We start from the raw sequence: 111,425 nt of genomic DNA on the forward strand, positions 1-111,425 counted from the left end.
CGGGTGCTGGAGTTCAAGCATCTGCACCCGGAGCGCAAGCACACCCCGGGCAAGACGATCGTGGTGCACGAGTACAGCCGCTTCGCCGAGGAGGGCGACGAGCCGTACTACCCGATCAACACCGCCGAGGACCGCGCCAAGCTGCTGAAGTACCGCGAGCTGGCCGAGAAGGAGCCCACCGTGCTCTTCGGGGGCCGGCTGGGCACCTACAAGTACCTCGACATGCACATGGCCATCGGGTCAGCGCTTTCCATGTACGACAACAAACTCCGCCCGCACTTCGCCGACGGCGAAGCGCTGAAGAGTGGAGGAGTGGACGAATGAGCAAGCACAGCGGCACGCCCGCGACCGTCACCCGAGTGCTCCAGCGCCAGATCCTGCCGACGCAGAGCGACTCCGACGTCTTCCGCCTGTACGTCGACCCCGAGGCCGTCGTCCTGGACGCCGACAAGTACGAGGTCGGCTCCAACCGCGCCGCCCAGCAGATCAACGCGGCCTCGATGCGTCAGTCGATCTCGACCGGCGCCTCGATCCACCCCGACCAGATCGAGAGCCGCACCGCGATGCGGGTGCTCGCCGGGGACAAACTGTCGTTCGGCACGTACTTCAACGCCTTCCCCGCCTCCTACTGGCGTCGCTGGACCGTCGTCACCGACGTCACCCTCACGGTCCACCTGAGCGGTGCGGGCGCCTCTCTGACCGTCTACAAGTCGATGGCCAACGGCCGTTCGCAGCGGGTCGAGACGGTCACGACGGGCACCGAGACCGAGGGTGTCTTCACCTTCGACCTCCCGCTCAAGCCCTTCGTCGACGGTGGCTGGTACTGGTACGACGTCGTCGCCGGTGAGGAGGACGTCGTCGTCACCTCCGCCGAGTGGGCCGCTGAGGTCCCCGCCGATCGCGCCGAGCACGGCACCGTCGACATCGGCATCACCACGATGAACCGTCCCGACTTCTGTGCCGACCTGATCGTGCAGATCGGCGAGGACGAGGCCCTGCGGCCCTACCTGGACGAGGTCCTGGTGATGGAGCAGGGCACCCAGTTGGTCACGGAGGCGGAGAACTTCGGCGTCGCCGAGGCAGCGCTGGGTGAGCAGTTACGGGTGATCGAGCAGGGCAACCTGGGTGGATCGGGCGGCTACGCACGCGGCCAGTTGGAGTCGGTCCGCAAGGGCACCGCGACGTACTTCATGTGCCTCGACGACGACGTCATCTGTGAGCCCGAGGGCATCATCCGTGCCATCACCTTCGGTGACCTGGCTCGCCGCCCCACGATCGTGGGCGGCCACATGTTCAGCATCTACTCGCGGGCCCGCCTGCACTCCTTCGGCGAGATCGTCCAGCAGTGGCGCTTCTGGTGGGAGTCGGCCCCGGGTGTCTTCGGCGACTGGGACTTCGGCGCCCGCAACCTGCGCTCGACCCGGTGGCTCCACAAGCGGGTCGACGTGGACTTCAACGGTTGGTTCATGTGCCTCATCCCGCGTCAGATCCTTGAGGAGATCGGCCTCTCGCTGCCGGTCTTCATCAAGTGGGACGACTCCGAGTACGGGCTGCGAGCGAAGAAGGCGGGCTATCCGACCGTCACCTTCCCCGGTGCCGCCGTCTGGCACGTGCCCTGGACCGACAAGAACGACGGCCTGGACTGGCAGTCGTACTTCCACCAGCGCAACCGCTTCATCGCGGCCCTGCTGCACTCGGCCTACCCCAAGGGTGGCCGGATGGTGACCGAGAGCTTCAGCCACCAGGTCAAGCACCTGGTCTCCATGCAGTACTCGACCGTTGAGCTGCGACACAAGGCGCTCGAGGACGTGCTGGCCGGCCCGTACGAGCTGCACGGTTCGCTGGAGAGCAAGCTCAAGGAGGTGCGCGCCTTCGCCAGTGAGTTCACCGACGCCCAGCTGCAGCCTGACCCGGACGCCTTCCCGAGCGTGCGCCGGACCAAGCCGCCGCGCAAGGGACGCGACGACACCGGTGTCCCGAACGGCAGCGCGGTGAAGTTGGCCGCCCTGAAGTCTCCGTTCCGTCAGCTCCTTCCGGTCCGCCCCTTGGCCAAGGAGCACCCGGAGGTCGAGATCCCGGCGATGGACTCGCAGTGGTACAGGCTCACGAAGTACGACTCGGCCATCGTGTCGATGCCGGACGGCCAGTCCGCAGCGCTCTACCAGCGTGACCCGGAGAAGTTCCAGGACCTCCTCAAGCGCACGGTGGACATCCACCTCCGTCTGCGCAAGGAGTGGCCGCGTCTTGCCAAGGAGTACCGCGACGCGTTGCCGGACATCACCTCGCCCCACGAGTGGGAGAAGACCTTCCGCCCGTGGACCGAGGACACGGAAGTGACGACGGAGAGTTGATGAGCACGATCGGTCATGACCGGGCTGCCGAGATGCCCTTGGCGTCCCCCAGTCCCGGCGGCACCCTGGCGGAGGTGTTCCGCCAGCGGTACCTGCTCTCGATGTTGGTGCGCAACACCATCAAGTCGAGCTACCAGGGCACGGTCCTGGGGTGGCTGTGGAGCTACGTGCAGCCAGGGATCCGCTTTGCGATCTACTACTTCATCTTCCAGGTGATGATCAACCGCGGTGGTGACGAGGTGCCCAACTTCGCCATCCACCTGGTCTCAGGGCTCGTGGTGGTGCACTTCTTCACCGAGACGTTCAACGGTGGGACGGCCTCGCTCCTGCGCAACCGCAGGTTGCTGAACAAGCTGCCGATGCCCAAGGCGCTCTTCCCGGTCTCCAAGACCGTGGTGGCGCTGTGGCACACGGTGCCGATGCTGGTGATCCTGCTGGTGGTCTGCCTGGTCGTGGGCTGGGATCCGGACATGCTCGGGGTGGCTGCAGGTCTCCTGGCCTTCGCCATCCTGATCCCCCTGGCGTTGGCGCTCGCCCTGTTCTTCAGCATCCTCAACGTCTTCTGGCGGGACTTCGGAAAGCTGATCGGTACCCTGACGCAACTGATCACCTTCAGCGTCCCGATGATCTACCCGTACACGTTCGTGCACGAGCGTTTCGGCGAGCTCGGTTCGAAGATCTACCTGCTCAACCCGGTGGCAGAGTCGGTGCTGCTGCTGCAGCGCTGCTTCTGGGTGGGCACCGGCGACGATCCCGCCTACCTGACCTCACGCCACATGCCTGACGACCTGTGGGCCCGCGGCGGTGTGATGCTCGTGGTCAGTCTGGTGCTGCTCTTCCTGGCGCAGGCATGGTTCAAGAAGTACGAGGGCCGAGTGGTGGAGAGACTCTGATGACCAACTTCATCGAGGTGCACAACGCCACCAAGACGTTCCGGATGCAGTACCACCGCTCGCTCAAGATGATGGCGATCGCGAAGCTGAAGGGCAACCGCACCCACGACGTCTTCAACGCCGTCGAGGACGTGAGCTTCACGGTCGAGCAGGGTGAGTCGATCGGGCTCATGGGGTTGAACGGCTCCGGCAAGTCCACGCTGCTCAAGATGGTCAGCGGAGTGATGCGGCCCGACTCGGGCACCGTGCTCACCCGAGGCCGGATTGCGGGTCTGATCGCCACCGGCGCCGGTTTCGACCCTCAGTTGAGTGGTTGGGACAACCTCTGGCTCCAGGCCGCCATCCTGGGGATGAGCGAGGCGGAGACGCGGCGCAAGCTGGACGCGATCGTCGACTTCGCCGACCTCGGCACCTTCCTCGACACACCGGTGACGTACTACTCCTCGGGCATGAAGGCGCGGTTGGGATTCGCAGTGGCGATCCACGTCGACTCCGACATCTTCATCGCTGACGAGGCGTTGGCTGTGGGCGACCGACCGTTCAAGCGCAAGTGCAAGCGGAAGATGGACGAGATCAAGAACTCGGGCACCACCATCTTCTACGTCTCGCACGCTCCCGGCGCGGTGCGCAGTCTCTGCACCCGGGTCCTGGTGCTGGACAAGGGCCGGCTCGCCTTCGACGGGGGAGTCGACGAGGGAATTCACTTCCTGAAGTACGACGACACCGAGGACAACGTGGTCGGTGACAAGGAGGACGACGGCCTGGGAGCCGACGTCTGAGAGTCAGGCACAGCCTGCGACGCAGGGTCCGAGGCGCCGTCCCGGTCGAGCGCTGGTCTGGACCACCTCACACCCTGTCGTGACATCGAAGGGCCACTCCCCTGGGGAGTGGCCCTTCAGTGCATTTCTGCTCAGATATGCCCTCGTGAGGGTCAGAAGTGGGCCATCCTTGCAGCGGAAAGTTGACAAAACTCAATTTTGTCGGCGTGGCGAGTGGAAATTACACCGTTGTAGTTACTCAGTTTTGCTGTCGTGACTCGTGTGACTGATGTGAAACTTGCTACCCGTGTGACTCTTCCCCCGCACTGGAGTGGCCCAAATGCGTACGAACCAGATCCGTTTCATCACCGCCTGCCAGCAGCTGCTGGCGCTCGGTGTCGTCCTTGCCGTGCTCGCACCGGCGACCAACATCATCTCGCTCGATGTGGTCTCCCGTGCTCCGGTGACCGGGCTGGCTGCCGAGCCCGCCCCGGCTCTCGCCCAGGTGCCCACGGCGCCGGTGGAGCCCGAGGTCGAGGAGTACGCCATCGTGGAGGACGACTCCGCCGAGGCAGGTGTGCAGCGCGAGGACGAGGCGCCCGCCCACGAGGACGAGGGTCACGCCCATGAGGACGAGGCTGGCGCGCACGAGGGACACGAGCACGGGCTCGCGGCCGACGTCGCGCCCGAGGACGTCGTCGAGGCGACGGTCTCCGCACCGATCGAGGGCTTCGGTGCCGTCGGCGTCACCTGGGACACCGAGTCCCGGGTCGCGGCCGGCGAGCTCGCCCTGCAGGTGCGCACCCGCGAAGGTGCGGAGTGGGGCGACTGGACCGAGATGGTCTTCGACGACGCCCACGCTCCGGACCCGGACAGCCCTGACGCCAGGACCGCACGCAACGGCACCGACGCTCTGATCGTGGGAGAGGTCGACGAGGTCGAGGTGCGTGCCGACGGCGCCGGCGAGCTGCCCCAGGGTCTCTCGCTGGCCGTGATCGACCCCGGTGCAGCCGAGGAGACGCGCGAGGAGGGCCCGGCCATCGAGACCGCCCCCGCCGCCCCCGCTGACTCGACCGACTCCGGAGATGACGACAAGATCGCCCTCCAGTCGGGCCGGACCGCCGCCAAGCCGACGATCTACTCGCGTGCCCAGTGGGGTGCCGACGAGAAGATCCGGCACAAGAGCTCACTGAGCTACGGCTCCATCGAGGCCGGTTTCGTCCACCACACGGTGAACGCGAACAACTACACCGCCGAACAGGTGCCCGGGATCATCCGCAGCATCTACACGTACCACGTGAAGTCCCGCGGCTGGAGCGACGTTGGCTACAACTTCCTCGTCGACCGTTTCGGACGGGTCTGGGAGGGTCGCTACGGCGGCGTCGACAAGGCGGTCATCGGCGCCCACACCTCTGGCTACAACCACCTGGCCTTCGCGATGTCGGCGATCGGCAACTTCGAGACGACCGGTGCTCCCGCCGCCATGGTCAACGCATACGGGGCGCTCTTCGCCTGGAAGCTCGGTCTGCACGGCATCGACCCGCGTTCCATGAAGGAGCGCGTGGGCTCCCGCACGATGCCCGCGGTCAACGGACACCGTGACGCGGGCTCGACCGCCTGCCCGGGCAAGTACCTCTACGCCCAGCTCGGTGCGATCCGGGCGAAGGCCGCAGCAGCCCAGACCGGTGTCGCTGCCCCCACGCCGACCGCTCCCACTCCGACGAAGCCCACGCCGGCCCCGGCTCCCACCCCGGCCCCCCCGACCTTGTCGGCGCCGAACCTGTCGACCAACCTCGCGGGCACGCCCCACCCCGACCTGGTTGCTCGTCGTAGCAGCGACTCCCAGCTCGTCATCCTGCCGACCGGCGGCATGTCAGCCCTGGCCGCGCCCAAGAAGATCTCCACCGGGTGGAAGTACAAGACCCGGATGGTTTCCTCTGCCGACCTCACCGGCGACGGAATGGCCGACCTGGTCTCCGTGAGCGGCGACGGCACCGCGAGGGTGCACCGCGGACTCAACAACGGCAAGTTCAAGAAGAAGGCCACCACCGTGATCACCCTGACGCGCGGGCATGACCTGCTCACCGCGGTCGGGGACATCAACGGTGACAAGCGCGCCGACCTGGTGGCGCGGCACACCCGGACCGGCAAGGCCTACGGATTCCTCCAGACTGCCTCCGGCAAGTTCACGAAGGTCAGGGTCAACCGCAACCTGCGTACGTACACCGAGTTGGTGGCGGTCGGTGACATCACCGGTGACGGTCGCCCCGACCTCATGGCTCGCCACAAGAAGGGGGCCGTCCACACCATCAGCGGTCTGGGCTCCTCCAAGTTCGCCAAGCCGAAGGCGACCCCCGGCAACTGGTCTCCCTACAAGACGATTGCCGGTGGCGGCGACTTCGACGGCGACGGCAGGACCGACCTGCTCGTACGTCGCGGCACGGGCACCCTGTACGTGCTTCCCGGCACCGGTCGCGGCTCCTTCGGCGCCCGACGTGGCCCGCTGGCCACGGAGAAGAGCCTCGACCACCTCTCGGTCAACGTCGTCACCTCCAGCGGTTCGCCGGACCTGATGGCGCGCCGCGGCAGGGAGTTGGTGCACCTGGCCAACCCGGGCACCTACGAGCTGCGGGCGCCCATCGAGACCGGCATCGACGCCTCGTCGGCGATCCACCTGATGAACGCGGGTGACTGGAACGGTGACGGCAAGGGTGACGTCATCACCGTGGGTGTCACCGGTGCGCTCCAGCTCCGTCTCGGGGACGGCACGGGCAAGCTCTCCAGCCCGCGCATCCTGATCGGGACCGGTTTCCACGGCGTGCAGGCCCTCGAGGCCGTGGGCGACGTCAACGGTGACGGCAAGCCCGACCTGATCGGCACCGTCAACGGCGTGACCCGGTTCTTCGCCGGCAATGGCAAGAAGCGGGTCAAGGGAGGCGTGGCCGTCCCCGGCTACAAGGGCCGCCTGGCCCGGGTCCCCGGCGGCGCCTCGCTCGACCCGAACGTCTACGACGTGCGACTCCCGGTCAGTCAGGTCAAGCTGCAGGCCGGCACCACCGACGTCGTCGCTCGTGGCAAGAAGAGCGGGCGCCTCTTCCTCTTCACCGCCACCACCAAGGGGCTGACCCAGCGCCGCTACCTCGCCGGCGGGATGAGGCAGTACAACATGTTCAGCTGAGACCCTGATCGGACGCGGTGACCTGCTCCTGCTGTGCAGTGAGGACGAGCCGCTCCGGGTCTGCCTGAGCCACCAGAACCATCGAACCGCCTCTCGCGAGAGGTTCGATGAAGGTGGCGACACCTGATGGGGAAGTCGGGTTCGCCACCGTCAACAGACGGCCGCCGTCGGTGAGGAGACTCCCGGCGGCGGCTGTCTGCCACATCTCCCCCTGGGTGGCCCGACGCTCACCGTCGACCCAGGCCAGGTCGCTGGCGGTGGGCGGGTCCCACGCGATGAACGCGTCGGGCTGGCTCCAGATCTCCACGCCCACGTCGTGCACACCGTCCGGCAGGGGCTCGCGGAAACGTACGCCCATCGGCAGAAGGCTGCAGGCCAGCACGGGGAGTTCCTCGGCCCGCGTGGCCCAGGCCTCCACCGACTCCGGCCCGCAGACGACGACGTCGAACTCGTCGTCCCAGACGACCGCCAGACCCACGCTCCAGGCGGCACCGAGGAAGACCGTGGCAAGCCAGTGCGGGGGCAGATCGATCCGGATCCGCATTCCGCGTTCCAGGTCGTACTCCTCCACCAACAGGCTCGAGGCCTTGGCCACCCAGTTGGCGTAGGTGACGACCGAGAGCTCGACGCGCTCCGAGGTCGAGTGATCGTAGAAGGTGACCAGGGGGTCACCGGGGGAGCGGCGCATCAGGGCGCCGAGGACGTCGTCGAAGGTGGTCACGCCCACCAGCCTAGGCACTGGTCACATGAGCGAACGCCGGTGAGGGAGTCGGGCCGTGCCCGGGTGCTCTACTCTCACAGCCATGTCTGCTGCGCCGTCTCTCGACCATTTCTGGGCCGTCATCCCCGCCGGTGGTGCCGGCACCCGCCTCTGGCCGCTGTCGCGGTCCCGGGCTCCGAAGTTCCTGCTGGACCTGACCGGGTCGGGTCGGACACTCCTCCAGGCCACCGTCGACCGGTTGGCCCCGCTCGCCCTCGACCGGTGCCTGGTGGTCACCGGCGCGGCGCACCGTGAGGCCGTGGTGGCCCAGGTGCCCGAGCTGCAACCCGATCGGGTGGTGGCCGAGCCGTCCCCACGCGACTCGATGGCCGCCATCGGTCTCGCCGCGGCGATGCTCGAGCTGCTGGACCCCGACGCGGTGATGGGTTCGTTCGCCGCCGACCACGTGATCGCCGACCAGGCGGCCTTCTCCGCCGCCGTCTCGGGAGCCGTGGAGGCAGCCCGGGAGGACTGGCTGGTGACGATCGGCATCGAACCGACCGGCCCAGCCACCGGCTTCGGCTACATCCGGACGGGGCCACCGCTGCGGGGCCTGGACGCGCTCACCGTGGAGGAGTTCGTGGAGAAGCCCTCCCGGGAAGTGGCCGAGGGCTACCTGGCCACGGGCGCCTACCGCTGGAACGCAGGCATGTTCGTCGTACGTCCGACGGTGCTGCTCGACCTGCTGGCCGAGGGCGACCCGGAGTTCGCCGCAGCCCTACGAGCCCTCGCTGCCGCCCCCGAGACACTCGAGGAGGTCTGGGGGACGTTGCCGAAGATCGCGATCGACCATGCGGTGGCCGAGCCGGCCGCAGCGGCCGGGCGCGTCGCGTGCATCCCGGGCACCTTCACTTGGGACGACGTCGGTGACTTCGCCTCGCTGGACGCCTTGCTCACCGCCGACCTCTCGGCGCGGGGCGTCGACGCCGAGGTGCGCGTGCTCGGGGACGAGGGCCTGGTGCGGATGGTCGACTCCACGGGTCTGATCGTGCCCGGGAGTGGCCGCACGGTGGCGGTGATCGGGCTCGACGACATCGTCGTGGTGGACACCCCGGATGCTCTTCTGGTGACCACGCGGGCGCGCGCCCAGGAGGTGAAATCGATCGTGGCCGCCCTCAAGGAGGACGGCCACGACGAGTTGGTGTGAGGGACCAGCTGGTGTGAGGTCAGTGACCGATCAGCCAGCGCCCGGCTCGGGGGAGTCCATGTAGGGGTAGTCCTTCATGAACGTCTCGAGCGCTGCGCCGCTCGGCTCGGAGCAGTACTGCCACACGCCGACCTGCTTGGCAGGGTCGTCCTCGCCAGCCCCGCCGACCGACCAGTGGGTCATCGCGACGTGCTGTCCCTCGGGGAATTCGGCGCCGTCCTCGGAGGTCCACGGCGCGATCTTGAACTTGTTGCGGAAGTTGTCGGAGTCGAACTTGCCGGCCAAGCCCTTCAGTGTCGTGATCTGCTCTTCGTCGTCGGCGATCGTCTCGTCGTACCAGAGGATCGTGTAGCCGTGCTCGAGGTTGTGCACCAGGTAGCCCAGGTCGGGGCGGTCGGAGCTGTAGAACTTCCGCTCGATCGGCTCCCACGAGTCGTAGTGCGGTCCGAAGGCCGGCGGGGCCTCCTCGTACTCCAGTGGGCTGCCCTGGGGGACGTGGTTCTGCATGCCGTTGGCGGGGGCCGTGGTGACCTCCTGGCAGGAGTCAGCACTGGCACCGATCGCGGCGAGCTCCTTGCTGTCGAACTCGCGCATGTCCCACCAGTCCGTGACCGGCTTCCAGGCAGCCGCGAAGATGATCAGCAGTCCCAGAGCCACGGCGACGCCGATGATCATGCCGCCGCGGCGCCGGTCGGCTGTCTTCGAGCTGTTGCGGATCTCGTCGATCTTCGCCTGACGGCTCGTCTTGTCCTGCTTGGCCACGGTGGGTCGTCCTCGGGTCTCGGGTGGAGTCGGTGAAACGTGGGTGAGTCTACGGATGAGTCGGTGAGAGGTGGGCGAGGTGCACACTCTGGTCCAGTTCGTCCTCGCCGACGGTCTCCAGGACCCAGCCGTGGGAGGCGCACAGCGCGCGGAGGACTGCCGCGCAGGGCTCCGACGACTCCGCGGGCAGCTCCAGGGTCAGCCTCGTGCTGTTCGGGCTCTCGCGTGGGCGGGGGTGGGCTCGTGGCAGGACGCGACCGAGGGCCTCGAGGAGTTCGCTCTCGCTGGCCGGGGCGCCGAAGACGCTGAGCAGCGCGGTCTCCTGGGCGAGCGCGACGACGACTGCCTCCCGGGCCCCGAAGCCGAAGAGGTCAGTCCCCTCCGGGCGCTGCAACCGGACGGCTCCCGGACCGTCCTGACCCGGAGGGAGGACCAGGTCGCTGCGACCGCGGAGCCGGGCCACCGGGCGGCCACCCAACTTCGACTGTGCCAGCTCGGCGGCCCCGGCGATCTCGTCGGCGACGGCGGGAAGCGTCACGGCCAATGGGTTTCCGTACGCGTCCTCGCGACCCTCGTAGGACTCGTACGGGAGCAGCCCGGCGACGCCGATGGCGATGTCGGTCTGCCCCTCGCGCCAGGCGCGACCAGCGGTGTCGGTGACCACGACGCCCACGTTGTGCCCGGTGAGCTCGTGAAGGCGCTTGCGCAGGGCACGCGCCGAGGCGTCCGGGTCGTGGGGCAGCAGCACGATGGCGCCGAGGGTCACGTTCGAACGGTCGATGCCGGCCGCTGCCATGACGAGCCCGAGACGGTTGCGGACGATCCGGGTCAGCCCGCGCCGGGCCACCACGCGGACAGTTTCGGCGGCGAACGCGGCTTCGTACGCCTCGTCGTCGGCGACCACCACGCGGCCCTCGGCCTTGCTGACGACCTTGCTGGTGACCACGACCACGTCACCGTCGAGGAGCGCCAGGGCGCCGCTGATCTCGGCGGCCAGGTCGGTCCCTGCGGTGATCTCGCCGATCCCGTCGGGTGCCACCACCGAGATCTCTGCCATCAGGAGACCATGTCGATGGCGGCGGCGGCCATCGCGGCAGTCGCGTCGTCGTCGGTCATCAGCAACGGCACCGCTCGGGCAGGGAGGCCGGCAGCCTCCAGGGCGCCCACCTGATCGGCGTCGACGGTGTCGACCAGCCAGCCGTCGAGCACACCCCCGGCGCTCCGGGCGCCGTGGTGCAGACCGACACCAGAAGCACTCACCTCCACGCCCACCGCTGTCAGGAGCTGGTTGGCCATGCCGTGCACGTGCGACCCTCCGATGATGGGTGAGAGACCGACCACCTTGGCCGTGGTGGCGCGCAGCGCGCTCCGCAGGCCGGGGACGCCGAGGACCGTGCCGATCGAGACGACCGGGTTCGAGGGCGGCACAATGACCAGGTCGGCCTCCGTGATCGCCTCCAGCACACCGGGAGCGGGGGAGCTGTTCTCCAGCCCCACGAAGACGACCGCTTCGGCCGGGACCGCGGCGCGCAGCCGCACCCAGTACTCCTGGAAGTGCATCACCCGACGTCCGCTGGGGCTCTCGGGGTCGGCGATCGCCACGTGCGTCTCCACCCGGTCGTCGGTCATCGGCAGCAGGCGGACGCCGGGTTGCCAGCGCTTGCAGAGCGCTTCGGTGACTGCCGAGAGGGGGTAACCGGCCTCCAGCATCTGGGTGCGCACCAGATGCGTGGCGACGTCGCGGTCACCCAGACCGAACCAGGTCGGCTCGACGCCGTAGGCCTCCAGCTCCTCCTTGACGCTCCAGGTCTCGTCGCGACGGCCCCAGCCGCGAGCGGAATCGATGCCGTCGCCGAGGGTGTACATCACGGTGTCGAGGTCAGGACAGACCTTCAGGCCGTGGAGCCAGAGGTCGTCCGCGGTGTTCGCCACCACCGTGACCCGGGCGTCGGGGGAGACCCCCGGGAGCAGGCCGTGGGTGATTCCGTGCAGCAGGCCACGGATGAACTTCGCTCCGCCCATACCACCTGAGATGACTGTGATGTTGCGCATGGGCATATCTTTGCCCGAAGGTCCAGAAGGCGCGCCACGCGGTCCCGAATTCGCCAAACTCCGCTTGACGAATTGGTACCCACAAGCGTGTAATTCCGTTAGTGTTCTTCCAGGCGCCCCACAACGGGGAGAGGTGCCGACACGGGTCGAAAGGGCAAGGTCGATGCGAGAACTGTTTCTCATGGACGCCGAGACCGAGAGCATGGGCTGGCAGGACCGAGCCTTGTGCGCGCAGACCGACCCGGAGGCCTTCTTCCCCGAAAAGGGTGGCTCGACGAGGGAGGCCAAGAAGGTCTGCCTGACCTGTGACGTACGCACCGACTGCCTGGAGTCCGCCCTCATGAACGACGAGCGGTTCGGCATCTGGGGCGGCCTCTCCGAGCGTGAGCGTCGCAAGCTCAAGAAGAGCGCGATCGAAGTCGGCTGACCCGATCGACCCAGCGGCACCGCGGTCCTGACGCGCCTCGCGCCAGGTCGTCCCGGACGATTCGCCCTCGTCCCGACCGAGTCCCTACGCTGTCCCGGTGATCGTCTCCGTCGTACTCGTCAGCCATGACGGGGCGAGATGGCTGCCCCAGGTCCTGGGCGGGCTCAGCGGCCAGCAGCGCCCCGCTGACCGCGGGATCGCCGTGGACACCGGCAGCCGAGACGACTGCATCGACCTGTTGGTCCCGGTCTTCGGTGCAGACGCAGTCCTCTCCGCGCCCGTCAAGACCTCCTATCCCGAAGCCGTCCAACGGGCCCTGGAGTCTCTCCCGCCTGCGGAGGACGAGTGGATCTGGCTGCTGCACGACGACTCGAACCCCGCGCCGGACGCCCTCGCCGCTCTGGTTGCGGCGGTCGCCGAGCACCCGGAGGTCGACGTCTTCGGCCCCAAGCTGCGCGAGTGGCCCTCCCTGCGTCGCCTGCTCGAGCTCGGGGTCACCATCTCGGGCACGGGTCGGCGAGAGACCGGCCTCGAGCGAGGCGAGTACGACCAGGGCCAGCACGACCGGTCACGCCGGGTGCTGGCGGTCAACACCGCCGGCATGCTCGTACGGCGTGAGGTGCTGGAGTCTCTCGGTGGTTTCGACGAGGCCCTGCCGCTCTTCGGCAACGACATCGACTTCGGCTGGCGGGCCGCTCGCGCCGGGCACCAGACGTACGTCGTCCCCGAGGCCGTCGTCTTTCATGCCGAGGCGGCCACGCGCGGTGCCCGCACCACTGAGCTCACGGGCCGCCACCCGCACTACTCGATGCGGCGGGCTGCCCTCTTCACCCTGCTGGCCAACGTCGAACGACCGCAGTTGTTGTGGCAGACGATCCGACTCCTCTTCGGCAGCCTGGTCAGAGTCCTCGGCCTGCTCGCGGTCCGCGCGGTCGGCGAGGCGGCCGACGAGTTCGCGGCCCTGCTCCACGTCTACACCCGACCCGGACAGGTCCGCGCCGCGCGGCTGGAACGCAAGGGCCTGTGGGAGCAGCAGGCCCACGACGTACGCCCCCTGATGCCACCTTGGTGGCTGCCCTACCGCCACGGTCTGGATGCGGTCAGTGACCTGTTCCAGGCGCTGGCGAGCAGCGTCCAGGACGTCGCCGAGAGACGGCGTGCCGCCAAGGAGGCAACGCTGGCCGCCGAGCGTGCGGCCGCTCCCGGTCTGGCGCCCTTGCAAGCGGCCACTCCTGAGCGCCCCCGGCGCGGCTCCGACGGTGAGGACGAGGACGACGAGCTGTACGCCGACTCCGGGTGGGTGGTGCGGTTCTTCACCAGCCCGGTGGCGATCGTCCTGAGCGTCGTCGTCCTGGCGTCGCTCTTCGCGGCGCGTGAGGCCTTCTGGTCCATCCAGGGCGGGGCGCTCTCCCCGGTCCCGGACCGGGCCGCTGACTGGTGGCGCCTGCACCTGGAGTCGCGGCACGCGCTCGGCACCGGCTCCGACGTGCCCGCCCCTGCCTACATCGCGCTCTTCGCGGTCGCCGGGTTCGTCCTCTTCGGAGGAAGCTCCGGGGTCGTGATGAGTGCCTTGATGCTTCTCGCCGTCCCCCTGGCGCTGTGGGGCGCGTGGCGTTTTCTGCGGGTGGTCGGCCGGCTGGTCGATCCCCGCGGTCTCTCCACCTGGGTGCTGGTGTGGGGGTCGGTGACCTATGCCCTGCTCCCGGCCACCTCGGGCGCGTGGGGCGAAGGTCGCTTCGGCACGGTCGCGATGGCCGCCCTGCTGCCCTGGCTCGCCCACGCTGCCCTGGGTTTCGTCGACCCCGAACCAGACCGCCGTTGGCGTGCCGGGTGGCGTACGGGCATGCTGCTCGCCCTGTGCGCCGCCTTCGTGCCGGGGATCTGGCTCTTCGGCCTGGTGGTGGCGGCGATCGTGGTCGCGGCCGCCATCGCGATCAGCCCCCGACTGCTCAACGACCGCGCGGTGTGGGGCCCGCCGGCCCTGGCCCTGGTGCTGGTGCCGGTCCTGTTGCTGCCGTGGTTCCTGCCGTTGATCGGCACCGGCTCGGCCGCCGGTCTGTTGCTGGAGGCCGGTCGGCTGCCGGTGGCCTCGGTCGACGCCGCCGGCCTGCTGACCGGCCGACTGTCCCAGATGGGTGCGCCCTGGTGGCTCGGTGTTCCGGTGGGCCTCCTGGCAGTGCTGGCCATCGCCCCCCACTCGACCCGGGTGCCGGTGATGATCGGGTGGGTCGTCGCCCTGCCGGCGGCCTGCGTGGTCGCGGTCCTGGGTCTCGTCCAGCTCGACCTGCCGGGCAGTTCGACTCCGCCGAGCATGGGCTTCTTCGTCGTGGTGCTCCAGGGCATCGCGGTGGTGGTGGCCTCGCTCGGGACGGGGGCGCTGGTGCGTCGACTCGCCGGGGACGACCATCCGTGGTGGCAGCGGGCCGTCGCGTTGGCAGTGGCCGGCGTGGCCGTCGTGGTGCCGTTGGGTGGCCTCGTGTGGTGGGTGGGTGCAGACAACCAGTTCGGCGAGGACCCCCTCGAGGTGGTCCCGGCCTACATGGCCCAGAGCGCGTTGACGGACGACGCCCGTGGGGTCCTGGTGCTGAGGGGTTCGGTCGACGAAGGCGTGACCTACCGGATCCGTCGTGGCGACGGCGTCACCGTGGGTGAGGACGAGATCCTGGGGTTGACCCCTGAGGACCGGGAGATGTCAGCTCTGGTCACCCGTCTGGTCTCGGCGCCGACGCCGCGCGTCGTCGAGGCCCTGGCCGACCAGGGCGTCGAGTACGTCGTCGTGCCGTCGCCGGTCGACGGACGCATCGCGGCCGGTATGGACGCGGTGGACGGCTTCGTCCAGGCGAGCGCCGAGGACCGCTCGACCCGGGCCTGGAGGGTCGAGCACGAGACGTCGGCGCGTGGCGTCGCGAGCGAGGTGGGCACCGGTCGCATGGTGCTGGTGGTGACCCAGGGGATCGCGTGGATCCTGGCCCTCGTGGCGGCGGGCCCCACGATCACCTCGAGGAGGGTACGCCGATGACGGACAGGTCGAGACCTGGCTCACGCCGCAGGGTGGCACTGCAGCGGGACCGACGGATCAACCCGATGGTGATGCTGTCCATCGGCGTGCCACTGCTCACGGTCGCTGCGCTGGCGAGCGTCAGCCCCTCACCCACCGAGGACCCGGGTCGCGCGCCGGGGACCGCCCCCCTGAGCAGCTCGGTGGTCGTCTGCCCCCCGGCCCGGGGCGACGTCGACGACGTTCGCGTGGCTCTCGCCAACACTTCCCAGTCCGGCACGATCCGGGTCGCCGGCGCCCCTGACGTGACGATCAGCGGTGGTGCTCTCAGCACCGTCGGCCGGTCGTCGTACGTCGTCCTGCGAGCCGAGGGTGACCTGGCGTCCGGCCTCGTCGCCTCGCGCACCGGTGAGACCGCAGCGGTGGCTTGCACACCCCCCGACAGCGACGTCTGGTTCACCGGCGTCGGTGCGGGACCCGAACACTCCTCCGTGCTGCACCTGGTCAACCCCGACGCCGGTCCCGCGCTCGCCGACGTGACCGTGCACGGCCCGGGCGGCGTACGGGAGGTGGCTGGCCTCCGGGGCCTGGCCGTGCCCGCCCGGGGAGAGATCGAGCTGGACCTCTCCCGGGTCGCTCCGGCTCGCAACGACCTCACGATCAGGATCCAGGTCAGTCGCGGGAGGTTGGCCTCGTCGGTGATGGATCGCATCGACGAGCTGGGCAGTGCCAGCCGAGCGGTCTCCTGGCTGCCGGCCAACGATGCGCCGAGCCGCGATCCCCTGCTCCTCGGTGTCGCCCGAGGTGGCGGGGACCGCACGCTGGTCGTGACCAATGACGGCTCCGACGAGACCCGGGTGAACGTGCTGGCGGTGACCGCCGAGAGCGAGTTCGCCCCCGCCGGCGTCGAGCCCGTGAACGTGCCACCGGGAGCCACGGTGACGGTCTCGTTGTCGGACCTGCTGCGTTCCGACGTCGTCGACGGACTGGTGGGGCTGCGGTTGGAGTCGCGTGAGCCGGTCAGTGCCCAGTTGCGCACCCGCACGGGGAGCGACCTCACCCACGCCGTCGCGGCGCCCCTGCTTTCGGCCACGGCCGCCGGCGTCGTCGCAGCCGGCCCCAAGCGCCTCGTCCTCGCCGGCGCCGACGCGGTCACCGAGGTCACCGTCGTCCAGCGTGACGCCGGGGGTCGCGAGCTCGAGCCGGTCCGGGTCACCATGCGTCCCGGTCGAGGCCGCCGACTCGGTCTCGACCCCAGGGCCCGCTGGGTCGAGGTGCAGATGGACGGCGGACGGGTGGCCGCCGCCCTCGAGGCCGGTGCCGGCGGGGTCCGGCCCCTGTTCGAGCTGGTCACCGAGAGTCTCGTACCGGACGTCCGACCCGCCCTGTACTGATCTCGTGGGGCGAGGCTCAGTCGTCCTCGCGCGGGTCGACGTCCTCGGGGTCCATGTCGAGGAGGATCGCGATCTGCTCCACCAGCACGGTGAAGACCATGGCGCGCAGCTCCTCCCGGTTGTCGCAGCGGTGCTCGATCGGTCGACGGAAGAGGACCAGTCGGCTCGGGGTCGCGCCCTGGCCGCGGACCAGGGAGGCCAACGGCACACCCTCGTCGTCCCAGTCGTCGGGGACCAGGGGAGTGTCCTCGACGGCGTACTCCACGAGGCCGAGGTGGTCGTGCCAGCGGGCGTCCAGGACCCGTACGACATCGAGCACGACCGAGTCGAACCGCATCCGCTGGGTGCGGGTCGCGGGGGTGCCCAGGGTGCGGGGGAGGACTGCAGGCCCGCGCATCCCCCGGTCGCGACGGTCCCGGGTGCGACGACGAGGGGCCTGATCCATGCCGCGAGCCTAGACGGCGACGAGGGTGGCGCGGGGTAACGTCACCCGTGTGAATCCTGCACGCCGTTGTTCGCGTACCGCTTGTGGCCGTGCTGCGGTCGCGACGTTGACCTACGTGTACTCCGACCAGACGGCGGTGCTGGGCCCGCTCTCGTTGCACGCCGAGCCGCACGCGTACGACCTGTGTGGGCAGCACAGCGAACGTCTCTCCGCCCCGCGCGGCTGGGAGGTCCTGCGCCTCGCGCTGGACCTCACCGACAAGGGTCCCTCCAACGACGACCTCCTTGCTCTGGCCGACGCCGTACGTGAGGCTGCGCGCCCGCCCGAGCCGGCCCCACCGATCCACTCGGCCGACGATCCGACACGCGGCACGCGCCGCGGTCACCTGCGGGTCCTGACCACGGACTGATCACGGCTCGGGGTGCCATATAGGCTCACGTGCCATGACTTCCGGTACCCCTGACGCCGCCGCGTCGCCGACCTTGGATCCCGCCAACCTCGGGGCCATCTTCAAGGCCTACGACGTCCGTGGCACCGTCCCCGACCAGATGGACGAGGCGCTGGCCCGCGCGACGGGCAACGCCTTCGTCCAGGTGCTGGGCGCCGAGACCGTGGTGATCGGCTACGACATGCGTCCCAGCTCACCGGGGATGGCGAGGGCCTTCGCCGAGGGCGCCTCCCTGGCCGGAGCAGCAGTGGTCAACGTCGGGCTGGCCTCCACCGACCAGCTCTACTTCGCGTCCGGCCACCTCGGGCACGCGGGCGTGATGTTCACCGCCAGCCACAACCCGGCGCAGTACAACGGCATGAAGATGTGCCGCGCGGGTGCGCAGCCGGTCGGTGTGGACACCGGCCTGGCCGAGATCCGTGACGTCGTGGGCTCCGGCCGGATCGTCACGGCTGAGGTCCCCGGTGAGATCACCGAGACCGACGTCCTGGCTGCGTACGCCGACCACCTGCTCACCCTGGCGCCGGTCGTCGGGCGTCGCCTGAAGGTGGTCGTCGACGCGGGCAACGGCATGGCCGGTCTGACCGCACCGATGGTCTTCGACAAGATCGGAACCGAGGCCGTGGAGATGGTGCCGCTCTTCTTCGAGCTGGACGGCACCTTCCCCAACCACGAGGCCAACCCGATCGAGCCGGCCAACCTGGTCGACCTGCAGCAGGCGGTCCTCGCCGAGAAGGCCGACATCGGTCTCGCCTTCGACGGCGACGCTGACCGTTGCTTCATCGTTGACGAGCACGGCCGCGGTGTCTCGCCCTCCACCCTGACCGCCCTGATCGCGGCTCGTGAGTTGCTCAAGGAGCCGGGGGCCGTGGTCATCCACAACCTCATCACCTCGCGCTCGGTGCCCGAGATCGTCACCGAGCTCGGTGGTCGGCCGGTGCGTACGCGGGTGGGACACTCCTACATCAAGGCCGAGATGGCCGCTACCGACGCGATCTTCGGCGGCGAGCACAGCGGTCACTTCTACTTCCGCGACTTCTGGCGCGCTGACTCCGGCATGCTGGCGGCCCTGCACGCGATGGCGGCCCTGGCGGAGACCGACCGGTCACTCTCCGACCTGCTCGCCGAGTACGAGCGCTACCCGGCCAGTGGTGAGATCAACTCCACGGTCGCTGACCAGGCTGCTGTGCTCGCCGATCTTCGCAGTCACTGGAGCGACGTCGAGGGCGCCGAGGTGGACGAGCTCGACGGCCTGACGGTGACGCACGCCGACTGGTGGTTCAATGTCAGGGCCTCGAACACCGAGCCGCTGCTGCGGCTCAACTGCGAGGGCAAGGACGAGGCCACCATGGTCGAGGTCCGCGACGCCGTCCTCACCACGATCAGGAGCAACTGATGCAACTCGACCCCAAGCTGCTCGACATCATCGTCTGCCCGGCCTGCCACGCCTCCCTGTTCGCGCAGGGCGAGGAGCTCGTGTGCTCGGGATGCGGGTACGCGTACCCGGTGCGTGACGACATCCCGGTGCTGCTCGTCGACGAGGCCCGTAAGCCGGCCTGACGCATGGGCACCTGGTTCGACGAAGGTCGCCTCGACGACGAGCGGGCGCTGGGGTCCTTCGACCCGGTGCTACGAGGGCTGGCCGAGGCGGGATCGCGCGTACGCCGGGACCTGGCCACCGCCAGCGACGCCCTGGCCGGGGCCGTGGCGCGCGCGCAGGCTTCGGACCGTCCTCGCGCGGTGGTCGCGGCGGGGCCCGACTCCCGGCTGCTGCGCGCAGTGCTCGAGCCCTGGTGCCCGGTGCCCTTCGTGGCGTGGCCGGCGCCCAGCCTCCCGGGATGGGTGGGGAGCCTGGACCTCGTCCTGGTGCTGGCCCCCGACGGGTCGGACGAGACGACCGCGGGCGCCGTCGCCGAGGCCCTGCGACGAGGCGCCCAGGTCGTGGTGGCCGCACCCGAGAACTCCCTGGTGGCCCGGCACGCCGTCGGACGCTGGAGCACGTTGTTGCCGGTCGTCACGCGCGACCAGTCCGCTGCCGCCGTCGTGATGTTGGAGTACCTGGACAAGGTCGACCTCGGCCCCAGGAGTGACGTCGAGGACGTGGCCGGTGCGCTCGACCACGTCGCGACCGCCTGCTCACCCTTCCGGGACCTCTCGGTCAACCCGGCCAAGACCTTGGCCATCTCGCTCTCCGACCACAGCCCCGTGCTGTGGGGCGGCAGCGTCCTGGCTGCGCGGGCGGCGCGTCGGGTGGCGGAGTCGATCCGACGCGCCTCGGGCTCGTCCGCGATCGCGGGCGATGCCGAGCACCTGCTCCCGGTCCTGGAGTCGACACCGGTGCGCGACCTCTTCGACGACCCCCTGGACGAGGAGGGAAGCGCGCTGCCCCCGGTCCTGGTGGTGCTCGACGACGGCACGAACGAGTCGCTGGTCGCCGAGCAGCGTGATCTCCTCGTCGGCACGGCCGAAGCGCGCCGCATCCGGGTCGAGACCCTGACCTGTGAACCCGGCGTCACCACCGAGGTGGGGCGCTATGCGTCACTGCTGCTGCAGGGTCGCTACGCTGCCGCCTACCTGCAGGTCGGACTGGATCAGGAGTGAAACGATGAGTGCCGGACTGTTCGCCCTGCTCGATGACGTGGCGACCCTCGTGAAGGTGGCCGCGGCCTCCGTCGACGACGTCGGCGCAGCCGCCGGACGGGCGAGCGCGAAGGCCGCCGGCGTGGTCATCGACGACACGGCCGTCACCCCGCAGTACGTCCAGGGGCTGGCCGCCGAGCGTGAACTCCCGATCGTCAAGAAGATCGCCAAGGGTTCGCTGGTCAACAAGCTGGTCTTCATCCTCCCCGCGGCGCTGCTGCTCAGCCAGTTCCTGCCCTGGCTGCTCACCCCGATCCTGATGCTGGGTGGCACCTACCTCGCCTTCGAGGGCGCCGAGAAGATCTGGGAGAAGGTCAGCGGCCACACCGAGCCGGAGGTGCTCGCCACCGAGCTCGGTCCCGAGCAGGAGAAGAAGATGATCTCCGGTGCAATCCGCACCGACCTGATCCTCTCGGCCGAGATCATGGTGATCGCCCTCAACGAGGTGGCCGACGAGCCCTTCGTCACCCGCGCGATCATCATGGTGACCGTCGCCATCGGCATCACGATCATGGTCTACGGGATCGTCGGGTTGATCGTGAAGGCTGACGACTTCGGCCTGATGCTCGCGATGCGGGCCCGCACCCAGTTCGCGAAGAACTTCGGTCGTCGCCTCGTGAAGGCGATGCCCGGCGTCCTGGCGGCCATCGGTGCCATCGGCACGGTCGCGATGCTCTGGGTCGGTGGCCACATCCTGCTGGTCGGCCTGGGTGACCTGGGCCTGCACGGGCCCTACGACTTCGTGCACCACGTCGAGGTGGCGGTCCACGACGCCGTGGGCGTCGCAGGCGGAGTGCTCGGCTGGCTGACCAACACCGCCTTCTCGGCCGTCTTCGGGCTCGTGGTCGGGGCCGTGGTGGTGACCCTGCTCCACCTGCTGCCGATCGGTCGCCACCCGAAGGGCGACCCAGCGGCGCACTGAGGGCGCACTGAGGGCCCACTGACGGCGCACTGACGGGGCACGCGTCGGGGATTGCGTGATTGGGCGGGGCCGGTTCTAGTCTCGTGGGCGGAGGGGACGCTGGCGCTGGGTCATTGCGCCAGGTCAAGAACAGCCACTGACTAGGGGTAGTGATGGACTACAAGGTCGCAGATCTGAGCCTGGCCGACTACGGCCGCACAGAGATCCTGCTTGCCGAGCACGAGATGCCCGGCCTGATGGCGATGCGCGAGCGCTACGGCGACTCGAAGCCGCTGGCCGGTGCCAAGATCGCCGGTTCACTGCACATGACGATCCAGACCGCGGTCCTCATCGAGACCTTGGTCGCGCTGGGTGCCGAGGTGCGTTGGGCGTCCTGCAACATCTTCTCGACCCAGGACCACGCCGCTGCCGCGATCGTGGTGGGTCCGGAGGGCACGCCGGAGAACCCGTCCGGAGTCCCAGTCTTCGCCTGGAAGGGCGAGACGCTCGAGGAGTACTGGGAGTGCACCCAGCAGATCCTCATGTGGCCGAACGGCGAGTTCGCCAACATGATCCTCGACGACGGCGGCGACGCCACGATGTTGGTCCACCTCGGTGTCGAGGCGGAGAAGACCGGCGTTGCTCCCGACCCGGCCACCGGTGGTTCGGTCGAGGAGAAGATCGTCTTCCAGGTCGTGACCGACTCACTCGCTGAGTCCTCTGACCGTTGGACCAAGATCGCCAACGAGCTGATGGGTGTCACCGAGGAGACCACGACCGGTGTCCTGCGTCTGTACGACATGATGAAGGCCGGGCAGCTGCTCTTCCCCGCCATCAACGTCAACGACTCGGTCACCAAGTCGAAGTTCGACAACAAGTACGGCTGCCGTCACAGCCTCATCGACGGCATCAACCGCGCCACCGACGTCCTCATCGGCGGCAAGGTGGCCGTGGTCTGTGGCTACGGAGACGTGGGCAAGGGTTGCGCGGAGTCGCTGCGCGGCCAGGGTGCTCGGGTGATCATCACCGAGATCGACCCGATCTGTGCCCTGCAGGCAGCCATGGACGGCTACCAGGTCGACACCCTCGAGAACGCCCTGCCCGTCGCCGACATCATCATCACGGCGACCGGCAACAAGGACGTCGTGATGGCTGAGCAGATGAGCCGGATGAAGCACAATGCCATCGTCGGCAACATCGGTCACTTCGACAACGAGATCGACATGGCTGGCCTCGAAGGCTGGGACGGCATCGTCCGCAAGAACGTGAAGCCGCAGGTCGACCTGTTCACGTTCCCCGCCGGCAACGCCGTCATCATCCTGTCCGAGGGTCGCCTGATGAACCTGGGCAACGCCACCGGTCACCCGTCGTTCGTGATGTCGAACTCCTTCACCAACCAGGTCCTCGCCCAGATCGAGCTCTTCACCAAGCCCGAGGAGTACCCGGTCGGCGTCTACGTGCTCCCCAAGCACCTCGACGAGGAGGTCGCCCGGCTCCACCTCGGCAGCCTGGGTGTCAACCTCACCGAGCTGACCGACAGCCAGGCCTCCTACCTGGGCATCGACGTGGCCGGCCCCTACAAGTCCGACCAGTACCGATACTGAGTCACTGACACACGCCCGCGAGGCCGTGTGGCTGGCACAATGCCGAACATGAACACGACAGCACCCGACGCGAACGCTCGCGCTCGGGTGCTTGTCGTTGACGACGACGCATCCCTCTCCGAGATGCTCAGCCTCGTGCTTCGTCAGGAGGGCTTCGACAGCCGCATGGTCTCGCGGGGAGACCTGGCCATGGCCGCGTTCCGGGAGTACCGCCCGGACGTGGTCCTGCTCGACCTGATGCTGCCCGGTCTGGACGGCCTCGACGTGTGCACCGCGATCCGCGCGGAGTCGGGTGTGCCGATCGTGATGCTCACCGCGAGGAGCGACACCGGCGACGTGGTGCTGGGCCTGGAGTCGGGCGCGGACGACTACGTGGTGAAGCCGTTCAAGCCCAAGGAGCTCGTGGCCAGGATCCGGGCCCGGGTCCGGCGGCTCGACGTGCCGGAGACCGAGAACATCACGGTCGGCGACCTTGTCATCGACGTCGCGGGGCACCAGGTCAGCCGCGGCGAAAGGACGATCAACCTGACGCCGCTCGAGTTCGACCTGCTGGTGTGCCTGGCCCGCAAGCCGTGGCAGGTCTTCACCCGCGAGATCCTGCTCGAGCAGGTCTGGGGCTACCGGCACGCGGCCGACACCCGCCTGGTCAACGTCCACGTGCAGCGACTGCGTTCGAAGGTCGAGCACGATCCGGAGAACCCCGAGATCGTCCTGACAGTGCGGGGCGTGGGGTACAGGGCCGGCAAGTCGTAGGAAGCCAGATGGCCCTGACCTCGGCCCCTGCCCGTCGCGCGGGAGGAGTGCGCCGTTTCCTGACTGCGTGGCGCCGGTCGATCCAGGCCCGGGTGGTGGCCAGCACCGTCCTGATGTCCCTGGTCGTGGGTAGCGCCGTGGGCTGGTGGGTGCTGCGCTCCACCCGCGACGGACTGCTGGAGCAGCGGGCCGAGCGCGTCGTCGCCGAGGCGGTCACCGAGACCAGCGAGGCCCAGGGACGCCTGTCCTTCGCCACCGGCACCGACGTCGACGCGGCGAGTCAACGGGAGGACCTGGTCCAACCCATCATCGCGCGTGGGGCAGTGCGGGGCTACGGGGTCGTGCTCTCGGGTCCGTTGACGTCCGGGGCTTCGTTGAGCGACGGGGGAGTGAAGTTCACCGAGAACCTCGACCCACGCAGCGTCCCGACCACGATGCAGCAGCACTTCGCCGACCCCCGCGACCCTTCCTGGAGCTACACCGAACTCCTGACCACCGGTCCGGTCTCCGGGGTCGAGCCGGGCCCGGGTGTCGTCGTCGGCTCCCAGGTGGTGCTGCCTGCCGACGGCCAGACGTACACCGTCTACTTCCTCTTCCCGCTCGCGGAGCAGGAGGCCACCCTGGCCCTGGTCACGCGGGCCCTGCTCGGAGCAGCGGTCTTCCTGGTCCTGCTCGTGGGCGGGGTCACCTGGCTGGTGACCCGGCAGGTGGTGACCCCGATCCGACTGGCCCGCAAGGTGGCCGAACGCCTCGCAGCGGGGCAGCTGCAGGAGCGACTGCGCGTCACCGGCGAGGACGACCTGGCGCGCCTGGCCATCTCCTTCAACCAGATGGCCTCCAACCTGCAGCGTCAGATCCGCCAGCTCGAAGAGTTGAGCCGGCTCCAGCGGCGCTTCGTCAGTGACGTCTCGCACGAGCTGCGGACCCCGCTCACGACCGTACGGATGGCCGGCGACGTGCTGCACGACGCCCGGACGGAGTTCGACCCGGTCACGGCGCGGGCCGCGGAGCTGCTCCAGACCGAGCTCGACCGCTTCGAGGTGCTGCTCTCCGACCTCCTGGAGATCAGCCGGTTCGACGCCGGGGCGGCGGTCCTCGACGCCGACGACGTCAACCTCGTCGACGTGGTGCACCGGGTCGTGGACGCCACGCGCGCGCTGGCCGCCCAGCGGCAGACGCGCGTACTCGTACGTGAGCCCTCGACGCCGTGCCTCGCAGAGGCCGACGTGCGCCGGGTGGAGCGCATCGTGCGCAACCTGGTGACCAACGCCATCGACCACGCGGAGACCCGCGAGATCGTGGTCACCGTCGGAGCTGACGAGGGCACCGCGGCGCTCACGGTCCGCGACTACGGCATCGGCCTCGCACCGGGGGAGTCAGCCATGGTCTTCAACCGGTTCTGGCGCGCCGACCCGGCCCGGGCGCGTACGAGCGGAGGCACGGGCCTCGGCCTCTCGATCGCGCTCGAGGACACCCATCTGCACGGTGGGTGGCTCCAGGCCTGGGGGCGGCGCGGCGCGGGAGCCCAGTTCCGGCTGACCCTGCCCCGACACCTGGGCCAGTCGCTGCGCAGCAGCCCGTTGCCGCTGGTGCCCGACGACGCGGAGGTGGCCGTATGACTGCGCACCGGACGCGCGCCCGCGCCGGGCTCCTGGTGGGTCTGCTGGCCACCCTGCTGCTCTCGGCCTGCGTCCAGATGCCGACCTCCGGTCCGGTCGTCAGCGCTGGGCAGGGCGACGGCGACGAGACCGAGGTGGGAGCGTTCTACGAGCCGCGTGGCCCCGTGCCCGGCGCCACCGGGGTCGAGGTCGTGGCCGGTTTCCTCGAGGCCATGAAGGCCGCGCCGGTGAAGACCAGCGTCGCGGCGGAGTTCCTCACCGAGAGCGCTCAGCGCCGTTGGCGACCGGAGCGGGGCTCGGTGACCTACACCGACCTCGACTACCCCGAGGGCCAGAGCCGGGTGCGGGCCGTCATCTCAGGCGCCCAGGCCTACGACGAGCGGGGGACCTGGAGCCACGTGCTCGACGAGTCCGAGTCGGAGATCGTCTTCCCGATGGTGATGGAGGGCGACGAGTGGCGCATCGACGACGCGCCGGACGCCCTGATCGTGCCGGAGTCATGGTTCAACTCCTGGTTCGAGAGTGCTTCCCTGCACTTCCTGGACCCCAGCGGATCGGTCCTGGTGCCGGAGCCCGTCTTCGTCCCCACCGGCGACCAGTTCGCGACCTCTCTGGTCCGGGGGCTGCTCAGCGGTCCGCCCGACGAGCGGATCTCGCGCAGCGCTTTCCCGGAGGGACTGCGCGTGGCCCTGAACTCGGTCCCGATCGACGGTCGCGGAATGGCCGAGGTCGCGCTCGAGGGTGCCCCCACCGACCGCACCGACGACATCGTCAGTGAGGAGATGGTGGCCCAACTGACGTGGACCCTGCGCCAGGAACCACGGATCCGTTCGCTCCGAGTGACCATCGACGGACGCTCAGTGACCCTCCCGGGAGGCGGCCTGGAGATCCCCGTCGACGCCGGACGCACGCTCAGCCCCACCGGGTCGCGTGCCTCCGACGCGCTCTTCGCGTTCGACGAGGGACGTTTGGTGCGCGGTGGTCCTGGTGAGCTCGAGGCCACCCGTGGCCCGTTGGGGGCGCCCGGCGGCGAGGGTGGCGTGGGTGCTGACGCTGACGTGAGCCGCGCAGCGGTGAGCGTGGACGGATCTCGGGTGGCCGTGGTCAGCCCCGACGGGAGCACGTTGTCGACCGCTCCGGTCGACGACGCCGACGCCGACGTCGTCCCCGTGGTCAGCGGAGCCACTGACCTGCTGACCCCGGTCTTCGACGCCGAGGAACGGCTCTGGATGCTGGACCGCACCGCCGGGGGCGCCCGCGTCAGCATGCTCTCCGACGGGGCCCCGACCGCGGTGCGGGTGCCGGGGGTGAGCGGCGAGAACGTGCGCGCGATGCTGGTCTCGCGTGACGCCTCCCGCCTGGTTGCCGTGATCTCCGGGCCGACCGGGGACCGCCTGGTCTTCAGTCGGCTGATCCACGACGGTGAATCGGGAGGTGCTCGCGGCACCCGTGCTCGTGATATCGACCTCGACCTCGACCGGGGCCGACGCCTCACCGATCTGGGCTGGGTCTCCCCGGTGGAGCTGGCGGTGCTGACCGACATCACCGAAGACCTGGCCCAGGTGCTGACGGTGCCGGTCTCAGCACGTCGCACCAGCATGCGTGAGCGCTCGGTCACCCGGGTCCGGGACGGCGCCACCGACCTTGCATCCTCGCCCCTGGTCGGGACGCCGCTCCTGGTGGTCACTGACGGCGCGGTGAGGGATCTGACCGACCCTGCCCGGGTGTTGACGCTGGGCAGCCGGATCACCTGGTTCGGGTTCCCAAGCTGAGCGCGGGGGACCGGCGTCGAGCCGGCTGGCGTCCACAGGCACGCCGCGGCCCCCAGGGACGCGGGGTTCTCCCCAGGGCCGCGGCCGCTTGCCGCCGTCGCGGCACGACCACGACTTGACTGTTCTCATGTTGATCGACGCGCTGGTGGACCTCGCGCTGGGCAGCCACTGCGTCGAGTGTGGCCAGCCGGGCCGTCTCGCCTGTCCGGCCTGCACGGCGGGCCTGTCGACGGCGGGGATCTCCGTACGACCCGACCCGCCACCGCCGGGGCTGGTCGAGTGCTGGGCCTCGGGCACGTACGACGGCCTCCTGCGTCGGGCCGTGATCGGGCACAAGGAGGACGGACTCCTGGGGTTGTCCCGGCTGCTGGGGGAGCGGTTGGCCCTGGCTGTGCGCGACGGGTTGCACCGAACACCCGGGGTTGCGAGTTCGACCGGAGTGGTGCTGGTGCCGGTGCCGTCCCGTCCGGGGGCCGACCGTGCCCGCGGGGACGATCCGTTGGGGCGCCTGGTCCGCATCGCTGCCCGGCAGTTGCGCGCCGAGGGGGTGGACGTACGGGCGATGGCGTTGCTCCGGTCCCGCGGCGGGGTCCGTGACCAAGCAGGGTTGGACGCACGGGCGCGGACAGACAACCTGGCGGGGTCGATGCGCACGCACCGTCGGACGGTGGAGCGTCTGGCGGTTGTCTCACCGCGACCCCGGGTGGTGCTCTGCGACGACGTCCTGACCACGGGGGCGACGGCGCGCGAAGGGCAGCGAGCTCTGACCGCGTCGGGAGTCCCGGTCTCGTTCGTGGCCGTCGTCGCGGCGGTCGAGAGGCAACTTCGGCCTTCCCGTCCTGTGGTCGGGGACCCCAAAGCAGGGGGGTTCCTTACATCCTGACCAGTTGCGGGATAGCGTCTGTGCATGGAGTTCATTCGGGTCCGTGGTTGCGCCGTCCGGAGTGGAGCTCCGGGTGCTGTGTTGTGGCCAGCCGCCGGTCCGACGTCCTCCGGACACCATCCTCTGCGCGCCTCCCCACCCATCGGTGACCGAGTGCGCGCAGGGATCAATGCACGGTGATTTCCAACGCTGAATCGGAGGTTCAACCATGGACGTAGTGGTCACAGGCCGGCAGATCGAGATTGCCGAGCGGTACCGGGAGCACGCTGAGGAGAAGCTCTCCAAGCTCGAGAAGCTCGACCACCGCATCATTCGGGTGGCGGTCGAGGTCTCCCACGAGAAGAACCCCCGTCAGGTCGAGCGAGCGGTCAAGGTCGAACTGACCGCCTTCACCAAGGGCCCCGTCATTCGCGCAGAGGCGGCCGCAGACGACAAGATGGCCGCCCTCGACCTGGCTCTCGACAAGATGGCTTCGCAGATGCGCAAGGCGGCGGACCGCCGGCGAGTGCACCGGGGACGGCACACCCCGCCGTCGGTGGGCGAGGTCCTTGCTGCCACGCCGATGATCGAGGACGAGGTCACCGAGGACGAGGTCACCGAGCGCCAGGTCGGGCCGATCACGGTGACCGGTGACGGGCCGCTGGTGGTGCGGGAGAAGTCCCACGACGCCACCCCCATGACCCTGGACCAGGCTCTGTACGAGATGGAACTGGTCGGCCACGACTTCTACCTGTTCGTCGACAAGGAGTCGGAGAAGCCGTCGGTGGTCTACCGCCGCCGGGGCTACGACTACGGCGTGATCGCCCTCAACCTCGGCGAGTGAGTTCCATCCCTCAGCAGTGAGGAGTTCAGGCTCCCCCGGTGCGTTGCGAGTCGCAACGCACCGGGGGAGCCTTCTCGTCTGACATGATGCCGGGGTGACTGAAGAATCTGCTGGGACTGGTCCCGTTCGGGTCGTCATCGCCGACGACCAAGAGCTGTTCCGCCGGGGACTCACGATGTTGCTGAGCCAGGAGGGCGACATCGAGGTCGTCGGTGAGGCGGGCGACGGTGTCGCAGCGACCGACATGGTGATCGCCCTGGTGCCCGACGTGGTGCTGCTGGACGTCAGGATGCCGCGTCGCACCGGGATCGAGGCCTGCAAGGCGATCAAGGAAGCGACACCCTCGGCCAAGATCATCATGCTCACCGTCTCCGACGAGGAGAGCGATCTGTACGAGGCGGTCAAGGGTGGTGCCGCCGGCTACCTGCTGAAGGACTCCTCGATCGAGGAGGTTGCCCAGGGGGTCCGAGTGGTCGCCGAAGGGCAGTCATTGATCTCGCCGTCGATGGCGGTCAAGCTGATCGACGAGTTCAAGCAGATGTCGAAGCCTGACCGGCACCAGACCACCAAGTTGCGACTCACCGACCGTGAGCTCGAGGTGCTCCGGCTGGTGGCCAAGGGCATGAACAACCGAGAGATCGCCAAGGCGCTCTTCATCTCGGAGAACACCGTGAAGAACCACGTACGCAACATGTTGGAGAAGCTGCAACTGCACTCGCGCATGGAGGCCGTCATGTACGCGGTCAAGGAGAAGATCCTGGAACTGCCCTGAGCCCAGGCCGCTGCCGTCGAGGCAGCGGACGTCGGTGTGGCAGAAGGGTGGAGTGCGCCCACGTTCTTCACCACGGGTGGGTACGATGGCCGACGGTCGTCCGACCGTGTTAGACACCCCATTCTTCGTACCCTCTGGGAGTCCTGCCCCGTGCCTGCCATCATCGACAAACTCCTCCGTATCGGCGAGGGCAAGGTCCTGCGCCAGCTCGAGACGGTCGTCAAGGCCGTCAACGCGATCGAGGACGACTTCGTCGCCATGACCGACGCCGAGCTGCGTGGCATGACCGATGAGTTCAAGAGTCGGCTGGCGGCGGGCGAGACGCTCGACGACATCATGCCGGAGGCCTTCGCCACCGTGCGCGAGGCGTCGAAGCGCGTGATCGGGCAACGCCACTACGACGTCCAGATCATGGGCGGGGCCGCGCTGCACCGAGGCAACATCGCCGAGATGCGCACCGGTGAGGGCAAGACCCTGGTCGCGACCCTCCCGTGTTACTTGAACGCGCTGTCCGGCAAGGGCGTGCACGTGGTCACGGTCAACGACTACCTCGCCAAGTACCACGCCGAGTGGATGGGCCGGATCCACCAGTTCCTCGGACTCACCACCGGCGTGATCCTGCCGTCGATGCGCCCCGCCGAGCGCCGTGAGGCCTACAACTGCGACGTCACGTACGCGACGAACAACGAGCTCGGCTTCGACTACCTGCGCGACAACATGGCCGACGCCATCGAGGACTGCGTCCAGCGCGAGCACAACTTCGCCGTGGTCGACGAGGTCGACTCGATCCTCATCGACGAGGCCCGTACGCCGCTGATCATCTCCGGACCCACCCAGGACGAGGTGAAGTGGTACGGCGAATTCGCGCGGATCGCCGCCACCATGGTCAAGGACGTCGACTACGAGGTCGACGAGAAGAAGCGCACCATCTCGGTCCTCGAGCCCGGCATCACCAAGGTCGAGGACAACCTGGGCATCGACAACCTCTACGACTCCGTCAACACTCCGTTGATCTCGTTCATGAACAACTCCATCAAGGCGAAGGAGTTGTTCCGCAACGACAAGGAGTACGTCGTGATGAACAACGAGGTGCTCATCGTCGACGAGCACACCGGGCGCATGCTCTCGGGTCGTCGGTACAACGACGGTCTCCACCAGGCGATCGAGGCCAAGGAGGGGGTGACGGTCCGCGAGGAGTACCAGACGCTGGCCACGATCACCCTGCAGAACTACTTCCGCCAGTACAAGACGCTCTCCGGCATGACCGGTACGGCCATGACGGAGGCGAGCGAGTTCGACAAGATCTACGGCCTCGGTGTGGTCCCGATCCCGCCCAACAAGCCGCCGGCCCGCACCGACCAGCCCGACCTCGTGTACCGCACCGAGGAGGCCAAGTACGAGGCCGTGGTCAAGGACATCGCCGAGCGCAACGCGAAGGGTCAGCCGGTCCTGGTCGGCACGGTCTCGGTCGAGAAGTCCGAGCTGCTGGGCGGTCTGCTGAAGCGTGCGGGCATCCCGCACACGGTCCTCAACGCCAAGGTGCACGCCGACGAGGCCAAGATCGTCGCGATGGCGGGCCACAAGGGCGCAGTCACCGTGGCCACCAACATGGCCGGTCGAGGCACCGACATCATGCTGGGTGGTTCGGTCGAGTTCCTGGCGGACCTCGAGCTCCGCAACGCCGGTCTGGAGCCTCTCGGTGAGACCTCCGAGGAGTACGAGGCCAAGTGGGACGAGACCCTGGCCCGGATCAAGCAGCAGGTCGCAGCTGAGCACGACGAGGTGGTCGCCCTCGGCGGTCTCTACGTGATCGGCACCGAGCGCCACGAGTCCCGCCGGATCGACAACCAGCTGCGTGGCCGTTCCGGTCGTCAGGGTGACCCCGGCGAGAGCCGCTTCTACCTCTCCCTCCAGGACGAGATGATGCGTCTCTTCAAGGGCGAGATGGTGGACCGGATCCTGACGGCGATGAAGGTCCCCGACGACGTGCCGATCGACTCCAAGCGAGTGAGCAACTCGATCGCCGGAGCCCAGGCCAACCTGGAGTCCCAGAACTTCGAGTCCCGCAAGAACGTCCTCAAGTACGACGACGTGATGAGTCGTCAGCGTGAGGTCATCTACGCCGAGCGTCGCCGCGTCCTCGAGGGTGAGGACCTGGAGGAGCAGATCCGTACGTTCATCGACGACGTGATCCGTGGCTACGTCAACGGCGCGACGGCCGATCAGGCCGAGGCCTGGGACTTCGATGCCCTGGGCACCGCCCTGCGCCAGCTCTACCCCATGGGCGTGACGCTCGAGGAGTTGGAGGCCGAGGCCGGCGGCCGCGCCCAGATGACGCGCGAGGGTCTCGCCGAGCGGCTGCGCAAGGACGCCCAGACGGCGTACGACCGCCGTGAGGACGAGGTCGGGGCAGAGGTCATGCGCGAGCTCGAGCGCAAGGTGGTCCTCTCGGTGCTCGACCGCAAGTGGCGCGAGCACCTGTACGAGATGGACTACCTGCGTGAGGGCATCTACCTGCGGGCCTACTCGCAGCGCGACCCGCTGGTGGAGTACCAGCGCGAGGGCTTCGACATGTTCGCGGTCATGATGGACGCGATCAAGGAGGAGTCGGTCGGATTCCTCTTCAACGTCGAGGTCGAGGTCACCGAGGAGCACGACCACGACCACGATCACGATCACGATCACGAGGATGATGGTCCGGCGCTGATCGACATGGAGAAGGCTGCGGCGCACGCTCCCCACGTGACTGCCAAGGGGCTCGACATGCCCAAGAAGCCGCAGAACCTGACCTACACGGCTCCGGCCGAGGACGGTGACGCAGAGGTGGTGGCGGCTCCTGCCGCTGCTGAGGCGGATCCGTTCGCCGGTGTCGGACGCAACGTGGACTGCCCGTGTGGCTCAGGGAAGAAGTTCAAGAAGTGTCACGGTGCTCCCGGTGGCGCCACGGGCCAGACAGCCCGGATCGGCTGAGGAGACCTCCGCCCGACCGCCAGAGGCCGGGTCACCCCACCAGGGGTGGCCCGGCCTCGGTGCGTCTCGCCGTTGTGAGGGGGCCCGCGTGGATGCCAGCGCTCAGCAGAAGTCGAGCGCGGTGGCCACCCAACGTCCGCGCACCAGCTCGAACCGGGCCGCCACGGCACGCGAGCGATCGCCGTGTCGCAGGTGCACGGCCGCCTCGACGGTGGTCTCCTCGAGGAAGCTGAGGCGTACTCCGCTGACCCGCGGGCGGGTGACGCCGGGCGGTCGTCCGCGACCGGGTTCGTGGCGCCCTGCCCTGGCGACGAGAGCGGCACGACGCACGAGGTCCTGGTGCACCGACGGCAGGGTCCAGCGCACCAGCTGCGCGGCTGGACGATCGCCGGCCACGATCTCGATGGCCGCCTGGACGTACCGCTCGACCCATTTCTCGAGCTCGCCCCTCAGCGCGTCAGGGACTGCGACGACGTCGCATCCGGGACGTCCCGGTCGGCAGTTGGGCAGAGGGGGGTCGAGGACCGGGGTGAGGTCGAGGGCCAGAGTGCCCTGGACCGCCTCCACGGTGGCAACGCCGTGGGCGGGACGGATTCTGGTGACGCGGGCCAGGCTGCTCATCGCGGCTCGTCTCCTTCACTGTGCAGGTCGAGGATCTGTCCGGGACGGATCAGGTCGGGGTCGTTGCCGATCACTCGGCGATTGAGTCGGTGGAGTTCCGTGACGGCGCTGGGGATGTCGTTGCCTGCCGTGGTGGCCTCGGCGATGGCCCACAGGGTGTCGCCGGCCCGGACCCGGTGCGTGCCCGGCGGCGTACGGGCTGGGGTGCTGCCGGTGATGGCCGTGCCGGCGGTGGTGCCGGTGGTGGCGGCCGTGCCGGTGGTTGCGGTGGCACGAGGGCGCTCCACGGGCTCGGCGGAGGGCGGTGTCGAGGCCTGGACGGGTGGGGGAGCAGGCTTCCCATCCACGCCGTGCTGCTTGCCGCCGCTCGCGCGGTCCGGATAGGGCAGCCCGCTGAGGGAGGTCCTTTCCGTGCTGTCCCCGGGCTCCTGGTGCCCGAGGGCCGCATGGGAGGGGGAGGCGACCACGCTCGTGGTGACGGCCACGCCGCAGGCCAGCAGCGTGAGACGGCGGGTCCACCCCGCTCGGCTGGAGACTCGACCTCGAAGCGCGTCGAACACCGCCAGGGTGGCGATGAGCCACAACCACGGGCAGAGCACCGCGGCGCCGATGCCGGACCCGGTCACTAGTGCCTGGTCGATCGAGGTGGGCTCGAGGAACGGCCCGTCGAGCACGGCGGTCACGCCCAGCGCGGCGCCTGCGGCGGCGACCACGGTGACTCCCGCCCAGACCGCCACACACCGGAGGGCAGAGACGGCCGCGGTGCCCTGGGTCGTTGACGCGACCCCGACCCCGTGAAAAGTGCCGCTTTGATGCCGATTCATCGCTAACCCTTCGTTTGCGTGTGTTTGCATCATTTAAGTCTGTTTGCCTTCATTGGTCCATCCCGAAATTGGGGCAGCAGCTCTGAACGGCACTGACTGCGCGCGATCACCAGAAAGGGGGAAACGCCAAACAGGGGCGCGTGTGACGGATGTGGTTGCCCGGCGCAGGAGCAACCGGTTGGCTGGGTCAGGTGAGCGACGACGCCGACCTGTTCGAGTTCTTCGACGACCTGGAGGCCGAGGCGGAGGCTCTGGCGCACCGCGAACGGGTGGGCGACCTGGCCGACCGGGGGCACAGCGAGTACCACGAAGTGCCGTTGGCCGCCAGGCTGATGGCCTCGACGGGTCAGGAACTCGCGATCGAGGTGCTCGGGATCGGACCCGTGCAGGGCGAGCTGGTACGCGTCGGCCCGGACTGGTGCGCGGTGCAACGAGGTGCGGTTCGTTGGATCATCGCGCTCGACGCGGTCACAGTGGTCCGAGGAGCCTCGGCCAGAGCGGTACCGCAGGTCGCCTGGGGTCCGGTGGACCGGCTGGGCCTGCGCTCAGCGCTGCGGCGCCTGGCCGACTCGGGTCAGGCCTGCACGATCCACCTGCGCGACGGCGCCCGGATCGAGGCCGGGGTGCGCAGGGTTGGCGCCGACTTCGTGGAGGTGGCTACCCCCAGCGGGGAGCCGATGCTCCTGGCCTCACGTCACCTGGCGGCGCTGCGCCACGACTCCTGAGACTGACACCCGCGGCTGACACCCGCGGCCGCCAGCCCGTTCTGACACCTGAGTTCGACGCCCCAGAGTGCCCCCGTGACGGTCCGGGCGGGACCGACCGATCAGGTGGACTCGGGGTCGAACGGAGGGACGTGTCCGTCGGGAAGCCGCTCAGCCCCGGCGGGTGCTGTGCGCTTCTCCTCCTCGTCGGCGGCCATCGCCTCAGCGATCTGCTTGCGCACGAAGGTCTTGGGGTTCAGGTCGCGCAGGTTGAGGTCCGCGTACTCCGGGCCCAGCTCCTCGCGCAGCTCGTCACGGGCCGCGTTGGCCATCGTGCGGCCCTTCTTGACCATCTGGCCGGCCTGTTTGGCCAACTCCGGGATGCGGTCGGGCCCGAACACGAGCACGGCGACCAGCGCGATCACGGCCAACTCCGTGAGTCCCATCCCAAACATGGTCAGAACTTACTGGATGGAGTGAGTCCCAGTTGCATACCGGCCAGTCCTCGGCCACGTCCGCTCAACTTTCGAGCGATGTCGTGCAGCACCGAGGCCGACGGAGCGCCGGGGTCGGAGGTCACGATCGGGTGACCGGAGTCCCCTCCCTGACGCAGTTCGACGTCCAACGGCAAGGAGCCGAGCATCGGAACGTCGTAGCCGAAGCGCTCCGAGAGCGTGCTGGCGACTCGCTCGCCGCCGCCCGACCCGAAGATCTCCAGACGGTGGTCCTTGCCCTCGCTCGCGCAGTGGGGGCAGGGGAAGTACGACATGTTCTCGATGACGCCGATGACGCGCTGGTGCATCATCGAGGCCATGGTGCCCGCTCGCTCGGCCACCTCGGCCGCTGCCTCCTGCGGAGTGGTCACGACGATCACCTCGGCGCTCGGCAGGTGCTGGCCCAGGGAGATGGCCACGTCGCCGGTGCCCGGGGGCAGGTCGAGGAGGAGCGCGTCGAGGTCACCCCAGAAGACGTCGGCCAGCATCTGGAGCAGCGCCCGGTCGAGCATCGGACCGCGCCACGCGACCACCTGGTCACGACGCGGCTTGAGCATCCCGATCGAGATCACCGAGACACCCGACGGGGTGGGGACCGGCATGATCAGGTCGTCGACCTGGGTCGGACGGGAGTCGGCGATGCCGAGCATCGCGGGAACGGAGTGGCCGTAGATGTCGGCGTCCACGATGCCGACCTTGAGGCCCTGTGCGGCCAGCGCGAGCGCCAGGTTGACGGTGACCGACGACTTGCCGACACCGCCCTTGCCGCTGGCGATCGCGTAGACCTTCGTGAGGTTCCCCGGCTGGGCGAAGGGCACCTCGCGCTGGGCAGCACCGCCGCGCAGGGTCTCGCCGAGCGCGGAGCGCTGCTCCTGGGTCATCACACCGAGCTCGAGGTCGACCGAGGTCACGCCGGCGACCGCGGAGACCGCGGTGGTGACGTCGTTGGTGATCGTGTCCTTCAACGGACACCCGGCCACCGTCAACAACACCGTGACCTGGACGGCACCGGTCTCGCTGATGTCGACACTGTCAACCATGCCGAGCTCGGTGATGGGACGCTTGATCTCGGGGTCGTTCACCGTGGCCAACGCGGCCTGGACCAACTCGAGGGTGGGGACACTCATGGGTCCAGCCTAGGTGCTGACCCTGAGTGTCGCCCAAGCGCCGTCGCAGGTGGCTCAGTCCCGAGGGGACCCGAGGTCGTCCTGTCTGTTCTCGCCTGCCGTCTCCGGGCGGGCACTCGTGCGTGAGCGTTCGAGTTCCTCGACCACCCGCTCCTCGAGGTCGCTCACCAGGGACTTCAGCTCGGAGCGGATGAAGTCACGGGTGGCGACCTCGCCCACCGACATCCGCAGCCAGGCGATCTCGCGGGAGAGGAACTCCATGTCGGCCTGCGACTGGGCGTTGACCCGGCGGTCATTGTCGGCCAGCACCTTGTCGCGGTTCTCCTGGCGGTTCTGGGCCAGGATGATGAGCGGCGCGGCGTACGAGGCCTGCAGGCTCAGGATCAGGGTGAGGAAGATGAACGGGTAGTCGTCCCAGCGCCACTGGGCCGGAGCCAGGACGTTCCACGTGATCCAGGTGGTCACGAGGACCGTCATCCAGAACAGGAAGCGCGCCGTGCCCATGTAGCGGGCGAAGTTCTCGGCGAAGACCCCGAAGGTGTCGGAGTCGCGGTGTCGCCGCGGGCGCAGGCTGCGACGGCGCGAGTCGCGCGGGGTGTCCAGACGCGGGGTGCGGTTCTCGCTCATCGGCGCACCGCCCTGTCCCGCCAGTTGTCGGGAAGCATGTGGTCCAGGAGGTCGTCCACCGTGACGGCACCCAGCAAGCGGTTCTCGTCGTCGACGATGGCCGCGGCGACCAGGTTGTAGGTCGCCATGTGGGCCGCCACCTGCTCGAGCGTGGTCTCGGCGGGCAAGGGGGAGAGGGACTCGTCCAGGACCGCCGCCAGCAGGGTGGAGGGTGGCTCGCGGAGCAGACGCTGGATGTGGGCGGCCCCGATGAGGCGCCCAGTCGGGGTCTCCAGCGGCGGGCGGCAGACGTACACGAGGGCGGCCAAGGAGGGCGTGAGCTCCGGGTTCCGGACGTGCGCCAGCGCGTCGGCGACGGTGGCGCTGGGTCCGAGGATGACCGGTTCGGGGGTCATCATGGCGCCGGCGGTCTGCTCGGGGTAGGAGAGCATGCGGCGCACGTCGGCGGCCTCCTCGGGCTCCATGAGGTTGAGCAGCGTGGCGGCGGTCTCGGGGGAGAGGTCGGAGATGATGTCGGCCGCGTCGTCGGCGGACATCTCCTCGAGGACGTCGGCGGCCCGCTCGGAGTCGAGCCGCTCGAGGATCTCGATCCTGTCCTCCTCGGGGAGCTCCTCCAGGACGTCGGCCAGGCTCTCGTCGTCCAGGGCGGCCACGACCGCACGACGTCGCTCGAGCGGCAGGTCATGGATCAGGTGGGCAGCGTCGGCCGGCCGCATCTCGCCGATCGCGGCGACCAACTGCGCGGCTCCCTGGGTCAGGTCGGGCTGCAGGTGGCCCTCGGTGTCACGCCACTCGAGGACGTGGGTCTGGCCGCGACGTCGGAACCCCTTGGAGGGTTCGCGGACGGCGACCCGGCTGAGCACCCAGTCACGGTTGCGGGCCTGCTCCATGGCGACGTCGTACACGACACCGCTGACGCCGGTGGACCTGATGGTGACCGTGCGGTCCAGCATCTGCGCGATCACCAGGGTCTCGCTGGTGCGTTGCACGAAGCGACGCGTGTTGATCAGCCCGGTGGTGTAGACGTGGCCCGAGGCGATGCTGGTCACGCGCGTCATCGGCACGAAGATGCGACGACGTCCGAAGACCTCCACCACCAGCCCGAGCACCCGCGGTGGACTGGTCTCCGAGCGGATGGCAACCACGACGTCGCGCACCTTGCCGACCTGGTCCCCCTGGGGGTCGAAGACCGGGAGGCCGACGAGGCGGGCGATGAAGACCCGACTGGGGGCACTGCTCATGCCAGGCCTCCTTCGTCGTACGCCGCTGGTCGTCCACCCTTGATCCGCTGCTGAGGGTACCCGCCCGAGATTCCGTCGACGTGCGTTGCCGCCGCGTTCGGCGAGATCTTGGTCGCAGCGTCGCGGTGCGGCATCGTGCTAGTTTCGCGCAGTTCTCAGGTGCCGGTCCTCTGCCCGTTGGTCGCGGACCGCGCAGCACGACCAGAAGGGACCAGACGTGTCGGCCGACCGTGTGGGGAAGCCGGGAGCCTCGCTCGGGTTCCGGGCGGACATCCAGGGGATCCGGGCGCTGGCCGTCCTCGTCGTCCTGGTGCACCACCTGTGGCCGGAGTGGCTGCCGGGCGGCTACATCGGCGTCGACGTCTTCTTCGTGGTCTCCGGCTTTCTCATCACCGCGCTGATGCTGCGCGAGGCCGACAGTGAGGGACGGATCTCGCTGCGGCAGTTCTACGCCCGCCGAGCGCGACGGATCCTGCCCGCCGCCAGCCTGGTGCTGCTCGTCACGGTGCTGGCCTCCCTGCTGACCCTGGCCTTGCTGCGCACCCGTACGGTCCTCGAGGACGCGATCTGGACCACCTTCTTCCTCGGCAACGTGCGGATGGCCTCGGTGGGCTCCGACTACTTCGCCTCCGATGCGCCCGTCTCACCGCTGCGCCACTACTGGTCGTTGGCGGTGGAGGAGCAGTTCTACCTCGCCTGGCCCCTCGTGCTGACCCTGGTGGTGGCCGGTGCGATGCGTCGGCACGGCGGACGCCCCGAGTTGGTGCGCCGATGGGCGGCACTGCTGCTCGGCCTGGTCGTCGTCGCGTCCCTGCTCTGGTCGTTGTACGCCACCACCACGTCACCGAGCACCGCCTACTACTCGACCTTCACTCGCGCCCACGAGCTGGCCATCGGTGCGATGCTGGCGCTGGCTCCTCGGGTGTTGCCCCTCTCGAGGGTGGCCCGTGAGGGCTTGGTCTGGGGCGGCCTCGTGGCGATCATCTGGGCTGCCTTCACGTTCTCGGACGAGACAGCCTTTCCGGGGTTCGCTGCCCTGGTGCCGGTGCTCGGCGCTGCTGCCCTTCTGGCGGGAGGCGGCGGGCCGCAGGAGGGGTACGGGTCCCGCATGCTCGGCGTACGGCCCGCGGTCAGGGTCGGTGACTGGTCGTACTCGCTGTACCTCTGGCACTGGCCCCTGATCGTCATCGCGGAGGCCAACCTCGATCCGGGCGCCTACACGTGGGGCCCGAAGCTGCTCACTGCTGCGGTGGCGCTGCTCCTGAGCTGGGCCACCTTCCGATGGGTGGAGAACCCGTTCCGCCGCGGCCGGCGTTGGCGCACCGTGCGAGGCGGGCTCTCGATCTATCCGGCCAGTGTGGCGGCGGCCCTCGGTCTCGTGCTCGTCGCACACGTCGTGCTCGTCGACCAACTCGCCGAGGACAACGGGGTGAAGGCCGTGACGGTCGCCGAGCACCCCGAGGTCATCGGCGAGGGGGACACGCTCCAGGACCTGGTCGAGGCCTCGGTGCTGGCGGCGGAGGAGGGGCACCGGATCCCGGGTCGCCTGACGCCCGCGTTGGTCGACATCGGTGACTCCACGGCCGACCTCGGTGACTGCGACTACGCGAACGGGACGCGCGAGCTCTGCCCGCTGGGCGACCCGGACGCAGAGCGCGTCCTGGTGGTGATCGGCGACTCGTTGTCACGGGCGATGTCACCCGCAGCGGTCGAGCTCGGTCGGGAGAACGGGTACCGCGTGTACGTCCTGGGCCTGCCCGGCTGTCCCGCGACCGCCCTGGTCCAGGCTGCCCAGGGGTCGAGCAGACCGGACAAGTTCTGCGAGGACTTCAAGCGATGGCGCACCTCGGTCGTCGCCGACCTCAGACCGGATCTGGTGATGCTCGCGTCCTCGGCCCAGCGAGTGATCGACCCGAAGACAGGTCGCGTGGTGGGGGAGAGCGACTCCGCCTACCTGCCCCTCGCCGGGCAGGGGTGGAGGAAGCACGTCGCCGACCTGAAGCGTCACGCCGAGCGGGTCGTGGTCTTCGGCAACACCCCCAGGCTCCCGGTCACGCCCGGGGAGTGCCTGACCGACGGCCAGCCGGACCTGGGTGACTGCACCTTCCCCAACGCCCCCAAGGCCAGGGACCAGGCACGCGTGCTGCTGGACTCGGCGCGTCTGGCCGGGGCCGAGGTCGTGGACGCGGAGGAGTGGTTCTGCAGTGACGGTCGCTGCCCGATGGTGGTGGGCAAGTACGTCACCCTGCGCGACACCCACCACGTGACCCGGGAGTACGCCGAGGCGCTCGCGGGCCCGCTGGCCGAACGCCTCGGACTGCGGAGGCCGGGACGTGGCTGAGGCCAGCCCCCATGCCCTGGGGCGGCGAGCGGACGTACAGGGACTGCGTGCCCTGGCGGTGATGGTGGTGGTCGTCAACCACCTCTCCCCGGACAGCCTCGTCGGTGGCTGGCTGGGGGTCGACGTCTTCTTCGTCCTCTCTGGCTACCTGATCACCGCACTGCTGGTGCGGGAGGCGCTGGAGACCGGACGGGTCTCGTTGACGGGCTTCTACGCCCGTCGGGCCCGTCGGATCCTTCCTGCGGCCACCCTGGTGACGGTGCTGACGATCGTTGCGTCAGTCTTCGTGCTGTCGTTGTCGCGGACGCTGAGCGTGGTCACCGACGCCGTCTGGACCTCCCTCTTCGCGATGAACGTGCGGATGGCCGAGCAGGATTCCGACTACTTCTCCCGCGGGGGTCCCGTCTCCCCGTTGCGGCACTACTGGTCGCTGGCGGTGGAGGAGCAGTTCTACCTGGTCTGGCCGCTGCTCTTCGTGCTCTGCGTGTGGCTGGCGCTGCGCACGACCCGCCGTGGTGACGGGGACGGGGGCAGGGTGGAGGCCCGACGACTGCGTCTGGTCGCGGGGTTGCTCCTGCTCGTGGTCGTCGTGGCCTCGCTCGCCTGGTCCGTGTACGCCACCGCGGCCTCCCCCGAGACCGCCTACTACTCGACCTTCACCCGGGCCCACGAGCTGGCCATCGGGGCGGCCTGCGGACTGGTGCCTCGTGCACTCGACCTGCCGCGTTGGCTGCGGGAGGCGGCGGCCGCCGGCGGGCTGGTCGTGATCGTCTGGGCCTGCTTCGGCTTCGTGGAGGGCACGGCCTTCCCGGCGGCGAACGCCCTGGTCCCCAGCCTCGCCACCGCGGCCGTGCTGCTCGCCGGAGAGTCGGGCCAACCGGCCCTGGCCTCCCGGCTGCTCGGGCTGCGCCCCGCGACGGTCCTGGGGGACTGGTCCTTCTCCATCTACCTGTGGCACTGGCCAGTGATCGTGCTGGCCGCGGCCTGGTGGGGCGAGGCGCTCACGGCCGCGGCCAAGCTCGCTCTCCTGGCGCTGACGCTGCTCCTCTCCTGGGCCTCCTACCGCTGGGTCGAGAACCCGTTCCGCACCAAAGCGGTGTGGCGCCGCCGTCCTTCCCGAACCCTGTGGATCTACCCGGTCAGCGTCGCCACGGTGGTCGCCATCGGTCTCGCGGCCTCGGCCGTCGTCGAGACCCGCATGGGCGGGGTCGAGCCGATCGATGCGTCCAAGTACGTCGGTCTGGACGAGGACCCCGACGTCGCCCTGGTCGAGGCAGCCGTCAGGGCTGCCGAGGACGGGCACGGGATCCCGAGGAAGCTGACGCCGGAGCCGCTGCAGGTGCTGCGTTCGGTGACCGAGTTGGGGAAGTGCGAGTACCACGAGAACGAGAGCACCGAGCTGTGTCCCATGGGGGACCCTGACGCCGACAGCCTGGTGATGGTGGTCGGCGACTCGTACGCCCGCGTGCTGCTCAGCGGGGTCGACGAGATCGGTCGCCGTCACGGCCACCGAGTCATCGGCCTGGTCCACGCCGGCTGCGGCCCGGGTGCGTGGGTGCACCGTGCGGGCTCCGAGGACGGCCGCAAGTGCGAGCGGTTCAAGGCATGGATGCGCAGCAAGGTCGCCGAGATGAAACCTGACGTGGTGGTCGTCGCCACGCGGGAGTACCCGCTGGAGGACCCGCGTACGGGAGAACGGATCGGTCGCACCGTGGGCGAGGACCGTTACCTCGCAGCCCTGGAGGAGTCCTGGACCGAGGCCTTCCGGGACTTCGACCGGGATGCCGGTCGGGTCGTGGTGTACGGCAACACACCCCAGCTCTCGCAACTGCCCCAGGAGTGCCTCACCACGCCGGGCAATGACCTGGGCTCCTGCACGGGCCCCGGTCTGGAGCAGGAGCGACGCGTGGCCGGAGCCCTGCAGCGCGCGGCCGAGCGGGCGGACGCCACGTGGGTCGACGCGGAGCGCTGGTTCTGCGCCGACGGCCTGTGTCCGCCGGTGATCGGGAACTTCATCGCCATGCGCGACCTGCGCCACCCCACCGTCGAGTACACGCGCCACCTGGCGGGTCCGTTGGCCGAACAGTTCGGTCTGGCGCGCGCCGGGACCTGAGACGCATCAGGGTGGGGATACTCACACGGCTGGTTACAAGCGAGTAACTGGTGGTTAGGATTCCGAGAGCGTCGACCTCCGTCCGCGCCTCACACCGGGAAAGGACCAACATGCCCCGCCTCTGCCAGACCGAGGGACTCTCGGAGGACCAGCAGGAAATCCTCAAGGCCGTTCGTCAGTTCGTCGACGAGAAGATCATCCCGGTGGCCCAGGAGCTCGAGCACAAGGACGAGTACCCCACCGAGATCGTCGAAGGTCTCAAGGAGCTCGGCATCTTCGGCCTGATGATCCCCGAGGAGTACGACGGCCTCGGCGAGTCGCTGCTGACCTACGCCCTGTGCGTGGAAGAGATCGCACGTGGATGGATGAGTGTCTCCGGCGTCATCAACACCCACTTCATCGTGGCCTACATGCTGATGAAGCACGGCACGGAGGAGCAGAAGAAGAAGTACCTGCCCCGGATGGCGACCGGCGAGGTGCGCGGCGCCTTCTCGATGTCCGAGCCCGGCCTCGGCTCCGACGTCTCTGCGGTGGCGACCAAGGCGACCAAGACCGACGACGGTGGCTACTCCATCACCGGTCAGAAGATGTGGCTGACCAACGGTGGCTCCTCCACCCTGGTGGCCGTGCTGGTCAAGACCGACGAGGGTGCGGACTCGGTCTACAAGAACATGACCACCTTCCTGGTCGAGAAGGAAGCCGGCTTCGGCGAGACCGCCCAGGGCGTCACCGTGCCCGGCAAGATCGACAAGATGGGCTACAAGGGCATCGACACCACGGAGATGATCTTCGAGGGCCACGTCATCGGCGCCGACCAGATCCTGGGTGGCGAGCCGGGCAAGGGCTTCTTCCAGATGATGGACGGCGTCGAGGTCGGTCGCGTCAACGTCGCGGCTCGTGCCTGCGGTCTGGCCTGGCGCGGCTTCGAGCTGGGCATCGACTACGCCCAGCAGCGCGAGACCTTCGGCAAGCCGATCGCCCAGCACCAGGCCGTCCTCTTCCGCCTCGCCGAGATGGCGACCAAGGTCGAGACCGCCCACACGATGATGGTGCGCGCGGCCCGGCTCAAGGACACCGGCCAGCGGATGGACGTGGAGGCCGGCATGGCCAAGATGGTCGCCAGCGAGTACGCCAACGAGGTCGTCGAGGACTCCTTCCGGATCCACGGCGGCTACGGCTACTCCAAGGAGTACGAGATCGAGCGGATCATGCGTGAGGTCAAGTTCATGCTGATCGGCGAGGGCACCTCTGACATCCAGAAGATGATCATCGGCAAGAGCATGCTCAAGGACTACAAGCTCAAGGCCTGATCACAAGAGCTTCACGTACGACGTCAACGCGGGCGGTGCCGAGAAAGGCACCGCCCGCGTTTGCGTGGTGTCCAGCGAGGAGTCAGGCGTCGCGCCGCAGGGCGCGGAGCCGGTGCTTGGCCGAACGTACTGCGTGTTCACGCAGAGTTCCCTGGTCAGCAGCCTTGACGCTCTGACGCAGCCGGGAGTTCTCCTCTTGGAGGGCACGTATCGAGTCGCGGTTCTCCGCCGCGTGCATCAGCAGACGACCCATGAGGGCGGTCGTCACCTCCCTGACCTCGTCGTCGCTCACCTCCTCGGGAAGTCGGCCGCCCGTGGGGGGTGTGGGATCAACGAGGAGGTCGTCGAGGTCCCCGACGACCTCCAGGTCCAGCTCGAGGTCCCGCAACTCGGCGACCATGGCCCTGGAGCGCTCGGTCGCCCAGGCGTGCGCCTCCGGAGTGATCCGAGGGCGATGCATCGTCCGGCCGAGGTCACGCGCCTGGGCAGTCAGGAACTTGCTCGTGAGCGTGTTGGTACCGACGCGATTGCGCTTCTTGGGCAGGCCCTCGTTCACCCGTCGCAACGCCTCGATCTCCGCGACCCCCAGGGACTCGTTGAGGATGTTCGCCTCGGTGAGCACGCTCGGATCCGTGCCGGTGACCTCGCACAACTGGTGCCACAGTCGGTCATGGGCCGTGCCCCGGGGGCCGTGGACGACCAGGTGGACGTGGCCGGGAGGCAACGTCGCTCCCCACCGTCTGATGAGACGCGGCAGGTCCTGGCCGCGCCAGAAAGCGGTGGGGTTCTCTGGGTCGACCTCGGCCCGCTCGGTCCAGAACGTGTCGAAGGTCTTGCTGGATCCGGTCTTCACCGCCTGCTGCCAGGACGCCAGGACCTGTCGGGCGAGGTCACGGGCAGTGATGACCACGTGCACCTCGTCGGAGACCTCGCTGAGGCGAGCGAGGACAGGCTCCACCGATTCGGCACGGACCCGGGAGAAGTGCTCGCTGCTGATGACGGCGTCACCGGACCAGGTCTCGACCTCTCGGATGAAACGGTCCCACGTGCCACGGGCACGCTCGTCCTGACGGGGATAGTAGAGCGAGTTCTTCGTGGCCGAGACGAAGGCGCGGAAGTGCTCGCTGCCCCGGGTGCCGGGATACAGCAGTCCCTGGGTCGCCAGCTCCTCCTTGTGGTCACGCCAGATGGCCTGGAGGTAGCTGCTTCCGGTCTTCGGGGGGCCGATGTGCAGGAACGTACGCTGAGCCATGATCACCCTTTCGATCGTCCCCCAACCTACCGGTTGGTTGCGCAGTTCAATCAATCCCCCCGGTGGCTGGACGTCGCAAATGGCTGGCCACCGGTGGCGGCGCGTGACAGGCTGGTGAGTCCCTCGACGATTGGAGTGGTCCATGACCAACGAAGACCTGAAGGCCAAGATGCGCGAGGCCCTGGAGCGCAAGAACGGCGTCGAGAAGGGCGTTCACGAGGACGCCCCGGTCAAGGAGAAGGCACACGGCTCCGAGATCGCCGACAAGAACGTCGCACCTCCGATGCACCGCCGCAAGGCCGGAGGTGGCGGGTCCTGATCGACGGGGGACTACCCTGACCCCGTGCGGATCGACCTCCACAGCCACACCCACCTGAGTGACGGGACCCAGAGCCCGACCGAGTTGGTGCACGCCGCTCGGGAGGCGGGGCTCGACGTCCTGGCGCTGACCGACCACGACACGTTCGTGGGATGGGACGAAGCAGCCCGGGCGGCCACTCAGGTCGGGTTGACGCTGGTGCGTGGCGTGGAGATCAGCACGATCCTCGACGGCCACGGCGTGCATCTCCTCGCCTACCTGCCGGATCCCGGTCATGAAGGGATCCGGACAGGTCTGGAGGCCGTGCTGCGAGCCCGCAACGACCGGTTGCCGACGATCCTCGAGCGACTGGCCGCGGTCGACGTGCTGATCACCCCCGAGGACGTTGCCGAGGTCGCCGGGGACACGGTGGCCGTGGGCCGCCCGCACGTCGCGGACGCCTTGGTGGCTGCCGGGGTCGTGGCCCACCGCGGCGAGGCCTTCAGGCGCTACCTGGGACCGGGAGGCAAGGCCTTCGTCCCGCGGACGGCCGCGGACCTGTGGGAGATGGTGGCCCAGGTCGAGGAGGCCGGGGGCGTGAGCGTCCTGGCCCACCCGTGGGGCCGGGGCGCCGAGCAGGTGCTCGACGCCGCCGCCTTCCGGCGGTTGAAGGAGCACGGACTGACCGGGATCGAGGTCGACCACGAGGACCACGGGGCTCGCGAACGCGCCGAGTTGCGCGCCATCGCGGCCGACCTGGACCTGGTGGTCACCGGATCCAGCGACCACCACGGCGAGGGAAAGATCGGTCACGCCCTGGGCTGCAACACCACCGACCCGGAGCAGTACGCCCGGCTCATCGCAGCCGCCGAGAGCGCGGCCCTGCGTGCTGGGCGAACCACGCCGGCAGTCATCGGCTGATCCCGCATCGGCTGATCCCTGCGCGGCGCCCGATCAGCGCCGGCCCAGGGACTGGAAGCGCAGCAACACCCGCGGGGGGACGAGGTGCGCGACCCCCACGATCGCCTTGTACGGGACGCCCGGCACCGAGAGCGGTCTGCCCCGGTCGTGGTCGCGCAAGGTCTGGCGGACGAGGTCGCAGGCATCGAGCCACATGAACCCGGGGGCGGAGTCGGCCGCGACGTCCATCCGGGCGTGGAACTCTGTCCGGGTGAAGCCGGGACACACGGTGGTGACGGTGACGCCCCGGGGTCGATACTCTGCCGCAGCCCACTCGCCGAAGGAGACGACCCACGCCTTCGCGGCTCCGTAGGTGCCCCGCGGCAGGAATGCCGCGACGCTGGCGACGTTGATCACTCCGCCGTGGCCGCGCCCGGCCATCGAGGAGAGGGCGGCGTGGCTCAATCGCATGACGGCGACGACCAGGACGTCCAGCATGGCCTGCTCGTCCTCGACGGAGTGGTCAAGGAAGCGATCCTTCAGTCCGAAGCCGGCGTTGTTGACCAGCAGGTCGATCGGGTGCTCGTCGTCGCTGAGGCGGGCCTCGACCGTCGCGAGCTGCTCGCGGTCGGTCAGGTCCGCCACGATCACCTCGACCACACACCCGTGACGGGAGGTCAACAGTTCGGCCTCGTGCTGCAGTCTGGGTGCGTCGCGGGCCACGAGGACGAGGTCGTGACCGCGAGCGGCGAGCTGGTGGGCGAAGGAGCGACCGATGCCGACAGTGGCTCCGGTGACGAGTGCGGTGCGCGAACCCATGAATCACCTTTCAGATGGGGCTACGGATGATGCCCGGTCTCCGGCATGATGTGACTGCCATGACGACACTTGCGCTAGCAAACCAGAAAGGCGGCGTGGCCAAGACCACGTCCGTCGTCTCACTCGGGGCGGCCCTGTCGGAGCTGGGCCACTCCGTCCTGCTGGTCGACCTCGATCCACAGGGGTCCCTGACCTTCTCGCTCGGGGTCGACCCCGAGGACCTCGACGTCACGGTCCACGACGTGATCGTCGGCAACGCGAGCGCTGCCCAGGCCCTGGTCGGCACCGAGGACGGCCCTGACCTGCTGCCTGCCGGGATCGAGTTGGCCCGAGTGGAGACCGAGTTCGCCGGTGTCGTGGGCCGCGAGAAGTTGGTCCGCACCATCCTCGAGACGTTGGCGGCCCAACAGATCACCTACGACTGGGTGATCCTCGACTGCCCACCCACGCTGGGTGTGCTGACGGTGGCCGCGTTGACCGCGGCGGACGCCGTGATCATCCCCCTGCAGTGCGAGACCCTGGCTCACCGCGGCGTCGGTCAACTCCTCGACACCCTGCACGACGTACGTCAGCACACCAATGCCGACCTGCAGAACTGGGGCGTGCTCCCGACCATGTACGACGGTCGCACGACACATGCGCGTGCCGTCCTGGAGAACATCGCGGAGACGTACGACCTCGAGGTGATCACTCCGTCGATCCCCAAGACGATCAAGTTCGCCGAGGCGCCGGCGGCAGGGCGGTCCATCCTGAGCACGGCACGCACCAGCAAGGGTGCACAAGCCTACCGCGAGGTGGCCGAGGGCCTGGTGGCACGCGAGCGTGCGGGGCGCCGTCGCCGCCGCAAGAAGTCCTGAGGCGACCGGCCCCGCCGGGTCCGGACGTACGAAACCCCCGAGCGCTGTGCGGCGATCGGGGGTTCTCCGTACGTCAGGAAGTCAGCTGTCGGTGCTGGCGGGCGCGGCCGACGTTCCGCTGCCCTCGCCCGAGCCACCGCCTGAGCGACGACGGCGGCGGCGACGCGGCTTGGCCTCGCCCTCGACGGCGGGACCGGTCGCAGCAGCCTCCACACCAGCGGGAGCCGCAGCCCTGGCCTCGGTGTTGGTGTCGGTCCCGCTGTTGCGAGTGCGGGTCCGGTTGCGTTCGCGCGGAGCACGCTCAGTGCGGGGACGGTCCGTACCGGAACGGTCCGTTCCGGGACGGTCCGAGCGCGAACGGTCGCTCTTGCGCGGCTCACGCGGCGCCTCGGGGACGATGCGTCCCTTGGTGCCGGGCGCGATGCCCTGCTCCTTGTAGAGGTGCTCGGAGCTGGAGTAGGTCTCCACCGGCTCGTCGAACGGCAGGTCGAGGGTCTTGTTGATCATCTTCCAGCGCTGGATGTCGGCCCAGTCGACGAAGGTGATCGCGATGCCGGAGGCCCCCGCGCGTCCGGTGCGACCGATGCGGTGGACGTAGGTCTTGTCGTCCTCGGGGCACGTGTAGTTGATGACGTGCGAGACTCCGCGGACGTCGATGCCGCGGGCAGCGACGTCGGTCGCGACGAGGACCTGGAGCTTGTCCTCGCGGAACTTGGTCATCGCCTTCTCGCGGGCCACCTGGGCCATGTCGCCGTGCAGGGGCGCGGCCTTGAAGCCGCGCTCGACGAGGTCGTCGGCCACCCGCTGCGACTGACGCTTGGTCCGGGTGAAGACGACCATCTTCTCGATCGTCTCCGACTGCAGGAGACGGCCGATCATCTCGGGCTTGTCCAGGTCGTGCGCCTGGTAGACGAACTGGGCCGTGAGCGGCACGGTCGCGTTCTCGTAGGAGGACTCGGCGCGGATGTTCATCGGGTGGCGCATGTGCGTGCGGGCCAGCGAGACGATGGCCGACGGCATGGTTGCCGAGAAGAGCATGGTCTGGCGGGTCTCCGGGGTGAGCGAGAGAAGTCGCTCGACGTCGGGCAGGAAGCCCAGGTCGAGCATCTCGTCGGCCTCGTCCAGGACCAGGGCGTGCACGTGGGAGAGGTCGAGCACCTTGCGGTTCGCGAGGTCGATCAGACGCCCGGGGGTGCCGACGACGACGTCGACGCCGGCCTCGAGGGCCTCGAGCTGACCCTCGTAGGCGACACCGCCGTAGACGGTGAGGATCCGCAGGCCACGGTCGGCGCCGGCGATCTGCAGGTCCGAGGAGACCTGGAGCGCGAGCTCACGGGTCGGGGCGACGACGAGGGCCTGGGGCTTGCCCTGGGGGATCTCGGAGTAGTCGGGGTCCTTGGGGGAGACCGAGCGCTGCAGCACGGGGATGCCGAAGGCCAGGGTCTTGCCGGTGCCCGTACGGGCCTGACCGATCAGGTCGGTGCCGACCAGGGCGACCGAGAGGGTCATCTCCTGGATGGCGAAGGGGGTGGTGATGCCGGTGCGTTCGAGGGCATCACAGATTTCGGGGTGTACCCCGAGGTCACGGAAGGTGGTCACGCGTGGATTTCGCTTTCGTCGAAGTTTGCACTTGCGGCTGACTCGACTGGGCGGGGAGCCTGTGGGGCTCCGGGCCCGGCGTTCTGCCGCGCACATGCCATGGACGGTCTTTCACCGGTCCATGTGGAAATGGTGACCGCGCACGTCTGGGCGAGCGCATGTCGTACCTCACTCTATCGGTAGGGTCATGCCATGACTGAATCACAGCCTGGCGCCGGTCAGGGTGCTTTCGCCGACTCGGCCTACAAGGAGGCCGTGATCGATCTTCTGGGTGCGATCGCCTACGGCGAGCTGGCTGCCTTCGAGCGCCTCGCCGAGGACGCGAAGATGGCCCCCGGCATCGCCGACAAGATCGCGCTGTCGGCCATGGCTGCTTCGGAGTTCGGTCACCTGCTGACCCTCAACGCGCGGCTCACCGCTCTCGGCGCAGATCCGGTCCTGGCCATGGAGCCCTTCCGGGCCGCGCTCGACGCGTTCCATGAGCACTCTGCGCCGTCCGACTGGTACGAGGGCCTCGTCAAGGTCTACGTCGGCGACGGCCTGGCCAGCGACTTCTACCGTGAGGTCGCCGCCTACCTCGACCCTGAGACCAGGGCCTTGATCACCGAGACCCTCTCCGACTCCGGACACTCGGCGTTCGTGGTGGAGAAGGTGCGCGAGGCGATCGAACGCGACCACCGCCTCGGCGGACGACTCGCCCTGTGGGGGCGACGGTTGATGGGGGAGGCCCTCATCCAGGCCCAGCGGGTCGCGGCCGAACGAGACGCGATGACCGCCCTGCTGGCCGGTGGTGTCGATCGCCCCGGGATGGACCTCGCCGCCATCGGCCGGATGTTCACCCGACTCACCGAACGCCACACCGAACGGATGGCAGAGCTCGGCCTGGAGGCCTGAGCCGTACGCGAAGAGGCCCCCGCCCGCCGCAGCGGATGGGGGCCTCTTCGTACGTGGTGACGCGGGGTCAGCGGAAGCCGACGGTCCCGGCGTTGGCCTTGCCCAGTTCGACGTAGGCGATGCGGTCGCCGGGCACGAGCACGACGCGACCCTTGGTGTCGGTCAGGGACAGGGTCCCGCCACCCACAGCAGCCGAGACCTTGTCTGCGATCTCCTCCTGGCTGCCGTCGACGTCGACGACGATCTCGCGGGGGGAGTGCTGGATGCCGATCTTGACCTCCATGTGAGGTCCTCCTTCTGGTGCGGTTGCCGCAGTGCGCGGATGGATCGTTCGAGCGGTGTGGGGTCAGGCTTCCTTGGGGTAGCCGCGGATACCACGCCAGGCGAGGCCAGCCACGAGGGCCGCAGCGTTGGCCTGGGAGATGGTGCCGTCGGCGCCGGAGCCCGACAACCAGAACCGGGCGCTGACCTGTCCCATTCCCACCAGGGAGACTGCGAGCAGCAGGCAGGCTTCGCGGGGGAGCCCGGTGTCCTGCTGGATCACCTCGGCGATCTCGGCGGCGCAGTCGTCGGTGACGCGGTCGACGCGCTCGCGCACGGCCGGTTCGTTGGTGAGGTCGGACTCGAAGACGAGGCGGAACGCACCGGAGTCGTTGGCGACGTACTCGTAGAACGCTGCGATGGCGGCCGCCACCCGCTCCTTGTTGTCCTGCGTCGAGGCCAGGGCGGTCCGGATCGACTCGGTGATGGCGTCGCAGGACTGGTCCAGCAGCGCCATGTAGAGCTCGAGCTTGCCGGGGAAGTGCTGGTAGAGCACCGGCTTGGAGACGCCCGCCCGATCGGCGATGTCGTCCATGGCTGCGGAGTGGTATCCGTGGGCGACGAAGACCTCGAGCGCTGAGGAGAGCAACTGCGCGCGTCGCTCCCGGCGGGGCATGCGGGCGCCCTTCGGGCGTGGATCCACTTCGTACCGTCCAACGCTCAAGGCAGTCCTCCTGATGTGTGGATGTCGATGTTACTGGTCCGGAACCTCCATGTGTGCGACCGCCTGACCTCTTTTGGCGGCTTCATCGGCACACCCGTGCGTGCTGCGGTGTCCGGTCGGGGGGAACAATGGGTCAGGACCACGGCGTTGAGCCCCTGTACGCCACCGCCTGCTGCTCCCCGGAGCACCCGCGAACAGACCCGAGGAGCCCCTGTGTCATTCCCCCCGCTGGTCGAGCCGGCAGCTGAGCTCACCGTCGACGAGGTCCGCCGCTACAGCCGGCACCTGATCATCCCGGACATCGGCATGACGGGTCAGAAGCGGCTGAAGAACGCCCGTGTCCTGGTCATCGGCGCAGGGGGACTCGGCTCACCCGCTCTGCTGTACCTGGCGGCGGCCGGCGTCGGCACGATCGGCATCGTCGAGTTCGACGAGGTGGACGAGTCCAACCTCCAGCGCCAGGTGATCCACGGCCAGTCCGACATCGGCCGCCCCAAGGCCGAGTCGGCGCGGGACTCGATCGCCGAGATCAACCCGCTCGTCGACGTGGTCGTGCACAACACCCGGCTCGACAACGACAACGTGCGCGACGTCTTCGCCGGCTACGACCTGATCGTCGACGGCACCGACAACTTCGCCACCCGTTACCTGGTCAACGACGCCGCCTACTTCCTGGGCATTCCCTACGTCTGGGGCTCGATCTACCGCTTCGACGGCCAGGCCTCCGTCTTCGCGCCGCGGCTCGCTCCTGACGCTCCGTGCTACCGCTGCCTCTACCCCGAGCCGCCGCCGCCCGGCATGGTGCCGTCCTGCGCCGAGGGTGGTGTCCTGGGCGTGCTCTGCGCCTCGGTCGGGTCGATCCAGTCGACCGAGGCGATCAAGCTGCTCACCGGTGCCGGCGAACCGCTGGTCGGCCGGCTGATGATCTACGACGCGCTGGAGATGGAGTACCGCAAGCTCAAGGTCCGCAAGGACCCCAACTGCGCGCTCTGCGGCGAGAACCCGACCGTCACCGACCTCATCGACTACGACGCCTTCTGCGGCGCGATCTCCGACGAGGCAGCCGATGCCGCTGCCGACTCGACCATCTCGGTGCGCCAGCTCGAGACGTTGATGGCCGAACGGACCCGCGGCGAGCGTGACTTCGTGCTGGTCGACGTGCGCGACCCCAACGAGCGTGAGATCAACCTGATCCCCGAATCGGTGCTGATCCCGCGCGGGGACTTCCTCAACGGCAGCGCGTTGGAGCAGCTCCCCGCCGACAAGCAGGTCATCCTCTACTGCAAGACCGGGGTCCGGTCTGCGGAGTGCCTGGCCGTCGTGAAGGGCGCCGGTTACTCCGATGCGGTCCACGTGGGCGGCGGTTCGGCAGCGTGGGTCAACCTCATCGACCCGAGCCAGCCGGCCTACTGACCGCAGCGGTCATGACGGCGGTGGACCCCGGAGCGTACGCAGGCCCTGACGGCTATGCGGAGCTGGTCCTGCGCTGTGTCGAGAGCGTGCCGCGCGGACGGGTGACGACGTACGGCGCCGTGGCTGAGGCAGTGGGTGCGGTGGTGGGTCGCGGAGGACCGCGCGTGGTCGCCTCGGTGATGAGGCGTGACGGTGCATCGGTCTGCTGGTGGCGGGTGGTGCGTGCCGACGGATCGATGGCGCCGCACAAGGCGGAGCTCGCCCGGGTGGCATGGTTGGAGGAGGGCACGCCCCTGCGCGAAGGCGGCCGTGTCGACCTCGGGGTGGCCTTCGTCGTACCTGTCCCGGGCGCCGACCGAACCGGTGGGTAGCGCCCGGACCTGTGGGGGACCAAGCTGCTGCGCGAGAATGCGCGCATGCTCTACGAGGTGCTCCATCGAGCCGTTCCGCCGCTGGCACGGGCCGTGTGGCGCCCCGAGGTGATCGGCCTGGAGCACGTCCCCGCCGAGGGCCCGGTGATCCTGGCCAGCAACCACCTCAGCTTCGTCGACTCCGTCGTGATCCCGGTGCTGGTGCCACGCAGGGTGGTCTTCCTGGCCAAGTCGGACTACTTCGAGGGCCCAGGGCTGAAGGGGCGACTGACCAAGGCCTGGTTCGAAGGGCTCGGCATGCTGCCGGTGGACCGTGACGACACCAAGGCAGCCCTCGACAGTCTGCAGACCGCCCTCGAGGTGCTCGGTCGGGGTGAGGCGTTCGGGATCTATCCCGAGGGCACCCGCAGTCGTGACGGGCGGCTCTACCGAGGACGTACGGGCGTGGGGCACCTGGCTCTCACGGCCGGTGCGCCGGTCGTGCCGATCGGCCTGCGCGGCACCGAGGCGATCCAACCGGTCGGAGCCAGGCTGCCCCGTCTGGCCGAGGTCACCGTGCAGTTCGGCGAGCCCCTCGACTTCTCCGGCCGGATCGGCACCGCGCCCCTGGGCAAGTTGCGACGCGAAGTGACCGACACCGTGATGGCGCGCATCCAGGAACTGAGCGGACAGGAGCCGGCGGGCGTCTACAACGACCGCCCCATGGACCTCTGAGCGCTCCCGGGGTGGGCGTTCGGGGTTGGTTGTCGGCGCCCTGTGATGGGCTGTCCCCATGAGTTCCCAGGTCCGTCTGGTCCGCCCGCCCGAGGCCGTCGTCGCAGTGCCGGCGTTGGACGCTGCCCAGCAGTCGGTCGTCGACCACCGGGGCGGTCCACTGCTCGTGCTGGCCGGCCCGGGGACCGGGAAGACCACCACCTTGGTGGAGGCCATCGTCGAGCGGATCGACGCGCGTGGTGCCGACCCGGCCTCCGTGCTGGCGCTGACCTTCTCGCGCAAGGCCGCCGAACAACTGCGCGACCGGGTCTCGTCCCGGCTGGGGCGCACGGTCGCGAGCCCGTTGTCCATGACCTTTCACTCGTTTGCCTACGCGCTGGTGCGCAGGTTCACCCCGGCCGAGCTCTACACCGCCCCGTTGCGCGTGTTGACCGCCCCGCAGGCCGACGTGATGATCCGTGAGTTGCTGGAGACCTACGGTGACGAGCTGCCCTGGCCACCCGGGTTGAGGGTGGCCGCAGGCACCCGGGGCTTCGCCCGTGAGGTCGCGACAGTGATCTCCCGAGCCCGTGAGAAGGGCGCTGACGACGCCCAGTTGATCGAGCTCGGGCGAGCAACTCCCGAGGCTCCTGAGCTCTTGGCCGCCGGGGTCTTCCTGCGCCACTACCTCGACAACCTCGACAACCACGCAGCCACCGACTACCCCGACCTCGTGCGGCGGGCGGTGATCGAGGCCCAGGCGCACGCCCCGGAGTTGCGACAGGAGTTCGCACACGTATTCGTCGACGAGTACCAGGACACCGACCCCGGACAGGTTGCGCTCCTCCAGGCGATCACCGGCGCCGGGGGCAACCTGGTGGCGGTCGGTGACCCTCACCAGTCGATCTACGGCTTCCGGGGCGCCGAGGTGCGCGGGATCCTCGACTTCCCGTCGGTCTTTCCCACCCGTGAGGGGGAGCGTGCGCCGGTGGTCGTCCTCGGCACGACGAGACGGTTCGGCGCGGAGATCCTCACCGCCGCCACCCGGATCTCGAGCCGGCTGCCGTTGACCGGGGCCATCCCCGCCGATGTCGCCCGGGCGTTCAACCGGCCGCAGGTCGCCGAAGGGACTGCGCCGGGTCGCGTCGAGGTGATCACCTACGACACCGAACGCGCGGAGGCCGAGCGGATCGCAGACCTGCTGCGTCGGGCGCACCTGGAGGACGGCGTCAGCTGGTCCGACATGGCTGTCCTGGTCCGTTCAGGTCGCAGCACCCTCCCGGTGCTGCGCCGCCTGCTGACCAGCGCGGGTGTTCCCGTGGAGGTCGCCTCTGACGAGATTCCCCTGGCCGACGAGCCGGGCGTGCGGCCCTTGCTCGATGCCCTGGGTGCGGTGATCGACTCGGTGGGCGCAGACCAGCAGGTGCCGACGGTCGAGACCGCGGAGTCGCTGCTCCTCTCCCCGCTGGGCGGGTTGCAGGCCCTTGAGCTGCGTGCCCTCGGTCGTGCCTTTCGTCAGCGCGAGGTCTCGGCCGCCGTCGCCGAGCAACGCCCGGCCCTGAGCTCTGGGGAGCTGGTTGCCCGGGCGCTGGTCGCCCCCACGGAGTTCGACGGTCTCGAGGCCGCTGTGACCCGGAAGGCGCGGGCCCTCGCCGACCTGATCGCCGCCACCGGGCGGGCGCTGGAGTCGGGGGATGACGTCGAGGCGCTGCTGTGGCACCTCTGGTCCGGCACGGACTGGGGTTCGAAGATGCGAGGCATGGTGCTGCGAGGCGGGGGTGGCGCACGGCGGGCCCACCGAGACCTGGATGCGATCTGCGCCCTCTTCGACACCGCGGCCCGCGCGGAGGACCAGCGCGGCCGCACCTCCGCCCAGAACTTCCTCGAGGAGGTCAAGGCGCAACAGATCCCCGCCGACACCCTCGTCGACAAGGGCGTCCGAGGCGCGTCCGTGCGTCTGATGACCGCTCACCGCTCCAAGGGCCTCGAGTGGCCGCTGGTGGTGGTGGCACATGTCCAGGAAGGGGTGTGGCCCACTCTGCAACGGCGCGCCACCCTGCTGGGTGCCGACCGGTTGACCGCAGATCGCTACGGCCACCTGCTCCTCTCCGAGGACGCGTCGGCAGCCAGCCTGCTGGCCGAGGAACGTCGCCTCTTCTACGTCGCCTGCACCCGAGCCCGCGATCGGTTGGTCGTCTCCGCGGTCGCCTCGCGCAGCGACGACGGCGAGTTGGCCTCGCGCTTCCTCGAGGAGCTGCTGCCGGAGGACGCTGAGCCACGTCACGAGGTCGGGCGTCCGACCCGACCCCTGACCCTGAACGGGGTGGTGGCCGAGCTGCGCCGGACCGTCGCCGACCCGGAGCGACCGGAGCCGCTGCGCGAGGCGGCCGCCCGGCGCCTTGCTGCCCTGGCCCGGGAGGAGGTCGGGGGGCGCCCGGTTGCTCCCGCTGCCGACCCCGTGCGCTGGTGGGGCACCCACGGCACCACCCGCAACGAGACCCCGGTGCGTCCGTCCGAAGAGCCCGTGCGTCTCTCTGCCTCCACCGTCACCTCGGTGGCGACCTGCCCGGCCCAGTGGTTCCTCGAACGAGAGGCTGGAGGCTCGACCTTCTCCGGCCAGGCAGCGGCCTTCGGCAACCTGGTCCACAAGTTGGCCGAGCACGTCGCGGCCGGCGAGCTGGCCGACGCCGAGGTCGACGACCTGATGGCGATGGTCGACGGCGTGTGGGACCGGCTTCCCTTCCGGACCCCGTGGTCGCGGGAGAAGGAGCGGGTCGAGGCCCGCAGTGCGATCGAGCGTTTCCTCACCCACCACCGTTCGCCAGCGGCTCGGACGGTGCTGGGGACCGAAGCGTCCTTCTCGTTCATCTCGACGCTGCCGGACGGCTCCGAGGTGGCGCTGCGTGGGTTTGCCGACCGCATCGAGATGGACGCCGAGGGGAAGATCGTCGTGGTCGACCTCAAGACCGGCAAGTCGACGCCCACGGACAAGTCGTTGGGTGAGCACCCGCAGTTGGGGATCTACCAGTACGCCGTCAACCAGGGCGCCTTCGCCGAGATCGTCGGACCCGACAAGGAGTCCGGGGGTGCGGAGCTGTGGCAGCTGCGCAAGTCGCCCACCGGTCGGCCCAAGGTCCAGGTGCAGGCGCCGCAGAAGCCGGACGAGCAGGGATGGGTGCTGGCCGAACGGCAGTTGGCGCAGACCGTCGCAGTCATCCGCAACGAGGAGTTCGTGGCCACCCCCGGCGACCACTGCAGGTTCTGCAGCTTCAGGGCGTTGTGCCCGGCCAAGACCACGGCAGGAGTGATCGCGTGAGCCTCCTCAACACCGGTCGGATCTCCACCCCGCAGGACCTGCGCGACCTCACCCGGGCTGACTTCACGATGTCGGAGCAGCAGTGGGCCGCCATCAGCGCCCCTCCCGCTCCCGGCGTGGTCATCGCAGGCGCCGGGTCGGGCAAGACCGAAGTCATGTCGGCCCGGGTGATCTACCTGGTCGCCAACGAGCTCGTGCGACCTGACCAGGTGCTGGGTCTCACCTTCACCACCAAGGCCACTGCGGAACTGTCCCACCGGGTCCGTCAGGCGTTGTCCCGGGCAGGCCTGGATCAGGCTGCCCCGGGGGAGCTCGGTGAGGCCCCGGAGCGTCTCGAGCCCGTCATCTCGACCTACAACGCCTACGCCGCCAACCTGCTCGGTGAGCACGGCCTGCGGATCGGGCACGAGCAGGATCTGCGCGTGATGGCCGACGCGTCACGCTTCCAGTTGGCCCAACGCGTCATCACCCAGCACCAGGGCAGGGTCGAGCATCTCTCCGACCACCCGGCGACCGTCATCGGATGGCTGCTCGCGCTGGACGGTGCGATGAGCGAACACCTCGTCACACCGCAACAGGTCCGTGACTTCCATGTCGGTGAGCGCCCACTCTTCGCGGCCGAGCTCCAAGCTCTGGTCGAGGCCGGGGGCAGGACCGTCACCAAGCAGAAGACGCTGGGCACCGTGATGGCAAAGATGGACCAGCGTGAGGAGTTGCTGGACCTTGTCGTCGCCTACCGTGCCCTCAAGGCCCGTCTCGGCCTGATGGACTTCTCAGACCAGATCGCAGGGGCCTTCCGGCTGGCCTCGGAGTTTCCCGAGGTGGGTGCCGCGGAGCGCGACAAGTACCGCGTGGTCCTGCTCGACGAGTACCAGGACACCTCGGTGGCCCAGGCCCGACTGCTGGCCGGTCTCTTCAGCGGTCCCGACGCAACCACCGGGCGTGGTCACGCAGTCACCGCCGTGGGTGACCCCAACCAGGCGATCTACGGTTGGCGGGGCGCATCGGTGGCCAACATCCAGCAGTTCCGCGAACAGTTCCCCCATGCGGACGGCAGCCCGGCCGGGCGCTTCTCGCTCACCGTCAATCGACGCTCGGATCGTCGGATCCTCGAGGTCGCCAACCAGTTGGCTCGCCCTCTCCTCGAGGAGGAGGGCACCCTGGTCGAGCCGCTGGAGGCCAAGCCGGACGCGGCCGAGGGCATGGTTCGAGCAGTGCTCCACCGCACCGACACCGACGAACTCGAATGGTTGGTCGCCGAGATCCAGGCCGCCCACGACGCGGGACGCGCCTGGGGTGACATCGGTGTGTTGGTGCGGACCAACAAGCACGGTGCGGACGCCTACGACTACTTCTCCGAGGCGCGCATCCCGGTCGAGATCGTAGGGCTGAGCGGTCTGATCCGGCTGCCCGAGGTCGCGCAGGTCGTCGCCACGCTGAGTCTGTTGGAGGACCTCACCGACAACGCCTCCTTGCTGACGCTGCTCGCGGGACCACGGTGGGAGATCGGGGTGCGCGACCTCGCCCTGCTCGGGCGGCGGTCGATGGACCTGGCTCAGGGGGAGCGGCCGGGCGAGGTGGAACGCTCGGTCGACGAGGAGTTGTCCGACTCCGTCGCCGGCGCTGACCCGACCGAGGTCGCTTCCCTCAACGAGGCGCTGGAGTCACCAGGAGACCTGCCCTACTCCGCCGATGCCCTGGCCCGCTTTTCGCGACTGGCCGACGAGTTGCGTCACCTGCGGTCCTTCGTGGGTGAGCCGTTGCTCGACCTGCTGCGCCGGATCATGGACGTCACCGGTCTCGACACCGAGTTGGCATCCTCCACCTCTCCGGCGGCCCAGGCACGACGCGACAACCTGGACCTCTTCGTCAAGGCGGTGGCCGATTTCCAGTCCGTCGAGGGCACCGTCACCCTGACGGCGCTCAACGCCTGGCTGGAGACCGAGGACGAGTACGGCGGCGGGCTCGACCTGGCGCCGCCCAGCGAGTCCGACGCGGTCAAGTTGCTGACCGTCCACCGGGCCAAGGGGCTCGAGTACGGGCTCGTCTTCCTCGTCGGGGTCGCCGAGGGTCGTTTTCCCACCACGAAGCTCCGTTCGCAGTGGACCTCGGTCTGTCACGAGCTCCCGGCCGCCCTGCGCGGTGACCACGCCTCGGTCCCACAACTCCTGGGACACCGGTGTGAGGACATCGACGGGCCACCCGAGTCGCTCAAGGAGCGCGCCAAGGCGCACCAGGCACTCGAGGAGTTGCGGCTGGGCTACGTCGCGTACACGAGGGCCAAGGACGAGTTCGTCGTGAGCAGCCACGTCTGGGGCTCCACCCAGAAGCCGTTGGCACCCTCGCCCTACCTGCTGACCGTCCGGGAGATGCAGCACAGTTGGGGTGCACTCTCCGAGCCCTGGTATGTCCCGGAGGAGGGTGAGACCAACCCCCGGATCGACAACCCGACCAGTTTCGAGTGGCCGATCACCGCCCGTGGTGACGAGCGGGTACGACGCGAGGAGGCGGCCCGCAGGGTCCTGACCGCAGATCCGGGAGCCCCCGATGCCCACGACGAGCTGGGGCTCGAGGAACGGGAGACCCTCGGCCGCTGGGACTCCGAGATCGAGCGGCTCCTGACCGAGGTGCGGGCCAACCGCAGCAGTGCCGTCGAGGTGCCGCTGCCGTCGTCGATCTCGACCTCGGCCATGATGCGGCTGCGGGAGGACCCACACGGTTTTGCCGAGGAGCTCCTGCGCCCGATGCCCCGGCCACCTGCGCCCGCAGCCAAGTTCGGCACCCAGTTCCACGCCTGGGTGGAGGCACGCTTCGGCCAACAGGGTCTGCTCGACCCGGACGACCTGCCGGGTCGTTTCGACGCCGACATCGAGGACGACTTCGACCTGGGCGTGCTCCAGAAGTCCTTCGAGTCGGGCGAGTTCGCAGACCGGGCGCCGCATGCGGTGGAGGCTCCGTTCTCCTTGGTGCTCGATGCGCACGTCATCCGGGGGCGCATCGACGCCGTGTACCAGGAGCCGGCAGCGCCCGGTGGGCCGAACCGCTTCCTGGTGGTCGACTGGAAGACCAACCGGCGCGAGACCGCAGACCCGTTCCAGTTGGCGGTCTATCGCCTCGCGTGGGCCGAGCTCAACGGAGTGCCGCCTGAGCAGGTCGACGCCGCCTTCCACTACGTACGCACGGGCCGGACCGTGCGCTTCGACGACCTGCCGGGTCGCGACGAACTGGCCGCGGTGCTGCGTGACGAGCAGGTGGAGCGGGCTGAGCAGGCCGAGCAGGAGACCCTGTTCGATCTTGACGCCGGCTCGTAGGGTCGGGCCCATGGATACTCGAGCGATCGTCACCAGCGTCGGCCTGCCGATCGGTGCTGCCGCCCTCGGAGCAGTTGCCACGGCCTCGGGCACCAGGAGTGCCTGGTACCAGAGCCTCGCCAAACCAGCCATCCAGCCGCCGCCGATCGTCTTTCCGATCGCCTGGACGATCCTCTACACCCAGACGGCAGTCGGATCGGGTGTTGCCCAGGCCCACATGTCCGAACAGCAGGCGACTACCTACCGGCGCAAGCTGACGCTCAACATGGCGCTCAACGCGGGCTGGTGCTGGTCGTTCTTCAAGGGGCAGCAGTTGGCTCCCTCCATTGCTGTTGCCGCTGCCCTGGCCGCGAGCAGCATCGACCTGGCGCGCAGCGGCTACGCCGCACACCCGGCTGCCGGAGGGCTCTTGACGCCCTACGCGGCCTGGACGTCGTTCGCCACGGTCCTCACCGCTGCCATCTGGCGCAAGAACCGGCGTACGGCCTGAGCCGGACGGCCACGCTCTGATGCCCCTCGGCCGAGTCAGGCTGATGCGGCAGGCGGCGCCCCGAGGACCTCACTGACGGCGCGTACGTCCACCCCTTGCGCGACGAGCCAGAGCCGACTTGCACTGTCACCCCTGACCAGGCCCAGGAACAGGTGTCGTGTCTCGAGGGTGCGTTGCTTCAGTCGTACGGCTTCACGCAGCGCATTTTCGAGCGACTTCTTGGCGTCTCTCGCGAAGGGGATGTGGCCGGCCGGAGTGCCCGCCCGGATCAAGGCATCCGCGCCGAACACCCGGTCCGTCTGCTCCAGCACCGTGTCGAGGTCGATCCCGAGGACGGCCAGTGCCTCCCCGTCCAGACCGGAGCGTCGCACCTCGACCCGAAGGTCACGAGCGAGTCGTGTCGGGTCGGCCCCCGTGGATCGCAGCGCCCCGGTCACGTCCGTGCTGTCCTCCAGGAGCGTGAGCAGCAGGTGCAGCGAATCGATGCGCCGCGAGCCCAGGCTCCGTGCCACCTGCTGGGTCCTGACCACAGATTCTCGCGCTGGGGTGCTGAACCTCTCGAACATCAGCGTCTCCTTCCGTGCTTCTTGTGAACGGCCTGCCGCGAGACTCCGAGGGCGTCGGCGATCTCCTGCCAGGAGAGCCCCGACTCGCGGGCCCTGCTGACCTGGAGATCTTCAAGTCGTGTGGCAAGTTCACGCAGGGATCTCACGGCGCGCAGGCCGGTCAGCGGGTCGTCGCCGGAGGCGGACTGGACGAGCTCGGTACTCATGACGTCAACTCTGGTTGACATCTCTCCCCTTGTCAACCTTTGTTGACGCTCGGCGCGATCCTGCGAGGAACTACCGTTGGCGCATGAGCCGCATCTTCACCACGAGTTTCGCCTCGGTCTACCCCCACTACGTGAACAAGGTGGAGCGGAAGGGACGGACGAAGGCCGAGCTGCACCAAGTGATCGAGTGGCTGACGGGTTTCGACTAGGCCGAGCTGGAGGCCCACCTGGAGGCGGAGACCACCTTCGAGGAGTTCTTCGCCGCTGCCCGCCTCACCCCGCACGCAGACCTCATCACCGGCGTGGTCTGTGGGGTGCGGGTCGAGAACGTCGAGGACCCCTTGATGCAGAAGATCCGCTTCCTCGACAAGTTGGTCGACGAGTTGGCCAAGGGCAAGGCGATGGCGAAGGTCCTGCGAGCCTGAGCCCTCAGGCCTTGCGGCGGGCCAGCAGCGTCGAGTCGTCGATCTCGAAGGTCTTGCCGTTGCGGGTGACCGTGCGGGGTCGCTGCTCGGCGAGGACCACCTCGAACGAGTCAGGGAGCGCGGGCAGCAAGTCCACGGCGAGGAACATCGCGCGCATCTTGCCCGTGTCCCCCTGGGTGAGTGTCGGGGAGGGGGCGTGGCCCACGACCAGCAGGTGTCCACCCGGAGCGACCGCTTCGGTGAGTCGTCGGGTCACCTCGACCATCCCGCCCTCCGGCGGGTGCAGGAAGTGTGTCGTGACGAGGTCGTACGTGCGTCCCTCGGCGTCGAACTCGCGCGCGTCGACCTGCCACCACTGCGTACGCTCCGCCACGCCCGCCTCCTCGGCGTGGCGGGCCGCCCGGGCCAGACCATTGGTCGAGAAGTCCGCTCCCGTGACCTGCCAGCCCTGCTGGGCCAGCCAGATGACGTCTCCGCCCTGACCGCAGCCGACGTCGAGCGCGGTGCCCGGGGTCAGGCGCGATGCCTCGGTGATGAGTTGCGGGTTGGGGTCCCCACTCCAGATCTTCTCCTCGCCGGAGTAGCGCTCCTCCCAGCTGGCTGGCTCGAACATCTCGGTGTCGTGCGAAGGCTGCTCGTCTGCATGATCATGGTGTCGGGTCGCGTGGTCGCTCATGGGTTCAGCCTGCAACGCCTCCGTAGAGTTGACAACTGTTCTTGCCATTACGGCAATGTGAGTTGGAGCGTGGCAGCACGGCTCCTCGTCAGCGGGGGTGGCAGAGTGGTCCGGTGACCCGTGTGACGCTCTCCCGACTCCCCGGTGACCGGGTTCTGGTCGCCCAGAGTGGTGCGCGTGAGGTGGTCGCGGGGGGAGACCTGCCGGCGTACGTCAGCCGTCGTGAGCCCGAGGCACCCCGTTGGGTCTGGGACGACACCGCTCGCTGGTATCCGCCGCTGCTCGCTGCCGGCGTCCGGGTCACGCGTTGTCACGACCTACGTCTGGGACGCCAGATCCTGCGTTCCGCACCCGCCGTCGAGCCAGCGCTGCTGACCGGAGACGAGTCGCACCACTGGGACCGCCTCGCGCCGAGCGTGAGCGCGGAGCCGGCGCTCTTCGCGGTCGACGACGCCGTCGAGCAGTTGCGCGCTGACCTGGAGGACGACCGTCAACGGGCTGCGGTGGCGGCGTCGCCGGAGGCCACCCGGCTGGGGTTGTTGCTGGCCGCTGAGTCGGCGGGTGCGCTGGTGGCCGCGGAGATGACCCACGCCGGGGTCCCGTGGCGCTCCGACGTGCACGAAGAGTTGTTGCGGAGTCTCCTGGGACCACGTCCACCGCGGGGCGCACGGCCGGCGAAGGTCGAGGCGCTGGTGGCGCAGACCCGCACCCTGCTCGAGGCTCCCACCCTGAACCCCGACTCGCGTCCTGAACTGCTGGCCGCGTTGCGTCGTGCCGGCCTCGCCGTCGACGACACTCGTCACCACACCTTGGCGGCACTCGAGCACCCGGTGATCGAGCCGTTGCTGCGCTACAAAAAGCTCGTCCACCTCTTCCAGACCAACGGCTGGGCCTGGAGCGACCAGTGGGTCAGTGGGGGACGGTTCCGTCCTTCCTACCAGCCGGCCGGGTCCACGACGGGTCGCTGGTCCTCCAACGGTGGGGGCGCGCTCTCCTTCCCCACGCAGATCCGACCCGCCGCGGTGGCCGACGAGGGCTGGCGTTTCGTGGTCGCCGACGTCGCCCAGCTCGAGCCGCGCGTGCTCGCCGGGATGAGCGGTGACCGGGCGCTGGCCCGGGCCGCTCGCGGCGCCGACCTCTACCAGGGGATGGTCGACGCTGGAGCGGTCGCGACCCGCACCCACGCCAAGCTCGGGCTGCTGGGCGCGATGTACGGCGCGACCCGCGGGGAGAGTGGCCGGATGGTTGCCGGGCTGACCCAGCGCTACCCCGAGGCCTTCGGTCTCGTGGAAGCGGCGGCGCGTGCGGGCGAGCGGGGTGAGGGAGTGCGTACGTTGCTGGGTCGAGGCTCAGCGAGCCTGACCGCTGCTTGGGCGCAGAACCCGGACGCGATGCCGGCCGATCGCGAGGCCCAAGCCAGCGTACGGCGCGCGTACGGCCGTTTCACCCGCAACTTCGTCGTCCAGGGGACCGGCGCCGAGTGGGCGTTGTGCTGGATCGCGGACCTGCGCAACCGGCTGTGGCAGCTGGGGGAGAGCGGTCCGTTGACGACGCGCCCGCACCTGGTCCTGTTCCTCCACGACGAGGTGGTCATCCACACCCCGGCAGCGTTGGCCGAGGCCGTGGCCGAGCAGGCCACCGAGGCTGCGGCGACGGCCTCCACGCTGCTCTTCCGTGGCCTGGACATCGACTTCCCGCTCACCATCTCCACCGTGCAGTCCTACGCGGAGGCAGGCAAGCCGGGGGCGGCCGAGAGCTGATCGCGTGCCGGATCAGTCCTGGCTGGGAGGCGCGAGCTCCTCGCGCAGCCGGGGCTCGGTGCGGTTCTCGGGGTGGATCCCGTGCTTGTCCGCGTAGAACTCCCGCACCCGGTCCATGTCGGCGCGCACGTCACCGGTGACGGGGAAGGTCGGGCCGAAGCCGAGCGTGCGGGTGGGGCCGTCGATGTAGCCGAGCGAGATCGGCAGGCCGGTGTCCTGGGCGAGCCGGTAGAAACCGCTCTTCCAGTGGGTGCCCTGGGAACGGGTGCCCTCGGCGGCGATGGCGATCACGAAGGACTCGTCGCGCGCCGCGTGGGAGGCCAGCTCGCCGACGACCTCGGAGGCGTTGGTCCGGTCGACGGCGACGCCGCCGGTGGCCCTGAGGATCCAGCCGACGGGGCCCTTGAAGGCTTCCTGCTTGATCAGGATCTTGGGGCTGACGTCGCGGGACCACAGCATCATCAGGGCGCCCACCAGGTCCCAGTTGGAGGTGTGGGGTGCGCCGACCATGATGCCCGTACGCGGCACCTCACCCTCGACGCGCCAGCGCGCCAGGCGCAAGAGGGTGCGGGCCAGGATTCGGCGGATCGTCGTCGACATGCCACGAACCCTAATGCTGTTGGCGCGGTGCGGTCTCCATGACCCACGGGTCGGTGAGGGCAGAACCCCGGGCCGGGTCAGGGAAGACCCCGATTGCCCGTGACGTCGGTGCGAGGCAGGCTGGAGGCACCAGCCCGACACCGAAGGATGGCCATGACCGACATTCGCTCCAACCTCGCCCACCGAGGCCTCGTCCGACCCCGCGACCGCAAGATCCTCGGCGGCGTGTGCGCCGGTCTCGGCCGTCGCTTCGGCCTGTCGCCCTGGACCGCCCGACTGCTCTTCGTCCTGGTGCTGATGGTGGTGCCGGGCAGCCAGTTGTTGATCTACCCGGTGCTGTGGGTGCTGATGCCCGCCGAGTAGGCGCCGCTCCTGTGGCACGATCTCATCCATGCCGGATACCCCTCGACCGCCCGAGACCACGGTTGGGCCGGACGCCGAGTTCCATGCCGTCGTCTGGCTCGGTTTCCCGATCGCAGGAGCCCTGGCGGGCGCGCTGCTGACCTTCGCCCTCGACTGGATCGTGGGGCTCACCTGGGCCCCCTTCCAAGGACCGTTGAGTCTGGTGGACGAGGTCACGGGCGACTGGACGCTACCGGTGCTCGCCGGTGTCGGCGTGGTGCTGGGGCTGGTGCTCGCGGTGATCGCCCAGGGTGAGGCGGCCCGGGTGACCGTGGGCCCCGACCGCGTCACCCTCACCCAGGACGGTGACGAACAGGTGGTGGCGAGGGAGTCGGTGGCGTGTGTCTTCGCGGAGAACGGGCGGCTGGTGGTCCAGGACGCCTTGGGACGGCGCGGCGGTGCCGTACGGGTCGAGGACCTGTCCCAGGAAAAGGTCCGGGACGCCTTCGTCAGCCACGGTTACGCATGGGTCGAGAAGGACCCGTGGGACGACACGTTCGCCCGATGGATCCAGGACTCCCCGGCGCTGAGCCCGGAGGCGAACGCGATCTTGGCGGCTCGACAGAAGTCTCTGGAATTGAAGAACGGCGAGGAGACCGAGGACTTCCGCGAGGAGCTGGCAAAGGTCGGCGTCGTGGTGCGCGACGAGGGGAACAAGCAGTTCTGGCGCCCCCTCGCCCCGTAGCGCAGCCAGTGGACAGGCCCAGGCATCAGAGCGTGAGCTTCAAGCCTGCGTGACTCTCCTCGTACCCGAGGCTGCGGTAGAAGGCGCGGGAGCGGTCGCGAGCCATGTCGGTGGAGAGCTGGGCCAGGGTGGCTCCTCGGGCGCGCCCGTGGTCGTGCGCCCACTCCAGCATCGCGGTGCCAAGTCCGCGGCCCCGGTGCGAGGAGGCGATGCGTACGCCCTCGAGCTGGAGCCGGGTGGTGCCCGCACGCGTCAGCCCGGGCAGCACGGTCAACTGCATGGTGGCGACGTTGCGATCCTCCGCGTCGCGGACCACGGCGAGGTAGTGCGCCGGGTCGCGGGTGACCGCGTCGAAGGAGGCTTCGTAGGTGGTCAGGTCGGGGCTCTCCCGAGTTGCTCCGAGGAGGTCGTCGGTGAGCAGCGAGACCAGGTCCGGCAGGTCGCTCCGCGTCGCCCGCTGCACCCGGTAGTGGGTCTCGCCCCACGCGCCGGTGAGTCTCAGGAGGGCCCCGGTGGACGCTGCGGCCCGCGCCTGCAGGTCGCGTCCCAAGGCGTCCAGCCAGGCGCCCACGTTGCGCCGTGCCTCGTCGGTGTCGGGGTAGCGGCAACGCAGGTGCAGTCCGGAGTCGTCGAGGACGAACCACAGCATCACACCGTCGGTGCGGATCTTCGCGCCCACGTACTGCGCCTGCAGCCCGACCGCGTCGACCCGCACCGGCAGGCGTCGCAGGTCCAGCCAGGAGATCGCGAACATGCCGGGGGCCTCGGGCATCCCGCCCCAGGGCTCCAACACCTCGGCCAGCGGCCACGAACCCAGACGGATGGCTTCACGCAGCGCCGCACCGCTGGCCTCCGGGTCCGGGTCTCCTGACTCGAGGACGGAGTTGGTGATGAACCAGCCCACCGAGTCGTGCCAGGTGGCGTCGTAGCGACTGTGCACCGGAAAGACTGCCCGTAGGGCCGTGCCGGCGAGGTCACGGGTGACGGCGGTCATCGCCGCGACCACGAGGGTGAGGGTGGAGAAGCCCTGGGCGCGGGCCTCAGCACTGAGGGCCGCGCAGTCGTCGACGTCGAGGACGTCGCGCACCTCGACCCGTTCGGCCTGCGGGGTGGCCACGTCGCCGAGCGGCATCGGGAAGCGCGGCATCACGTCCCCACCGTCGGCGATGATCTCGGCCCAACGGCGACGGACGTCGGCCGGCGCCGTGGGCCGCGCTGCCAGCGACCGCGTGTGTTCGGCGAAGGCCGGGACGGGGCGCAGGTCCGGCTCGGAGCCCGCGCGGACCGCTTCGAGGGCGGTCAACAGGTCGCGGGCGATGACCAGCATGGACCACATGTCGGTGTGGCTGTGATCGGCCCCGATCACCACGGTCGGACCGGAGACGCTCTCCAGCAGGCACAGGCGGTGGGAAGGACGGGCGTACGGGCTGCACGCCTCGTCCAGCACGTCGCGCAGTGCCTCGTTGACGGCCTGGCCGGGGCCGATCGGATGATCGATCCAACATCCGCCGGCGACCTCCACGGAGTGCAACGCCGCCCCCTCGTCGGAGTCGACGAAGACGGAGCGCAATGTGCCGTGCCGGGCGATCACGGCCAGCCACGCGGTCGCCAGCGCGTCCGGGTCGACCACGTCGGGCAACGTGAAGGAGAGTGCCATCCACGAGCCGGGACGGGTGCCGGCCGCCACGTGGCGGCCTTGGTCGAAGGAGACGGGGAGCGCGACCCCGGGCGGGCCGACCTCGACGTCGAAGCCCCTGAGTCGACCGAACGGCAGACGCAGATGGGCAATGTTGGTCAGCCGCATGGCGCTACCCTAGGCGCCACCTGCGAGCCGAGGAGTCCACGACGTGCCGACCTTCACCGTCTCCGGGGCCGAACTCGACGTGGAGCTGAGCGACGAGGGAGGTCACCCCGTCGTCCAGTTGCACGGACTCACCTCCAGCCGTTACCGCGACCGGTTGCTCGACCTCGACCTGGGACGCGGCCTCAGCGGCACGCGGCTGCTGCGGTACGACGCCCGGGGCCACGGGCGCTCGACCGGCCGTGAGGTGCCCGAGGACTACCGGTGGCCGGTCCTCGCCGACGACCTGTTGCGGCTGCTGGACGCCTGGTTTCCCGGCGAGCGGGTGCACGGCGTCGGCCCGTCCATGGGGACCGGCACGCTCCTGCACGCCGCGGTGCGTGACCCGGACCGGTTCAGCAGCCTGACCCTCCTGGTGCCGCCCACGGCCTGGGAGACCCGAAGCGCCAAGCAGGCGGACTACCTCAAGGCGGCTGACTTCGTCGAACGCGAGGGCTCGGAGGCCTTCGTACGCATCGGACGCGCAGTCGCCAGGCCACCGGCCACGCTGGGTGCGCCGGAAACGGTGCCCGACGTGGCTGATCACCTGTTGCCGACCGTGCTGCGGGGGGCCGCGGTCAGTGATCTTCCGGACCCGGAGGTCATCGCAGGTGTGGACGTCCCCACCACGCTGTTGGCATGGACCGAGGATCCCTCCCACCCGGTCTCCACCGCGCAGGCTCTGGTTGACCTGCTGCCGCGGGCGACGCTGGAGGTGGCATCGACCCCCGACGAGGTGGCCCGCTGGCCCTCGATCCTCATGGCGGACGTCCGTCGGACTGCTGCTCGAATCTCCTGACCGCAGTCAGGGGCGGTCGACGCCGTGCCTTCGCGCTTGCAGCTCACGCACCCGGCTGCTCAGCTCGCAGTCGGGGCCGGCGATGGGGATGTGTGGGGTCACGACGTGGATCGGCAGCGGGACGACCGGACCCGGGACGACTCCCCAGCGGCGGTACCACTCGGTGAGCTGCGCGCTGCTGCTGGCGAAGACGATCCGGCCCAGGCCCACCCAGGCATGGGCGGCCGAGCACATCGGGCAGTGCTCCCCGGAGGTGTAGACGACCGCGTGCGCCCGCTCCTCGGGGGTCAGGTGCTCAGCGGCCCACCGGGCGATCTCGAACTCCGGGTGCCTCGTGCGGTCGCCGCTGGCGGTCCGGTTGCGGTCCGCGAACCTCTCGGTGCCGTCGGCGTCGACCAGGACTGAACCGAAGGGTTCGTCGCCGGCGTCCAGCGCCTCCGCTGCCAGGTCGACGCAGCGTTCGAGGAAGCGGCGGTCCTGCTCGGTGATCACGCTGGGGTCTGGCATGGGATCCACCCAATCACACCCGGCTCAGCCGAACTCGATGATCTGCCGCACCGCGTGGCCGTCGGCCAACTCGTCCATCCCGGCGTTGATCTCGTCGAGGCGGATGGTCGAGGAGACCAGCGACTCCACGGGCAGGCGTCCGCTGCGCCACAACTCGACGAAGCGAGGGATGTCGCGCGAGGGGACCGCGGAGCCCAGGTAGGAGCCGATCAGGGAGCGACCTTCGGCGACGAGGCCCAAGGGGGAAACCTGGATACGGGCATCCGGGTGGGGGAGCCCGACGGTGATGGTGCGACCGCCGGGTGCGGTGAGGCCGATCGCGGTCTCCAGCGCCGCCGGATGGCCCGCGGCCTCGATCACCACGTCGGCCTTGAGATCGACGGCCTCCTCAGGCGTACGCGTCTCGTGGACCCCCAGGTCACTGGCCCACGTGAGTTTGTCGCCGAGCCGGTCGACACCCACGACCCGTACGTCGTCGTACGCGAGCGCGGTCAGGGCGGCCGCCATGCCCACGCCACCGAGGCCCACGACGGCGACGGTCTGGCCGGGGAGGGGTCGCCCGACGTTGAGCACGGCGCCGCCGCCGGTGAGGACCGCACAGCCCAGGAGGGAGGCCACCACCGCAGACACGTCAGCGGGGACCGGCACCACCGAACGGCGGTCCACCACCGCATGGGTGGCGAACCCGGAGACGCCGAGGTGGTGCAGGACCGGCTCACCGTCGCGGCTCAGCCGGACGTCGCCATTCATCAGGGTCCCGGCCCCGTTGGTGGCCGAGCCCGGCAGGCAGGGGGTCAGTCCGTCGGTGGCACACGCCGCGCAGTCGCCGCAGCGCGGTAGGAAGGTCATCACGACGCGCTGGCCGGGCTCGATGTCACCGGAGCCGATCTCCACGATGCCGGCCGCTTCATGGCCCAGGAGCATGGGGACGGGGCGTACGCGGTTGCCGTCGACCACCGAGAGGTCGGAGTGGCAGAGCCCCGCGGCCTCGATGCGTACGAGCAACTCACCGGGGCCGGGCTCGGCCAGGTCCAGCTCGGTCACCGTCAGCGGCGCCGAGGAGGCGTACGGACGGGGGAGGCCGATGGTGTCGAGGACCGCTCCACGAATCTTCATGGGTCCACCCTGCACCGACCTGAGAGGATCAGGCCATGGCTGATCTCACGAGCAGTGACTTCCCGATCCACTGGCCGGTGTCGACGCGGTGGAGCGACAACGACATGTTCGGCCACCTCAACAACGCGGTCTACTACGCACTCTTCGACACCGCGATCAATGCCTGGATCGGCACCACCTGCGACATCGACCCGATGGAGGCGCCCTGGCTCGGGGTGGTGGCGGAGTCGGGATGTCGCTACCTGGCCGAGCTCAAGTTCCCCGACCCGCTCGTCGTGGGGATCTCGGTGACCCGACTGGGCAAGAGCAGCATCACCTACCGCCTGGCGCTCTTCGAGGAGGACGGCCCTGTGGCCGCCGTCGGCACCTGGGTGCACGTCTACGTCGACCGTGAGAACCGCCGCCCGATCCCGATCCCCACCGAGGTCAGGTCACTGGTCGAGAGGGCGCTCGTCTGAGTCCTGGGGGCGCAGCCAGTGACCGAGGTCGGCGTCGGTCATCAGTTGACGAGCTTCGGCCTCCCGGTCATCGGGGACCAGCACCCGCATGGGGAAGGCCATGATGGCGCCCTCGAGGGAGCTGATGTTGCGATCGGCGACCTGGAAGGGGATCGCCGCGTCGTCGAGCAGCCCCTCGATCAGGGGGACCATCGCGACGTCGGTCGTTCGGATCAGCTCTGCCATCTGAAGTCTCCTCATCTCGGCCCTGTCGAACTCGGGTCTGTCCAACTCGGCCCAACTCGACTCTGTCCAAGAGGGTACTGGACCACATAGTGTCCAAAATCACAGGCGAGCCGCTACGAAGGATCCGGGCTCCCTGCCTCTCGGGAAAGGAACGATCCTCGTGCGAACCACGACTGCCGGGTTGAGCCTGGCACTGATTGCGGGAGCAGGCCTGATGGCCATCCCGACGGCTGGGGCCGCACCGGCCCCCACCCCGGGCGCTGCGGGCGAACCCCAGAGCGCCAACTCCAACCATGTCCTGCCCAACCCCAAGGCGGAGAAGCAGGTCTCGCTGAGGCAGAACGCCTGGGCCGACGTGCTCAAGGGGGAGGCAACTCCTCGCACCATCAGCGGCAACTCGGTGCTGAAGGTGGGACGCGAGCCCGTCAACCGCAGGGTCAATGCGCGGGGCCGCCGCGGCACCGCCACCCAGGACCAGTACGTCGAACTCTCCAACGAGCGCACCGACAAGGTGTTCGTCTTCCTGGTGGAGTTCGGCGACCAGCGGCACCCCAACTACCCGGATCAGGACACCTCGCCCGACACGGCGGGTCCGGTTCGTTACGACGGGCCGTCCTTCAACGAGATCCCCGAGCCCGGGCCCCAGGACAACACGACGCAGTGGCGCAAGAGGTACTCCAAGCAGTACTACCGCGACCTCTACTTCGGCACCGGCAGGGGAGTGGAGTCACTCAAGACGTACTACGAGCGCCAGTCCTCCGGTCGCTACAGCGTCGAGGGCATGGTCACGGACTTCACGGTCGTCCCCTACAACCAGGCACGGTATGGCCGCAGCGACGGATATCCGTGTGCGTCCAACGTCTGCAGCAACACCTGGAACATCGTCTCGGACGGCATGGACCAGTGGTTCGCCGACCAGAAGGCCGCAGGCCGGACCGACGCCCAGATCAAGCAGACGGTGGCCCAGTACGACATCCGGGACCGCTACGACTTCGACGGTGACGGCAACTTCGACGAGCCCGACGGCTACATCGACAGGTTCCAGATCATCCATGCCGGGGGTGACCAGGCCGACCGGGACCCCATCTACGGGGAGGACGCGATCTGGAGCCACCGGTGGAAGGCCTTCCAGAACGGCGACGGGGTCTTCGGTCCCGCCGACAACCTCGACGGCGGGCACCAGATCGGCAACACCGGGATCTGGGTGGCTGACTACACGATCCAGCCCGAGAACGGGGGCCTGTCGGTCGTTGCCCACGAGTACGGCCATGACCTCGGGCTACCTGACCACTACGACACCGCTGCGGCGGGCGACAACCCGGTCAACTGGTGGACCCTGATGGCACAGAGCCGCGTCTCGGCTGCCGGCGACCAGGGCATCGGCACGCGTGCCGCCGATCTGGGCGTCTGGGACAAGCTGCAACTCGGCTGGCTCGACTACGAGACCGTCGTCGCCGGTCAGAAACGGACGATCAACCTCGGTCCCCACGAGTACAACTCGAAGAAGCCACAGGGTGTGGCCGTGGTGCTGCCCGACAAGTCGACCGACACCGCACTCGCAACCCCGCCGGAAGGGACCAAGCAGTGGTGGAGCGGCCAGGGCGACGACTATGAACCCTCGATGTCCCGGGCGGACCTCGCGATCCCAGCGGTGGGAGCGACGCTGAGCCTCAAGGCGCAGTACAACATCGAGAAGGACTACGACTACGCCTTCTTCGAGGTCGAGGTGCCCGCCGGCAGCGGGGAGTGGACCCAGCTCCCGACCACGGCGCTCGACCCCGACGCCGACGCCGACTTCGACGAAGTGGGGATCGACGGGGTCAGTGACGGCTACGTGTCGATCTCCTACGACCTGACGCCGTACGCCGGACAGACGATCGGTTTCCGGGCCCGCTACCGGACCGACGGTGCCGTTCAGGGTCAGGATCCTGACCTGGGATGGTCCGGTCTGTTCGTCGACGACATCGTGGTCACGGACAGTGGGGGTGAGGTGGTCTTCGCCGACGGTGCCGAGAACCCGCCCAACGGCTGGGACCTGGACGGTTTCACGTCGGTGGGCGGCACGATCACCGCGGTGACGGACCGGTTCTACCTGGCGAGCAACCGGGCGTACGTCTCCTACGACAAGTATCTCAGGACCGGTCCGTACAACTTCAGTTTCCCGGACCGGCCCAACTTCGTGGAGAAGTTCCCGTACCAGAACGGCCTGCTCGTCAACTACTGGGACGCGTCCTACTCGGACAACAACACCAGTCAACACCCCGGTGAAGGACTGGTCCTTCCGGTCGACGCCCATCCTCGGGTGATCTTCAACCTGCAGGGCGAGGCCTGGCGTGGTCGGATCCAGACCTACGACGCCCCGTTCGGCCTGGAGCGGGCGGATTCGTTCCACCTCACCTCGGACGGGCGCCGGAGCTACATCCGGGGGGCCAAGGCCAATCCGTTGTTCGACGACTCGAATCCCAACCGCTACTTCCAGCCGTACGTGAACGGAGGCCAGCCCCGCACGGGCGTCAAGGTCGCTGGAGTGGGGGTGAAGATCCGCGTGCTGAAGCAGAACGGCACCTCGATGCGGATCAGGGTGCGCTGATCTGAAGGCATCCGCCAGCAGGACGACGAGGGTCGGGAGCAGTACGCCCGGCCCTCGTCGCCTTCGAGTTCGTCTCGCCCTGCCCTGCGAGCCCGGGTCAGGGGTCAGCGGGCACGGGTGACGGTGACGCTCGTCGTCCTCACGAGGGGCCCGCCGCATGCCTTGGCCCCCAGGTCCGGGGCACCCGTGACCCGGACCCGATCGCCCACCTCCAGGTCCTTGGTCTGGTCGCCGGTCAGTGTCCACGTGATCGAGTTGTCGTCGCGCACCACGACGCAGTCGCCCGTCCGGATGATCTCCCCGCTCACCCGGATCTTCTGCTTCCCTTCGCTGGGTGGCGTCCAGGTCCGTGAGCGGGTCGGTGTGCTGGTCGTCGGACGAGGCTCCTCAGTGGGAGCGTCCTCGTCGGTGTCCATCCCCTGTCCGCAACCGCTCAGGACCGCTGTGGCCACTATGAGGGCGATGCCCCACCTCGGAGTGCGCCGACGCTCGGATGTCGGACCGCGCCCGACCGCGCAGCCTTTCTGTGAGGCACCCATCGCAGAGGTGAGCGAACGCATGGCGGTACTCCCGGTCAACTGATCAATGTTCCAGTTTCCTCCTCGCGAGACTGGGAGGCAATGCCCTCTCGCGACCCGCCCCCTTCCTCCTGAGGGCTAGCCTCGCCGTGTGAACCGCGACGAGCAACGAACCCTGCCTCACGTGGCGCTCTCCATGCGTGCCCACAACCGCGAGGCCCTGCACCGCACCGACGGTGACTGGCTGGACGAACAGTGGGCGCTCGAGTCGACCCGGGTCATCGTCGTCAGCGGCGGTCGTGTCGCACCCGGCACCTTGGAGGCGCGCTGGCTCACCCCCGCCCAGGCAGAGCAACTGGCTCCCGGAGCCGAGCGCATGCTGCTCGGCCACCGCGACGGCGGCACACGCTTTGCCCTGTTGGCGTCCCGGGAGGACGTCGTCGGGGGCACCGAGTCCTGGGTGGGGTTGCGGGGCCTCTGGGACCTCTTCGCGACCGGCGACGACCGGGCTGCCGACGAGGCGCCGTGGCTCTTCCACGCCATCGGACTGGCGGAGTGGCGCCGAGCCACCCGGTTCTGCCCGCGTTGCGCCGGTGCCCTGAGTTCGCGGGCAGCCGGCCACGAACTCGTCTGCCAGGACTGCGGGCGCTCGCAGTTCCCGCGTACTGACCCCGCCGTCATCATGGCAATCACCCGTGGTGAGCCCGGCAGTGACGACGAGTCGGTCCTCCTGGGCCGCCAGGCCGCGTGGCCAGCCACCCAGTGGTCCACCCTCGCTGGCTTCTGCGAACCGGGGGAGACACTCGAGGACGCGGTGCGGCGCGAGACGTACGAGGAGACCGGCGTACGCGTGGGGGAGGTGTCCTACTTCGGCTCGCAGTCGTGGCCGCTGCCGTCGAGCCTGATGCTCGGATTCACCGGCCGCGCCACCAGCGACGAGATCCATGTCGACGGTGCCGAGATCGAGGACGCCCGTTGGTTCACCCGCGGCGAACTGCGCGACGGGCTGGTGGAAGGGAGCGTGACCGTGCCGCGCAGTGTCTCGATCTCGGCGTCGCTGTTGACCCACTGGTACGGCGAGTCGCTGCCCACCGCGCCTGCCTGATCAGACCAGGTCAGGCCAGGGAGGCGAGCTTCTCCTTGACATCCCGCAGTGAGGGGTTCGTCTGGGAGCTGCCGTCGGCGTAGACGAGGGTGGGCACGGTCTGGTTGCCGCCGTTGGCCTCCTCGACGATCTTGGCGGCCTCCGGGACCTGCTCGATGTCGACGATCTCGAAGGGGATGCCCTCGCGGTCGAGCTGGCTCTTGAGGCGGTGGCAGTAGCCGCACCAAGGGGTGCTGTACATCGTGAAGGTCATGGATCCAGTGTCCTGTTCGGCATCGGGGATGTCTCCCCTGACAACTGTTCGGGTGGGCGCGTTGTTCCCACCCCTCACAACGCCAACGCCATGAAGACCGAGTTGGGGTCCTCCGTGTAGTGACCGAACGGCTGGCACTGGATGAACCCCGCCTTGGAGTAGAGCGCCCGCGCCGGTGCGAAGAAGTCCATGCTTCCCGTCTCCAGCCAGACCCATTCGACCCCACGTGCGCGGGCGTCGCCCAGGACATGGGCCAGGAACTGGGTGGCCAGACCCTGACCACGCCGTCGCGGTTCGGTCCGCATGCTCTTGAGTTCCTCGTGTCCCGGAGCCAGCGGTGCCAGCGCCGCGGTGCCGACGATCCCCGTGTCGTCGTGGGCGACCCACAGGCGTACGCCCGGTGCCTGCAGCCCGCCAAGGTCGAGGGCGTGCCGACTCTCGGCGGGGGCAGTGGGAGCCAACTCGGCGAGATGCGCCCCGAGGAAGTCGGCCAACAACGGATCGGCGAAGTCGGCTCGTCGGATCCGCGGAAGCATGCACGCATCGTGCCTGTTCGATGTTGCGTCCGTGTTGCGGCGCGTGGGCAACGGCGTGGGGGCCGTCACCGGGCCGGGTGTGTCGTCCACAGGGCGTCGGCGAGGTGTCCCCGGTGGCGTCTAGGCTCGACTCCTCACCTGACAGCACCCCAAGGAGCCCTGCCTTGACCCCCGATGCCCTGCTCGAAGCGCTCGACCCTGAGCAGCGACGGGTGGCTGAGACGCTGCGCGGACCGGTACGGGTCCTCGCCGGTGCAGGGACCGGCAAGACCCGCGCCATCACGCACCGCATCGCGTACGGCGTGGCCACCGGGGTCTACCAGCCCACGGAGGTCCTCGCCGTCACCTTCACGGCACGGGCGGCTGGTGAGATGCGTGGGCGACTCCGGGCCCTGGGGGCCGGTGGGGTCCAGGCGCGTACGTTCCACGCGGCGGCGCTGCGGCAGTTGCGCTTCTTCTGGCCCCGCGTCCACAACCGCGAGCTGCCCGATCTCACCGAGTCCAAGCTCGGCATCCTGGCCACCGCCGCGAGGCGACAGCGACTGGCTCCTGACCAGGCCCTCCTGCGTGACCTGGCCTCCGAGATCGAATGGGCGAAGGTCTCCAACGTCTCCCCGGACAACTACGCAGTCACCGCGATCCGTCGCGGACGCAGCGTGGGCGAGATCGATCCCACGACCGTCGGTCACGTCTACGACGCGTACGAGGAGGTCAAGCGCAGCTCGGGGCGGATGGACATGGAGGACGTGCTCCTGTGGAACGCGGGCCTGTTGGCTGACGACGAGCGGGTCGCTGCCCAGGTCCGCCGTCAGTACAAGTGGTTCGTCGTCGACGAGTTCCAGGACGTCTCGCCCCTCCAGTCGGCGTTGCTCGACCTGTGGCTCGGCGGACGCGACGAGATCTGCGTCGTCGGTGATCCGGCCCAGACGATCTACTCGTTCGCCGGGGCCGATGCCGACTACCTGCGCCGTTTCACCGAACGTCACGAACGGGCGACGTCCATCGAGTTGGTCCGCAACTACCGATCGACCCCGCAGATCATTGCCGCTGCCAACACCCTGTTGGCCGGATCACCCAGCAAGGGCGTCGAGTTGCGTGCCCAGCGTGCGGCCGGGCCGGAGATCCACGCTGCTGGGCACAGCGACGAGGTCGCGGAGGCGACTGCGGTGGCCGAGCAGATCGCGCAACTCATCTCCGGTGGGTTGGCGGCCAGTGAGGTCGCCGTCCTGACCCGGATCAACGCCCAGTCCGAGGCGTTCGAGGACGCGCTGGCGGCCCGCGGGGTGCCGTACGTGGTCCGCGGCGCTGCTCGCTTCTTCGATCGCGGGGAGGTGCGCAAGGCCGTCACCCTGTTGCGCGGCACGGCCCGCTCCGGCGGCTCGGACGGCGACATGCTGGAGACCGTACGGGCCACCCTGTCCGGGATGGGTTGGTCGACCACCGCCCCCGCGACGCGCGGCAAGACGCGCGACCAGTGGGAGTCCCTGCAAGCACTCGTGGACCAGTCGGTCGCCTTCGCCGCCGAGCACGGAGGTGAGCAGGCCGACCTGGGCTCCTTCGTGGACGAGTTGGACCGCAGGGCCTCCGAGCAGCACGCTCCGGTGGCCGAGGGCGTCACCATCGCGACGCTCCACACCGCCAAGGGACTCGAGTGGGACGCGGTCTTCCTGATCGGTCTCGTCGAGGGCACCCTGCCGATCATCTATGCCAAGACCCCTGTCGAGATCGAGGAGGAGCGCCGACTGCTGTACGTCGGCCTCACCCGGGCCCGGACCCACCTCTGGCTCAGTTGGGCGTACGCCCGCAATCCCGGCGGCCGCGGCAACCGCAGTCGTTCGCGCTTCCTCGACGCGTTGGTCGGCGAGGGGCAAGACGAGAACGTCGCCGGTGTCCGGGGCAAGAAGAAGGGGCCGGCCAAGGGTCGGCACTGCCGCATCTGCAAACGCCCGTTGAGCACGGCGGGGGAGAAGAAACTGGGCCGCTGCGACCTCTGCCCGGCGACCTACGACGAGGACCTGTACGAGGAGCTGCGCGCCTGGCGCAAGGCCAGGGCTGCGATCGACGAGGTGCCACCCTTCGTGGTCTTCAGTGACACAACGCTCCAGTTGATCGCGGAGCACAAACCGCAGGGTGAAGCAGCCCTGCTGCGGATCTCCGGGATCGGCCCGAAGAAGATCGAGCAGTACGGCGAGGACCTCGATGGGCTCCTCTCGGAGCACGCCTGAAGACGGCCACGAAGAAGTCGTACGAGAACTTCGCAATAAATCGTTTGCCCCGGCGATGCGGCAACCGCTACTTTCATCCAAGACCTGTTGAGACGCGCACCACGGCCCTGACAAAGCCGGCGCCACTGATCACCTGAGGAGGTGGACCCATGGAGAACAACACCAACACGATGATGACGGCCACGCAGCCGTCGTTCGTCGCGCCGTCCTTCGCGGCAGCCGTCCGCCTCCGTGAGGCTGCCACCACGCATGGTGCCGCGAATGCTGCTGCTGCCGTATGGACCGACGCCGCCGTCATGGTGGTCAAGGTCCGCCGCTGCGTCGTCGCCATCATGCGTGCCATTCCGGGACCTGTCGTCTGGAGTCCACCGGCCTGTTGAGTCATCACAGGTCGATCTCCAGGCCGCGGATCCCACACCGGGATCCGCGGCCTTTTGCTTGCCCGGCCCGTATGACCACCAGTTTCTGAGTAGACAAGCAAGGAGAGGAACACCGTGACCGTCAGTGTTCTCCACCCGACGCAGACCCCGTGCCGGAGCAACGACCCTGAGTTGTGGTTCGCCGACACGCCGGCCGAGGTCGAGCGGGCCAAGAGCCTGTGCGGGGGCTGTCCCTTCCGGGAGAGCTGTCTCGATGACGCCCTCGCCCGGAGTGAACCGTGGGGCGTCTGGGGAGGCGAACTCCTCCTCCAAGGCGTCGTGATCCCACGCAAACGACCCCGAGGGCGTCCCCGCAAGGACCAGACCCGCCCGTCCCCACCCGTACGACAACTCTCTGCGTGACCCATCGAGCGGAAAGGCTTGACCATGTTGATCAGTGAAGAAATCGCACGCACCACCTACGCCGACCGCTTGGCGCAGGCCCGGGCAGACCGGCAGGGGCACCGTCTCGCGGCTGCCCGCCGCCTGAGCCGCAAGGCCGAACAGGCTGCGCTGCGGGCCCGACTCGCCCTCGCTCGGGTCATCTGAGTGAGTGGGGGGCCTCAGCCGGTCAGCTCGTCCCCCCAGCAGCACCCACAGTGCGGGTGTCGCGGCCAACGCTGTTCCTCGACGCCCAGGTGTTCGTCGTACCAGAGCGACGCCGACCACGCCCGCGGCTGACGCCCCTCTGCCCACGAGCAGAGGTCGGCGGTGGCACTCAACAGGGCCTGGTGCACCAGCAGGGGTGACAGGTCGTCCGGGGGGACGGGGGCCGGCGTGGCTGGACGGTGGCCCGGATCCTGCTCGCTGACCCACGCATCCACGCAGCGCAGGCAGGCAGTCGCTCCCGGCATGACGAAGGGACCGACGCGCACCCGGGCGTCCAGGACCGAGACGAAGAGGGTCGGGCGGTCCGCACTCAGGGCGAGGTCGTGCTCCTCGCGCGGTGGTTCGCCGAGGGAGATCACGAGCCCGACGTCGGCGCTGCTGTCGTTGCGTGCCTGCGCGAGCCCTCCCTCGCGCAGGAGAGTCTCTGCGAGCGGACGCCACTCCTGGGGACTCCGCAGCGAGATCTTGGTGTGCGCCCGGGCCTCGGTCAGCAGCCGCTCCTCGGCGATGTCCACGACCAGGCCCGCCCCGTCCAAAGCGTTGAGGACCGACGCGGTCGTCGGGTTGTGCTTGACCCGACCGTTCTGCAGCTGCTGGAGCAACAGTCCGATGGAGGTGGTGTCCGGGAGCAGGACCCGTCTGGCAGGGTCGCTGCCCACCTGGAGCAGCCCGTCACCACGTGGAACGGCGCCGACGCCCTTGCGGAGGCGTACGACACGAGGCGGTGGCGAAGTCATGGACCCAGAGTGGCAGCCAGCGCAGCCACGCCGCGGCGCTCATCCACAGGGCTGTGCGCTCCCGCCGGGCGCCATCGCAAGAACGGCGCCACCCCGGTGAGGGGTGACGCCGTTCTCGAGAACCGCTAGGGGGCGTGTGTCACGCCTTGCCGAGGATGCGGTTGAGGTTGGTGCTGCAGACGGGGCAGACGGCCTTGGCCATCCGGGTGCCCTTGTCATTGACCTTGACCTCGCCTGATGCCTCGCGCTTTTCCTTGCACTTGACGCAGTAGAACTCGCCACTCCAGGTCTCCGCCATGACGGCCTCCTTGATGTTGGTGTGTCTCGGTCGTCGCGACGGGGATTCGGGGAAGCCCGCCGGATTCCGGGGCTCTACGCCTCGGACCTTGGAAACACTACGACACACTCACGCCTGAGCGTAGGCGGCACACCGTTCCCCGCGAGTCGCGACTACTGCTGCGTAGGCTTCGGCCATGACTGACGCGACCCTGCAACTGACCCATCTTCGTCTGGAGCGCCGTGGCGACGGGGTCGCGGTACTGACCCTGGACAACGCCGGTCAGCGCAATGCGATGTCAGACGAGATGACCGAATCGTGGGTCCGCGCCGTCGATCATCTGGCCGGTGACAGGTCGGTGCGAGCGGTCGTCGTCACCGGTGAGGGCAGTGCATTCTCGTCCGGCGGCAACCTCGACTGGCTGGCCAGCGAGCCCGACGCAGGTGTGGACGCACTGCGTGAGCGAATGCTGCCCTTCTACCGTGCCTGGCTCTCGATCCGCCGCCTCGAGGTGCCGACGATCGCAGCGATCAACGGCCCCGCCATTGGTGCCGGGCTCTGCATGGCGTTGGCCTGCGACCTCCGGTTCGCCGCCGAGAACGCCAAGATGGGTGTCCCGTTCCTGAAGCTCGGACTGCACCCCGGGATGGCCGGGACCTTCCTGCTTCCCGAGGTCGTCGGGCTCGCGGCGGCGCGCGACCTGTTCCTCACGGGGCGGATCGTGGAGGCGTCCGAGGCGCTCTCGATGGGCCTGGTCTCCCGGGTGATCGCAAGCGGGGCATTCCTGGACGAGGCAGTGGCGGCCGCCACCCAGATTGCAGCCAACGCCCCGATCGCGACCCGGCTCACCAAGTTGGCGCTCCTGGACGGGGGGCACGCGACCTTTGACAGCGCGTTGCAGTGGGAGGCGCTCGCCCAGCCGGTCACCTTGGCCACCGATGACCTGCAGGAAGGGATCAGGGCGGTGCAGGAGAAGCGGGCTCCCCGCTTCGGCGGCTCCTGAGGCGTCCCCACCTGTGGACAAACCTGTGGAGAGGGTTGTGCAGTGATTGCTTTCTCGGTGCACAACTCACCGCGACATCGGGACGGAGTGTGCACAACCGACGGCGCCCCACTCCCGCATCGTGGCCTGAGCAGCGAAGATGGACGGATCGATCCTGTGGAGGAGGAAGATCGGTGACGAGGAGTCCCCACGACCCTGACGCGTACGACGCGGGTCCGGTCGCCGCGCTGCGCGAGATCGCGTTCCTGCTGGAACGAGCTCGCGAGGACACGTACAAGGTCAAGGCGTACCGCACGGCGGTCGCCACGATCCTGCCGCTGTCTGCCGAGGAACTGGACGAACGCGTCGAGGCCGGCACGCTCACCTCGCTGCCGGGGATCGGGGCCAGCACGGCAACGGTGATCGAGGCCGCCGCACGAGGCCAGCTGCCCGAGCGCCTGGCGCGGGTGCGCGCCGATCACGGCGGTCCCCAGGTCGAGGGCGGGAAAAAGATCCGAGCTGCCCTGCGCGGCGATCTGCACTCCCATTCCGACTGGTCGGACGGAGGTTCGCCGATCGAGGAGATGGCCTTCACCGCGATCGAGCTGGGTCACGAGTACCTGGTCCTCACCGACCACTCGCCGCGTCTCAAGGTGGCGCGCGGCCTCTCCGCCGAGCGTCTGGCCCGTCAGCTGGAGGTGGTCGAGGCGGTCAACGCGCACCTGTCCGGCAGTGACTTCACCCTGCTCAAGGGGATCGAGGTCGACATCCTCGACGACGGTGCGCTCGACCAGAGCGAGGAGATGTTGGCACGACTCGACGTCAGGGTCGCCAGCGTCCACTCCAAGCTCAAGATGGAGTCGTCCGCGATGACCCGCCGGATGGTAGCTGCGATCGCCCATCCGCGGATGAACGTCCTGGGTCACTGCACCGGGAGACTGGTCACCGGGGCGCGGGGGACCAGGGGCCGGAGCGAGTTCGATGCTCGCGCCGTCTTCGAGGCCTGTGCGACCCACGACGTGGCGGTCGAGATCAACTCGCGACCCGAACGTCGGGACCCGCCCACCGCGCTCATCGAGTTGGCCCGTGACATCGGGTGTCTCTTCTCCGTCGACAGCGACGCCCACGCTCCCGGGCAGCTCGACCTGCTCGACCATGGTTGTGCCCGGGCCGAGGCCGCCGGGATCGACCCCGAGCGAATCGTCAACACGTGGGAGAAATCGCGTCTTCTGGAGTGGGCCAACCCGTAGGGTCCGTCGTTATGGAGGGGGAGCCCGTCGAGCCGATCGAAGTGCGCCGCAGCGCGCGGCGTCGTCGTACGGTCTCTGCCTACCGGGACGGTGACAAGGTCATCGTCCTGATCCCTGCCTCGATGAGCAAGCGCGAAGAGCGCCGCTGGGTCGACGAGATGCTCAAGCGGTTGGCGCGCTCCGACGCACGCACCCGCCCCAGCGACGAACAGTTGGTGGCGCGGGCCGGCCAGCTCAACGACGAGTTCTTCGGCGGTCTGGCCCGGGCGAGCTCAGTGCGCTGGGTGGACAACCAGAAGTCGCGGTGGGGATCGTGCACGGTGAGCGACCGCTCGATCCGGCTCTCCTCACGTCTCCAGGGGATGCCGGCGTGGGTCATCGACTACGTGCTGGTGCACGAGCTGGCCCACTTGCTGGTCCCAGGTCACGACGAGGAGTTCTGGGCCTGGGTCAACCGGTTCCCCAAGGCCGAACGGGCGCGGGGGTACCTTCTGGGCTGGTCGGACGCGGCGGAGGTCGAGCGCCCCAGCAGCGAGGACGCCGACTGAGCGGCGCACTTGCTCACTTGTGGTGTTCCGACGGCTCACGGACGACTGGCCCACCGCGACCGGCTCACCGACGACTGGCCCACCGCTCGCGGGCCAGCGAGACCAATGCATGCATGTCGTCCTCGAGCCCTTCGGGCAAGGCGTTGACGGACCACCACCGCACGTCCAGGGACTCGTCACTGGTCCGGTGTGCTGAATCGTCCGGGCCTTCGGGGGCCAGCGCGGTGAAACGTACGTCGAGGTGGTGCACCGTGCCGCGTGGGTCACAGAAATCGACCTCGTGCAGGTCCAGTTGCACCGGCACCGGATCGATGTCGAGTCGCTCCAGCCCGGACTCCTCCAGCCCTTCGCGCAGGGCAGCGCCGACCAGGGTGGTGTCGGCAGGCTCGCAGTGGCCCCCGAACGCGAACCAGCGCTTGGCCTTGCCGTGCAGGTTGAGCAGCACATGGTCGAGGTCGGGGGAGAGCACGATGACCCCGGCGGTCAGGTGGTCGGGGAAACAACTCCGCTCCATGCCGTCGGGGTGGGCGTGCAGGTGGGTCAGGTAGTTGCTGCGCAGGTGCGACTGCCGCCCGGGGGGCGGATCCCACGCGGTCAGGCAACGCAGGGCGTCAGCGTGCAGGGTCACGCTCAGTCAGTCGTCGGGTCGGTGGTGGGGTCGGCGGGCGGTTCGGCGGGGGAGTCGGGGTCGCCCAGCAGGTCCCGCAGGCCTGCGTCGAACTCCTCGTCGCTCAGGGTCGTGGCCTCCGCGCCCTCGCGGAATCCCAGGGGATCGTCGAGGTCGGCCGCTGTCGGCAGCAGGTCGGGGTGCATCCAGACGCCGTCACGGGCCTCGGTGCCCTGACGGGTCCGCAGCGAGCCCCACAGGGTGGAGGCGTCACGCAGTCGGCGAGGACGCAGCTCGAGGCCGACCAGGGAGGCGAAGGTCTGCTCGGCGGGTCCGCCGGCGGCGCGGCGACGACGTACGGCCTCGGCGAGCTTCGAAGCGGCAGGCATCCGGGCATCGGCAGCCTGGCCGACGACCTCGTCGACCCATCCCTCGACCAGGGCCAGCGTCACCTCGAGCCGCTCCAGTGCGGCCTGTTGGGCCGGCGAAGTCTTCATGTCGAAGAGCCCGCCCTCGAAGGCTTCCTGCATGGCGGCCATGTTGTTGAGGTCGAGCCCACGCATCTGTTCCTCGATGCCGGCGGTGTTGATCTCGATGCCGGCGGCGTAGTCGGCGACCGCGCCCACCAGGTGCTCGGAGAGCCACGGGACGCTGGCGAAGAGACGCTGGTGGGCGGCCTCGCGCAGGGCGAGATAGAGCAGGACGTCGTCCTCGCTCACGTCGAGACCGTCGGAGAAGGCGGTGATGTTGGCCGGGATCAACGCGGCGCGACCGGGGGAGGCGAGGGGAATGCCGACATCGGTGGCCCCCCACACTTCGCCGGCCAGACCACCGAGCGCGGAGCCCACCTGGTTGGCGACCATCGAGCCGGTGAGCTGGCGCAGCATGCCGATCAGGGGACCGGCCAGGGCGCGGGCCTCTTCAGGCAGGGCTTTGCTGAGGGTCTCGGCCGCAGAGCCGGCCATCGGTTCGACCAGGGTGCGCCAGGTGTCCGCGGTCTCCACGACCCACTCGGCACGGCTCCACGCGGTCGCGGAGATCACCGCGGAAGGGAAGTCAGTGGTCTCGTCGAGCCAGTGGTCGGCGAGTCGTACGGCATCGGCGACCGCGTCCTTCTGCCGCTGGGAGGGCGAAGGGTCGCTCTGCTGGGCGATCGTCCGGCGTGCGATGTCAACCGCCTGGTCCCAGTTGATCGGACCTTCATGGGGCGTCATCATCCGTTGCATCTGCGCCATGAGTGCGCTCAGGTCGGGCATGCCGCCCGGCATGCCCTTTCCGCCGCCCATGGCACCGAAGATCTGCTCGAAGGGCGTGCCCTTGAACGGATTCTGGTCGCCGTCGTCGTCGCCGTGACCTGCGTTTCCGGGGGTCTCGTTCATGTGTCCGAGCCTACGCGTCGGACGGTGAGGGTGAGGTGAGCACACCTGCCTACACTTCACGCCATGAGCGAGCGCGACGTCGTACGTCTGGTCGAACTGCGGGAGAGTCCGTTGGAGGTGGGCGAGGTCGTCGGCGCCCTGGAGGACCGGCGGGCGGGAGCGTTGACCCTCTTCGTCGGTCGAGTGCGGGACCACGACCACGGGCGCGGGGTGTCCGGGCTCGACTACTCCGCCCATCCCACCGCCGTGGCACGGTTGGAGGAGGTTGCGCGACGGATCGCGGCCGATCACGACATCCTGGGGCTGGCTGCGGTGCACCGCACCGGCACCTTGGAGATCGGTGACGTCGCCGTCATCGTCGCCACGACCTCAGCTCACCGTGAAGTCGCCTTCGCGGCGTCCCGAGACCTGATCGACACCCTCAAGAACGAGGTCCCGGTGTGGAAGCACCAGCGGTTCGACGACGGCGACGAGGAGTGGGTCGGGACCCCCTGACGCGATCGGCCCGACAGAGGGGTTGCTCCGGCGTGGGGGACACAGGTGTGCCGTTCGAAGTCCTAGCCTGTGCTGGTGGAGATCCTGTGGTGGCTGGTGCCCAGCGTCGCTGTCGCCGTCGCGGCGATGGTCTGGGTCGGTTGGCTGGGACGCGAGGGCCGCGGCGAGGTCGACCGCGACGTCGCCCTCACCCGACTGACCAAGGCGCTCGAGCGCGAGTACGCGACGCCCGGTCGCCCCGACGTGCGGGTCCGGGACCGCAGCACCGGGATCGCGGTCCGGCCGACGCGCGAGAGCAGCGCCGTGGACGGTTCGACCCGACCCTCCCGCTGACTTGCGTTGTTTGAGAGGGTTGCACCATGAGTCAGCGGACCCTTGCGGGCATCCTTGCGTTGCCGCTCGTGGTTGCACTGTGGATCGTGGCGGTCGTGGCGCCCCTTCCCTACATCGTCTATTCACCCGGCATCACCCAGGACGTGTTGGGTGAGGGCGCCGAGGGCGAGATCGTGCAGGTCGCCGACGAGGAGACGTTCCGCACCGACGGAGAGCTGATGCTGACTGCGGTCTACGTGACCCGCCCGGCCAGCAAGGTCAACCTCTTCGAGGTGATGGGTGCGTGGTTCGACCGGGACAAGGCCGTGCTCCCGTATGACGCCGTCTACGCGCCCGACCAGACCCGCGAGGACGTCGACATCCAGGGTGCGGTGGCGATGGCCTCTTCCCAGGACGTCGCGGCCGCGGTGGCGTTGAAGGCGCTGGGCCGCGAGCCCTCGCCCGCCGTCGAGATCTACCAGGTCCGCGAGGGGTTCCCGGCGCAGGGCAAGCTGGAGGTCGGTGACGTGCTCGTCAACGTGGCCGACACACCGATCGTGACGCCCCAGGACGTCGTGACCGCGGTGCAGTCGGTCCCTGCCGGAGACCCGATCGACTTCCGGGTCCGCCGCGACGGCAAGGACCTCTCGGTCGCGGTGACCCCCCGTGACGTCGACGGGACCTCGATGATCGGCATCACCCCGGGGGCCGGCTACGACTTCCCCTTCGACGTGGACATCAACGTGGACCCGAACATCGGCGGTTCCAGCGCCGGTCTGATCTTCGCGATGGCCATCTACGACACCCTCACTCCCGGGTCGTTGACCGGTGGCGGAGCCGTCGCCGGCACGGGCACGATGGCTCCCGACGGCGCCGTCGGTCCGATCGGGGGGATCGCCCAGAAGATCGCCTCGGCGCGCGACGACGGCGCCGAACTCTTCCTGGTCCCCGCTGCCAACTGCGACGAAGCCCTCGGCGCACGCAACGGCGACATGCGGCTGGTCAAGGCCACCAACTTCGACGACGCACTCGCGTCGGTCAAGACCTGGGTCGACGACCCGGACGCTGCACTACCCAGCTGTGAGAGGAACGCAGACAAGTGACCCAGGAGCCCTCAGAAGGCACCACCCTCCCCGACCCCGCACTGGCCTCGGCCGTGCTCGAGGTGGAGGCCCACGTCGGACGCGAGGGCTGGGACCAACCGGCCCGCCTCTACGCACTGGTCGACACCCACCGCTTCATCGCGGCCGAGCCGCAGATGGCCGAGATGATGGGCCTCGCCGAAACGGCCGTGCCCGGGTCACTCACCGCGATCGAGCAGGAGCAGTACAACGCGGAGAACCCGATCGAGGAGGCGCTGGAGACGATCGTCTGGCCGCCCACGGTCGACGGGTGTGCCGTGGTGATCGAGCGCCTGGTCCTCCCGCCTGAGGTCGACGAGGAGATCCCCACCGACCCCACCGAGGCTGCTGCCTTCGCTCGTCAGCACCCCCTGCGCCAAGAGGTACGGATGGTGGCCGGTGCCACTCGTACCGGCTCGACCTACTGCGCACTGCGACTCAAGGCCCACGACGACGAGCAGTCCGTCGTGGACGGGACCGACCTGGTCCCCGGCCTCATCGAACTTGTCCTCGGCACCCTGCGCGAGGTCGACGAGAATGGAGAGACCTCATGAGTGGTCTGTTCGGGCCTCCGGGTCCGCCCGGGGCCGCTGCGCCCGCGCCGCCGCCCCCGCCCGCCGCGCCGCAGAAACGCTCCCGCGCGCTGGTGATCACGGCTGCGGTCCTGCTCGTGGGATTCCTGCTGCTGAGCGCATTCTCGTCCTTCTGGACCGAGCGGGCCTGGTTCGGTGCGGTCGACTTCCGCGGTGTCTTCGACAAGTTGATCCTGACCCGGGTCGGCCTCTTCCTGGTCACGGGCCTGCTGATGGGTGGCGTCGTCGCCCTCAACATGTACCTCGCCTTCCGGTTCCGTCCGCTCTTCAGGCCGTCGTCGCTGGAGCAGGACAACCTGGACCGGTACCGCCAGGCCATCACCCCGGTGCGGGGTTGGGCGCTGGCGGGCATCGCTGCCCTCATGGGTCTCTTCGCCGGCGCCTCGGGCGCCGGTCAGTGGCGTGAGTTCACGATGTGGCTCAACTCCGAGCCCTTCGGCACCAAGGACCCCTTCTTCGACCGCGACGTGGGGTTCTACGTCTTCGACCTCCCGTGGTTGCACTTCATGGCCGACTTCGTGCTCGCCCTGGCGATCGTGGGCCTGTTGGCTGCGGTGGTCGTGCACTACCTGTACGGCGGCATTCGTCTCCAGGCCCAGCGCGACCGGTTGAGCCCGGCCGCCCAGGTCCAGGTCTCGGTGCTCCTCGGCATCGCGGTGCTCGCGAAGGCTGCTGACTACTGGCTGGACCGCTTCGACCTGCTCGCGGAGAGCGGCTCGCTGATCACCGGAATGAACTTCACCGACGAGAACGCGGTGCTCCCGGCGAAGAACATCCTGATCGGTATCGCTGCGATCTGTGCAGTCCTCTTCTTCCTCAACGTCTGGCGCCGCGGCTGGGTGCTGCCCTCGGTCGGTGTGGCGTTGCTGGCTCTCTCCGCCGTCCTGATGGGCCTGCTGTGGCCCGGTGTGGTGCAGCGTTTCCAGGTTGCGCCGAACCAGCCCGACAAGGAGGCCGCCTACATCGAGAAGAACATCGCGGCGACGCGTGCGGCCTATGACCTCGACGACATCGAAGTCTCTCGATACACCAGTGCCCCCGACCTGGGGACGGCTCTCGCCTCCCTGGAGACCGGCACCTCCTCGGTTCCTCTGGTCGACCCCAAGCTGGTGAGCCAGACCTTCGAGCAGCAGCAGCAGGTGCGTGCCTACTACTCGGTCGCGGAGGTCCTCGACGTCGACCGCTACGAGTTCGACGGGGAGGAGCGCGCGGTCGTCCTCGGTGTCCGCGAGCTCGACCAGACGGGTCTCGCCGCCGGCGACCAGAACTGGTCCAACCTGCACACCGTCTACACCCACGGCACCGGCATGATCGCCGCCTACGCCAACCAGCGCCCCGGTGACAACCGCAACCAGGCCGAGTCGATCCAGTGGGCCGAAGGTCAGCAGGCCGACCAGAAGGCGCTCAGCAATCTCGGTGACGAGCCGTACGAGCCACGCGTCTACTTCGGTGAGCTGAGCCCGTCGTACTCGATCGTCGGCAAGGAGAACGAGGAGTCGAACAGCGTCGAGCTGGATCTCCCCGGTGCCGAGGACGACGAGGGCGCGAGGCCGACCACCACGTACGACGGGACCGGCGGGGTGCCGGTCGGCAGCGTCTTCACGAAGCTGCTGTACGCGGTCAAGTTCGGTGAGCCGAACTTCCTGCTGTCGGGCCGGATCAACCAGAACAGCAAGATCCTCTACGACCGCAACCCCCGTCAGATGGTGGAGAAGGTCGCGCCGTGGCTGACGGTCGACTCCGACCCCTACCCGGTCGTCGTCGAGGGTCGGATCCAGTGGGTCCTCGACGGATACACCGTCACCGACAAGTACCCCTTGTCGCAGAAGGAGTCCTTCGAGGAGATGACCGACGACTCCCTGCAGGATGCGCCGGCCTTCCAGACCCTGCCCACCGACGAGGTCAACTACATCCGCAACGCGGTCAAGGCGACGGTGGACGCCTACGACGGGACCGTGAAGCTGTACGAGTGGGACGAGCAGGACCCGATCCTGAAGGTGTGGCGCAACGTGTTCCCCGACGCGGTGCTCGACAAGGACGAGATCCCCGAGGCGCTGATCCCGCACCTGCGCTATCCCGAGGACCTCTTCAAGGCGCAGCGCTTCCAGTTCGCCCGCTACCACGTCACCGATCCCAAGGACTGGTACGCCGGCAACGACCGGTGGGAGGTCCCCGAGGACCCCAACTCCCAGGGCAGCTTGCAGCCGCCGTACCGGCTCTTCGTCAACCCCCAGGGGGACGAGGACCCGAACGCCGAGCAGCAGTGGTCGCTCACCTCGGTCTACGTGCCGCGTGAGAAGAACAACCTGGCGTCGTTCGTCTCGGTCAACTCCGACGCCACGAGTGAGGACTACGGCAAGATCCGGGTCCTGCAGCTCTCCGACGAGCGGACCAACGGTCCGGCTCTGGTGGCCAACGAGATCGCCTCCGACGAGGACGTCCGTGACGAGATCTTCTCGTTCACCCAGGGTGGCATCAACCCGCAGTACGGCAACCTGCTCACGCTGCCGGTCGGCGACGGTCTGATGTACGTGCAGCCCCTGTACGCACGCCGGGACGCCACCGAGTCCAGCTACCCGATCCTGAGCTTCGTGCTCGTCTCGTACGGCGGCAGGGTCGGCATCGACACCACCCTGCGCGGCGCCATCGCGGACGTGCTCGGCGTCGAGGACGAGCAGAACGAGGAACCTGCCGAGCCTGCCGAACCGGCCGAGCCCGGGGGCGCGGAGGAGCCGGCCGAGCCGACCGGCTCGGTCAACGACCAGATCCGTGATCTCCTGGCCGAGGCGGAGACCGAGTTCGAGGCCGCCGACGAGGCGCAGCGCGAGGGCGACACCGTCGCCTGGGCCGAGGCGATCGAGAAGGCCAAGGACCTGGTCAACGAGGCCGTGGAGCTCTCTGGATCCTGAGGAAACACCCCGATTAGGTGGGCAGACAGCCGTCAGGTAAAGTTCTGTTCACCGACGCGGGGTGGAGCAGCTCGGTAGCTCGCTGGGCTCATAACCCAGAGGTCACAGGTTCAAATCCTGTCCCCGCTACAAAATGTCAGGCCCGGATCCTCAGGATCCGGGCCTGACTGCATTGCGGGGCCAACTGCGGAGTCGACCCGCGGGGGAGCCATGAGTCCTCCTCCATGTCGGCGGCCGGGCCCTCGGTCGATGGGCCTCGTCGAGCCGCTCCTCATGGCACCGGCACCCAGGACGCCGGAATCGAATCAGGGCGCCAGCACGGAAGAGGACTCTTCGGTGCTGACGCCCTGGACGCGTTGGATCCGAACTCAACCCGGCTTCGGGGCCCCCTTGCGGGCGTAGCGCTGCCAGGTGATGGCGACGCACATGACGGCCCAGGCGATGCCGAAGGAGTAGAAGACAGTCGGCCCGAAGGTGGTCACCCCGACCCCGAAGAAGAAGGGGCCGAAGGCCGCGATGGCCGCGGTCCATCCGATCACTCCACCGGCCTGACGCTTCTCGAAGATCATCGGCATCTGCTTGAAGGTGGAGGCGTTGCCGATGCCGGTGAAGAGGAAGATCGCGAGCATTCCCCACAGGAACTGGTTGAAGCCGGCGTCGAGGGTGGCCGCCGAGGTGGTGTCGGGGGTGAGGGCCGGGATGGTGAAGGCGATGGAGACGATCAGACCGAGACCGGAGACGAGGGTCCAGATCGCGCCTCCCATCCGGTCGGTCAGCGGGGCGAAGACCACTCGGGCCGCGGCGCCGACGAGCGGGCCGAGGAAGACGAACTTCACCACGTCCGGGACCGCGTAGCCCTCGATCAGCACGGTGGCCGCAGCCCCCGTGCCCTCGACGATCTCAGGGTTGTTGATGCCGTACAGGTCAGCCATCAGCAGACCGAACTGCGCGGCCAGGCCCGAGAACGTACCGAAGGTCATGATGTACAGCAGCGTCATCAACCAGGTGTCCTTGTTGCTGAAGATGTCGAACTGCTGCTTGATGTTGGCCTTGATCGGCACCGACTTGAGCATCGTCCAGGCCAGGATCGCAGCGAGCACCATCAAGGGGATCCAGATGAAGGCTGCGTTCTGGTACCAGACGTCCTGGGCCGGTTTGCCGGGCATCGAGATCGACTGGGTGCTGCCGAAGAAGGCCAGCGCGGAGAAGCCGATCAGGTAGGGCGTCAGCAACTGGACGGCGGAGACGCCGAAGTTGCCCAGGCCCGCCTGCAGGCCGAGCGCCGTGCCCTGCATCCGCTTGGGGAAGAAGTACGAGGTGGAGGGCATGAAGCCGGAGAAGGCTCCGCCGCCGATGCCGGCGAGGAAGGCCAGGGCCATGAGCTCCCAGTAGGGGGCGGTGGGCTCCTGGACCCGTACGCCCCAGCCCAGGGTGGAGAAGACCAGCAGCAGCGAGGTGAGGGCAACCATCTTCCGGGTGCCCATGATCGGAGGAAGGACCATCCACAGCAGTCGGAAGAGACCGGCCGAGAGGCCCGGCATTGCGGCCATCCAGTAGAGCTGAGCGGTGGTGAAGCTGTAGCCGAGCGGGTTGAGCTTGGGGATCAGGGCGCTGGGCAGGAACCACGCCACGAAGGCGAGGAAGAGCGAGAACGTCGTGATCGAGAGTGTCTTCCAGGCAAGACCCTTGTCCCAGGTCTCCTCGTTCTCCGGATCCCATTCCTGCAACCATTCGCCGTCGCTGCGTGCTGTCGGGCTGCTGCTCATGCTCGTACCTCCTCAGGTGCGGTGTCCTGCGAGTTCTCGTTGTCACGGGGGCTCTCCAGGAGACCCGCCAGTTCGGGGGATTCGCGGTGCAACATGTGCACCACGGTCCAGTGCATCCAGAGGGCGCAGATCGCGGTCAGGATGAAGAGGACGAAGAAGGTGCTGGACGGGAAGCCCGACCACGCCTTCGTGTAGGCGAAGAGCGGCGGCAGGAAGAAGCCACCCAGCCCGCCGAGCATCCCGACCAAACCGCCGACGGAGCCGACGTTGTCGGGGAAGTACTCCGGGATGTGCTTGAAGACCGCAGCCTTGCCCACGCCCATGGCGCAACCCAGGAGGAAGACAAGGATCGCGAACGGCACGAGCCCGATCGAGTAGGCCAGGTGTGAGCTCTGCGTGCCGTCGGGGTGGTCGATCACGATGTGTCCGTTGGGCATCATCAGGATGCCGGTCACCAGGAGCATCACCGCGAAGGTCCAGTACATGGCGCGGCGAGCACCGTAGCGGTCCGAGATCATGCCGCCGAACGGGCGCAGCAGCGAGGCAGGAAAGATGTACGTGGCGGTCAGCAGCGCCGCGGTCTGCAGCGAGACGCCGAAGTTGTCGATGTAGTAGATCGGCAGCCAGGAGGCCAGAGCGACGTAGGCGCCGAAGACGGCGACGTAGTAGAGCGAGAATCGCCAGACCCGCAACTCCTTCAACGGGGTCAGCTGCTGCCGCAACGGCATCCCGGTGCCGGGCATGCGGTCCTGGCTCGGGGTGCCGAACCACAGCGCAGCAGCCATCACGACCAGGAGCACGGCGTAGACCACGGGAACCAGTCGCCACCCGCCGTCCAGGACCCCGAAGTAGGTGGCACCCGCGGTGCCGGCGATGAGCGGGGGGCCGATGAACTTGGTGACGGAAGCGCCGACGTTGCCGGCGCCGAAGAGGCCGAGGGCAAAGCCCTGGCGCTCACGCGGCTGCCAGACCGAGTTCCACGCGATACCGGCTGAGAAGGCGTTGCCGGCAAACCCGACGAGGAAGGCCAGCACCAGCAGCATGCCGTAGGACTCGACCTGCGAGACCAGGAAGGCCGGCACGGCGGTCGCCAGCAGCAGGAAGGTCATCACCTTCCGGCCGCCGATCCGGTCGGTGATGATGCCGGCCGGCAGGCGCCACAACGATCCGTTGAGCGCCGCGGCGGCCACGATCCAGGAGAGCTGGACCTCGGTGAGCCCGAACTCGGTCTGGATCGGCTTGCCGAGGATGCCGAACATCAGCCAGACGGCGAACATCAGGGTGAACCCGATGGTCGAGAGCCACAGCACTCGATTCGCGCCGGGGAGGGGAGTGGTGGTCAAGACTCGCTCCTTCATTTGGACGAGTTGAATCCTCTTAATCTGATCCGAACCTACACGGGGTGAATGGGCTGGTGGACCACATTCGAGGTGATCTGACGCACTTGTCCCGCTGGATTCGGCGGGTGGTGTGCCCCGGTGCGGATGACTGCGCCGATGTGTTTAGATGTATCAAATTCCTCCAAAAGGAGAAGGTGTGATGCACGGCACTTCGTATGACGACGACCCTAGGGGAGTCGACCTGCTCGTGTCTCCTGTGCGTCGTGCGCTCGTCGATGTGCTGGCCGCTCACCGACCGGACCCTGACGACCTCCCGGGGCTGACGGCTGCACAGTTGGCGACAGAGCTCGAGCTCCACGTCTCCACGGTGCGTTTTCACGTCGACCAGCTCGTCGCTGCAGGTTTGCTGGAGGCGGAGTTCACCGCCAGGTTCGGGGTAGGACGCCCACGGAAGATCTACCGCGTGGCCCCCGGATCCCTGTCCGAGGAGCGGGACGCGGAGGCGCTCAAGAAGTTGACCGCGTTGCTGGTCGGCACCTTCACCTCGGGCGTGACCCCGGAGGAGGCAGGACGTCGGTGGGCGCAGGACAACGTGCCCCATGTCGAGGGTCCGGGGGCCTCGACACCGGGCGAGTGGTTGGGCAAGGTGGGACGCATGGTCGACGTGCTGGAGGAGTGGGGTTACACGCCCGAGCTCACGACCTCGCGCGGAGGTCGCACCACGACCGTCGACCTGCACCACTGCCCGTTCCTCGACCTGGCCCGGTCGTCGCCCGCCGTGGTCTGCGGCGTGCACCGAGGAATCATTGTCGGGGCCCTGGGGCAACTGGGCGAGGAGGCCGTCGACGTGAGTCTGCAGCCCTTCGTCGGGCCCGCCCTCTGCCAGGCCCACATCACCACCCGGATGCCCTTCCGTGGTCGCGACCGCAGCCCAGAAGGCACCCCACGCCCCTCTCATCCCACCCACCACACCATCCCCAATTCTGTGTAACCTGCATCACACTCAAGCACCGCACGCTACGTGAGGATCACTGTGAGCACTGACGTCCAACCCCAAGGCAGCGACAGCCGTGAGATCGGAATGGACGGGCCGCTCAGCGACGCGCTGGTCCGCAGTCGCCGGTTCTTCACCAAGGCGAAGGTCTCCGATGACCTGCGCACCTTGACCAAGAAGGGCGGCCGCGAGGCCGACGACTTCTACCGTGACCGATGGAGCCACGACAAGGTCGTCCGCTCGACCCACGGCGTCAACTGCACCGGCTCTTGCTCGTGGAAGGTCTACGTCAAGGACGGGATCATCACGTGGGAGACGCAGCAGACCGACTACCCCTCGGCAGGGCCGGACTCCCCGGAGTACGAGCCCCGCGGCTGCCCGCGTGGTGCGGCTTTCTCCTGGTACACCTACTCGCCGACCCGGGTGCGTTACCCGTACGTCCGTGGCGTGCTGCTGCAGATGTACCGCGAGGCGAAGTCACAGCACGGCGGCGACCCGGTCAAGGCGTGGGCCCACGTCGTCGACAACCCGGCGCGAGCGAAGGCGTACAAGTCCGCGCGGGGCAAGGGCGGTCTGGTGCGGGCGAGCTGGGACGAAGCGGTCGAGATGGTCGCCGCCGCCCACGTGCACACCATCGCCAAGTGGGGCCCTGACCGGGTGGCCGGCTTCTCGCCGATCCCGGCGATGTCGATGGTCTCGCACGCCTCGGGCGCGCGCTTCATGAACCTCATCGGCGGCTCGATGCTCTCCTTCTACGACTGGTACGCCGACCTGCCGGTAGCTTCGCCGCAGGTCTTCGGTGACCAGACCGACGTGCCCGAGTCGGGGGACTGGTGGGACGCCGGCTATCTCGTCATGTGGGGCTCCAACGTCCCGGTCACCCGGACGCCCGACGCGCACTGGATGACCGAGGCCCGCTACCGCGGCCAGAAGGTCATCGCGGTCGCGCCCGACTACGCCGACAACGTGAAGTTTGCCGACGAGTGGCTGCCGGCCAACCCCGGCACCGACGGTGCGCTCGCGATGTCGATGGGTCACGTGATCCTCAAGGAGTTCTACGTCGACCGGGAGACTCCCTACTTCACCCACTACACGAAGCAGTACACCGACCTGCCGTTCCTGGTGAAGGTCGAGGCCGGTGAGGACGGGGTGCACCGCCCTGGCAAGTTCCTCACCGCCGAGGACCTCGCCGCCCACGCCGGCGACGAGAACGCAGCGTTCAAGACCGTGCTCATCGACTCCGCGACGGGTGAAGCGGTCGTGCCCAACGGCAGCCTCGGTCACCGTTTCGGACCCGACGGCGAAGGCAAGTGGAACCTCGATCTCGGCGAGGTCGACCCGCTGCTCACCTTGGCCGGCGCCGGCACCGAAGCAGTCGAGATCGAGCTGCCTCGCTTCGACAACCCCGACGGTTCGGCCCAGTCGCTGAACCGCGGCGTCCCCGTACGCCGGGTTGAGGGGCACCTGGTCACCACCGTGCTCGACCTGATGCTGGCCCAGTACGGCGTTGGTCGCGACGGTCTTCCGGGCCAGTGGGCGAGCGGCTACGACGACGCCGACTCGGTCGGCACCCCGGCCTGGCAGGAGCGATTCACCGGCGTGCCCGGTGAGGCCGCGGCCCGGATCGGTCGTGAGTTCGCGCAGAACGCCGAGGACTCCAAGGGTCGTTCGATGATCCTGATGGGTGCGGGGACCAACCACTGGTTCCACTCCGACACGATCTACCGCACCTTCCTCGCGCTCACGACGCTGACCGGGTGCCAAGGGGTCAACGGCGGTGGGTGGGCCCACTACGTCGGGCAGGAGAAGGTCCGTCCCATCACCGGTTACAACCAGATCGCCAACGCGCTCGACTGGAACCGTCCGCCGCGCAACATGATCCAGACCGCGTTCTGGTACCTGCACAGCAACCAGTTCCGCTACGACCAGTTCAGCGCCGACACCCTCTCGGCCACCAGTGCGACCGGCAAGTTCGCCGGCCAGTCCACCGCAGACGTCATTGCGAAGAGTGCCCGGATGGGGTGGTCGCCTTCGTACCCGACCTTCGACCGCAACCCGCTCGACCTGGCCGAGGAGGCCACCGCCGCCGGGGTCACGACCAGCGACCACGTGGTGGCCGGGCTCAAGGACGGTTCGATCAACTTCGCCTGCGAGGACCCGGACGGTCCGGGGAACTACCCACGGATCCTCTCGATCTGGCGAGCCAACCTGATCGGTTCGTCGTCGAAGGGCAACGAGTACTTCCTCAAGCACCTGCTCGGCACCGACTCCTCGGTGCGGGCCACGGAGACTCCGGAGGGGCTGCGGCCACGCGACGTGAAATGGCACGACGAGGCTCCCGAGGGGAAGCTCGACCTGCTGCTGACCCTGGACTTCCGCCAGACGAGCACCACGATCTTCTCCGACGTCGTGCTGCCGGCGGCCACCTGGTACGAGAAGCACGACCTCAACACCACCGACATGCACCCCTTCATCCACTCCTTCAACCCCGCGATCGCGCCCCCGTGGCAGACCCGGACCGACTGGGACACCTGGCGGGCGATCGCAGCGAAGTTCAGCGAACTGGCGGGGCCGCGTCTGGGCACACGTACGGACCTGGTCGCCGTGCCGCTCACGCACGACACTCCGGACGCGATGGCCAACCCGCACGGTGTGGTGCGGGACTGGAAGCTGGGGGAGTGCGAGCCGATCCCGGGCGTCACGATGCCCAAACTGGTCGAGGTCACACGTGACTACGGCGCGGTCAGCGACAAGTTGAACGCACTGGGCCCGCTGGCGGAGAAGCTCGGGGCCACCACCAAGGCGGTCACCTACGACCTCACCAAGCAGGTCGAGTACCTGCGCGCCAAGAACGGCGCCATCCGGGGCGGCGCGGCCGACGGGCGTCCCTCGCTCGTGAAGGACGTGCACGTCTGCGAGGCGATCCTCGCGATGTCGGGCACCACCAACGGGCACCTGGCCGTGCAGGGGTTCAAGCAACTCGAGAAGCGCACGGGTCACCTGATGCACGACCTGGCCGCAGAGCACGAGGGCAAGCAGATCACCTTCGCCGACACCCAGGCCGCGCCCGTGCCCGTGATCACCTCGCCGGAGTGGTCCGGCTCGGAGTCCGGAGGACGCCGCTACTCGCCCTTCACCATCAACGTCGAACGGCTCAAGCCGTGGCACACCCTGACCGGGCGCCAGCACTTCTACCTGGACCACGACTGGATGACCGAGCTGGGTGAAGGACTGCCCGTCTTCCGGCCACCGCTCAACATGGCGGCGCTCTTCTCGGAGCCGGCGATCGGTGACGTGGCGGGCCCGGACGGGCCCGCGGTCGAGGGGGTGACGGTGCGCTACCTGACGCCCCACAACAAGTGGTCGATCCACAGCGAGTACCAGGACAACCTCTTCATGTTGTCGCTGTCGCGCGGTGGTCAGAACATCTGGATGAGTGACAAGGACGCGGCCAAGGTCGGCGTGGAGGACAACGACTGGATCGAGGCGGTCAACCGCAACGGCGTCGTCGTGGCCCGTGCCATCGTCTCGCACCGGATGCCGGAGGGCACGGTCTACATGCACCACGCGCAGGACCGGCTGATCGACGTGCCGATCGCAGAGACCTCCGGCAAGCGCGGAGGCATCCACAACTCGCTGACCCGCCTCCTGGTCAAGCCCAGCCACCTGATCGGTGGCTATGCCCAACTCACGTGGGCGTTCAACTACATCGGACCGACCGGCAACCAGCGCGACGAGGTGACGGTCATCCGTCGCCGCTCGCAGGACGTGGAGTACTGACATGCGCGTGATGGCTCAAATGGCCATGGTCATGAACCTGGACAAGTGCATCGGGTGCCACACCTGCTCGGTCACCTGCAAGCAGGCCTGGACCAACCGCACCGGCACCGAGTACGTCTGGTTCAACAACGTCGAGACCCGTCCCGGCCAGGGGTACCCACGTCGCTACGAGGACCAGGAGGAGTGGAAGGGCGGCTGGGAGCTCAACAAGCGCGGCCGACTCAAGCTCAAGGCGGGTGGCCGCCTCAAGAAGCTCGCCACGATCTTCTCCAACCCCAAGATGCCTTCGATCCAGGACTACTACGAGCCCTGGACCTACGACTACTCGACGCTGACCGACGCTCCGGCCCAGCAGCACACCCCGGTGGCCCGGCCCAAGTCGCTGCTCACCGGCAAGAACATGAAGGTCAAGTGGTCCTCCAACTGGGACGACAACCTGGGTGGCTCGGCCGCCACCCTCAAGCTCGACCCGATGCTCAAGAAGATCGCCGACAAGGTGAAGTTCGAGTTCGAGCAGACCTTCATGTTCTACCTGCCGCGGATCTGCGAGCACTGCCTCAACCCCTCGTGCGCCGCGTCGTGCCCCAGCGGCGCGATCTACAAGCGCGAGGAGGACGGCATCGTCCTGGTCGACCAGGACAGGTGCCGCGGGTGGCGGATGTGCGTCTCGGGGTGTCCGTACAAGAAGGTCTACTTCAACCACAAGACCGGCAAGGCCGAGAAGTGCACCTTCTGCTTCCCGCGGATCGAGGTGGGACTGCCGACGGTCTGTGCGGAGACCTGCGTCGGACGACTGCGCTACATCGGCCTCATCCTCTACGACGCTGACCGGGTGCTGGAGGCGGCCTCGATCGAGGACGAGCACCTGCTCTACGAGGCCCAGCGCTCGCTGCTGCTGGACCCCAACGACCCCGAGGTGATCGCGGCCGCCGAACGCGACGGGATCCCGCACGACTGGCTGGAGTCCGCCAAGCGGTCGCCCATCCACGCTCTGATCAACACCTACAAGGTGGCGTTGCCCCTGCACCCGGAGTACCGGACGATGCCGATGGTCTGGTACATCCCGCCGCTCTCGCCGGTGGTCGACGTCGTCAAGGACACCGGCTACGACGCGGAGGACACCACCAACCTCTTCGCTGCGATCGACGCCCTGCGGATCCCCGTCGAATACCTCGCCGAGCTCTTCACGGCCGGTGACGTCGAGCCGGTCAACAAGGTGCTCAAGAAGCTCGCCGCCATGCGCTCCTACATGCGTGACATCAACATGGGTCGCGAGCCCGACGGCTCCATCCCTGCGTCCGTGGACATGACCGAGGAGGAGATGTACGACATGTACCGCCTCCTCGCGATCGCCAAGTACGAGGACAGGTACGTCATCCCGCCGGCGCACGCCGAGCAGGCCCACTCGTTGGAGGAGATCGGTACCGACTGCGACGTCGCGAAGTACGGCGGTGGACAGCAGGACTACTTCGGTGAGGGGTCCGGTGCCCAGACGCCCCTCGCGGTGGAGAACTTCCAGATGCTGAAGGACCGCCAGACCTCCGACTCCATGGCGTCTCCCGATGACAAGGAGAGCCGGGTCAACCTGCTCAACTGGGACGGCAAGGGAGCCCCGACGGGACTCTTCCCGCCCCGCACGGAGGCAGCTGACGGCCCGGACGGTCCGGCGGAGACGGCGGACCTGCGATGAAGTGGCCCAAGGGTCCGCGCGCCAACCGTGTGAGCCGCGGCGACGAGGTGGGGCCACAGCATCACGCGACCGTGTGGCAGTCCTCGTCGCTCCTGCTCGACTATCCGGGCGTCGACACGGAGAGCCGCCTGCAAGCGGTCCGCGAGGCCGCGGCCGACCTGCCCACCGGCGTACGGGAGCCCCTTCTGGACTGTGTCGTCCGGTTGGGCCAGATGTCGGTCGAGGAGCTGCAGGCCGAGTACGTCGGCACCTTCGACAACCGCAAGCGCAACAACCTCTTCCTCACCTACTTCGCGCACGGTGACACCCGCAAGCGCGGGTTGGCGCTGCTGCGCTTCAAGCAGACGTACGCGCAGGCCGGCGTCGAGATCGACGAGTCGACCGCCGCCGGCGCCGAGCTGCCTGATCACCTCTGCGTGGTGCTGGAGTTCGCCGCACTCGTCGACCCGCAGGCGGGGCGCCAGCTGATGGTCGACCACCGCGCCGGTCTGGAGCTGCTGCGGCTCTCGTTGGACGCGGAGAGCTCTCCCTGGGTCGGGGCCGTCACGGCGATCACGGCCACGCTGCCCCCGATGGACGACCAGGGCATGGACGCCGTACGCCGTCTGGCCGCCGAAGGTCCTCCTGAGGAGGAGGTGGGGCTCTCGCCGTACGAGACCCCGATGTTTGACCAGGACTCGGCGCCACCTGCCTCGTCCGGGCCGGTTGTACTCCCGATGCCGTCGTTCCCTGGAGGGCGCTGAACCATGGACATCTTCTTGTGGGTGATCGTGCCCTACCTGTGCCTCGCGACCTTCGTGGTCGGACACTTCTGGCGCTACCGCTATGACAAGTTCGGCTGGACGACCAGGTCCTCCCAGCTGTACGAGGACAAGATGCTGCGCATCGGGTCGCCGCTCTTCCACTTCGGGATGCTCGGGGTGGTGGGCGGTCACGTGATCGGGCTGCTGATCCCGATCTCCTGGACCGAAGCGGTCAACATCAACGACCACATGTACCACTACGCCGCGGTCGGAGGCGGTCTCGCTGCCGGCATCGCCGCCACGGTCGGAATGGTGATCCTGATCTACCGTCGCCGCACTGTCGGGCCGGTCTTCTCGGCGACCACGACCATGGACAAGGTGATGTACCTCTTCCTGGGAGTGGCGATCTTCTTCGGCATGTGGAACACGATCGCGGGATCGATCTTCACCCTCGGCGGGGAGTACAACTACCGCGAAGGAGTCTCGGTCTGGTACCGCTCGTTCCTCGCCTTCCAGCCCGACGCGTCGCTGATGGCCGAGGCCCCGATCGGCTTCAAGGCACATGCGCTGGTCGCCTTCGCGCTCTTCGCCCTGTGGCCCTTCACCCGCCTGGTGCACGTCTTCTCCGCGCCGGTCGGCTACCTGACCAGGCCCTACATCGTCTACCGCAGCCGCGACCAGAAGCTCGGCAGCCACCGACCGCGTCAGGGTTGGGACAGCCTCTCGAAGTAGGGTCGCGCCGACCGACGACGAGCGGACGAGCGAGCGAGGCAGGAGGGTGCGGTGTGGACGTCGACCTCACCCTTCTCCTCGTCCTGGACCTGGCCGGAGTCTTCGCGTTTGCCCTCAACGGTGCGCTGACCGCCATCCGGGTGGCACGCATCGACATCATCGGCGTCCTCACCCTGGGCGTCATCACCGCACTCGGCGGTGGGATCGTGCGCGACATCATGATCGGGGACGTGCCGCCGGCCACGTTCAGTGACTGGCGCTACCTCGCGGTCGCAGCGACAGGCGCGCTGGTCGCCTTCGGTCTCGGCGCCAGGCTGACCCGTCTGACGATGCCGATCACCGTCCTCGACGCAGCAGGTCTCAGCCTCTTCGCGGTCACCGGTGCCGGCAAAGCGCTCGAGTTCGGTCTCGGGCCGGTTCAGGCCGTGATCCTGGGGGCCGTCACCGCGGTGGGTGGCGGGACCATCCGCGACATGATGCTGCAGCGGGTGCCGACGGTGCTGCGCTCCGAGCTGTACGCGATCCCGGCGCTCGTCGCGGCCACCCTCACGGTCGTGGGCCACGGACTGGGACCCGTCGCACTGGCGCCGGTGCTCGCTGCGCTGGCCTGCTTCGTGATCCGGATGGTGGGCGTACGCCTGGATCTGCACGCCCCGAGGCCTCGTGGCTTCGAACCGCAGGAGTGACGCGGGAGTGCGTGAGGCTTGCGCGAGCCCGGGGTGGCGCGCTAGCAAGGAGCATGGCATTCATCAAGGTTGGCACCGAGAACAGCACTCCGATCGAGCTCCACTACGAGGACCAGGGCAGCGGACAACCGGTCGTCCTGATCCACGGGTACCCGTTGGACGGACGGTCCTGGGAGAAGCAGACCGCCGCGCTCCTCGACGCCGGGCACCGCGTGATCACCTACGACCGACGGGGATTCGGCCGCTCGACCCATGCGTCGAGCGGTTATGACTACGACACCTTTGCCGACGACCTGGCCACCCTGGTCGATGCCCTCGACCTGCGCGACGTCGTGATCGTCGGGTTCTCCATGGGCACTGGTGAGGTGGCCCGCTACCTCAGCCGGCACGGCTCCGACCGGGTCGCGAAGGTCGCCTTCCTCGGGTCGCTCGAGCCCTACCTGCTCAAGACGGAGGAGAACCCGGACGGGGCAGCACCAGCTGAGTTCTTCGAGGGGATCGTGTCTGACGTGAAGGCTGACCGGTACGCCTTCTTCACCGGCTTCTTCGAGAACTTCTTCAACCTCGACGAGACCCTCGGCAGCAGGATCAGCCAGGAGGCGCTCGACCACCACGCTCGGGTGGCCGCGACCAGCGGCGCCATCGCCTCGGCGGCAGCTCCGCTGACCTGGCCCACCGACTTCCGCGGGGACCTCGCTTCGATCGACGTGCCGGCCCTGATCCTGCACGGCACCGCCGACCGGGTCCTGCCGATCGAGGCCACCGCCCAGCGCTTCGCCGTGGCTCTTCCGGCTGCGACGTACGTCGAGGTCGAGGGTGCGCCCCACGGACTGCTGTGGACCCACGCTGCGGAGGTCAACGAGGCGTTGCTGGAATTCCTGATCGACTGACCCGCGGTATCGCTCAGATGACGCGGGGTCCCTCGTCCGGGACGTCCTGGGTGGTCCGGGCAAAGAGTGAGAACTTCCCGCTCGGTTCCAGCACGGCCAGCTCGATGTCGGCGAGGTCCCGGATGCCCTGGGCCCTCGCCGCCTCGTTGAGGTCCTCGATGGTGAGCCGTTCGCGGCGCATCACGTTGCGGTCGGGCTCACCGTCGGTGATCACGATGCAGGGCACCCCGTCGATCGCAGGCCGCAGCTTCGGCCACCGGAAGGCCGCCCAGGAGAGGAGCACGGTGAGCAGCGCGAAGGTGGCCACGATGGTGAGGGCGCCGATGAAGGAGGTGTCCTCGGAGACGAGCGCCTCGGCGGTGATGTCACCCATCAGGAAGAGGATGACGAGCTCGAAGGCCGACATCTGGGCGAGCTCGCGCTTGCCCATCAGCCGCAGGACGACCGCCAGCGCGAAGAACATCAGCGTGGTGGTCGCCACCGTCTCGATCATGGCAGCACCCAGGTGGTTGCCTCGACGGTGAGTGGCGCAGCGGGGTCGAGCAGGGTCAGCTCCCACTGCAGCTTCTGTGGTGTCGCTCGAGTGGGGACCCGACCGGAGAAGGTCACGGTGTAGCTCTGGGCGCCGGTCGGCTCGAAGTCGAGGAGGAGTCGGGTCCCGTCGGAGGTCTCACCCCGGGGGGCGGGCTCGATGCGCTCGATGCCCAGAGCAGCGAGCAGGGCTGGATCGACCGAAAGTCGCGTGGCCCCCACCCCCTCTTCCTGCCGCCAGGTGGCCGTCATCTCGCTGGCCAGACCGGACCGGACGACCGCGGGATGGGTGACGTCCAACTCCGTCACGGGGCCTGCGGCCGATACCTGTGCCGTTCGGGGGCCGAGTGCCCCGGTCATCACGACCACCAGGAAGAGGACGAGCAGGGCGATGCCGACTCGGCGAACGGTGGCTCTCCGTTCGTGGCGGGGGCCTTCGACCTCCGTGGTGGGGTATGACATGGCATCGCTCCTTTCGTCCACACCTCATTACCCGAGGAAGTGGGCGTCCAATCCCGTCCGTGGAGGGGGCCCTACCTCGTGTTGGGGATTCCTCTGGACCGACCAAACCGATTGCATGGTTGTTGCGAAGCACGCATGCAGGGGCCGCGCTGGGTGGCCCACGCCTATCGGGAGGAAACCATGAAGATTCGCAGAGTTGCAGCCAGTTTGGCCACCGCAGCAGTGTTGGGAGCCGGGCTGCTCGCTCCGACGACCGCCACCGCTGCCGAGGCCGAGCCGACCGGCAACAGGAGCCTCGCCGCCGTGCTGACGGCGGACGGCAACCAGTTCGACCGCAACCCGTTCGACTACGACATCCTCACCGAAGCAGTGCTCGCGGTACTCGAGGCGAAGCCTGACAGTGCGGTCTCCGTGCTGACTGACGGCGACACCGCGCTGACCGCGTTCCTGCCCAACGACGTGTCGTTCAAGTTGCTGGCCAAGGACCTCACCGGCAAGTACTACTTCTCGGAGAAGAAGGCCTTCAACGCGCTGGTCGAGGCGGCCGGGGTCGACACCATCGAGCAGGTCCTGCTCTACCACGTGGTGCCGGGCGCGACCATCGACTCGCGCACTGCTCTCAACTCCGACGGGGCCGCTCTGGCCACCGCTCAGGGCGGGGAGATCACAGTGGACGTCCTGTCCAAGCGGTTCGGGCTCGTGAAGTTGCGCGACCTGGACAGCAACGACTCGGACCCGATCCTGGCTCCGGGCAAGCTGGACATCAACAAGGGCAACAAGCAGATCGCGCACGGCATCTTCCTGGTGCTGCGCCCGATCGACGTCTGATCTGCACCACCTCGGCCCACAGCCGACGAGGCCCCACCCGAGCTCTTCGGGTGGGGCCTCGCTGCGTGGTGCGGTGCCTGGTGCTGGGACGCGTACCTCAGACGGTGCGCGCGTCCAACATCTCGCCGCGCGTCGCGAGCTTGAGACGCAGGCGCTCCTGCGCCTCGCCCAGAGCGATCTCGCGGGCGTCGATCTGCTCCCAGTGCTCCATGGTGACCAGGTCGATGCCGCGCTCGCGCAAGTAGGCGTCGACGTCCTCGGGAGTGCGGGCCGGGGCTGTCTCGACGGTGTCCTCGAGCAGGTTGGCCACGGTCTCGGCAGCGTCCGACTTGGTGTGTCCGATGAGACCGACGGGGCCACGCTTGACCCAACCGGTCACGAAGGTGCCGGGGATCGGGTTGCCGTCGATGTCGAGGACGCGACCCTTGTCGTTGGGGATGACCCAGTTGTTCTCGTCGAACGGCAGGCCGAGCAGGGCGGTGCTGCGGTAGCCGACGGCACGGTAGACGGACTGCACGTCCCAGTCGGTGAATTCGCCGGTGCCGCGCACGGATCCGTCGCCGACGAGCTCGGTGCGCTCGGTGCGCAGGCCGACGACCTTGCCGTCCTCACCGGTGATCTCGACCGGGGACTCCATGAAGTGGAGGTGGATGCGGTGGGACTTGCCCTCGAGGTCGCGGCCGACCCAGTTGGCGAGGGTGTCGAGCACCATCTTGGACTGCTTGTTCTTGGTGATGTGCTGCATCGAGTGGTCGTCGACCTCGAAGCCCTCGGGGTGCACGACGACCTCGACGTTGGGGGAGTGGTTCAGCTCGCGCAGCTCCAGCGGCGAGAACTTCGCGTACGCCGGACCACGGCGGGCGAAGACGTGCACGTCGGTGATCTTCTTCGACTGCAGGCCAGCGTGGACGTGGGCCGGGATGTCGGTGGTGAGCATCTCGTCGGCGGTCTTGGCGAGCACCCGGGCGACGTCGAGGGCGACGTTGCCGACGCCGATGACGGCGACCTTCTCGCCGTCGCCGAACTCCCACGTCTGCGAGACGTCGGGGTGGGCGTCGTACCAGGAGACGAAGTCAGCGGCACCGTGCGAGCCGGAGAGGCCCTCGCCGGGGATGTTGAGGTCGCGGTCGGCCATGGCGCCGGTGGAGACGATGACGGCGTCGTAGAAGTCCCGTAGGTCCTCGAGCTTGACGTCCTCACCGAAGTTGACGTTGCCCAGGAAGCGGACCTCGGGCTTGGCGAGGACGCGCTGGAGGGCCTTGATGATCTCCTTGATGCGGGGGTGGTCCGGTGCGACGCCGTAACGGACCAGACCGAAGGGTGCCGGGAGGCGTTCGATCAGGTCGACGGAGACGTCCACGTCGGACTTGGTGAGGATGTCGGCGGCATAGATTCCGGCAGGGCCAGCGCCCACAACGGCAACACGGAGAGTCATGTCCATCATTCTCCGGGAGGGATCGGGTGAGCACAAAGCCATTGTGATTGGGTTATCACAATGTACGGTTGTGACCATGCTCGGTTCCCACGTCCCTGATCTCCGCTCGCTCGAGCTGCTGCTGCGGGTCGGTCAGGCGGGGAGTCTCGGGGCAGCGGCGGCCGATCTCGGGATCAGTCAACAGGCCGCCAGCGCGCGGATGCGGACCATGGAGGCGCTCGTCGGAGAGGCGCTCGTCTCGCGCAGCAAGCGTGGATCCGAGCTCACCGCCACCGGAGAGTTGTTGAGCCAGTGGGCGGTGAAGGTCGTCGACGCTGCCGCCGAGCTGGATGCCGGCATCGCCTCGCTGCGACGTGATCGAAGTGCCCACCTGGACGTCGCGGCGAGCCTCACGATCGCCGAACACCTGCTCCCGGGATGGATGGTCGCGCTGCGCGCGCGGCAGACGAAGAGCGGGGTCCCTGTGACCGACATCACGCTGACAGCGACCAACACGGCCAACGTCGTCGGCCTCGTCACCGCCGGCTCGGTGGATCTGGGCTTCGTCGAGGGCCCGGAGGCCCCCAGTGGTCTGCGCCACCGCCGCGTCGGCGTCGACGAGTTGATCCTCGTCGTGGGCCCCTCGCACCCGTGGGCCGCGCGCCGTGGCAAGCCGGTGACCGCAGCCCTGCTGGCTGCGACGCCCCTGGTGGTGCGCGAAGCGGGGTCCGGGACCCGCACGGTCCTCGATCGCGCGCTCGAGGGGCACGAACGTTCCTCTCCGGTCCTCGAACTCTCCAGCACCACCGCCGTGCGTTCCGCCGTCTCCGCAGGGGCCGGGCCGGCGGTCCTCGGCACGCATGCCGTGCGCGACGACCTGACCTCCGGCCGTCTGGTGGCCATCCCGGTCAGTGGAGTGGACCTGACCCGGGTGCTCCACGCGGTCTGGGTGGGAGGTCCCCAGCCTGCCGAAGGTCCCGGCCGGGACCTCGTGGCCCTGGCCGCTGCGAGTGCGCGCGGTGGTCGTCAGTAGCGAGCGCCGCGCCCAAGTCAAACCTTGACTGATTCAAGAAGTGGCGGCATCTTTGTGTCATGAGCACGACGCCGGACTTCGCCTCCGAGTTGCGCAGGGCCTCGCTGCGGGTCACCCGGCCGCGGATGGCCGTCCTGGCCGCAGTGCATGCCGAGCCGCACCTCGACACCGATGCGGTGATCCAACGCGTACGCGCCGACCTGGGTGCGGTCTCCCACCAAGCGGTGTACGACGTGCTGCGAGCCCTCACCGACACCGGCATCCTGCGGCGTATCCAGCCGGCCGGCGCCACGGCGCGTTACGAGGCACGCACCGGTGACAACCACCACCACGTGGTCTGCCGAGGCTGTGGCGCGATCGAGGACGTCGACTGTGCCGTCGGCGCCGCACCGTGTCTGGTCGCCTCTCACGACCACGGCTACCTGGTCGACGAGGCCGAGGTCGTCTACTGGGGCACCTGCCCCGGGTGCGCCGCCGCCACCGCGTGAGTGCGTCGCCCCATCCGACTTTCCACACTGCCCAGCCCCCCCACGAGGAATCCCGGAAGGAACCATGACCGAGAGTCGAGACAACGACACCCCCACCGAGGCCCCCACTGACCCCCAGGGCACGGAGCGCAAGGCGGAGGCCGGCTGCCCGGTCATGCCTGACTCCGCCCGGGGATCGGGCGGCAGCGAGAGCGAGAACCCCGCGATCCCGTCGCCGGAGCCGCAGGTTGCCCGACCACGGGGCAACCGTGACTGGTGGCCCAACCAGGTCGACCTCTCTGTCCTGCGCACCAACCAGCCGGCCTCCGCACCGTTGCCGAGCGACTTCGACTACGCGAAGGAGTTCGAGGGCCTCGACGTCGAGGCATTGAAGGCCGACATCGTCGCCGTCATGCGTGACTCCCAGGACTGGTGGCCTGCTGACTTCGGCCACTACGGCGGCCTCTTCATCCGGATGAGCTGGCACTCGGCCGGCACGTACCGGATCTATGACGGCCGCGGTGGCGGCGGGACCGGCCAGCAGCGGTTCGCCCCCCTGAACAGTTGGCCCGACAACGTCAGCCTTGACAAGGCGCGCCGTCTGCTGTGGCCGGTGAAGAAGAAGTACGGCCGCAAGATTTCGTGGGCCGACCTGTTGGTCTTCGCCGGCAACGTCGCCCTGGAGGACATGGGACTGCCCACCTTCGGCTTCGGCTTCGGCCGCGAGGACGTCTGGGAGGCCGAGGAGATCTTCTGGGGCCCCGAGGACACCTGGCTGGGCGACGAGCGCTACGCCGGTGAGCGTGATCTGGCCGAGCCGCTGGGCGCGGTCCAGATGGGTCTGATCTACGTCAACCCTGAAGGCCCCAACGGCAACCCGGACCCCCGCGCCTCGGCTCGCGACATCCGCGAGACCTTCCGCCGCATGGGGATGAACGACGAGGAGACCGTCGCCCTGATCGCGGGTGGCCACACCTTCGGCAAGACCCACGGCGCCGGTCCCGCCGACAACGTCGGTGACGAGCCCGAGGCTGCGCCGGTGGAGAAGCAGGGCCTGGGCTGGGAGAGCACGTACGGCACCGGCAAGGGCGACGACACCATCACGTCCGGCCTCGAGGTCACCTGGACCTACCACCCGACCCGGTGGGACAACGAGTTCTTCCACATCCTCTTCAGCTACGAGTGGGAGCTCTTCGAGTCCCCGGCCGGCGCGAAGCAGTGGCGTCCCAAGAACGGTGCCGGATCCGATCTGGTGCCGATGGCCCACGACCCGTCGAGCCACCGCGAGCCCCGGATGCTGACCTCCGACCTCGCGCTGCGCTTCGACCCGGCGTACGAGAAGGTCTCGCGCCACTTCTACGAGAACCCCGAGGAGTTCGCCGACGCCTTCGCCCGGGCCTGGTACAAGCTCCTGCACCGCGACATGGGTCCGGCTCAGCGCTACCTCGGGCCGTGGGTGCCGGAGTCGCAGCCGTGGCAGGACCCGGTGCCGGCCGTCGACCACGACCTGGTCGACGACTCCGACGTCGCCTCGCTCAAGGCGTTGGTGCTGGAGTCTGGACTGACCGTGCCCGAGCTGGTCCGCGTCGCCTGGGCCTCGGCGTCCACCTTCCGCAAGACCGACTTCCGCGGTGGCGCCAACGGTGCCCGGATCCGCCTTGCTCCGCAGAAGGACTGGGAGTCCAACGACCCGGCCGAGCTCTCCAAGGTGCTCGGCGAGCTGGAGCGGATCCGCGACGAGTTCGGTGCGGCCGGTTCCGGCAAGGCCATCTCGGTGGCCGACCTGATCGTGCTGGCAGGCAATGCGGCGATCGAGAAGGCAGCTCGCGACGCGGGCGTCGAGATCACCGTGCCGTTCCACCCGGGGCGTACGGACGCCACCCAGGAGCAGACCGACGTGGAGTCGTTCCGGGTGATGGAGCCGCGCGCCGACGCGTTCCGCAGTTACGTACGGCCCGGGGACCAGATGCCGGCCGACATCCAGATGGTCGAGAAGGCCTACATGCTCGACCTCACCCCGCCGGAGATGACGGTCCTGCTGGGCGGCATGCGGGTGCTTGGTGCCAACCACGGCGGCAGCGAGCACGGTGTCTTCACCGACCGGGTGGGCGTGCTGAGCAACGACTTCTTCTCGACGCTGCTCGACATGGGCACCGAGTGGAAGCCTGCCGGTGACGGCGTCTACGAGGGACGGGACCGTGCCACCGGCGAGGTCCTGCGGACCGCCAGCCTGGTCGACCTCGTCTTCGGTCACCACTCCGAGCTGCGTGCCCTGGCGGAGGTCTACGCCAGCGACGACACCCAGGAGTCGTTCGTCGAGGAGTTCGTCGCGGTGTGGACGAAGGTGATGGAGCTCGACCGGTTCGACCTGCACCGGTCGCTGCCCTGACCGATCTCCCCGCAGTACAGCCGAGCCCCGGTCACCGCACGCGCGGTGGCCGGGGCTCGGCGCGTCGTGCGGCACTGGCAGCGCGGCGTCGCTCCCGCTCCAGCACGGCGGCCGAACGGACCGGCCACACGTACTCGAGGTCGTCGGGCACGTCGGTGAACAATGGGCGGTAGTGCTCGGGGTCCTTGCGCAGCAGGGAGGAACGATGGCTGCGGTGGAAGGGTTCGTCGCCCAACCAGGGCGGCAGCGCGCCGACCCGGGCCAGCTCGGCCTGGTCGCGGAAGTCGGTGATCCCGGCATCGGCGAGGTCAGCGGTGATCGTGGCAGCGCAGGTGTCGGCGAAGCCGAGGTCGGTCCAGGCCGCGCAGCAGACCAGGCCGTACGTGCCCAGCGCCTCCTCGAAGCCCTTCCACATCAGCACGGCCGGGTGGTTGCCCCACCCGTAGTCGCTGCGGGTCAGGGCCCGCACGATCTGGATCGTCTCCACGCGCTGCTTGCCCAGTCGCTTGGCGTCCAGGACGCGCGCCGACGCCTCGAAGTCGGCGTACGGGAGGAACGTCTGCATGTGTCGAGAGTAGCGAGGGCGATAGTCTCGCAACCGTGACCGACGTGACCACTGACCCGCGGGCACTGCTCGGCGGGTGGGAATTCGACCGGGTGGTCACTGATCACCTCGCCGACGAGGTGATCGGAGTCGTGGGCACCGCCGAGTTCACCCTCGAGGTCGACGGCGGGGTGCGGTGGGCCGAGCAGGGCACGATGACCCGCGCCGGAGTCGAGATCCCGATCAGCCGGGTGCTCTTCCTACGACCGCGCGACCAGGGATGGGTGGTCACCTTCGAGGACGGTCGGGACTTCCACCCGTGGCAGCCGGGCTCCGAGGTGGAACACCCCTGTGGGCGCGACACCTATCGCGGGTTCGTGCAGTTCGCAGGCCCGGGGGAGTGGAGCGTGCGATGGCACGCCACCGGCCCGGCCAAGGAGTACGAGATGACCACGC

105 protein-coding genes, 1 tRNA gene and 1 pseudogene (2 of these 107 running past the window's edge) are annotated in these 111,425 nt (G+C 68.7%); 69 read left to right on the top strand and 38 right to left on the bottom strand.

What is annotated here, in order from left to right; translation table 11 throughout:
* From glf to DNK52_RS14375, 5 genes are all read left to right on the top strand, one after another.
* A protein-coding gene (gene glf, locus DNK52_RS14355) for a UDP-galactopyranose mutase (protein WP_239455668.1) crosses the window boundary here: on the top strand, positions 1 to 324 show its 3' portion. The gene continues 882 nt to the left of window position 1, outside the view; the window shows 324 of its 1,206 coding nt (coding positions 883-1,206); its start codon lies off the left edge, out of view; its stop codon occupies positions 322 to 324.
* Positions 321 to 2,351, top strand: a complete 2,031-nt coding sequence (locus tag DNK52_RS14360) for a glycosyltransferase (protein ID WP_110241727.1) — start codon at positions 321 to 323, stop codon at positions 2,349 to 2,351. Before glf ends, DNK52_RS14360 begins: the two co-directional genes overlap by 4 nt.
* The gene (locus DNK52_RS14365; RefSeq protein ID WP_110241728.1) at positions 2,351 to 3,244 is read left to right on the top strand and encodes an ABC transporter permease; all 894 of its coding nucleotides are present in this window, start codon (positions 2,351 to 2,353) and stop codon (positions 3,242 to 3,244) included. Before DNK52_RS14360 ends, DNK52_RS14365 begins: the two co-directional genes overlap by 1 nt.
* Positions 3,244 to 4,023: an ABC transporter ATP-binding protein gene (locus tag DNK52_RS14370; protein ID WP_110241729.1), complete on the top strand. Its 780-nt coding sequence runs from the start codon at positions 3,244 to 3,246 to the stop codon at positions 4,021 to 4,023. The genes DNK52_RS14365 and DNK52_RS14370 overlap by 1 nt, the downstream gene beginning before the upstream one ends.
* A gap of 319 nt (positions 4,024 to 4,342) precedes the next feature.
* A complete protein-coding gene (locus DNK52_RS14375) occupies positions 4,343 to 7,180 on the top strand; it encodes an FG-GAP-like repeat-containing protein (protein ID WP_110241730.1) in 2,838 nt (945 codons plus the stop codon).
* Here DNK52_RS14375 and DNK52_RS14380 read toward each other — a convergent pair.
* Positions 7,173 to 7,901, bottom strand: a complete 729-nt coding sequence (locus DNK52_RS14380; protein WP_239455669.1) for a TIGR03089 family protein — start codon at positions 7,899 to 7,901, stop codon at positions 7,173 to 7,175. The genes DNK52_RS14375 and DNK52_RS14380 overlap by 8 nt on opposite strands.
* 82 nt (positions 7,902 to 7,983) lie before the next feature.
* On the opposite strand from DNK52_RS14380, the gene DNK52_RS14385 reads away from it, so the two are divergent.
* Positions 7,984 to 9,087 carry a mannose-1-phosphate guanylyltransferase gene (locus DNK52_RS14385; RefSeq protein ID WP_110241731.1) on the top strand — a complete coding sequence of 368 codons (1,104 nt, stop codon included), beginning with the start codon at positions 7,984 to 7,986 and terminating at the stop codon, positions 9,085 to 9,087.
* A gap of 30 nt (positions 9,088 to 9,117) precedes the next feature.
* Here the strand turns inward: DNK52_RS14385 and DNK52_RS14390 are convergent, their stop codons facing one another.
* From DNK52_RS14390 to cofD, 3 genes are read right to left on the bottom strand one after another with little or no spacing between them, the layout of a single operon-like run.
* A complete protein-coding gene (locus DNK52_RS14390) occupies positions 9,118 to 9,849 on the bottom strand; it encodes a DUF3105 domain-containing protein (protein WP_110241732.1) in 732 nt (243 codons plus the stop codon).
* Positions 9,850 to 9,898: 49 nt separating this feature from the next.
* Positions 9,899 to 10,906, bottom strand: a complete 1,008-nt coding sequence (gene cofE / locus DNK52_RS14395; RefSeq protein WP_110241733.1) for a coenzyme F420-0:L-glutamate ligase — start codon at positions 10,904 to 10,906, stop codon at positions 9,899 to 9,901.
* Positions 10,906 to 11,901 (bottom strand): 2-phospho-L-lactate transferase, encoded by a 996-nt coding sequence (gene cofD, locus DNK52_RS14400; RefSeq protein ID WP_110241893.1) that lies wholly within the window; start codon positions 11,899 to 11,901, stop codon positions 10,906 to 10,908. Before cofD ends, cofE begins: the two co-directional genes overlap by 1 nt.
* A gap of 163 nt (positions 11,902 to 12,064) precedes the next feature.
* Between cofD and DNK52_RS14405 the strand changes: the two genes are divergently transcribed.
* The 3 genes from DNK52_RS14405 (at position 12,065) to DNK52_RS14415 (ending at position 16,720) form a co-directional block, all read left to right on the top strand.
* Positions 12,065 to 12,328: a WhiB family transcriptional regulator gene (locus tag DNK52_RS14405; protein ID WP_110241734.1), complete on the top strand. Its 264-nt coding sequence runs from the start codon at positions 12,065 to 12,067 to the stop codon at positions 12,326 to 12,328.
* 97 nt (positions 12,329 to 12,425) lie between these two features.
* Positions 12,426 to 15,347 carry a glycosyltransferase family 2 protein gene (locus DNK52_RS14410; RefSeq protein WP_110241735.1) on the top strand — a complete coding sequence of 974 codons (2,922 nt, stop codon included), beginning with the start codon at positions 12,426 to 12,428 and terminating at the stop codon, positions 15,345 to 15,347.
* Complete coding sequence (locus tag DNK52_RS14415) at positions 15,344 to 16,720, top strand: DUF5719 family protein (RefSeq protein ID WP_162598793.1); 1,377 nt, start codon at positions 15,344 to 15,346, stop codon at positions 16,718 to 16,720. Before DNK52_RS14410 ends, DNK52_RS14415 begins: the two co-directional genes overlap by 4 nt.
* Positions 16,721 to 16,736: 16 nt before the next feature.
* On the opposite strand, the gene DNK52_RS14420 is transcribed toward DNK52_RS14415, so the two are convergent.
* Positions 16,737 to 17,165, bottom strand: coding sequence for a metallopeptidase family protein (locus tag DNK52_RS14420; protein WP_239455671.1), 429 nt, complete (start codon positions 17,163 to 17,165; stop codon positions 16,737 to 16,739).
* A 49-nt stretch (positions 17,166 to 17,214) separates the two neighbouring features.
* On the opposite strand from DNK52_RS14420, the gene DNK52_RS14425 reads away from it, so the two are divergent.
* The 13 genes from DNK52_RS14425 to secA all read left to right on the top strand — a co-directional run bounded on the left by DNK52_RS14425 (position 17,215) and on the right by secA (position 32,350).
* Positions 17,215 to 17,574, top strand: a complete 360-nt coding sequence (locus tag DNK52_RS14425) for a DUF3499 domain-containing protein (RefSeq protein ID WP_110241738.1) — start codon at positions 17,215 to 17,217, stop codon at positions 17,572 to 17,574.
* 34 nt (positions 17,575 to 17,608) lie between these two features.
* Positions 17,609 to 19,009, top strand: coding sequence for a phosphomannomutase/phosphoglucomutase (locus DNK52_RS14430; RefSeq protein WP_110241739.1), 1,401 nt, complete (start codon positions 17,609 to 17,611; stop codon positions 19,007 to 19,009).
* Positions 19,009 to 19,173 (top strand): Trm112 family protein, encoded by a 165-nt coding sequence (locus DNK52_RS14435; protein WP_110241740.1) that lies wholly within the window; start codon positions 19,009 to 19,011, stop codon positions 19,171 to 19,173. Before DNK52_RS14430 ends, DNK52_RS14435 begins: the two co-directional genes overlap by 1 nt.
* Positions 19,174 to 19,176: 3 nt before the next feature.
* Positions 19,177 to 20,214 (top strand): SIS domain-containing protein, encoded by a 1,038-nt coding sequence (locus tag DNK52_RS14440; RefSeq protein ID WP_110241741.1) that lies wholly within the window; start codon positions 19,177 to 19,179, stop codon positions 20,212 to 20,214.
* A 4-nt stretch (positions 20,215 to 20,218) separates the two neighbouring features.
* The gene (locus DNK52_RS14445; RefSeq protein ID WP_110241742.1) at positions 20,219 to 21,175 is read left to right on the top strand and encodes a DUF808 domain-containing protein; all 957 of its coding nucleotides are present in this window, start codon (positions 20,219 to 20,221) and stop codon (positions 21,173 to 21,175) included.
* Between the two features lie 152 nt (positions 21,176 to 21,327).
* On the top strand, positions 21,328 to 22,758 hold the full coding sequence (gene ahcY, locus DNK52_RS14450) for an adenosylhomocysteinase (protein ID WP_110241743.1): 1,431 nt from the start codon (positions 21,328 to 21,330) through the stop codon (positions 22,756 to 22,758).
* 48 nt (positions 22,759 to 22,806) lie between these two features.
* Positions 22,807 to 23,511, top strand: a complete 705-nt coding sequence (gene mtrA / locus DNK52_RS14455) for an MtrAB system response regulator MtrA (protein WP_110241894.1) — start codon at positions 22,807 to 22,809, stop codon at positions 23,509 to 23,511.
* Positions 23,512 to 23,519: 8 nt separating this feature from the next.
* Positions 23,520 to 25,130, top strand: coding sequence for an MtrAB system histidine kinase MtrB (gene mtrB / locus DNK52_RS14460; protein ID WP_110241744.1), 1,611 nt, complete (start codon positions 23,520 to 23,522; stop codon positions 25,128 to 25,130).
* Entirely contained in the window at positions 25,127 to 26,902 is a 1,776-nt protein-coding gene (locus DNK52_RS14465; RefSeq protein WP_110241745.1) for an LpqB family beta-propeller domain-containing protein, read from the top strand. Before mtrB ends, DNK52_RS14465 begins: the two co-directional genes overlap by 4 nt.
* A 127-nt stretch (positions 26,903 to 27,029) precedes the next feature.
* The gene (locus tag DNK52_RS14470; RefSeq protein WP_110241746.1) at positions 27,030 to 27,785 is read left to right on the top strand and encodes a ComF family protein; all 756 of its coding nucleotides are present in this window, start codon (positions 27,030 to 27,032) and stop codon (positions 27,783 to 27,785) included.
* A 208-nt stretch (positions 27,786 to 27,993) separates the two neighbouring features.
* On the top strand, positions 27,994 to 28,608 hold the full coding sequence (hpf, locus tag DNK52_RS14475) for a ribosome hibernation-promoting factor, HPF/YfiA family (protein WP_110241747.1): 615 nt from the start codon (positions 27,994 to 27,996) through the stop codon (positions 28,606 to 28,608).
* A 94-nt stretch (positions 28,609 to 28,702) separates the two neighbouring features.
* A complete protein-coding gene (locus DNK52_RS14480; RefSeq protein ID WP_110241748.1) occupies positions 28,703 to 29,380 on the top strand; it encodes a response regulator in 678 nt (225 codons plus the stop codon).
* Positions 29,381 to 29,530: 150 nt separating this feature from the next.
* On the top strand, positions 29,531 to 32,350 hold the full coding sequence (gene secA, locus DNK52_RS14485) for a preprotein translocase subunit SecA (RefSeq protein WP_110241749.1): 2,820 nt from the start codon (positions 29,531 to 29,533) through the stop codon (positions 32,348 to 32,350).
* A gap of 102 nt (positions 32,351 to 32,452) precedes the next feature.
* On the opposite strand, the gene DNK52_RS14490 is transcribed toward secA, so the two are convergent.
* Together DNK52_RS14490 and DNK52_RS14495 are read right to left on the bottom strand one after the other, a co-directional pair.
* Complete coding sequence (locus tag DNK52_RS14490; protein ID WP_110241750.1) at positions 32,453 to 32,971, bottom strand: Rv3235 family protein; 519 nt, start codon at positions 32,969 to 32,971, stop codon at positions 32,453 to 32,455.
* A complete protein-coding gene (locus DNK52_RS14495) occupies positions 32,968 to 33,795 on the bottom strand; it encodes a LysM peptidoglycan-binding domain-containing protein (protein ID WP_162598794.1) in 828 nt (275 codons plus the stop codon). The genes DNK52_RS14490 and DNK52_RS14495 overlap by 4 nt, the downstream gene beginning before the upstream one ends.
* Before the next feature lie 191 nt (positions 33,796 to 33,986).
* On the opposite strand from DNK52_RS14495, the gene DNK52_RS14500 reads away from it, so the two are divergent.
* Positions 33,987 to 34,520 carry a hypothetical protein gene (locus tag DNK52_RS14500; RefSeq protein ID WP_110241752.1) on the top strand — a complete coding sequence of 178 codons (534 nt, stop codon included), beginning with the start codon at positions 33,987 to 33,989 and terminating at the stop codon, positions 34,518 to 34,520.
* A gap of 101 nt (positions 34,521 to 34,621) precedes the next feature.
* On the opposite strand, the gene DNK52_RS14505 is transcribed toward DNK52_RS14500, so the two are convergent.
* The 5 genes from DNK52_RS14505 to DNK52_RS16055 are packed head-to-tail and all read right to left on the bottom strand — an operon-like array spanning position 34,622 to position 38,122.
* Positions 34,622 to 34,945: a sec-independent translocase gene (locus DNK52_RS14505; RefSeq protein WP_239455673.1), complete on the bottom strand. Its 324-nt coding sequence runs from the start codon at positions 34,943 to 34,945 to the stop codon at positions 34,622 to 34,624.
* An 11-nt stretch (positions 34,946 to 34,956) separates the two neighbouring features.
* Positions 34,957 to 36,120 carry an Mrp/NBP35 family ATP-binding protein gene (locus DNK52_RS14510; RefSeq protein WP_110241754.1) on the bottom strand — a complete coding sequence of 388 codons (1,164 nt, stop codon included), beginning with the start codon at positions 36,118 to 36,120 and terminating at the stop codon, positions 34,957 to 34,959.
* A gap of 54 nt (positions 36,121 to 36,174) precedes the next feature.
* Complete coding sequence (locus DNK52_RS14515) at positions 36,175 to 36,747, bottom strand: DUF1003 domain-containing protein (protein ID WP_110241755.1); 573 nt, start codon at positions 36,745 to 36,747, stop codon at positions 36,175 to 36,177.
* The gene (locus DNK52_RS14520) at positions 36,744 to 37,988 is read right to left on the bottom strand and encodes a magnesium transporter MgtE N-terminal domain-containing protein (RefSeq protein WP_110241756.1); all 1,245 of its coding nucleotides are present in this window, start codon (positions 37,986 to 37,988) and stop codon (positions 36,744 to 36,746) included. The genes DNK52_RS14515 and DNK52_RS14520 overlap by 4 nt, the downstream gene beginning before the upstream one ends.
* Positions 37,985 to 38,122 carry a hypothetical protein gene (locus DNK52_RS16055; protein WP_162598795.1) on the bottom strand — a complete coding sequence of 46 codons (138 nt, stop codon included), beginning with the start codon at positions 38,120 to 38,122 and terminating at the stop codon, positions 37,985 to 37,987. The genes DNK52_RS14520 and DNK52_RS16055 overlap by 4 nt, the downstream gene beginning before the upstream one ends.
* An 83-nt stretch (positions 38,123 to 38,205) precedes the next feature.
* On the opposite strand from DNK52_RS16055, the gene DNK52_RS14525 reads away from it, so the two are divergent.
* The 3 genes from DNK52_RS14525 (at position 38,206) to DNK52_RS14535 (ending at position 43,752) form a co-directional block, all read left to right on the top strand.
* Entirely contained in the window at positions 38,206 to 40,329 is a 2,124-nt protein-coding gene (locus DNK52_RS14525; RefSeq protein ID WP_110241757.1) for an acyltransferase family protein, read from the top strand.
* Positions 40,322 to 42,442, top strand: coding sequence for an acyltransferase family protein (locus DNK52_RS14530; protein WP_110241758.1), 2,121 nt, complete (start codon positions 40,322 to 40,324; stop codon positions 42,440 to 42,442). Before DNK52_RS14525 ends, DNK52_RS14530 begins: the two co-directional genes overlap by 8 nt.
* A 110-nt stretch (positions 42,443 to 42,552) precedes the next feature.
* Positions 42,553 to 43,752, top strand: coding sequence for an acyl-CoA dehydrogenase family protein (locus DNK52_RS14535; RefSeq protein ID WP_110241759.1), 1,200 nt, complete (start codon positions 42,553 to 42,555; stop codon positions 43,750 to 43,752).
* An 82-nt stretch (positions 43,753 to 43,834) separates the two neighbouring features.
* Here the strand turns inward: DNK52_RS14535 and DNK52_RS14540 are convergent, their stop codons facing one another.
* A complete protein-coding gene (locus DNK52_RS14540) occupies positions 43,835 to 45,004 on the bottom strand; it encodes a hypothetical protein (RefSeq protein WP_162598796.1) in 1,170 nt (389 codons plus the stop codon).
* 142 nt (positions 45,005 to 45,146) lie between these two features.
* Here DNK52_RS14540 and DNK52_RS16060 point away from each other — a divergent pair, with 142 nt between their 5' ends.
* Together DNK52_RS16060 and DNK52_RS14545 are read left to right on the top strand one after the other, a co-directional pair.
* Positions 45,147 to 45,323, top strand: coding sequence for a DUF5302 domain-containing protein (locus DNK52_RS16060; protein WP_162598797.1), 177 nt, complete (start codon positions 45,147 to 45,149; stop codon positions 45,321 to 45,323).
* A 24-nt stretch (positions 45,324 to 45,347) separates the two neighbouring features.
* Positions 45,348 to 46,223: a PHP domain-containing protein gene (locus DNK52_RS14545; RefSeq protein WP_110241761.1), complete on the top strand. Its 876-nt coding sequence runs from the start codon at positions 45,348 to 45,350 to the stop codon at positions 46,221 to 46,223.
* Between the two features lie 33 nt (positions 46,224 to 46,256).
* Here the strand turns inward: DNK52_RS14545 and DNK52_RS14550 are convergent, their stop codons facing one another.
* On the bottom strand, positions 46,257 to 47,021 hold the full coding sequence (locus DNK52_RS14550; RefSeq protein ID WP_110241762.1) for an SDR family NAD(P)-dependent oxidoreductase: 765 nt from the start codon (positions 47,019 to 47,021) through the stop codon (positions 46,257 to 46,259).
* Between the two features lie 59 nt (positions 47,022 to 47,080).
* Between DNK52_RS14550 and DNK52_RS14555 the strand changes: the two genes are divergently transcribed.
* Entirely contained in the window at positions 47,081 to 47,878 is a 798-nt protein-coding gene (locus tag DNK52_RS14555) for a ParA family protein (protein WP_110241763.1), read from the top strand.
* An 81-nt stretch (positions 47,879 to 47,959) separates the two neighbouring features.
* On the opposite strand, the gene DNK52_RS14560 is transcribed toward DNK52_RS14555, so the two are convergent.
* Positions 47,960 to 49,477: a DEAD/DEAH box helicase gene (locus DNK52_RS14560; protein WP_239455680.1), complete on the bottom strand. Its 1,518-nt coding sequence runs from the start codon at positions 49,475 to 49,477 to the stop codon at positions 47,960 to 47,962.
* Between the two features lie 192 nt (positions 49,478 to 49,669).
* Here DNK52_RS14560 and DNK52_RS14565 point away from each other — a divergent pair, with 192 nt between their 5' ends.
* Positions 49,670 to 50,371 carry a ferritin-like fold-containing protein gene (locus DNK52_RS14565; RefSeq protein WP_110241765.1) on the top strand — a complete coding sequence of 234 codons (702 nt, stop codon included), beginning with the start codon at positions 49,670 to 49,672 and terminating at the stop codon, positions 50,369 to 50,371.
* A 67-nt stretch (positions 50,372 to 50,438) separates the two neighbouring features.
* On the opposite strand, the gene DNK52_RS14570 is transcribed toward DNK52_RS14565, so the two are convergent.
* Together DNK52_RS14570 and DNK52_RS14575 are read right to left on the bottom strand one after the other, a co-directional pair.
* Positions 50,439 to 50,654: a DUF3107 domain-containing protein gene (locus DNK52_RS14570; RefSeq protein WP_110241766.1), complete on the bottom strand. Its 216-nt coding sequence runs from the start codon at positions 50,652 to 50,654 to the stop codon at positions 50,439 to 50,441.
* A 63-nt stretch (positions 50,655 to 50,717) separates the two neighbouring features.
* Complete coding sequence (locus DNK52_RS14575; RefSeq protein ID WP_239455681.1) at positions 50,718 to 51,356, bottom strand: TetR/AcrR family transcriptional regulator; 639 nt, start codon at positions 51,354 to 51,356, stop codon at positions 50,718 to 50,720.
* Between the two features lie 213 nt (positions 51,357 to 51,569).
* On the opposite strand from DNK52_RS14575, the gene moeZ reads away from it, so the two are divergent.
* From moeZ to DNK52_RS14605, 6 genes are read left to right on the top strand one after another with little or no spacing between them, the layout of a single operon-like run.
* Entirely contained in the window at positions 51,570 to 52,769 is a 1,200-nt protein-coding gene (moeZ, locus tag DNK52_RS14580) for an adenylyltransferase/sulfurtransferase MoeZ (RefSeq protein WP_110241767.1), read from the top strand.
* Positions 52,770 to 52,780: 11 nt separating this feature from the next.
* Complete coding sequence (locus DNK52_RS14585; protein ID WP_110241768.1) at positions 52,781 to 53,140, top strand: MGMT family protein; 360 nt, start codon at positions 52,781 to 52,783, stop codon at positions 53,138 to 53,140.
* 45 nt (positions 53,141 to 53,185) lie between these two features.
* Positions 53,186 to 53,854, top strand: coding sequence for a lysophospholipid acyltransferase family protein (locus DNK52_RS14590; protein ID WP_110241769.1), 669 nt, complete (start codon positions 53,186 to 53,188; stop codon positions 53,852 to 53,854).
* A gap of 58 nt (positions 53,855 to 53,912) precedes the next feature.
* Positions 53,913 to 57,149, top strand: coding sequence for an ATP-dependent helicase (locus tag DNK52_RS14595; RefSeq protein WP_110241770.1), 3,237 nt, complete (start codon positions 53,913 to 53,915; stop codon positions 57,147 to 57,149).
* Positions 57,146 to 60,460 carry a UvrD-helicase domain-containing protein gene (locus tag DNK52_RS14600; protein ID WP_239455683.1) on the top strand — a complete coding sequence of 1,105 codons (3,315 nt, stop codon included), beginning with the start codon at positions 57,146 to 57,148 and terminating at the stop codon, positions 60,458 to 60,460. Before DNK52_RS14595 ends, DNK52_RS14600 begins: the two co-directional genes overlap by 4 nt.
* Positions 60,461 to 60,470: 10 nt before the next feature.
* Entirely contained in the window at positions 60,471 to 60,950 is a 480-nt protein-coding gene (locus tag DNK52_RS14605) for a TspO/MBR family protein (protein ID WP_110241771.1), read from the top strand.
* Between the two features lie 35 nt (positions 60,951 to 60,985).
* Here DNK52_RS14605 and DNK52_RS14610 read toward each other — a convergent pair whose 3' ends face one another.
* Both DNK52_RS14610 and DNK52_RS14615 read right to left on the bottom strand, forming a co-directional pair.
* Positions 60,986 to 61,516 carry a Clp protease N-terminal domain-containing protein gene (locus DNK52_RS14610; RefSeq protein WP_110241772.1) on the bottom strand — a complete coding sequence of 177 codons (531 nt, stop codon included), beginning with the start codon at positions 61,514 to 61,516 and terminating at the stop codon, positions 60,986 to 60,988.
* Positions 61,516 to 61,722 carry a helix-turn-helix domain-containing protein gene (locus DNK52_RS14615; protein ID WP_110241897.1) on the bottom strand — a complete coding sequence of 69 codons (207 nt, stop codon included), beginning with the start codon at positions 61,720 to 61,722 and terminating at the stop codon, positions 61,516 to 61,518. Before DNK52_RS14615 ends, DNK52_RS14610 begins: the two co-directional genes overlap by 1 nt.
* Before the next feature lie 83 nt (positions 61,723 to 61,805).
* On the opposite strand from DNK52_RS14615, the pseudogene DNK52_RS14620 reads away from it, so the two are divergent.
* Positions 61,806 to 62,147, top strand: a pseudogene (locus DNK52_RS14620) (DUF2200 domain-containing protein).
* A 4-nt stretch (positions 62,148 to 62,151) separates the two neighbouring features.
* Here the strand turns inward: DNK52_RS14620 and DNK52_RS14625 are convergent.
* Positions 62,152 to 62,823, bottom strand: a complete 672-nt coding sequence (locus DNK52_RS14625; protein ID WP_110241773.1) for a class I SAM-dependent methyltransferase — start codon at positions 62,821 to 62,823, stop codon at positions 62,152 to 62,154.
* A 113-nt stretch (positions 62,824 to 62,936) separates the two neighbouring features.
* Between DNK52_RS14625 and DNK52_RS14630 the strand changes: the two genes are divergently transcribed.
* Entirely contained in the window at positions 62,937 to 64,583 is a 1,647-nt protein-coding gene (locus tag DNK52_RS14630; protein ID WP_110241774.1) for a bifunctional 3'-5' exonuclease/DNA polymerase, read from the top strand.
* Between the two features lie 12 nt (positions 64,584 to 64,595).
* Here DNK52_RS14630 and DNK52_RS14635 read toward each other — a convergent pair whose 3' ends face one another.
* Positions 64,596 to 65,183, bottom strand: coding sequence for a 1-acyl-sn-glycerol-3-phosphate acyltransferase (locus DNK52_RS14635; protein ID WP_110241775.1), 588 nt, complete (start codon positions 65,181 to 65,183; stop codon positions 64,596 to 64,598).
* Between the two features lie 153 nt (positions 65,184 to 65,336).
* On the opposite strand from DNK52_RS14635, the gene DNK52_RS14640 reads away from it, so the two are divergent.
* Both DNK52_RS14640 and DNK52_RS14645 read left to right on the top strand, forming a co-directional pair.
* On the top strand, positions 65,337 to 65,546 hold the full coding sequence (locus DNK52_RS14640) for a PspC domain-containing protein (RefSeq protein ID WP_110241776.1): 210 nt from the start codon (positions 65,337 to 65,339) through the stop codon (positions 65,544 to 65,546).
* A gap of 28 nt (positions 65,547 to 65,574) precedes the next feature.
* A complete protein-coding gene (locus DNK52_RS14645) occupies positions 65,575 to 66,270 on the top strand; it encodes a YqeB family protein (RefSeq protein WP_110241777.1) in 696 nt (231 codons plus the stop codon).
* A 25-nt stretch (positions 66,271 to 66,295) separates the two neighbouring features.
* Here DNK52_RS14645 and DNK52_RS14650 read toward each other — a convergent pair whose 3' ends face one another.
* Positions 66,296 to 68,074 (bottom strand): GNAT family N-acetyltransferase, encoded by a 1,779-nt coding sequence (locus DNK52_RS14650; RefSeq protein ID WP_110241778.1) that lies wholly within the window; start codon positions 68,072 to 68,074, stop codon positions 66,296 to 66,298.
* Positions 68,075 to 68,117: 43 nt separating this feature from the next.
* Between DNK52_RS14650 and DNK52_RS14655 the strand changes: the two genes are divergently transcribed.
* Entirely contained in the window at positions 68,118 to 68,909 is a 792-nt protein-coding gene (locus tag DNK52_RS14655; protein ID WP_110241779.1) for an alpha/beta fold hydrolase, read from the top strand.
* Between the two features lie 6 nt (positions 68,910 to 68,915).
* Here DNK52_RS14655 and DNK52_RS14660 read toward each other — a convergent pair whose 3' ends face one another.
* Both DNK52_RS14660 and DNK52_RS14665 read right to left on the bottom strand, forming a co-directional pair.
* Positions 68,916 to 69,416, bottom strand: a complete 501-nt coding sequence (locus DNK52_RS14660; protein WP_110241780.1) for a nucleoside deaminase — start codon at positions 69,414 to 69,416, stop codon at positions 68,916 to 68,918.
* A gap of 24 nt (positions 69,417 to 69,440) precedes the next feature.
* Positions 69,441 to 70,532, bottom strand: coding sequence for an alcohol dehydrogenase catalytic domain-containing protein (locus DNK52_RS14665; RefSeq protein ID WP_110241781.1), 1,092 nt, complete (start codon positions 70,530 to 70,532; stop codon positions 69,441 to 69,443).
* Positions 70,533 to 70,567: 35 nt separating this feature from the next.
* On the opposite strand from DNK52_RS14665, the gene DNK52_RS14670 reads away from it, so the two are divergent.
* Complete coding sequence (locus DNK52_RS14670; RefSeq protein WP_110241782.1) at positions 70,568 to 70,990, top strand: acyl-CoA thioesterase; 423 nt, start codon at positions 70,568 to 70,570, stop codon at positions 70,988 to 70,990.
* Here the strand turns inward: DNK52_RS14670 and DNK52_RS14675 are convergent.
* Positions 70,964 to 71,215, bottom strand: coding sequence for a putative signal transducing protein (locus tag DNK52_RS14675; protein WP_110241783.1), 252 nt, complete (start codon positions 71,213 to 71,215; stop codon positions 70,964 to 70,966). The genes DNK52_RS14670 and DNK52_RS14675 overlap by 27 nt on opposite strands.
* Positions 71,216 to 71,375: 160 nt before the next feature.
* On the opposite strand from DNK52_RS14675, the gene DNK52_RS14680 reads away from it, so the two are divergent.
* A complete protein-coding gene (locus DNK52_RS14680; RefSeq protein WP_239455685.1) occupies positions 71,376 to 73,805 on the top strand; it encodes an immune inhibitor A domain-containing protein in 2,430 nt (809 codons plus the stop codon).
* 104 nt (positions 73,806 to 73,909) lie between these two features.
* Here DNK52_RS14680 and DNK52_RS14685 read toward each other — a convergent pair whose 3' ends face one another.
* Positions 73,910 to 74,221, bottom strand: a complete 312-nt coding sequence (locus DNK52_RS14685; RefSeq protein WP_110241785.1) for a DUF5818 domain-containing protein — start codon at positions 74,219 to 74,221, stop codon at positions 73,910 to 73,912.
* 253 nt (positions 74,222 to 74,474) lie between these two features.
* Between DNK52_RS14685 and nudC the strand changes: the two genes are divergently transcribed.
* On the top strand, positions 74,475 to 75,428 hold the full coding sequence (gene nudC / locus DNK52_RS14690) for an NAD(+) diphosphatase (RefSeq protein ID WP_239455692.1): 954 nt from the start codon (positions 74,475 to 74,477) through the stop codon (positions 75,426 to 75,428).
* A 10-nt stretch (positions 75,429 to 75,438) separates the two neighbouring features.
* Here the strand turns inward: nudC and DNK52_RS14695 are convergent, their stop codons facing one another.
* Positions 75,439 to 75,681, bottom strand: a complete 243-nt coding sequence (locus DNK52_RS14695) for a mycoredoxin (RefSeq protein WP_204163565.1) — start codon at positions 75,679 to 75,681, stop codon at positions 75,439 to 75,441.
* Positions 75,682 to 75,755: 74 nt separating this feature from the next.
* Positions 75,756 to 76,217, bottom strand: a complete 462-nt coding sequence (locus DNK52_RS14700; RefSeq protein ID WP_110241786.1) for a GNAT family N-acetyltransferase — start codon at positions 76,215 to 76,217, stop codon at positions 75,756 to 75,758.
* 164 nt (positions 76,218 to 76,381) lie between these two features.
* Between DNK52_RS14700 and DNK52_RS14705 the strand changes: the two genes are divergently transcribed.
* The 4 genes from DNK52_RS14705 (at position 76,382) to DNK52_RS16195 (ending at position 79,410) form a co-directional block, all read left to right on the top strand.
* A complete protein-coding gene (locus tag DNK52_RS14705; RefSeq protein WP_239455694.1) occupies positions 76,382 to 78,442 on the top strand; it encodes an ATP-dependent DNA helicase UvrD2 in 2,061 nt (686 codons plus the stop codon).
* A gap of 149 nt (positions 78,443 to 78,591) precedes the next feature.
* Positions 78,592 to 78,822 (top strand): hypothetical protein, encoded by a 231-nt coding sequence (locus tag DNK52_RS14710; protein ID WP_110241788.1) that lies wholly within the window; start codon positions 78,592 to 78,594, stop codon positions 78,820 to 78,822.
* A 114-nt stretch (positions 78,823 to 78,936) separates the two neighbouring features.
* A complete protein-coding gene (locus DNK52_RS14715) occupies positions 78,937 to 79,224 on the top strand; it encodes a WhiB family transcriptional regulator (RefSeq protein WP_110241789.1) in 288 nt (95 codons plus the stop codon).
* A gap of 24 nt (positions 79,225 to 79,248) precedes the next feature.
* Positions 79,249 to 79,410 carry a hypothetical protein gene (locus DNK52_RS16195; RefSeq protein WP_204163566.1) on the top strand — a complete coding sequence of 54 codons (162 nt, stop codon included), beginning with the start codon at positions 79,249 to 79,251 and terminating at the stop codon, positions 79,408 to 79,410.
* 14 nt (positions 79,411 to 79,424) lie between these two features.
* On the opposite strand, the gene DNK52_RS14720 is transcribed toward DNK52_RS16195, so the two are convergent.
* Both DNK52_RS14720 and DNK52_RS16200 read right to left on the bottom strand, forming a co-directional pair.
* Positions 79,425 to 80,207 carry a TOMM precursor leader peptide-binding protein gene (locus DNK52_RS14720; RefSeq protein WP_110241790.1) on the bottom strand — a complete coding sequence of 261 codons (783 nt, stop codon included), beginning with the start codon at positions 80,205 to 80,207 and terminating at the stop codon, positions 79,425 to 79,427.
* Positions 80,208 to 80,346: 139 nt separating this feature from the next.
* Positions 80,347 to 80,505: a DUF5679 domain-containing protein gene (locus DNK52_RS16200; protein WP_188113260.1), complete on the bottom strand. Its 159-nt coding sequence runs from the start codon at positions 80,503 to 80,505 to the stop codon at positions 80,347 to 80,349.
* 175 nt (positions 80,506 to 80,680) lie between these two features.
* Here DNK52_RS16200 and DNK52_RS14725 point away from each other — a divergent pair, with 175 nt between their 5' ends.
* The 3 genes from DNK52_RS14725 (at position 80,681) to DNK52_RS14735 (ending at position 83,264) form a co-directional block, all read left to right on the top strand.
* Positions 80,681 to 81,487, top strand: coding sequence for an enoyl-CoA hydratase/isomerase family protein (locus DNK52_RS14725; RefSeq protein WP_110241791.1), 807 nt, complete (start codon positions 80,681 to 80,683; stop codon positions 81,485 to 81,487).
* Between the two features lie 173 nt (positions 81,488 to 81,660).
* Positions 81,661 to 82,716: a PHP domain-containing protein gene (locus DNK52_RS14730; RefSeq protein WP_110241792.1), complete on the top strand. Its 1,056-nt coding sequence runs from the start codon at positions 81,661 to 81,663 to the stop codon at positions 82,714 to 82,716.
* 11 nt (positions 82,717 to 82,727) lie between these two features.
* Positions 82,728 to 83,264, top strand: a complete 537-nt coding sequence (locus DNK52_RS14735) for a M48 family metallopeptidase (protein WP_110241793.1) — start codon at positions 82,728 to 82,730, stop codon at positions 83,262 to 83,264.
* A gap of 64 nt (positions 83,265 to 83,328) precedes the next feature.
* On the opposite strand, the gene DNK52_RS14740 is transcribed toward DNK52_RS14735, so the two are convergent.
* Both DNK52_RS14740 and DNK52_RS14745 read right to left on the bottom strand, forming a co-directional pair.
* Positions 83,329 to 83,892: an NUDIX hydrolase gene (locus DNK52_RS14740; protein ID WP_110241794.1), complete on the bottom strand. Its 564-nt coding sequence runs from the start codon at positions 83,890 to 83,892 to the stop codon at positions 83,329 to 83,331.
* Positions 83,893 to 83,894: 2 nt separating this feature from the next.
* Positions 83,895 to 85,250 carry a zinc-dependent metalloprotease gene (locus DNK52_RS14745; RefSeq protein ID WP_110241795.1) on the bottom strand — a complete coding sequence of 452 codons (1,356 nt, stop codon included), beginning with the start codon at positions 85,248 to 85,250 and terminating at the stop codon, positions 83,895 to 83,897.
* 63 nt (positions 85,251 to 85,313) lie between these two features.
* Between DNK52_RS14745 and DNK52_RS14750 the strand changes: the two genes are divergently transcribed.
* The 6 genes from DNK52_RS14750 to DNK52_RS14775 all read left to right on the top strand — a co-directional run bounded on the left by DNK52_RS14750 (position 85,314) and on the right by DNK52_RS14775 (position 90,809).
* A complete protein-coding gene (locus tag DNK52_RS14750; protein ID WP_110241796.1) occupies positions 85,314 to 85,745 on the top strand; it encodes a molybdenum cofactor biosynthesis protein MoaE in 432 nt (143 codons plus the stop codon).
* Between the two features lie 75 nt (positions 85,746 to 85,820).
* The gene (locus tag DNK52_RS14755; RefSeq protein WP_239455695.1) at positions 85,821 to 86,078 is read left to right on the top strand and encodes a hypothetical protein; all 258 of its coding nucleotides are present in this window, start codon (positions 85,821 to 85,823) and stop codon (positions 86,076 to 86,078) included.
* A 26-nt stretch (positions 86,079 to 86,104) separates the two neighbouring features.
* A complete protein-coding gene (locus DNK52_RS14760) occupies positions 86,105 to 87,160 on the top strand; it encodes a YlbL family protein (RefSeq protein ID WP_110241798.1) in 1,056 nt (351 codons plus the stop codon).
* The gene (locus DNK52_RS14765) at positions 87,157 to 87,732 is read left to right on the top strand and encodes a PPA1309 family protein (RefSeq protein WP_110241799.1); all 576 of its coding nucleotides are present in this window, start codon (positions 87,157 to 87,159) and stop codon (positions 87,730 to 87,732) included. Before DNK52_RS14760 ends, DNK52_RS14765 begins: the two co-directional genes overlap by 4 nt.
* On the top strand, positions 87,729 to 90,680 hold the full coding sequence (locus tag DNK52_RS14770) for a UPF0182 family membrane protein (RefSeq protein ID WP_110241800.1): 2,952 nt from the start codon (positions 87,729 to 87,731) through the stop codon (positions 90,678 to 90,680). Before DNK52_RS14765 ends, DNK52_RS14770 begins: the two co-directional genes overlap by 4 nt.
* A 55-nt stretch (positions 90,681 to 90,735) precedes the next feature.
* Positions 90,736 to 90,809 (top strand) — tRNA-Met (locus DNK52_RS14775).
* 239 nt (positions 90,810 to 91,048) lie between these two features.
* Here DNK52_RS14775 and DNK52_RS14780 read toward each other — a convergent pair.
* Together DNK52_RS14780 and DNK52_RS14785 are read right to left on the bottom strand one after the other, a co-directional pair.
* On the bottom strand, positions 91,049 to 92,446 hold the full coding sequence (locus tag DNK52_RS14780) for an MFS transporter (protein WP_110241801.1): 1,398 nt from the start codon (positions 92,444 to 92,446) through the stop codon (positions 91,049 to 91,051).
* Positions 92,443 to 93,789, bottom strand: a complete 1,347-nt coding sequence (locus DNK52_RS14785) for an MFS transporter (protein ID WP_239455697.1) — start codon at positions 93,787 to 93,789, stop codon at positions 92,443 to 92,445. The genes DNK52_RS14780 and DNK52_RS14785 overlap by 4 nt, the downstream gene beginning before the upstream one ends.
* A gap of 196 nt (positions 93,790 to 93,985) precedes the next feature.
* On the opposite strand from DNK52_RS14785, the gene DNK52_RS14790 reads away from it, so the two are divergent.
* The 7 genes from DNK52_RS14790 (at position 93,986) to DNK52_RS14820 (ending at position 103,301) form a co-directional block, all read left to right on the top strand.
* Positions 93,986 to 94,777 (top strand): helix-turn-helix transcriptional regulator, encoded by a 792-nt coding sequence (locus tag DNK52_RS14790; RefSeq protein ID WP_110241900.1) that lies wholly within the window; start codon positions 93,986 to 93,988, stop codon positions 94,775 to 94,777.
* Between the two features lie 90 nt (positions 94,778 to 94,867).
* The gene (locus tag DNK52_RS14795; RefSeq protein ID WP_110241803.1) at positions 94,868 to 98,560 is read left to right on the top strand and encodes a nitrate reductase subunit alpha; all 3,693 of its coding nucleotides are present in this window, start codon (positions 94,868 to 94,870) and stop codon (positions 98,558 to 98,560) included.
* 1 nt (position 98,561) lies between these two features.
* A complete protein-coding gene (gene narH, locus DNK52_RS14800; protein ID WP_110241804.1) occupies positions 98,562 to 100,250 on the top strand; it encodes a nitrate reductase subunit beta in 1,689 nt (562 codons plus the stop codon).
* On the top strand, positions 100,247 to 100,993 hold the full coding sequence (gene narJ, locus DNK52_RS14805) for a nitrate reductase molybdenum cofactor assembly chaperone (RefSeq protein ID WP_110241805.1): 747 nt from the start codon (positions 100,247 to 100,249) through the stop codon (positions 100,991 to 100,993). Before narH ends, narJ begins: the two co-directional genes overlap by 4 nt.
* 3 nt (positions 100,994 to 100,996) lie before the next feature.
* Positions 100,997 to 101,725: a respiratory nitrate reductase subunit gamma gene (narI, locus tag DNK52_RS14810; protein ID WP_110241806.1), complete on the top strand. Its 729-nt coding sequence runs from the start codon at positions 100,997 to 100,999 to the stop codon at positions 101,723 to 101,725.
* A 53-nt stretch (positions 101,726 to 101,778) separates the two neighbouring features.
* Complete coding sequence (locus tag DNK52_RS14815; RefSeq protein ID WP_110241807.1) at positions 101,779 to 102,411, top strand: trimeric intracellular cation channel family protein; 633 nt, start codon at positions 101,779 to 101,781, stop codon at positions 102,409 to 102,411.
* 53 nt (positions 102,412 to 102,464) lie between these two features.
* Positions 102,465 to 103,301: an alpha/beta fold hydrolase gene (locus tag DNK52_RS14820; RefSeq protein WP_110241808.1), complete on the top strand. Its 837-nt coding sequence runs from the start codon at positions 102,465 to 102,467 to the stop codon at positions 103,299 to 103,301.
* Positions 103,302 to 103,314: 13 nt separating this feature from the next.
* Here the strand turns inward: DNK52_RS14820 and DNK52_RS14825 are convergent, their stop codons facing one another.
* The gene (locus tag DNK52_RS14825; protein ID WP_110241809.1) at positions 103,315 to 103,794 is read right to left on the bottom strand and encodes a DUF421 domain-containing protein; all 480 of its coding nucleotides are present in this window, start codon (positions 103,792 to 103,794) and stop codon (positions 103,315 to 103,317) included.
* Positions 103,791 to 104,294, bottom strand: a complete 504-nt coding sequence (locus tag DNK52_RS14830; RefSeq protein WP_110241810.1) for a hypothetical protein — start codon at positions 104,292 to 104,294, stop codon at positions 103,791 to 103,793. The genes DNK52_RS14825 and DNK52_RS14830 overlap by 4 nt, the downstream gene beginning before the upstream one ends.
* Before the next feature lie 180 nt (positions 104,295 to 104,474).
* Between DNK52_RS14830 and DNK52_RS14835 the strand changes: the two genes are divergently transcribed.
* Positions 104,475 to 105,122 (top strand): fasciclin domain-containing protein, encoded by a 648-nt coding sequence (locus DNK52_RS14835; protein WP_110241811.1) that lies wholly within the window; start codon positions 104,475 to 104,477, stop codon positions 105,120 to 105,122.
* A 97-nt stretch (positions 105,123 to 105,219) separates the two neighbouring features.
* Here the strand turns inward: DNK52_RS14835 and DNK52_RS14840 are convergent, their stop codons facing one another.
* Positions 105,220 to 106,557, bottom strand: coding sequence for an FAD-dependent oxidoreductase (locus DNK52_RS14840; RefSeq protein ID WP_239455705.1), 1,338 nt, complete (start codon positions 106,555 to 106,557; stop codon positions 105,220 to 105,222).
* A 76-nt stretch (positions 106,558 to 106,633) separates the two neighbouring features.
* Between DNK52_RS14840 and DNK52_RS14845 the strand changes: the two genes are divergently transcribed.
* The 3 genes from DNK52_RS14845 to katG all read left to right on the top strand — a co-directional run bounded on the left by DNK52_RS14845 (position 106,634) and on the right by katG (position 110,425).
* Complete coding sequence (locus tag DNK52_RS14845) at positions 106,634 to 107,569, top strand: LysR family transcriptional regulator (RefSeq protein ID WP_110241901.1); 936 nt, start codon at positions 106,634 to 106,636, stop codon at positions 107,567 to 107,569.
* Between the two features lie 59 nt (positions 107,570 to 107,628).
* The gene (locus DNK52_RS14850) at positions 107,629 to 108,057 is read left to right on the top strand and encodes a Fur family transcriptional regulator (RefSeq protein WP_110241813.1); all 429 of its coding nucleotides are present in this window, start codon (positions 107,629 to 107,631) and stop codon (positions 108,055 to 108,057) included.
* Positions 108,058 to 108,121: 64 nt separating this feature from the next.
* The gene (katG, locus tag DNK52_RS14855) at positions 108,122 to 110,425 is read left to right on the top strand and encodes a catalase/peroxidase HPI (RefSeq protein ID WP_110241814.1); all 2,304 of its coding nucleotides are present in this window, start codon (positions 108,122 to 108,124) and stop codon (positions 110,423 to 110,425) included.
* Between the two features lie 31 nt (positions 110,426 to 110,456).
* On the opposite strand, the gene DNK52_RS14860 is transcribed toward katG, so the two are convergent.
* Entirely contained in the window at positions 110,457 to 110,990 is a 534-nt protein-coding gene (locus DNK52_RS14860; protein WP_110241815.1) for an MSMEG_6728 family protein, read from the bottom strand.
* A gap of 35 nt (positions 110,991 to 111,025) precedes the next feature.
* On the opposite strand from DNK52_RS14860, the gene DNK52_RS14865 reads away from it, so the two are divergent.
* Positions 111,026 to 111,425, top strand: partial view of a DUF6314 family protein gene (locus DNK52_RS14865; protein WP_110241816.1) — the 5' portion only. It continues 32 nt past the right edge of the window; only the first 400 of its 432 coding nucleotides appear in the window; its start codon is at positions 111,026 to 111,028; the stop codon falls past the right edge of the window.

Origin of the sequence: Nocardioides gilvus (assembly GCF_003194605.1) — a bacterium.
GTDB classification, from domain to species: Bacteria; Actinomycetota; Actinomycetes; order Propionibacteriales; family Nocardioidaceae; genus Nocardioides; species Nocardioides gilvus.

What these genes read in the sequence shown, in the direction of transcription:
- DNK52_RS14360 (WP_110241727.1), top strand. Translation starts at nt 321, where the DNA reads ATGAGCAAGCACAGCGGCACGCCCGCGACCGTCACCCGAGTGCTCCAG.
- DNK52_RS14365 (WP_110241728.1), top strand. Translation starts at nt 2,351, where the DNA reads ATGAGCACGATCGGTCATGACCGGGCTGCCGAGATGCCCTTGGCGTCC.
- DNK52_RS14370 (WP_110241729.1), top strand. Translation starts at nt 3,244, where the DNA reads ATGACCAACTTCATCGAGGTGCACAACGCCACCAAGACGTTCCGGATG.
- DNK52_RS14375 (WP_110241730.1), top strand. Translation starts at nt 4,343, where the DNA reads ATGCGTACGAACCAGATCCGTTTCATCACCGCCTGCCAGCAGCTGCTG.
- DNK52_RS14385 (WP_110241731.1), top strand. Translation starts at nt 7,984, where the DNA reads ATGTCTGCTGCGCCGTCTCTCGACCATTTCTGGGCCGTCATCCCCGCC.
- cofE (WP_110241733.1), bottom strand. Translation starts at nt 10,906, where the DNA reads ATGGCAGAGATCTCGGTGGTGGCACCCGACGGGATCGGCGAGATCACC.
- cofD (WP_110241893.1), bottom strand. Translation starts at nt 11,901, where the DNA reads ATGCGCAACATCACAGTCATCTCAGGTGGTATGGGCGGAGCGAAGTTC.
- DNK52_RS14405 (WP_110241734.1), top strand. Translation starts at nt 12,065, where the DNA reads ATGCGAGAACTGTTTCTCATGGACGCCGAGACCGAGAGCATGGGCTGG.
- DNK52_RS14415 (WP_162598793.1), top strand. Translation starts at nt 15,344, where the DNA reads ATGACGGACAGGTCGAGACCTGGCTCACGCCGCAGGGTGGCACTGCAG.
- DNK52_RS14420 (WP_239455671.1), bottom strand. Translation starts at nt 17,165, where the DNA reads ATGGATCAGGCCCCTCGTCGTCGCACCCGGGACCGTCGCGACCGGGGG.
- DNK52_RS14430 (WP_110241739.1), top strand. Translation starts at nt 17,609, where the DNA reads ATGACTTCCGGTACCCCTGACGCCGCCGCGTCGCCGACCTTGGATCCC.
- DNK52_RS14435 (WP_110241740.1), top strand. Translation starts at nt 19,009, where the DNA reads ATGCAACTCGACCCCAAGCTGCTCGACATCATCGTCTGCCCGGCCTGC.
- DNK52_RS14440 (WP_110241741.1), top strand. Translation starts at nt 19,177, where the DNA reads ATGGGCACCTGGTTCGACGAAGGTCGCCTCGACGACGAGCGGGCGCTG.
- DNK52_RS14445 (WP_110241742.1), top strand. Translation starts at nt 20,219, where the DNA reads ATGAGTGCCGGACTGTTCGCCCTGCTCGATGACGTGGCGACCCTCGTG.
- ahcY (WP_110241743.1), top strand. Translation starts at nt 21,328, where the DNA reads ATGGACTACAAGGTCGCAGATCTGAGCCTGGCCGACTACGGCCGCACA.
- mtrA (WP_110241894.1), top strand. Translation starts at nt 22,807, where the DNA reads ATGAACACGACAGCACCCGACGCGAACGCTCGCGCTCGGGTGCTTGTC.
- mtrB (WP_110241744.1), top strand. Translation starts at nt 23,520, where the DNA reads ATGGCCCTGACCTCGGCCCCTGCCCGTCGCGCGGGAGGAGTGCGCCGT.
- DNK52_RS14465 (WP_110241745.1), top strand. Translation starts at nt 25,127, where the DNA reads ATGACTGCGCACCGGACGCGCGCCCGCGCCGGGCTCCTGGTGGGTCTG.
- DNK52_RS14470 (WP_110241746.1), top strand. Translation starts at nt 27,030, where the DNA reads ATGTTGATCGACGCGCTGGTGGACCTCGCGCTGGGCAGCCACTGCGTC.
- hpf (WP_110241747.1), top strand. Translation starts at nt 27,994, where the DNA reads ATGGACGTAGTGGTCACAGGCCGGCAGATCGAGATTGCCGAGCGGTAC.
- DNK52_RS14490 (WP_110241750.1), bottom strand. Translation starts at nt 32,971, where the DNA reads ATGAGCAGCCTGGCCCGCGTCACCAGAATCCGTCCCGCCCACGGCGTT.
- DNK52_RS14495 (WP_162598794.1), bottom strand. Translation starts at nt 33,795, where the DNA reads ATGAATCGGCATCAAAGCGGCACTTTTCACGGGGTCGGGGTCGCGTCA.
- DNK52_RS14505 (WP_239455673.1), bottom strand. Translation starts at nt 34,945, where the DNA reads ATGGGACTCACGGAGTTGGCCGTGATCGCGCTGGTCGCCGTGCTCGTG.
- DNK52_RS14510 (WP_110241754.1), bottom strand. Translation starts at nt 36,120, where the DNA reads ATGAGTGTCCCCACCCTCGAGTTGGTCCAGGCCGCGTTGGCCACGGTG.
- DNK52_RS14515 (WP_110241755.1), bottom strand. Translation starts at nt 36,747, where the DNA reads ATGAGCGAGAACCGCACCCCGCGTCTGGACACCCCGCGCGACTCGCGC.
- DNK52_RS14520 (WP_110241756.1), bottom strand. Translation starts at nt 37,988, where the DNA reads ATGAGCAGTGCCCCCAGTCGGGTCTTCATCGCCCGCCTCGTCGGCCTC.
- DNK52_RS16055 (WP_162598795.1), bottom strand. Translation starts at nt 38,122, where the DNA reads ATGCCGCACCGCGACGCTGCGACCAAGATCTCGCCGAACGCGGCGGCA.
- DNK52_RS14535 (WP_110241759.1), top strand. Translation starts at nt 42,553, where the DNA reads ATGCCCCGCCTCTGCCAGACCGAGGGACTCTCGGAGGACCAGCAGGAA.
- DNK52_RS14540 (WP_162598796.1), bottom strand. Translation starts at nt 45,004, where the DNA reads ATGGCTCAGCGTACGTTCCTGCACATCGGCCCCCCGAAGACCGGAAGC.
- DNK52_RS16060 (WP_162598797.1), top strand. Translation starts at nt 45,147, where the DNA reads ATGACCAACGAAGACCTGAAGGCCAAGATGCGCGAGGCCCTGGAGCGC.
- DNK52_RS14550 (WP_110241762.1), bottom strand. Translation starts at nt 47,021, where the DNA reads ATGGGTTCGCGCACCGCACTCGTCACCGGAGCCACTGTCGGCATCGGT.
- DNK52_RS14555 (WP_110241763.1), top strand. Translation starts at nt 47,081, where the DNA reads ATGACGACACTTGCGCTAGCAAACCAGAAAGGCGGCGTGGCCAAGACC.
- DNK52_RS14565 (WP_110241765.1), top strand. Translation starts at nt 49,670, where the DNA reads ATGACTGAATCACAGCCTGGCGCCGGTCAGGGTGCTTTCGCCGACTCG.
- DNK52_RS14570 (WP_110241766.1), bottom strand. Translation starts at nt 50,654, where the DNA reads ATGGAGGTCAAGATCGGCATCCAGCACTCCCCCCGCGAGATCGTCGTC.
- DNK52_RS14585 (WP_110241768.1), top strand. Translation starts at nt 52,781, where the DNA reads ATGACGGCGGTGGACCCCGGAGCGTACGCAGGCCCTGACGGCTATGCG.
- DNK52_RS14590 (WP_110241769.1), top strand. Translation starts at nt 53,186, where the DNA reads ATGCTCTACGAGGTGCTCCATCGAGCCGTTCCGCCGCTGGCACGGGCC.
- DNK52_RS14595 (WP_110241770.1), top strand. Translation starts at nt 53,913, where the DNA reads ATGAGTTCCCAGGTCCGTCTGGTCCGCCCGCCCGAGGCCGTCGTCGCA.
- DNK52_RS14605 (WP_110241771.1), top strand. Translation starts at nt 60,471, where the DNA reads ATGGATACTCGAGCGATCGTCACCAGCGTCGGCCTGCCGATCGGTGCT.
- DNK52_RS14610 (WP_110241772.1), bottom strand. Translation starts at nt 61,516, where the DNA reads ATGTTCGAGAGGTTCAGCACCCCAGCGCGAGAATCTGTGGTCAGGACC.
- DNK52_RS14615 (WP_110241897.1), bottom strand. Translation starts at nt 61,722, where the DNA reads ATGAGTACCGAGCTCGTCCAGTCCGCCTCCGGCGACGACCCGCTGACC.
- DNK52_RS14625 (WP_110241773.1), bottom strand. Translation starts at nt 62,823, where the DNA reads ATGAGCGACCACGCGACCCGACACCATGATCATGCAGACGAGCAGCCT.
- DNK52_RS14635 (WP_110241775.1), bottom strand. Translation starts at nt 65,183, where the DNA reads ATGTCGACGACGATCCGCCGAATCCTGGCCCGCACCCTCTTGCGCCTG.
- DNK52_RS14640 (WP_110241776.1), top strand. Translation starts at nt 65,337, where the DNA reads ATGACCGACATTCGCTCCAACCTCGCCCACCGAGGCCTCGTCCGACCC.
- DNK52_RS14645 (WP_110241777.1), top strand. Translation starts at nt 65,575, where the DNA reads ATGCCGGATACCCCTCGACCGCCCGAGACCACGGTTGGGCCGGACGCC.
- DNK52_RS14650 (WP_110241778.1), bottom strand. Translation starts at nt 68,074, where the DNA reads ATGCGGCTGACCAACATTGCCCATCTGCGTCTGCCGTTCGGTCGACTC.
- DNK52_RS14660 (WP_110241780.1), bottom strand. Translation starts at nt 69,416, where the DNA reads ATGCCAGACCCCAGCGTGATCACCGAGCAGGACCGCCGCTTCCTCGAA.
- DNK52_RS14665 (WP_110241781.1), bottom strand. Translation starts at nt 70,532, where the DNA reads ATGAAGATTCGTGGAGCGGTCCTCGACACCATCGGCCTCCCCCGTCCG.
- DNK52_RS14670 (WP_110241782.1), top strand. Translation starts at nt 70,568, where the DNA reads ATGGCTGATCTCACGAGCAGTGACTTCCCGATCCACTGGCCGGTGTCG.
- DNK52_RS14675 (WP_110241783.1), bottom strand. Translation starts at nt 71,215, where the DNA reads ATGGCAGAGCTGATCCGAACGACCGACGTCGCGATGGTCCCCCTGATC.
- DNK52_RS14685 (WP_110241785.1), bottom strand. Translation starts at nt 74,221, where the DNA reads ATGGACACCGACGAGGACGCTCCCACTGAGGAGCCTCGTCCGACGACC.
- DNK52_RS14695 (WP_204163565.1), bottom strand. Translation starts at nt 75,681, where the DNA reads ATGACCTTCACGATGTACAGCACCCCTTGGTGCGGCTACTGCCACCGC.
- DNK52_RS14700 (WP_110241786.1), bottom strand. Translation starts at nt 76,217, where the DNA reads ATGCTTCCGCGGATCCGACGAGCCGACTTCGCCGATCCGTTGTTGGCC.
- DNK52_RS14710 (WP_110241788.1), top strand. Translation starts at nt 78,592, where the DNA reads ATGGAGAACAACACCAACACGATGATGACGGCCACGCAGCCGTCGTTC.
- DNK52_RS16195 (WP_204163566.1), top strand. Translation starts at nt 79,249, where the DNA reads ATGTTGATCAGTGAAGAAATCGCACGCACCACCTACGCCGACCGCTTG.
- DNK52_RS14720 (WP_110241790.1), bottom strand. Translation starts at nt 80,207, where the DNA reads ATGACTTCGCCACCGCCTCGTGTCGTACGCCTCCGCAAGGGCGTCGGC.
- DNK52_RS16200 (WP_188113260.1), bottom strand. Translation starts at nt 80,505, where the DNA reads ATGGCGGAGACCTGGAGTGGCGAGTTCTACTGCGTCAAGTGCAAGGAA.
- DNK52_RS14725 (WP_110241791.1), top strand. Translation starts at nt 80,681, where the DNA reads ATGACTGACGCGACCCTGCAACTGACCCATCTTCGTCTGGAGCGCCGT.
- DNK52_RS14735 (WP_110241793.1), top strand. Translation starts at nt 82,728, where the DNA reads ATGGAGGGGGAGCCCGTCGAGCCGATCGAAGTGCGCCGCAGCGCGCGG.
- DNK52_RS14745 (WP_110241795.1), bottom strand. Translation starts at nt 85,250, where the DNA reads ATGAACGAGACCCCCGGAAACGCAGGTCACGGCGACGACGACGGCGAC.
- DNK52_RS14750 (WP_110241796.1), top strand. Translation starts at nt 85,314, where the DNA reads ATGAGCGAGCGCGACGTCGTACGTCTGGTCGAACTGCGGGAGAGTCCG.
- DNK52_RS14760 (WP_110241798.1), top strand. Translation starts at nt 86,105, where the DNA reads ATGAGTCAGCGGACCCTTGCGGGCATCCTTGCGTTGCCGCTCGTGGTT.
- DNK52_RS14770 (WP_110241800.1), top strand. Translation starts at nt 87,729, where the DNA reads ATGAGTGGTCTGTTCGGGCCTCCGGGTCCGCCCGGGGCCGCTGCGCCC.
- DNK52_RS14780 (WP_110241801.1), bottom strand. Translation starts at nt 92,446, where the DNA reads ATGAGCAGCAGCCCGACAGCACGCAGCGACGGCGAATGGTTGCAGGAA.
- DNK52_RS14790 (WP_110241900.1), top strand. Translation starts at nt 93,986, where the DNA reads ATGCACGGCACTTCGTATGACGACGACCCTAGGGGAGTCGACCTGCTC.
- DNK52_RS14795 (WP_110241803.1), top strand. Translation starts at nt 94,868, where the DNA reads ATGGACGGGCCGCTCAGCGACGCGCTGGTCCGCAGTCGCCGGTTCTTC.
- narH (WP_110241804.1), top strand. Translation starts at nt 98,562, where the DNA reads ATGCGCGTGATGGCTCAAATGGCCATGGTCATGAACCTGGACAAGTGC.
- narJ (WP_110241805.1), top strand. Translation starts at nt 100,247, where the DNA reads ATGAAGTGGCCCAAGGGTCCGCGCGCCAACCGTGTGAGCCGCGGCGAC.
- narI (WP_110241806.1), top strand. Translation starts at nt 100,997, where the DNA reads ATGGACATCTTCTTGTGGGTGATCGTGCCCTACCTGTGCCTCGCGACC.
- DNK52_RS14820 (WP_110241808.1), top strand. Translation starts at nt 102,465, where the DNA reads ATGGCATTCATCAAGGTTGGCACCGAGAACAGCACTCCGATCGAGCTC.
- DNK52_RS14825 (WP_110241809.1), bottom strand. Translation starts at nt 103,794, where the DNA reads ATGATCGAGACGGTGGCGACCACCACGCTGATGTTCTTCGCGCTGGCG.
- DNK52_RS14830 (WP_110241810.1), bottom strand. Translation starts at nt 104,294, where the DNA reads ATGTCATACCCCACCACGGAGGTCGAAGGCCCCCGCCACGAACGGAGA.
- DNK52_RS14835 (WP_110241811.1), top strand. Translation starts at nt 104,475, where the DNA reads ATGAAGATTCGCAGAGTTGCAGCCAGTTTGGCCACCGCAGCAGTGTTG.
- DNK52_RS14840 (WP_239455705.1), bottom strand. Translation starts at nt 106,557, where the DNA reads ATGACTCTCCGTGTTGCCGTTGTGGGCGCTGGCCCTGCCGGAATCTAT.
- DNK52_RS14845 (WP_110241901.1), top strand. Translation starts at nt 106,634, where the DNA reads ATGCTCGGTTCCCACGTCCCTGATCTCCGCTCGCTCGAGCTGCTGCTG.
- DNK52_RS14850 (WP_110241813.1), top strand. Translation starts at nt 107,629, where the DNA reads ATGAGCACGACGCCGGACTTCGCCTCCGAGTTGCGCAGGGCCTCGCTG.
- katG (WP_110241814.1), top strand. Translation starts at nt 108,122, where the DNA reads ATGACCGAGAGTCGAGACAACGACACCCCCACCGAGGCCCCCACTGAC.
- DNK52_RS14860 (WP_110241815.1), bottom strand. Translation starts at nt 110,990, where the DNA reads ATGCAGACGTTCCTCCCGTACGCCGACTTCGAGGCGTCGGCGCGCGTC.